The following is a 115343-nucleotide window of genomic DNA, read 5'->3' as shown; positions in this document are numbered from 1 at the left end:
TTCTGCAAAAGCAGATAGATGGAATCTATTTCTTCCGGGTCCAGATCTGTCTTTTCAAGCACTTCCTCAAAATCGGCATTATTCAGGGAGCCCTTTTCCTTACCGCGTTTGATCAGTGTCTGAACTTCCGGCATTGCCTCCAGATCGGTGATCGCATCAACCTCGTCGAGCAGTTCCTCCATATCTGGTTTCACTTTTTTCTTTTTTGCTTCAGCCATTTATATCCTCCTGACTTTCGATCATATCTTGTTACATTTCTTTTTTCAATGTAATCATTTTATCCATTAAAACGGCGGCTTCATCCTCGCTCGCTTTACTGATTTCCTGTTTTATCCGCTCAATTTCGGCAGACCGGTAAAAATACATGATAGTTTTGATGCATTCCTCCAGCTTTGCGTTTTCGATGGGGGTATCATCCATCAAAATGGCGGATACCGGCTTCACCTGCTCCGCATCCTCAAAATGGTTCATGAGCGCGGCCGGCGATATGTTTTCGCCTTTTTCATACAGCCCTGTGACAAGCTCGTAAAGCTCTCTGAAAAAGCCCGGGCTGAAATGCTCCGCCCTTAATCTGCCAGAGCCTAAAACCTCCGGCTCCATCATTCCCTTTCTCAGAAAGAGAATCTGGGCCTCCTCATAGGCCTTGGGCATTTTCTGCCAGTAGTCGATCTTTTCTCCGACATCAGCTTCGGTCAGGTCCACAGGCTTTTTGCGGTATACCTCCCGCCGGATGACCTTCAGGTCAATTCCTGTTTCTCTGGCGAGCCGTTTGCTGTAAAGGTCGATCTGAACCTCGTCTGAAAGCTGTCTGAGCACCGCAATGGCCTGATTAATATATTTAATCCGCCCATCGGTCTGGCTGAGATCAAATTTCTTTCTCAAAAGGCCTATCTCATACTCCACAATGGTGATGGCTTCGGCAATCTTTTTTTCAAAGGCTTCTCTGCCATGCTTCTGGATATAGGTATCCGGATCATCCTCAATGGGTAACCTTAGTATTTTAACATTCAACGGTGTATTTTTCAAGATCGCAATGGCTTTTTGTGTGGCGCTCTCACCGGCGGCGTCGCCGTCAAAACAAAGCACCACCTCACCCACATAGCGCCCCAGAAGGGCTGCATGGTAAGCGGTAAAGGCCGTGCCAAGAGCGGCCACCGTATTGCGGACGCCATGCTGATAAAGTGAGATCACGTCCATATAGCCCTCGACGATGAGCATCTGCCCGCCGGCAATACTGCTTTTGGCGTGATTCATATTAAAAAGCTCGGTTCCCTTTGAAAAAACCATGGTTTCCGGTGAATTCAAATATTTTGGTCCGTTATCATCCTCATTGATCCGCCTGCCGCCAAAGCCGATAATCCTGCCTGTGGCGTTCAGAATCGGAAACATGATGCGGTTTCTGAACCGGTCGTACATGCGTCCGTTTTCACTGCGCATCACAAGGCCGGAATCAAGCATCTCTTGATCAGTATACCCCTTTTGCCGGAGGAACCCCAATGCGTTCTGCCAGCCGTCAGGCGCCAGTCCCAGGCCATATGCCTTGATGGTTTCCGGCGTAATTTTGCGGCCTGCCAGATAGTATTGTGCGTTTCGGTTCTTTTTCAGACAAAGATAATAATAGTTGGCCAGCTCACGGTGCAGTTCATAGAGGCGTTCTTTTTTTTGATAGCGTTCATTATCCTCAGCACTGCTGCCGTTCTCCGGCAAAATAATATGCGCCCGTCTGGCTAAAAACTTCAGCGCATCCACAAAAGGAAGATTTTCAATGGCCATGACAAAGCCAATCACATTCCCTCCTACGCCGCAGCCAAAGCAGTGATACAGCTGCTTATCAGGCGACACTGTAAAAGAAGCGGTCTTTTCATTATGAAAAGGGCACTTGCCCTTGTATGAGCTTCCGGCTTTTTTCAGCGTCACATACTCTGATACAACGTCGACAATATCGTTGGCCTGCAGCACCTGGTTAATAACCTCTTCACTATAACGAGGCGCCATCATCTCACCACTTTCTCTGTAATATCGGATCTCTATACCAAAGGGTACTTTATTATTATTCTTTTTTTTACATGAATATCCTTTAAAAAAAGAAGAACTTTTTTAAAAATTGCCAGCATCCATCATCTTTTCTTAAGTTTTTTAAGGATTAAATACCGTTTATCCCTTAGAATCTGTGCTATAGTACGAATTTCATAAGGAGGCTTACATGACAATACGTGAAGAATTGTTTTTACTTGCAGAAGATGATTATCGAAAATTTCAGCAAAAATTACTGCCAGAACATTGCGAATTGATTGGAGTACGGCTTCCTGCCCTTAGGAAAATTGCGAAACGTATTGCGAAAGCGGATTATTCGCTTTTTTTAACGCGCGAACCCGAAGATTATTTTGAAGAAAAAATGCTCAAAGGCATGGTGATCGGTTATTTAAATCCTGAAAAAGAGGGCCTGGATACCATTCTGAAATCCATTGATTTTTTTATATCCAAAATCGACAACTGGTCTGTATGCGACAGCTTTTGCAGCGGATTGAAATATGCCAAAACTTATCCGGATCCATTCTGGGCATTTGTTCTGCCCAAGCTTACATCCGAAAAGGCCTTTACCCTTCGCTTCGGCATTGTGATGCTTTTGTTTTACTACATCGACGAAGCCCATATTCACCAGATTCTTGAGCTTCTGGATTCTGTATGCCACCAGGACTATTATGTGAAAATGGCGGTTGCCTGGGCCTTGTCCATGTGCTATGTGAAATTTCCGGATACCACCTTGCCTTACCTTTCGGGCGAAAACGCACTGGACACCTTCACCTATAATAAAGCCTTACAGAAAATCATTGAATCCAGACAGGTTTCCGCGGATGAGAAGAATCGAATACGCCAGATGAAAAAAAGAGGCTAGAGCGCCCCTTCAATTTTCAAAAGCTGTTCCTTAATACCGACTCCGCCGGCATAACCCACCAGCCTGCCGTTTGAGCCAATCACCCGGTGGCATGGAATGATAATACCAATAGGATTGCGGTTGTTGGCCATACCGACCGCCCTGCAGGCCTTTGGATTTCCAATATCCGCCGCTACCTGGCCATAAGTCCTCGTTTCACCATAAGGAATTTGCCGGAGCGCTGCCCAGACCTTTTTCTGAAAAGTGGTGCCCTCTGGCGCCAGCGTCACATCAAATACCTTTCTCTCGCCGCGGAAGTATTCCTCAAGCTGGTTAAAGGTTGTTTTTATCAGCTCTGTTTCACACAGCTCAGCATTTTTCCCGAATTTTTCCATTTGAAAGCCCAGGCGTATGACCGCAAAGCCATTGTCCTCTATGCCCAGTCTCCCCAGGCTGGTTTCATAGTAAAATACATTTTTCATCATTTCCCCCTCATTTCTTTCCGGCTAACTTGTCAGCCCTTCCTGTAAGTACAGAGCTTTCCTGACCGCCAGCTCAACCGCCTGGCCGATCAGCTCTCCAAGCTTAAAATGCTTTCCGGCGTCTGTCATGCGCAGCGGTGCGCCCGGCCGGGCGATGATGACCACGCCGTCGGTACCGGTGCCGGTTGCCCCGTTATCTGAAATGACGCTTTTGCAGCCCAGACGCTCAAGGGCTGCTGTTTTAGCCTCGGTACAGGTCATAAAAGCCTGGAGCATGGTGCCGTCTGGCAGATTCGCGTCAACCGCCAGAATCACATTGATGGTGCCGCCAAGCACAAAGGGCCGTCCGTCCTTCTGGTCAAGCGTTGCCCGGTCGCCGGCCCTCAGCGCATTCCCCGACACGCCCGCTGTCACCAGCGCCGATACAGCGGTCTCGCCGTAAGCCGCCTCGCAGAAGGCGGCATTGCGGATCTGCGCCGCCGTGGTCAGTCCCGTGGACTGGCGCGGCGGCAACCCCAGAATGTCTTCCGCCACGATCCTGAGATGCTCCTCATGGGTAGGTGCCAGCATTTCACAGCGTTTGGTTTTTTCCTCCTGCTCGTCATAGTTAAAGACAAACCGCAGGTCACTTCTGAGCCCGCCGTTTAAAAGCGAGCTGCTGAGCACCCGCCGTTCATCCTCAAAACGGATAACGGCCGCGCGGTAATCGAGCCGGGCGGTATCGCCGGTCGCCAGCTTATATTCTTTCATACGCGCTCCCCTCAGCCCATCATCTGTCTGTACCAGAAAATAACACATACCAGAAAAACACCGTTCAAAATATCCGCCAGCATCGCGGCCATATCGGCAACATACACATAAAAAAGGCCGAAGCAGATGCTGATAACTGAATAAATAATGATATTAACAAAGGCGATGGTCGTGACCGCCTTCAGATCCTCGGCGTTCATCCAGCCCTGAAAAACATGGAGCCCTACGGGAACAACCAGTATAATGACCTGAATGGTGTAATACAGAAAGAGTAAATCGCCGTAATCCTTGATGACCATTCCCGACATTTTGGCATAAACTAAAAAGGCAGCGTAAAGGACGCTGATCAAGCTGATCAAGAAAAATATTTTTCCGGTTTTTGTCATTTTTTGTAGCATTGGTTCTTTCCTGATTTTCATAAAAGTTTTTTCGTGATTATTATAGCACAAAAGATTGCAGTCTGGAAACAATTCTAAATGTTGACGTATACAACATCCTATTATAAAATATAAGAAAAATAAGCTTTAGAGCTTTAAAGGAGGATTCAGAATGGCAACACCAAAATTATGGTCTCTGCTTGCAGAACTAAAATCTCCGTCCTACAAATGGGTAGACCTGACCCATGCTTTTGATGATGACAGCCCGCACTGGCAGGGTTTCCCGGCCATGACCACCAAGCTGGTTTATGACTACAAAAATGGAGACATCTTTCAGACACAGCAGTTTACGGTTGTCGGCCAATACGGCACCCACGTGGACGCGCCCATACACTTTTACCCAGAGGGCCGAACCCTGGACGAAATCGAGGTAACCGAGTTCACCTACCCGCTTTGTGTGATCGATGTGCATGAGAAGGTCGCTGCTAATCCCGACTATGCTTTGAGCATTGAGGATATCATGGCCTTTGAGCAAAGCTATGGGAAAATCCCTGACGGGGCCTTTGTTGCCATGCGGTCTGACTGGTGCAAGCGCTGGCCCGATGAAAAGGGCTGTATGGAATTTGACGAAAAGGGAAATGTCCATTACCCGGGCTGGAGCCTCGAAGCCATTAAATTCCTCGTTGAAGAACGTAACGTTGGCGCCATTGGCCACGAAGCCTTTGACACCGCTCCTCCGGCAATGGAGGAAGACAAGCCCATGGAAAGCGAAACCTACATCTTAAGCCAGAACCGTATCCAAATCGAAGTAATGGCCAATCTTGACCAGGTGCCGCCCACCGGAGCGATCATCTTCTGCACCTTCCCAAAGGCTAAAAATGCTTCAGGCTTTCCGGCAAGATGCTTTGCCCTTTATGAAGCCTGATCCGCCGGAGCAGCAAAGAGGTACGTCGAAACGACGTACCTCTTTTAGTTTTCTATTTCTATCTGACCATATAAATACCGTGAAGTATCCAGCAGATGGCTGTAATCCCTGAAGACTTTATCGACGATGGCGTCCGCTTTTTTTACAATCTCTTTGATTTTCTTCTTCTCATAATTCAAATCGAGCGCGAAGCTGTAGGTTTTTACCATATACTCAAAATAGTCCTGATAGCTTAAATCCATTCCGTCGTTGATATTCCACTGCAAAGCTCTCTGGACGCCAAAGATGGTACCAAGAGCCAGCTTGAGCTTCTTTTCATAGGGCATGTCTGCATCCATCAGCGCCATCAGCGCCGCATACTCATGCTTCTGGTTTCCATCATAAATAGACGCTTCCAGAATATCATCCCTCATGATCTCTGTTGTAAAGCGCGCCATTTTATAATCCTTCTCGCGGATTCTGAGCGTCATGTTGGTAAAGCAGAGAACATAGAGCAGAATATCCTGGTCTGGCGTTAAATAATTTTTCAGATGGGCCGATAAAATGGTATAGTCTTCCTTTAAAATAGCGATGGCAATGTTGCGCTTACTGCTAAAATGATAGGCGATCAGCCCAAGACTGACATTAGCCTCCGTGGCAATGCGGCGGTTGCCAATGAGATAGCCCTCCTCCAAAAAAAGCCGTTTAGCCGTCTCATAAATTTTCTGCTTGCTTTTCTTCCCCTTCATTTCCAGCAACCTCCCCCGGTGTCTTTGTGATTTAATTTAAACACAATTTTCATCCTTAATCAAGTCTTTATTCAAATTACTGGTCGCGTTCAAAAATAATTGACTTTAGTAAAAAATCGTGTTATTATTATTTTATAAAAAACTGAACGCGTACAGTAATTAATCTAGGAGGTTTTTTTCATATGAGCGAAAATCAATTATCTGCTGGAGTGGTTTCGAAAAACAAGCTTTTTGAAGATGTTTTTGACGGAAAGGTTCCTGAACGTGTACCGCGTCTTGTCTTTGGTGATAACGCTTTCTGCCTTGAGTATGCCGGTTATGATCTGAGAAAGGAACAGTACAGCCTGGTAAAAAATCTGGACGCCATTGATCTGGCCACAAAAGATTTTGACTCCGATGTTGTGTTTGGCATGTTTTTGAGAATGCCGCATCTTTACAAAATGCTGGAAGCCATTAACTTTGTGATGGGTACTGATGGCTTTATCCAGCATCCCGAGGTGCAGGGTTTAAAGGACGACGAATACGACGCTTTTATTGCAGACCCTATCAAAACGCTTTGGGACAAGGTGCTGCCAAGACTGTACCCTGCTCTGGCGAAGCCGGGTTTTGAAGGACAGAAGGCTTTATCCAAGGCGTTCTATACCTTCTTTACCTCCATGGGCGTCATGCAGCAGGGCTTTGGCAAAATTGCCGAAAAGTATGATAAGTCCGTGTATTCCATGGCCCCTGCCGCTTCCTGTACCCCGCTTGACATTCTTTCCGACCAGCTGCGCTCCTTCTCAGGCATCAGCACAGACATGCGCCGCCGTCCGGAAAAGGTAGAAGCCGCCTGCAACGCGCTGCTTCCCGTCGCCGTCAAGGCCGGCTCCGGACCAAACGCCAACCGCTATGTCCGTACCTTTATTCCGCTTCACATGGCGCCATACATGCGTGAAAAAGACTTTAAACGCTTTTACTGGCCGACCTTTAAGGCATATGTTGAGGCGCTGGACGCAAAAGGCATCGGCGCAAACCTGTTTGTTGAGCATGACTGGATGCGCTATCTGGATTATCTCAACGAGCTGCCGCCGCTGACGCACATGAGCTTTGAGTTCGGCGATCCCAGGCTGATCGCTGAAAAGGTGGGAAAACGTCATGTTATCTCTGGATTATACCCGCTCACACTCTTAAAAACAGGAACGGAACAGCAATGTATTGATAAAGCAAAGGAATTGATTGATATTCTGGCTCCAGGCGGACAGTACATTTTTGCACTCGATAAAAACCTGCTCAAGGCCCGGGACATTAATCCTGAAAATTTAAAAGCAGTCCTGAACTTTGTAAAAGAATACGGAAAATATTAAGGAGGCGTTATGATGGAAGATTTCAAATCCGAATACTACACAGACCTAAAGGAAACCATGGAAAAATATGACATTCCGCCGGAAGCTGTGGAATTTGCGGCAGAACCGATGCAGTCGCTCGAGGAAATGTTTTTCTCCTTTGCGAACTATTTGATTTCATAAACGAAAAGCCAGGACTCTCACCGAGAGATCCTGGCTCTTATTGATTATTTAAATAAAATTGCTTCTTAATCATCACATTTTGCAAGTGCTTTTGCGGCTAAATCAGCAGCGATAAAACTATAGAACATCATAATAAAATCTCTCCTTTCTCAAAGCACCGTTATTTATTTGCTTTATTAACTGATTCTAGTTTACACGCTAATCCGCTTTTGGTCAAGCAACATTTTCATTTGTTTACAGTTTGTTACAAGTTTTTACAAAGATGCGTGAAAAGGCGACTGCTGATTTCTTCTTGATAATGCGTTTACAGCCGCTGTAACACTGGCTTTACAATATTTTATTATTAATATGTTAATTTTTAAACATATTTTTTATCCTTAACGTCCTTAAGAATTTATTAAGTTTTCGTTCGTATGCATTTATATCTTTCAAAAAATACGTCAAGGGTAAATTTATGCTTATAAGAAAAATATTTTTTTAAACATGCCTATAAATTATTCTTCTCAGAAAATACCGTCCCCTTTGTTTCATCATTCGCTCCTTCGGTCTCAAGTATTATGCTCTCAGGAAGCAGCTGTGCTTCTGCAAATGGCTTCTGCTCAGCAATTACCCGTATAAACATACTCAAGATGATTCCGGGCAATTTCCGCCAGCTGGTATACCGTCCCGGCCGCTGTCGGCCCCCGGTCCACCATTTGATAGCTTGGGAAAAAACGCGATATATGCAATGGGATTTTAGGATTGATGGCGGCCAGCCAGCCCGACAAAGCATCCATTTCCTCCTCGCTGTCGTTTTCTCCGGGAATGATGAGGGTGGTTATCTCAACATGACAGCGCTCTGCCGCCAGGCGGATGTTTGCCTTGACGGTTTCAAGGTCACCGCTCACCATTTCATAAAAGGCTTCGTTAAAGGCCTTTAAATCGATATTCATGGCATCGATCAATGGAAAAAGCCCTTCAAAATAGTTGGTACAGATGTTGCCATTGGTCACCACCACATTTTTCATGCCTCTTTCGTGGATCAACGCTGCACAGTCCCGCACAAACTCATAGCCTACCAGCGGTTCATTATAGGTATAGGCAATACCGATGTTTCCTGCTTCCTTCAGGCTTTCCGCCTTATCTGCCAGCATTTCCGGCGTTACCCTGATTGTTCTGGTGTCCCGGCCGCCCATGGAGATCGAGCTGTTCTGGCAGAAAGAGCATCGGAGATTACAGCCATAGCTGCCAACCGAAAGAATCGTGCTTCCCGGACAGAAACGGTTGAGGGGCTTTTTTTCAATGGGGTCCAGAGCGGCCGAAGTCAGCCTGCCGTAGTTTTCGCAGACAATGCGCTCGCCGTTATTGCCCCGGGCCTGGCAGAAGCCTGTCCGGCCTTCCTCGATAACGCAGTGGTGCGGGCATAAATCACAGGTTCGCTTCATGAATGACGCACCACCTCAAACCGCTGCAGCTCACAGGCTTCATCCGCTGCGATTCCGGCTTTTTGCTTTGCGATGGCGAGCTGATCTTCCACACGGTCAATCCCCTCGAGGTTCGGCAGGAGCAAGCCCCGTTTATGGCCTCTTGTGACGATCACGCCATAGCGGCGGGGATCCAGCGCGGCGGGCGAGCCGATGGCCTCCGGCGGGCCCAGCACATCCACGCTATAGACAAGCTCCTTTAGTTCGGAGACTTTAACCTGCGGAAACCGCGGGTCCGAAAGCCCTGCGCTGACAGCGTTCCTTAAAATTTCTTCTGCCACACTGCCGGTTACAGGGGAGATGGTTCCGATACAGCCGCGCAGCTTTCCATGTTTTTTCAGCGAGACAAAAACACCCGCACGCCGGCCTGTCATATCCTCCGGCAGGTCTTCCGGCATCTTCGCCGGCGTTCCAGTCTTTATACAGGTTTCAAGCGCATAACGCGCTAAACGGACATAGCTGTCCTCCTGGCTTTTCAAAGTCTTCAGCCGGTCCTCCTCCAGCCTTTCATACTGCCGGTCAAAATGCCGGTCCGGAGCCCCGCCAGCCGGGAGGAAGGCCGCCACCGCGTAGCCTACGCCAAAGGGGCCTTCATAGGACAACAGGTCTGCATCTACTGCCAGCCCATCCAGGGCGCCTGCCATGATGGCAAAGGAGCCCAGCCCGCATTCTGCGGCTTTTTCACAAAAGACTGGCTCATAGCTCAGAAATTTAAGAAAATCCGCATGCTTCATGGCAGCCGTCACATCCGCGTCAAATGCCGGCCCTTCAGGCGCGAAGCCATAGGGGCCGTCTTCCTTCAGCTTGTGTGACAAATCACCGCTGGCTATGATCACAATGCGCCGGTCCAGCTTGTCTGCCGCTGTTGCGATGCTTTTGCCAAAGCGGTAGTGATCAATCATCGGCAGTCCGGACAGGCCAATTCGCACTACTTCAAAGGCGCAGCCATAAGGCTCCATAAACCGCAGCGGGATCAGAGTGCCATGGTCAAGCTTTGGATCCTTCTCGCCAAGGCTTCCGGCGGGTATCCCGTCCTGCTCAGCCTGAATGCCAATAGCCCTTGCAAGCACTTCATCATAAGAAGCCTCTGCCGTGACACCATTGACGCCAAAGGCACGCAGATCCCCTCTTGCCCCGGTCCCCGGAGAAATATGGAAATAATCCGAATACATGACCGAATGGGGCGAGGTAATCACAACGCTATCCGGACTTAGCGCTGCAATGCCCTCTGCCACAGCCCTGTAAGCCCGGGCTGTTTTTTCAAGCTTCTGTTCCTCGCCGCGTCCCACTTCCGGCAAAATGATGGGTGGATGCGGAACGATAAATGTACCAACCACAGACATCTTCAACACCTCTTTTTTCTTTTTAATATATCACAGCAAATAAAAAATCCCCTTAATTTTTCTTTGCTTTAAACAGCAATAAAGGGCACAGCCTTTTTACCAGCTGTGCCCTGTGAGGTGAACATTTATAATCTTTTAAAAGCTTCTAGACCATCGCGATGGGTCTTACATACATTCCTGTCGCGCACTTAACCTTTGCCGGCAGACAGATGAAACAGAACTCATAGCATTTATCCTTTGCCAGCTGGTCCAGCTGTAAATATTCAATAATATGAACGGCCTGCTGGATCAGCAGATAGTGGTGAACCGGCTGTGGATGCTCCGGCACAGAGGACGAGCCATCCGCATTGAAGCCGTCAATGCACGCCATATCATCGCCAACCAGGAAGGCGCCGTTGCCTTCCACCAGGTATCTGGCGGCGGAAATCCCCAGGCCGGCATCGCAGCAGGCTTCCGGGCCCGGCCAGTTTTCACCGGTTCTCAGCATGACCGCATCGCCCTTTTTCAGCTCAACGCCTTCCCATTTCGCACAGCCGTCGCAGTCCTCCGCAGTAATGATATAGTTGGGATCAAGCCGCTCGACCCCTTTATAGCCGGCAATGTCCAAAAGTACACCGCGCATTACCATCGGCGGAATCTTGGAAATATCACATTTTACCGGGCCGTAGTTGGTGCTGTAGCGGTCAGCGGAGTAGCCATTATACCAGTGGTTATCCTCTCCGGTTGTCCAGTGGCACAGCGCGTCAATATGTGTTCCCGCATGAAGCGGCGCGATGAGCATTTCCGTGTTGAGCCCCATTTTATAGGAATCCTTGCTGCTGTCCAGCATGCCCCCGTCCTCTGACCAGTTGAACGCTGGGCTCAATCCGCTGCCCTTCATGTTTTTCCGGCCGGATGGCGAGGCATAGGCTAGAATATCAAAGCCGCAGTGCCCTGCCCAGACCGGCATGCCCTTAAAGCGTTCTGTCTCCAAATCATATATTTTTCCCTTTTTAATATACTGAACGGCTTTCAGAACAAGCTCGGGTGTCAGGTCGTTCATGACGCCGACTTCATCCGCTTCGCCCCATTCACCCCAACGGTTGTTTTCCATCCAGCTGTTATCTTCGTAATCTTTCATTTTAGCTCTCTCCTCTATCTCTGTTTAAAATAATTTTTCCATATACCCCTGTTTATCCCAGCCGGGCTGTACTTTGCCCATGATTTCCACCCTGCCCTCAAGCTCTGGCAAAAGGGCTTCTGAAACGACCAGCTCCTGCAGCTCCAGGGTATTTCTGGCCATGATCATTCGGGCGTTTTCGGCTGTAACATAGCGGTTACAGCAGTTCAGCGCGGTTTCAATGGCTTCTCTGTCACTCTCTGCGACAACCGGCATAAAGCCGCGTTCTAAAAAGCCTGAAGTCATTGTGTTGACATAGGTAGGCTCAAAGTCAATTTTTTCATACATTCTGCGGGTGATCAGATCAGCGATCCCCATCCCGATGGCGTTGTGATGGCTTTCTTCTGTCAGATCAAGGCAGACAATGCGGTAAATGTCCGGCAGCTCGTCGGGCATGTTCCGGATAAGGTATCGTCCCACAATGTTGGGATCAATCCCTGTTCCGCTGATGTTTTTTCCCATTTCCTGTAAAACCAGCACGTCCAGCTTATCGCAGGGCAGCGCGGGCAGCAGTGCTTTGGCTTCTTTCAGAAGCTCACGCTCACGCGTTTCAATACACTCTGCCGGCAGCACTTCAATTTTGGCGGTCCGGTCCTGCTGATTTTCCAAAATGGCCACGCCCATCAGGATTGGCATTTTATCCATGATGACCCGGGCAGCTTCCGGCATGAGCACACTCAGTCCATAAACGCCGCGTCGGTGTATGGTGGAGGCGCCATGCTGTTTGCCGAGCCCGATAACCATCTGCTTCATAATGCCGCTTTCAATGCCGCCATGAAAGTCCGTGTGCGGTTTGATCCGGTTGACCATGATGATCCCATCCATCGAGCAGGCATTTTTATCAAAATGGACTGGTACGCCCTCTTTGGTATACCCGATCGTATTCGTTTCCATCGAAGATAAAAAGGATACCCCCATGCTCTCCGGCGTAATACCGTAGCCTTCCAGAACTTCCAGCTGGCCCTCTGCCGTCGCGCCGCCATGGCTTCCCATGGCGGGAATGATAAAGGGCTCGGCCCTGTTTTCCCTTACAAAATCCACAACGGCCCTGATAATGCGGCGATACTGGTAAATCCCGCGGCTGCCCGCCGCAATGCCGATCCGGCTGCCTGGCCGGATGCGGTCTTTATAACGGCTCATCTGGCGGATAACCGTATCCTCGGGACTTTCTAAAAAATCCGTTTTCCACTTCTGCCGTACACGGTACAAATCCGGCATTAACGACTGTTCAAATTCAATCAACGCATCCCCTCCTTTGCCTGTACGTTGTTTTCAGGAGAGGATGTTTCATTTCAGAACACATTCGGTTCTTTACTCTCCATCCCTGAGGTCACACGTATTCTATCACCATGATTCAGGGACTTCAAGAAAGGAAAAGGCCTGAAGTGTTTAATTATAAATCATTTTTCAGCTTCCGCCAGAGGGTGCTTCTGCTGATCCCCAGCATTTTGGCTACCCTGGACTGATTGTGGTTTTCCCTTTTCAGCAGGAGCATAATGATGTCCCGCTCAATGCTTTCCAGGGACTGGTCCAGGTTTAATCCGGCATCTGTTTTTTCTTTTTCTTCGGGATAACGGTTTTGATTTTTTAAAAGATAGTTCAGTCTGTCTTTTGAAATATAAAGTGTGTTGGACTCTAAAACCAGTTCCTTGACCAGATTCCGCAGCTCCTTGATATTAAAATGCCACGGAAGTGTTTCTAAAAGACTGTAGGCTTCTTCCTGAAAGCCGACAATCTCTTTGCCATATTCACTGTTAAACTGGGTGATGAAAAGACTGCTGAGGTTGCGGATGTCCTCCTTGCGGTTCCGCAGCGGCGGCAAAAAAATCTGAATGCCGCTGAAAAATGTGTACATTTCCGAATGAAGAATGCCTTTCTGGATCATTTCCTCCAGCGTGGTTTCAGAGGACGCCAGAAGCTTTATCCTTTTAGTGGAAGCGGTCTGCTGCAGAAAGGACAGCAGTAAAAGCTGGGTGGACAGCTCCATATGGTCAATATCATTAAAAAACAGTATCTTGGATTTCTTATTTTCGATGAGTGAAAACAGCGTATCAAACACTTCATCCTGCTCGCTGCAGTTTAGGGCCATGCAGTTTATCTGAATAAATTCCTTGTTTTTCTGCTGCTTTTCGCGGTGAACGGCAAAGGCAAAATCCTCCCGGCCAGTGCCCTGCTCGCCATAGATTAAGAGCGGCTTGTAGTTTTCACAATTTGCCTGCGCTGTTTGAATGGCCCTTTTCATCAGGGCGTTACTGCTCTCGAACCGGGACAGGATCATTGTGTTTTTTCCAAAATCATTGTCCAGCCGGATCACATTTTTTTCCTTAAGTCCCTGGCTCAGATAACGTTTTCCATATAAAAAATAACGCTTTGTATTCCCCTTGATCCGGGAGCCCTCCACATGCCATACCTCATCGTTCATCGTCAGATTAAACACAACATGCCCCTTTAGGTCAATCTGATCCTTATACCGCTGGATATCTGAACGCGCTTTGATGCCCTCAAACATCTCCGCATGGTCATTGGTAAAAAAGATGTTCCCCTCCTCGTCAAACACATCAATGCGGACAGCCTCGTTGGCGATGAGCTGTTTATAAAAGTTGCGCTCTTCGCGAAGGTAGGTCATCTGTCCGTACATTTTCTTTGCCTGCTCCAGCGCCTTGGAAACACTCTCCCGGCCCGAGGTAATCATGGCATGGTTCAGGCCAATGCTGTCTGCCGCCTTTGCCGTGATCACATCGCCGGCGACAAAGTTATAGCCCTGGCGCTGCAGGCCAGACAGCATGGGAAAAAGCTCGTTCTCGCTGTTGATCTCAAAGCAGTCGATCTCATACTGAAGCAGGTCGCACAGTACGTAAATGCTTTTGATAATGGCTGAAAAGCCCACCACCGCTGTTTTTCCCGTATAGGTCTGGAGCAGCCGGATCAGGCGCATCATATCATAACCGGAAATGTCAATATAAATAACCGGGATGTGTGTCGCCTCCTCGATCAGCCCGGCAGTGCGGCCCCGGGACAGCACAAAATCATAGGTGTCATCGCGCTGATGCTCCTTAAATATTTTCAGCCCTTCATACATATCGCCGACAAAAAGATCGGCTGAGATGTCCGGCTCCTGGTCAAGGACTTCGGCCACGGTTTTCATCAGGCCTTTATAGGGCAGTATTCCTAAAATTTTCATAAAATCGCTCCTGTATAAGCTAACATCCTCTCAACCACATCCTCTCTGCCCAGGCCGCCGGCCTTTGAAATGACACGGTAGCCGCCGGTCTCTGACAGAACCACCCCTGGCTCAATCTCATCAACAGGTCTGAGATCGGTGAGCCCGAGATGGTTAAGCACGGCCAGCAGTGTGTCCCCTCCAAAAACAGCGATGTCCTTATAGCCCAGGGCTTCGGCCACACACCTTGTAATGTACCCCAGCCGGTCCGCAACACAGGCTCTGTCCGCACCGCGCGCCGGACTGAAGGGACAAGGCTTTTCGATATCCGAGCTTGACAGGATAACCGTATGCCCGGCCTGGCCGGCCAGCTCCCTCAGCAGCCGGTCCAGCCCTTGGTTGTCCTTTCCACTCAGCTCGAGATAGTCCGAAAGCTTGAAAACAGGGATGCCCGTGGCCCTCGCCTTTTTTAACTGATCCGCCGAAACCGGACAGACACTGCCGCACATTAACAATAAAGGCCGCTGTATTCCCGGTATATTCTGTGTCTGGGCCTTCATCCCCAAAAGCCCCGGGAGAAATGACGCGAAGCCTGCACAGCCTGAAAGAATCCCCGGGCTGTTTAATTTTTTCAGGCGTCCGGCGATCCTTTCCATATCCTGCTGGCTCTCCGCGTCAAAAAGATAAATGCCTGTTTGCACCGGAGCAAAGCGCTCCAGCTCAGAGGCCGGAACATCATAGACCGGTACCGCGCACTGGCTGTGGATGATTTCTGAAATTTTACTGGAGATAACAGGATTAAAGGGATCCCGGGCAAAGGTGGTTTCGGAAAGAGGGGTTTCCCCAATATACTGCTGTCCCCCGCGCGTGTAGCGTTTGTTTTCAGGATAAGCCGGCACCAGCATCACCTGTTCTTCCTGCATCCCCTTCATACAGCCATAAAGCTCTGCCCCAATGTTTCCCCTGAGGGTCGAGTCAATTTTTTTATAGAGAAAGCTGACCCCTGCCCGCTTGAGCCCGCGCGACACTTCATAAAGTTTCTGGCCGGCCTGCCCGCCTGTCAGATGCCGCGACTCGGTATTAATGACCAGCACTTCACAGTCACTGTCTATACCCCTCCCGCCGCCGGTCTGCTGTGTCACGACAGTACTGATGCCGAGCTTGCCAAACTGTATGCCTGTGTCCAGCGCGCCGGTAAAATCATCTGCCAGCACCACCAGCCGGATCATGTCCGTTTCCTCCGGCCACAGGCCAGCACCGCCGCCATATCGAGGGCGTCAATCATGGATTCCGCATTGGCCTTTCCTGTCCCCGCCACCTCAAAGGCGGTTCCGTGGTCGACAGAGGTTCTGATGATGGGCAGGCCCACCGTGCAGTTCACACCGCTCATACTGGTGAAGCTGCCTGTCCCGGGATCCATTTTAAACCCGCAAAGCTTAAGGGGAATATGCCCCTGGTCATGGTACATGGCGACCACCATGTCGTAGGCACCGCCCAGCGCCTTCACAAAAACAGTGTCCGGCGAAACCGGGCCCGTTACCTTTATGCCTTGCTTCCGGGCCGCCTCAATGGCCGGAATAATCTCGAGGGCTTCCTCATCGCCAAAGAGACCGCCCTCTGAGCAGTGCGGATTAAAACCTGCCACGCCTATCACAGGAGATTCTATCCCCATGAGCCGGAGCGTTTCATCGGCCAGGCAGATGGTCTTGTATACCCGCTCTTTCTTGATCATGTCGCACACTCTGCGCAGTGAGGCATGGGTTGTCACATGGATGACACGCAGACTGTCGCCTGTCAGTACCATGCGGTATGTTTTTGTGCCGGTATAATGCGCAAAAATTTCAGTGTGCCCTGAGTAATGGTGCCCGGCCAGATTGAGGGCCTCCTTGTTGATCGGGCCAGTCACAACGCCGTCGATCTTCCCCTCCACAGCCATGGCAATCCCCTTTTTAATAAAACAGAACCCTGCGTCGCCGCAGCGCGCGTCAACCTTTCCATACTGCCATTCATCCTCCTTAAAAAGCGCCAGATCAAAATAGGGCAGCATCCCTGGCTCAAGCTGATCAAGGGTGCTTTTTAGGTCTGTCTCCCCGACCGGGAACAGCTCTCTTTTTATATTTATGACCTTCAAGGCCCTTTCCAGCACTTTTTTATCCCCAATGGCCACCGGGCGGCATTTTTTCCAAACCTCAGGGCATGCCATTGCTTTCAGTGTAATCTCCGGCCCAATGCCTGCCGGATCACCAATTGTAATCCCTAGAATGGGTTTCATTTTTCTTTCCCCCTTACAAATTCTGTTTTAAAATTAAACAATGCTCCGCAAATCTTTTTCTGGATTTCATACTATCGGATTCCACAGGCTTTTTCAATGCGTTTTATGTTTCATAATCAAACAATTCTGAGGTGGAAGGTGAACCGGTGCAATAAAAAAACACAAAAGCCCGTGGTTTTCACACTCAGACATTTGTGTTTTGGTATAAATTTTAACCTTTAAAAGACCAGAGACCGGTCCTTGAACCAAAAGGATTTTTTATCCCAGGTGTATTCCAGCTCTGCGCCCATTTTTGCGAAAAAGGCATTGATCGCCTCATACAGGGCTTCGTTGGCCTTGGGATCTCCGGCATTGTTCAGGCTTTCGATCCACATGCTCTGGGAGCCGCAGGCATCGCTCAGATGGATTTTATAGTCCAGGTGTTTTTCCTGTAAAAGCTGGTTCAGCGCGCCGATTTCTCTAAATGTAATAATCATAAGTTTAACCTTCTTTCCTGATTTATATATTTTAACATGGCAACATGTGTTTTCGCTTATTTTTATGGGTTAAGCTCTGTCAGCTCAACGCTGAAGCAGTCTCCAATTTCAAAGTTCAGCGTTTCCACTGCCTTTCTCGATTTTCTGAGATTATCCTGAATCCGCTTTTTATCAAGCACTAAAAAGCGATAATACTCTGTCAGAAAGATATCGACCGCGTCCCCATAGGCGATGTCTATTTTTTTACCCAATATATCCTTAAAAAACTGAATTTCCATGCCCGATGTCAGTGACGCGATGGCGTCAAAATAGGTCTTGTCCTTAATCATCGCGCTGGTTTCAAACTTAAGTCCATCCTCAAAGCGCGTCTGTATAAAATAATCCTTCAGGTCAATGGTCATTTCGGCAAAGCTTTCGAGTATGGAGATATCCTGATAAAACCGTTTGATCTGCTCATTGGCGTTAATGCATTCAAAATAAGCGCGGTACTCAATCATATCGACGAGCAGATAATCATTTTTTTCCGCATATTCCTTTAAAGGCTCCTCAAGCACCAAAGCGATATCATTGACAAAATCCTTAAAAATACTGATGGCCACCGATTCCTTGCCCTCAAAATAATATGTGAACAAGCCAAGCTTAGATTCAGCCTCCGTAACAATATCTTTAATGGTCGTGGCGCTATAGCCCTTCAGGTAAAAAAGCTTTTTCGCGCTGTCGTAAAGCGATGCTTTTGTTTCTGTTCCGTTTTTATAGTTTGCCATAATTCACCTCATGTTTATTATAGCATGACTTTTAGTAAAAAAAAGCAGAATTTAAAAAAGACTTGACAAATTTGTACGCATACTATATATTGTAACCATACAATATTGTATATGTACAAAACCTGAAAGGAAATTTAGAAATGAACGAAAAAATTGAGCGCATAAAAAAAACAATGGCCGGAGCGCCTGCGGATCGCGTTCCGGTGATCCTGGATTTTGAAATCAGCTATGCCTGCGAATATGCGGGAATTGATTTTCTGGAGGCTACCTGGAACTATGAGAAAATCCTCGAGGCATACAGCAGGCTTTTAGACACATTTGAAATGGATGCCAATCTGGGCATGGGCTGGCTGCCGCCCCAGCGCAGTGAGCTTCTGGGCAGCCGGGCATGGGTTCAAAACCGGAAAAACGGAACCATGCAGCACCCTGAGGTTATGAGTCTGAGTGACACCGACTATCCTGCTCTGATCAGCGACCCTGTCCGCTGTATTGTTGAGAGGGTTCTTCCCGCTATGTACACCGCCCTTGGAAAAGACAGCGTCAGAGACATTGCAGCGATCGCTCAGGCGCTGCTATTTGAAAAAAATCAGGTTGCAGATTTTTATAATAAGCTCTACAGCCTCACCTTTGATAAGGGTGTTCCCATTTACTATGGCACCATGTTTTATGCGCCCTTCGACCTGCTGGGCGACCATCTGCGGGGGATCACGCAGATTTCAATGGACCTTCGCCGGAGAAAGCGTGACCTGGAGGCCGCCTGCGAGGCCCTTACACCCGTCATGATCGACTATGTGGAGAATACCCTGCCCGTAGACACCGACAGTGTTTCCTGCGCCTGCTCCTGGGTCCATCTGCCGCCGATGATCAGCCCAAAGCATTTTGAAAAATTCTTCTGGCCTACCTTTAAAAGGGTCTGTGACACGCTGGCCGCAAAGGGGCACGCCCTCTATCTGCAATTCCAGGGCGATTACACCGATGGCCGCTATTTTGACTATTATTCCGAGCTTCCGGAAGGAAAGGTTATTTTAGCTGTTGAGCATCAGGATTTCAAAAAAACCCTGGATACCCTCGGCTCAAAAAACATGGTTTGCTGTTCTTATCCTCTAGACTACCTGACGAACTACTCTACAGAGGAATGCCTGAACAAAGCACGCGAGCTCATGGACATCGGCATGGCAAACAAACGCTTTTATTTTGGCTTTAACAAGCCTGCCTTCAGCCTGAAAGACGCACCGGCCGAAAAAATGAAGGCCGTGATTGATTTTGTAAATGAATACGGAAAATATTAAGGAGATTAACCATATGTTAGAAGAAAAAGAAAAAATCGAAGCCCTGGCAGCCGAGTATGATGAAATGTACCAGACACTGGTCCGGGACTGTATGACCGCAACGGAAAAGGAATTTGAAACCTTTATTTTAAGCTTAATCATGTAGGGAGATTATAAAATGAACGAAGTTAATAAAAGCAATTTTACAAAGGGAATTATCTATGGCGGGATTGCGGGGGTTTTATGGGGGACGCTCGGGGTTTTTATTGCCCTGCTCCAAAATCTGGGGCTAAACGATGTGGCGGTCTCCTCCATGGGGCCAATGATTGTTATTCTGTTTTATGGGATTAAGACGCTGATTAAAAATCCCAAAGCCTTTAACATTGGCTGGAAGCGCATCCTGATTGTTTTAGTCGGCGGCGGCATTGCCAATGCGGTGCTTTACTATTCCTACGCCCGGGCCCTCAACTATCTGAGCACTGGTGTCTTTTCGATCCTTGAATTTTCCCATGTCTTTATATTGATGCTGCTTTCCTCCTTTATTTTTAAATATAAAATAACCAAAGGAAAGGTCGCCTCACTGGGCCTGGCCATTATCGGCCTGGCGCTGGTTTTAAATGTTTTCTCGCCCGGCGCCTTTATTGCCCCTTCCGGCATTTTGTGGATGGCGTTAAACTGGTTTGCAAACTGTGCGGTTGCCCTGATCATCAAGTGGGCTTTGAATAATGAAATCGACAACGATGTGGTCATTACCTACTATAATCTGGGCGCCGCTCTGATCTACTGGGTTGTCTGTCCGCCCTGGGCAGTCATTGGCCAGATTGCTTCGGCCGAAAATGTCATGCTTCTTATATTGATCATCATCGCCTACGGGCTGCTCACACAGATTCTTTCATCCTATGTCTGGGTTAAATCCTTTTCACTAATCGACCCGGCCATCACCAATATGATGAATGCTTTTTCACCCATAACAGCCTCCATCCTCGGTTATTTTATCTTTGGACAGATTATATCAATACCGCAGATTTTAGGGATTGCCGTCGTTATTCTCGCGGTTATTATCCTAAACAAAACCGGGGCAGCTGAGGAACTTTAACCATATTAAAAGCTCTGTTGTCACAACAGAGCTTTTGTCTTTTTCATTTCCTGATGGTAATCATGCAAAGGGCCTGTACCACCAACGGGTCATACAGGGTGCCGCTCCCGCTTTCAATCTCTGCGCACGCCTCATCCGGCTGTCTGCCGGACTTCAGCAAATGGTCAAAAGCGTTCGCCACCGCGCAAACTCTGGCGATGACGGGAATATCCTGTCCGCTCATCTCTTTTGGATTGTCCTTGCCGTCATAGCGGAAATGGTGGAACCGGCAAAGGTCTGTGGCAATACTGCAGAAGATCTGTTCTGTAAAACAAGCCGCCTTTGTCGCATACAAATTTTTAAAAAACTGCGCCCCCATTGTACAATGCCCAAAAGTATCTTCTGTATCCGCTTTTCCAATGTCGTGATAATCCACCGGAGACATTTCTTCCAACTGCCAGATTGAAAGCAGCTCTTCACGGCCTAATTCCTTCAATATTTTTTTCATCCAGCCGCCTGTGCGCAGGCAATGCTGCCGAACGCTTTCGGGACAGCGTTCAAACTGAGTCTTAATCAATGCTTGCATGCTCTCTACCTTTATTGTAATTCCTTAAAATACAGGGTATATTTTTAAATGAAAAGTTCGTAGAATACCATATTTCACGACAATTTATGCCGCTTTTCCATATATTGTAGCGTTTAACTTGTCCAAAAGTATCATTTCCTGTTTTTTATGCAGGTCTGTAATGTGCAGATAGATGTTCATGGTGACGGCTGTCTCCGAATGACCCAAAATCTCACTGATGATCTGAATGTCCATTCCGCTTTCCTTCGCCCGGGTTGCAAAGGTATGCCGGAGGTCATGAAAACGGTAGTTGTCCAATTGAAGCGCGGTGATAATCTTTTTGAAATAGCGTTGTATGGTTCTGACGTCGTAGGCGGCGCCGTTCTTTTTTGCGATGACAAAAGCCTCTGGTTTTATGCCTTTCTTTTCATAACGCCGGAGTGATTTCATTAAAATGGATGTAACGGGAATCGAGCGAAAGGCCTTTTGGGACTTTGGCGTACCGATCTGGGTAATGGTTTTGCGCTGTCCTGTTCCAGGATTTTTTATTCTCTGAACATTTCTGCGAATATGGATAAAACCATTTTTCAAATCGATATCCTTCCACTGCAGCGCTGCAATCTCTCCGATGCGCATCCCTGCGAAGAGGCCGAGCTGTACCGCCAGGCTCAGGTTATGCTCATGGGCTAAAAGCCAGTTTGTCAGCTCTTTTTGGTCCTCAATGGTCAGAATCTTCCCTGTGGTTGTCTGCTGCTGTTTTTGGATAACAATGTGGTCACAGGGATTCTTATCAATCAATCCCGCTTCCACCGCCTTCTCCATAATCGATGACAGCCTGCCGGCAACGCCCTGGATCGTGGACGTTTTAAGCTCTTTTTTTTCCAGATTTTTCACAAAATTCTGCACGGCTTCACTGGTCACAGCATCCAGTCTGTAACGCCCCAGCGATGGCAACAAATAGCGTTCAATAATCCGCTGATAATTGGTGAGCGTGGACTCCTTAATCTTTCCTTCGTCTCGACGTTCCCTCAGCCACTCACGGCTGAACGCCTCCAGCGTTACCGACCGTTTTGAAAAAAAACGACGAATTGATTCCGACCATATTGAAAATGTTCTTTTCATGATCATGCCTCCCTACTAAAAATTAATTAGAATTTTGCTAGTAATAGCAATTTATAAATGATATAATAGAATCCATAAAAAGTAAAAAATGACGTAGAATATGGTATTCTACGATTTTTATTTTTTTGTCAGCATACACTTTATATGAATCTATTTATACTAAAAAGCAATAACCTGTTGCTTTTTATCTTTATACTTTCACTCTGTTTTTTTCTATAGGGACTGCCCGGCTTTCTGGCAAAGGCATCTTTTAATGTTATGGCGTTTAAAGGACTCCCGGTCCAAAGCCCGCTTTCTTCGTCCCGCACCATGTATTTTTCTATACAAAATCTTCTGTTCTGTGGTAAAATGAAGCCAGCTTATGTAAATTGCGGAGGTTAGTTTTGGACCAATTAGCTTTTTCCACCCTGCTTTCTCTGATTCAGCTCATACCGACTCTTTACCTATACCGGGCTGTTTTTAAAGGAAATTTCCGTTTTGGCACCGGCATCAATATCCTGATGGTTGCGATCCTCCTGTTTTCCACGATCATTACCTATACTGCTGTTTTTACCCTTGACACCATGCCCGATTCCGGAAATGCGCGGATCATTGTCAGTGTGTTGTATAATGTGACCATTGGACTGATTTTTCTGTTAAGCGTTAAGGAAAACTTTTTTCTTAATTTTTTTGTGGTATTCATCATTAAAAACTATCTGGATATTGTGACATTTTTCTGCCAGCTGTTCTGTAAACCCTCTCTGCTAGCCCACCCGCTGTGGTCGGCTTTTATTCAGTTTTTAATTTTCGCGGCCACGCTGCCCTTTGTAGGCTTTTTCACCCTGAAGGTCATCAAGCCCACGGTTCTGGAAACCGGCGGTATGTCTTACTGGCGTTACCTGTGGGTGGTGCCTGTCTGCTTTTTCCTGCTGTACCGGTTCTGTATCTATCCTGGTTCTTTAAGCCTTCCGCCGGTTCCTCACCACCTGCTGCCCTTTGTGTGGTTTATCGGAACCTTTCTGACCTACTATGTTATTTTGAGGCTGATTCAGGAAAACCAGCGGACTGCTGAGCTGCACAAAAGGATGAAGCTATTGGATTACCAGGCCGGTCTGCAGCATGAACAGTATAAGCGCCTGAAAAATAACCTTGAAGAAACCGAAAAGGCGCGCCACAATCTTAAGCACAGCCTGCTTCTGCTCAAAGGCTACGCTGAAAACAACGCCTTTGACCAGATCGACGACTGCCTGAGCGCCTGCCTGGAGTCGGTGGAATCAAACAGTGCACTTCCGCTCTGCGATCATGCCGCCCTCGACGCCATCGCCCAGCATTACGCTTCCCTGGCCCGCCAGAACGCCATTGAGCTGGACATTGAAATCAGCCTTCCCGATCCGCTGCTCTTTTCTGAGGGCGACCTCTGTGTGGTGTTTGGCAACCTGTTTGAAAATGCCGTGGAGGCCTGCATGCGCCAGACCGGGACAAAGCGTTTCATTTCGGTCAGGCTTGGTGTTTCGGGTAAGGGCTCGGTGGTGATTTCCATAAAAAACAGCTATGACCATCACATCAACCAAAGGGACGGCACCTTTATGTCCTCCAAACGCGACGCGGAGGGGATCGGCATCCATTCGGTCTGCAGAATAACCGAAAAATACAATGGTTTTTCAAGCTTCCACTACGACCACCATTTGTTTGAAGCCTCTGTCCTGTTAAATCCTGCAACGCCAACAGCCTGAAAAGCACAAAAAAAGAACGCCCTTTACGGCGTTCTTAATCTATCAAAATTCAGGAGGCCCGGCCTTTTATTTAAAGCTTTTCTTTTTCCAAAGGTGTTTCCGGCGGATATTTGAGGCTCTTTGGTAAAATAAGGTAAAGCACCGCGATGATCCCCGCAGTGGCAATGACATCAAAAACCTTGATGACCATGGTGCCGATAAAGCATGCCAGCACCCAGGGGATCCCTGCGGATATTGCCAGGTTGTAGAAATAAATCTCCCACGGATGGGTCAGGGTTCCGCCGGTCTGCCAGATACTGAGCAGCGCGGATAAAACCCCTGTGACTAAGACCAGAAGCCCCATGGTCGGAAGGGTGCGCTTCCAGTCGAGCTGTCCGTTCCGGCGCATGTTCACACCCACCACCAGCGCGGCTGACGCGCTGACCGCATAAAAGATCAGCGAGCTGCTGCTGTAGTTAAACACCGCCAGGCCAAAATTATTCACAAGCCCCACGATAAGGCCCGCTGCCGGTTCCAGCAGCAGGGCGGCTAAAACCGTGCCGGACATATCCAGCCAGAAGGGCAGGTTAAACTGCATTGAAAGAACATAAAGCAGCCGGTTCATCACAACGCCCAAAACCATGATGATTAAATAGCGCGTCTTGTTACTCATTCTGCTCCTCCAGTTCTTGCTCGATCACTTCGTCGAGGTTTTTCCCCTCCTTTTTTGCCTTTTCAAGGCGTTCCAGCTCCTTTGCACGTCCGATTTCATCCATAAAGCCAGCGGTAACGACACCGGCGGGCATTGCGATCACCGCGATACCAAAAAGGGATGAAATCATGCTGATCAGGCGGCCCACTGCGGTGACCGGGTACACATCGCCATAGCCGACGGTGGTCAGGGCTGTGGTGGCCCAGTAAAGCGCCTCGAAAAAATCGTCAAAGGTGTCCGGCTCATAGGCGAACATGGCCAGCGCCGAAACAAAGATATAGGCCAGGGCGATGATGAGCACATAGCCCAGGGTTTTGCGTTCATTTTTAAATACATTGGCCACGTAGGAAAAGGTTTTGGAGTAGTACAGCACCTTAAAGATACGCAGCACACGCAGAATCCTGAAGCCTGCCCCCAGCAGTCCGAGGGACGGCAGGATTGAGATCAGGTCGATCAAGGCCCAGGCGGTAAAGGGATAGGCCACAAATACCCAGGGCGAATGCTTTTTGATCTTGTAATCATAGGTCATCCAGTTAAAAATATAATCGGTAAAAAGAATATATACCGTGACGGTATCAATCATCACCAGGAGCTGGTTGGACTCCTTAAACATCAGCGGACAGATGCTGATAAAGGCGATGACCATGATAAAAATATCATAGTATTTGCTGATGACATCGCCCGGCTCTGCCTTTTTGACAATCTTATAAATCTGTTCACGCATAATATGAGGCCCCGATTCCTAGAACATATAGGCGGATACCGGCAGCAGGATATTCCCAACGAGCACAAAGAACAGGATGGTGTAAAACATGATGCGTCCGTAGAAGGCCGCAAAGTCACGGTCTTCATATTTGTTCCGGATCCGGTTGATGTTGATGATGGACAAGGCCACTGCCATGATCGTCATGATGCCAAAGATATTGACATATTCCAGGAGTCCAAGCTGCAGCGCATCGGGCAGCAGGTTCGCGCCAACCATGATATTGGTCACGGTACCAAAGAGGGCTGCCGGTATCATGCTGAGCGGATCGACCCGGTGGTAGGTACAGATAAACAGCGTGATCAATACCCAGGTGGTGGTGCCGACCAGGGCGATAAAGCACTTGACATAAAGGCCCATGCTGTCCCGGTTAAGCTCCAGGGCAGTGACATGCTCTGCGTTAATGATGCCGCCGATCATTTCAGGATCGCCATGATTGTCCTCATATTCAATCATCGTGGTGCCCGTCGCACTTCTGCGCAGGTCATAGCCTGAGATGCCAAGGGAGCCGTTGATTCCGCTGGCCTCATCATTTACAAAGACCACATCGTCTACCGGAAGCTCAGACTCGACATACATGCGCAGCTGGTGGGACTCCAGCGGGAACCGCCGGTTCCAGTAATTCTTGGTGATGGTCACATCACACCGCACCGCCTGGTAGTTGACACCATTCTCATGGTAATTCTTGACGGTTTCCATTTTATTCATGGTTCCTTTGTAGATGCGGAAATGCTTAGCCATATCAAGGCCGTCGTTGCCCTCCCACTTAAACCAGATCAATGCCACCACGCGGTAGTTGGAGTTTTTAAGGTTAATCTCTTTCAGGTTTTCGATGTAGGTCCCGACCATTACCTGGGTTGCATTCTGGTTAAACTGAGACGCTCTTTCCTCTACCTCTTTGGGGGTCTGCATCATGGAAACCCAGTAATCATCCTCTGCCTTCTTGTCGGTGTACATGGTGACTGCCGCCACTCCCAGAAAGACCGCCGCAACAATGACATAGGTGAAAAAGCTCATGAGCAGGCGCTTTTTCTGCCAGCCCTTTAGATCGCTGTACTTCATTTTCACACTTCTCCTCTCTTCTCAATAATCTCTATTTTGAACACCACTGCTGGGTATATCAAACATAAAAAGGGAGACAAGTTTTCCAAACTGCCGTATAACGGGAAGGGAACGCCATTGTCTCACTGTTACTCTTTTCATACAGCGCAGGCATTGCTTCCAGCATTACGTTGGATGAGAGGATATGTATTCACACTGTGAAAGCATATTGATGTAATGCAGAAACAACGCGCCGCGCTGTTATCTTAATGGATGAAAAGCGTTGGCTCTTCATTTCTTAAGATCATATTAATTGACAATCTAATCATACCTGTCTAAAAATACAGAATCAATACTCTTACCAAAAACGTGCCTTTTTTACCGATTTAGTATTCTGAATTTCCAGTCTTTTTTAACATAATATGTTAAAATTTGATTGCAACGACTATGAAAGGGGGATGTCTTTATGAAAATCGCAATCATCGACGATCTCAGAACAGAATGTGAACTGCTCTCCGAATACATCCGCCGTTACTGTGCCGATCACCAGCTTGATGCGGAGATCACTCTTTTTGAAAGTGGCAGCCATTTTCTGGAGTGCTTTGCCCCGCACACCTATGATCTTATTTTTTTGGATATTTATATGGATGGTTTAAATGGTATTGAAACCGCAGAAAAGATACGCAAGACAGACACAGACTGCCTGCTTATTTTTTCGACCACCAGTCAGTTTCACGCCGTAAAGGGGTTCAGAGTCCGGGCTTTTGACTACCTGGTTAAGCCTTACAGCTATGAGGTTTTTGAGGAAACCATGCGCTACTGCGACGAAACCCTGTTCAAGCAGAGCCGCTATATTGAGGTCAAGGAAGGCCGGACCCACGTAAAAATATTCCTGAAGGATATTGTTTATACGGATTACTCCAACCATTACATCTATATCCACAGTAAACAGCGCATTGTAAAATGCTACATGCCTTTTTCGGATTTTTCAGCGCTGCTGCTGCCCTATCCTCAGTTTGTGAACTGTTACCGGAACTGCATCGTAAACATGGATGAGGTGGATGTGCTTGACGAGAAGGATTTCGTCATGCTTTCCGGCGAACGGGTGCCCATTAACCGCAGCCTGCGCACCGAGATTCGCCAGCGCTATGCCAATTATGAATTTGACAAACTAAACCGGAGGCTTTGATCTTGGACGCCCGAATTGCCATTGTCATCAGCCTTACCCAGCTTGTTCCCAGTTTCTTTGTTTTTTTTGCTGTCTTTATCGAGCATACGCGCGTCCCCAAGTGGGTTTGGTTCGTTGCGGTTCTCTCCGTGATCGCCTTCAGCGCGTTTATCGTCAGTGTTTATTTTACCCCGGACAGCGTGCTTTACAGTGTCCGGGGCGGGTTGGCAGGGATTTTCCTGATTTATGTGGTGCTGATGAGTCTTCTCTGTACCCGGAACAATTACTTTACCAACCTTTTTGTCCTGTGCTGCTTAACCAATTACAACAATTATATCCAGCTTCTGGCAAAGATTTTCACGATTGTGTTGAATAAGCAGTCTGGTTTTTTTGACTACCCGGTGGATTATACCATCACCCTTGTTCTGCTGGAGCTGGCGGCGTTTCCGTTTCTGTTCTGGTTTATGCAGAAAATCATCCGGCCAGTCATCCAGCAGACCGGCGGTATGCCCGCCTGGCGGTACCTCTGGATTATTCCCGTATCCTTTTACTGCATTTTCTGCATTGGCCTTTACCCAACCTTTACCGACAGCAGCCTCGTCTGGCATAACAGCCTGTTTCTCCTGCCGGTGGCGTGGATTATTGGAACGGTTATGACCTATTACATTGTCATGCGCACCCTGCTGGAGAGCTTCACCAATTCCAGGCTGCAATCCAAGCTGAGCGTCATGGACCTTCAGATTGAGTTTCAGAAGGAGCAGTACGAGCAGCTTCAGAAAAACATCGAGGATACACGGGCCGCAAGACACGATCTGCGGCATAACCTGCTGGCGCTTAAGGGCTATGCCGACCAAAGGGATACCGACGGCCTGCTCCGGTACATCAACCACTATCTGAAAATACTGGATACCGATGAGGTTACGGCTTTCTGCGAAAACTATGCGGTGGACACCATGCTGCGCTATTACTATCTGCAGGCACGCAAGGCCGGCGCCGAGGTGACCATCACTGTCAACCTGCCCAAGGAGCTGCCCATCGCCGAAGTGGACGCCTGTGTGGTTCTCGGGAATCTTTTGGAAAACGCGCTGGACGCCTGCGCGCTGCAGAAGCAGCTCCACCGCTTTATTCATATCAGCATCGGCATTGCCGGGCAGCGCATGGTGGCGATCAACATCAGAAACAGCTATGAAAATGATATCCGTCAGGAAAAGGACCGGTTTTACTCGACCAAGCGTGACGGCGAGGGCATCGGCCTGACCTCTGTCCGCCATATTGCTGAAAAACACCAGGGCTTTGCCCACTTTGATTACACCGACAATATTTTTAAGGCTTCGGTTCTGCTGATGCCGGACAGCCAATAAAAAACTCCTGCGAATGTGCAGGAGTTTTTTTTAATAATGGCTTCGATAGGACCAGGCAAAATGCATACAGACGAAAGCGCATTTCGCCCTTTCCATAAAAATTCCCCGTTTTATGGAAAGGAAACAGCATTAAAAATCAACAGCCGGCGCTCTGGATAACACCGGCCTTCCAAAAGCATCATATGGAGGCACGTTTTGGAATACGATCAAAATGAATCGGACCGACGCTTTCGGTCTGTTTTATGTATCAGCCTTGGCTGCCAAAAATTGGAATTGTCAAATTTAGTCTGCTCTTATTTTCTGATGCCGCCCCCCTGTTTGAGATTGTGAAGTATGGCCAAGGGGGGCCGGTCCGCCGGCCGCAGTGGTGAAAATGATAATGTTAAAAGCGTGTTATTTTTTTGAACCAGTTTGCCCACTTCAAGGTGATGAAGCGGTTTGGAGGAGTCCCAAAATCACAGCCCCGCTGGTTCGGCAGGACTACTCCTCATGACTGTGTTCCATAGCACAGCCATAGATACCGGCGCCATCAGAAAAATCAGAAACAGCTGATGTGTCATGAGACCGCTTAATAAAAATCTCATCTCCCCATCAAAAACAGTTGGCTGCATTTTTTTACAAGAACACAGCGAAAAACTTGTTTTCATTATAAAAATGAAAATAAACAGCACAAATGGAGCGTCTACAGCCAGACCAGAGATTTGAATTGGTATGGATGAGAGGATTTTATACTTGTTTTCACAAATATAGCCAAACCTCTGGAATGGCGGGTGTGCTTATCTCAAAAGGCATGAGCATATGGGGCTCTTCCTTTTGTGATCCATCGGATGACTAAATTATAGCACTCTAAGTCACCTTATTGTAAATTATTACGGTAAAAAATTATCCGTTTCGGTAAAACCTGAGACAACCATGACGGTTTGGGTAAATATACAGAGAATCGTCAAACGCTGCGCCGCACTTGCTTATCCACCCCTTTTCCATTATAATGTAACGGAATACACAGACAGGAGATGACATTTTGAACGCTTTCAGCAAAAAAATCTATCTGGAGCTGCCCGCACCCGGCCCAGGGGACATCACCGCCGACCGTGAGCGGCTCCTGCGGGGCCTTGAGGCTGTCTTTTCACCGCTGGCGCTTTCCTATAAAACCTATAAAAAATACGCGGCGGTCTGCCGCGAAGCCAATTTCAGGATCACCTGCACCCTGGTTTACGCCGGTACACAGTGGGAGCTTATGCGCATTGAGGCGGGCGACACAACCTCTGAAAACTACGGGCTGGCCGTGGATCTTGGCAGCACGACGGTTATCATGCAGTCCATCGACTTAAACACCGGACAGATCCTGGCAGAGAAAAGCCGCTTTAACGAACAGATTGCCTACGGCGATGAGATTCTAAGCCGCATCTTTTATACAAAGGGCCGGCCAGACCATCTGGATACCCTTCAGGCAAGCACGGTTCATACCCTCTGCGCCCTTCTCGATGACCTCTCAGCCCAAACCGGCATTGCGTCCGAGGCCTACAGCATCATGATGGTATCCGGCAATACCACCATGACCCATCTTTTCCTCGGCATTGATCCCTGGCCGATTTTTGAGCTTCCCTTTACGCCAATGTTTAACCACACGGGCTTTATCCCCGCTGAGGATCTGGGCCTGCCCACCGGCGGATTGGTTTACTGCATGCCCTCGGCGGCCAACTACCTGGGCGGCGACATCATTAGCGGACTGCTGGCAGCCCGGCTCGACGAGCAGAAAAAGCCCTCGCTCTTTATCGACATCGGCACCAACGGCGAGATGGTGCTGGGCGATGAAAGCTTCCTGATCGCCGGGGCTGGCGCGGCCGGGCCGGCCCTGGAGGGCGGTATCAGCAAAAGCGGCATGAAGGCCGGGCCGGGCGCCATTGACCATGTGTCCATTGCAGACGGCGTTCTGTCTTTTACCACGGTCGGCAATGCGCCGCCTAAGGGCATCTGCGGCTCCGGCATTGTGGATCTGCTGTCGGAAATGCTGCTGAACGGCTGGATTGATTTCTCCGGAAAGCTAAACCCGGATGCCACCGGCCGTATCGTCACCACCGATGACGGCTGTGCCCTGCGCTACGCGGACGCGGATAAAACAGCTGACGGCGAGCCCCTCTTTTTTAACCAGACCGACATCACCCAGTATCTGGATACCAAGGCGGCCGCCAACACCATGGTGGCCTATCTTCTGGAGGCTGCGGGCATCGGCCCGGGAGACATTGACCGGGTCTTTATCGCCGGGGCTTTCTGCGCCCATATCAACCTGGAGGCCGCGGTTAATATTGGCCTTTATCCTGACCTGCCGCCCGAGCGCTTTACCGTTCTGGGCAACAGCTCGCTGACCGGCGCCCGGACACTGCTGCTGGACTATACGCTGCTGGAGACCGTCCACACCTTTCAGCAGAGCATCCACTATCTGGAATTTGGCGCGGCATCGGACTTTCTGACCCGTATGTTCGCCGCGCGCTTTCTGCCCCATACCGACCTGAGCCTTTATCCTTCGGTGCGTCTTCGTTTGAAAGAACACGGCGTCCTGCGCTGAGCATAAAAAATCCCACGAGCCCTCGTGGGATTTTTTGCTTATTTCGATCTTTTTTCAGGCATTTCCAAGCCCTCCAGGGCACGGTTGATAAAGGCGTTAAAGGGCTTGATACGTCTGAACACATCCACGGCCTCGTCCAAAAAGGCCTGCCGGTCCAAAAACAGGGCGTCCTCTACCGGGTACTCCACATACCAGGACTTATGCTTTAAGAGCTCGCCGCAGGGGTGCGCTTTGTCATAGCCCCGCGGCACATTCTTCAGCTTTTCACCCCGCAGGATCAGCTTTTCAGAGAAGGCGGGGCTGTCTAAAATCTCCTGAAAGGCCCCATCCCCTGTGGCGATCTGTTCGCGGATGCGCCTGGTGATTTCCGGCATCTTGGAATGAAAGACACCACCGCCCAGAAAAATCTGGCCCGGCGCCACAAACAGATAGTCTCCCACGGGCACCATGCCCCTGCCCTGCGGCGTAATATGCGCCCGGAAGGACGGCGCGTAGGGGCTTTTATCCTTGCTGAAGCGGGTGTCCCGGTTCAGCCTGAAAACCAGGCTGCCGGGGTTTACCAGGCCCAGGCCCGGCTCGTCAGGCAGCATCTTCTCCATTAAATCCGAAAGAAGGCTGACAAAGGCGGCGCGGGCCGCCTTGTACTCGGGCTGGTGGCCGTGCATCCATTCCAGGGAGTTGTTATCCCGCAGCTGTGCCAGAAAATCCAGTATTCTTTCATTGTCGTTCATCTTAGATTCTCCCTGCTTTCTGAATTGAGGCCATCGAATCCGAAGCCACCAGGCTGTCGATAAAGGCCCGGGCATTTTCCGGCACGCGGTACTCCGGCAGGCTTTCAAACACACCGGCCAGGACATCCATGTTTTCCATTTCTTTTTTACAGACTTCCAGGGCGCTGTACTCCAGGTTTGCCGGGTTCAGGCGCTTCTGCCCTACGGCGTAGCCAAGGCGCTTATGGCAGGCGCACATGCCGCTGCCGCTGAGGCCGCAGTATTTTTTCAGGAAATCATTGACCTGCCTGCGGATACGGGAGAGCTTCTGCCGGTAATTTTCCGGCGTGGTGTCAAAAACGGCTGCGCCCATGGCGCTGTCGATCCTGAACATGGCGCCCAGCACATAGATACAGCGGCTTTCCGCGTCCAGGCACTGCAGCATGACATTGGTACAGGAGCGCTTCAGCTCCTCTGCCAGAAGCCCGGCGTCCACCCCGGCCTGGGGGTCCGGGCACTGCTCGGCCATCCCCTGCTCAATATCGCGGGCATAAAAATCAAAGGTGAGGGGCTGACGGTCGAACCGTGAGCGGCGGTAGTCGACCAGATAGTTTTTGGCAATGCGGTAAACCCAGGTGGAGAAAAGGCTCTCGCCCTTAAAGGATGACAGGCTTGTCATGACCCGGATCATGATCTCCTGGGTGGCGTCCTCGGCGTCCTCAATCATGCCCATCATCCGCAGTGACAGGTTAAAAACCATATCCTGAACCGATTCCAGCACGGTCCCCAGGGCTTCCTTATCTCCCTCCAGGGCACGCCGGATAAAAGTGTTCATCTCTTTTTCTGAAATCATTGTGTTTCCTCCTTTATGCTTCTTATACTGGATTAGACGACCGCCAAAGCCTGTTGTGACAAAATTTAAGTATTTTTTTCTTTTTTTCGCCTCAATAAAAAGAGCCGCCGCCAGGCCGCTCTCACTGTTCTCTATCCGGCGAACACATAGCCGTTCTTACTGTTTTTCTTGCGCTTATACAAGGCCAGGTCGGCCGAACGGATCAGCCCGCTGTAGGTATTGCCGTTGTCCGGCGCCAGGGCAATGCCGATACTGACGGTGATCCTGCATTCGGGAATATCCATGACGGGCTGTACAACGCTCTCACAGAACTGCTGCGCGGTCTGGCGGATGCTTTCGTGATCGTCGGTCTTTTGCGCAAAGACCACAAACTCATCGCCGCCCACACGGCCCATGACGCTCTGTCCGCCAAAGCTCTGGCGGATGCGGTCGGACAGGACCTTGAGCACGGTATCGCCTGCCAGATGGCCGAACACGTCATTAATCTCCTTAAAATCGTCGATGTCGATCATCATCAGAACGCCCCCAACACCCTGCTCCAGCCGGGTGTTGATTTCCTGCTCGGCGCTGACTCTGTTTAAAAGGCCGGTTAGAGAGTCTAACTGGGCCAGCCGCCTGAGCTCGTTGGTTTTCTGCTCGAGGGCGTGGCGGAATTCCTCGTTGCGCTTTTCCGTAATGGTTTTAGGGAAAAACTCGCCCTCCAGCTGCTCAAAGTTGGGCACGGAGTGGTGCAGATGAACCACCTTAAAGGTATCGCCGCTGACCCGCAGGATCAGGGAAAAGCGGGTGTGCATGGCTGCGACCAGGGGGTTATCACTGGCCTCGTGGGCGTCAAAGCCTCCAAAAACAACGACAAGGGTATCGCTCATGATCCGGGCCTCATACCACTGGTCGTCGATGGTAAAATGCCCGTTCCACTCCTCTTCCTCACCCAGGAGCGCTGCGTGAACCTGTTCCAGACTATAACAGATTTCGCCGTCTCCGGTTCCAATATAGGAAGCGTTATCATCAAACACCTTTGTCAGCTTCAGAAGATCGCGGTTGATGAGATAATCCTCCCATACGGATTTTGCAAAGGCAATGGCCTTTTCCTCAATCTTTTTCATATACAGGCTCCTCAAGTTTATCATTATATCTATTATACAGTGCTTTGATGCCCGGGGCAAGGTTTAATTAGACTGCAAAGCCGTCATCTGGGTCGATCCGGCCTCTTTCAGGCCGGGGTACGCCGTTTCGACGTATCCCAGCGGTCTGGGAAGCGGCCAAGGGCAAGACTGCGCTTTTTATCCAGATAAGAAAAAAGGTCCAGGCGCTGTGGTACACGGCCAGGAACCCTGCTGCTTTACCGGAACAGCCGGACACTGGAAAGATAAAGCATCCGCTTGAGTGAAGAAGCTGCCTGCCCGCGTGCAGGCCCGCAGGACGCTTTTTTCTTCCTTAGGTAAAAAGCTTCGTCTCTCAGTTTCTACTGCACGGGGTACGCCGTTTCGACGTATCCCGGAGCGTTTGCCATATAAAAAGCAGGAAGGCTTCTGGGGGGAAGCCTTCCTGCTGGCTGTTAAATGTTTACGGTTTAATGTTAAAAATTTTTTTGAAGGGTTATTTTCTTTTAAATTATTGATTCATTGATGAGTAGCCGGCGGCAGTGTACCGCCGGCCGTAGAGGGGTGATCATTTCACTTGGAGAATGAAATCATCGGGTTACGCATCAGACTATGCGTCCAGCTTGCCTTTGCGGTGTGCTTTAATATACTTACTACAGTAGTTGTCCTTGCCCAGAAGCGCTGTGGAGGTGATAATATCCGCCATCATCTTGCCGTTGGTGGGGTCAAGCACATAGCCATCCATCCCCAGGGTCATTGTCTGGACTACAAACAGCCGGTTCAGTATACTGCGGTTCGGCAGGCCATAAGAAATGTTACTTAAACCGCACATGAAGTGTACATCGGGGTAATCCTGCCGGATCTGCCGGATGGTGTCAAGCACCTCTTCCCCGGCGCTGGTAACACTGCTGATCGGTTTGACCAGCGGGTCAAAGTACATGTCGTCATCGGCAATGCCCTCGGCCTTGAGCTTGGCGTAAAGGTTCTTAACGACCTTCATGCGGTCTGCTGAGGTTTCCGGCATACCCGTGGAATCCATGCACAGCACGACGATTTTGGCGTTGTACTTTTGAATCAGGGGAAGTACGGACTCGTAACGCTCGTCCTCGTCAGAGATGGAATTGATCATGGGGCGGCCGTTCTTACACAGGGCCAGGCCCACGTCCAGTGCCTTGGCGTTGGGGCTGTCAATGCACAGGGGGGTGTCTACCTCGTCCTGGACAAGGTTGACCAGCCATTCCATTATTTCCAGTTCATTTTTGACCATATTACCGCAGTTTACGTCAATATAGGTCGCGCCGGCGTCTGCCTGCTTTCGGGCAAGCTCCCGGATGAACGCTTCATCTTTGTTATTTACCGCCTCCTTAACCGCGGGGCGGCTGGTGTTAATGAGTTCACCAACAATTGTCAGCATCTGAAATGCCTCCTGTTCGTCATATTTTATGCTAATCTTCTGTCTGCTACATGGCCATCATGCGGTCACAGAGCTCAACCGCGGTGGAGGCGTCTTCAGAGTAGCCGTCCGCTCCCACATCATTGGCAAATTCCTGTGAGATGGGCGCGCCGCCGACGATGATTTTCACATCGCCCCGGATGCCAGCGTCGTTGATGACCTTGATGGTATCGTCAATTTTCATCATGGTGGTGGTCAGCAGTGAGGACATGCCCACAATGTCTGGTTTGTGTTCCTTGATGGCGGCCACAAACTGGTCCTCCTTCACGTCCACGCCCAGGTCGACCACGGTGTAGCCGCGGCTTTCCATCATCAGAACGACCAGGTTTTTACCGATGTCGTGCAGGTCGCCGTTGACCGTGCCGATGATGACCTTGCCCTTGGTGGGCATATCGGCGTCGGTGATTAAGGGCTTAACCACCTGCATGCCCTCGTTCATGGTATCTGCGGATTCCATGACTTCCGGCACAAACATCTCGCCGCTTTTAAACAGCGGGGCCACAATGTTCATACCGCCGATGAGGCCGTCGTTGATAATGACGGTGGGGTCGATGCCCTCGTCCACTGCCTTCTGTACCAGGCCCTTGATCTCATCCAGTTCGCCGTCTAACACACAGTTTTGAATATCTTCTAAGATTGCCATTTTTATATCCTCCGATTTTTTTATTCCTGATTAAAGATTAAAGCTGTTTACCGTACTTTTCGCATCCCCGGCGTGCCCTGTGTAAGGCCCCCGCCGGAGAGGGATTATCCAATTTTATCGTGAAATTTTACCGTTGTTTTAGAATATTAAGCCTTTAAGCCATAGCCCTCAGGATGCCATTTGTCCATGTCCAGCTCGGGTTTGATTTCGGCGTAGAACTGTTCCGGATCGTCTGGAATCTTGTCCACGGCTTTTTCCATCTTGTCGAGCCATTTCATGTCGCGGCGGTCTGCCTTGACCTTTTCGGCCTTGATGGCGTCGCGCAGCTCATTAATGGTCAGCTTGGCGGCCAGCTTGGTTCTCAGGAAGTTATCCTGCTCCTTGACCAGCTCGCCGGCGATCTTAAGCACAACGTCCGGTCTCAAAACCCATGCCTGCACGTCCAGCGGCGCGTCGGACTCGGTGAGCAGGTCGCGCATGATCAGGCCCTGGCCCTTTTCCTTGGCCACGTTCATCAGGCGGCAGTCGTACACGAGCTGTTCCATCCCTACCACAGGCGCCATCTCGGATAACAGCTTGACCTGCTGGATGGATTCATTACTCCAGGTATCGGCCACGGCTGCCGCGATGTTGCCCACCGGGCTTAAATGCGCGCCCGCCGCGCTCTTGCCTTCCATGGCGATGGGGCTGCCGGTGATGGCCTTGAGGTATGGCCCTTCGTAAGCGCAGTCCTTGCTTGGCCCGACCGCGCCCTGTTCAAAGGCGACTAAGGCTCTCGGCACTGCCACGACACGCATGACGGCTGCGAACACATGGGGGATAAAGCCTTTTTCGGCCAGCACCATGGCGGTGTTGGCAAAGCCGCAGGCCGAGTCGCCCGCCGCGAAGCAGCCGTTGGCATCGGATAGTTTAACCAGGTTGCCCCAGAGGTATTCCATGTCCCGGCAGCCCAGGACGCCCATGGCGAAGATGGCCTTGCGGATATCGGCCTTTACCAGGGCTTCGTCATTGATTTCCTTGCCCCCGGTCGATTCGATGGACAGGAAGTCTGAACCGTCCTTGGCACACTGTTCGTACAGCTCCAGCATGGTATCCCAGTATTTTCCGCCGCGCATCACCGGAGGACGGCTCATTTCGCGCAGGTCGTTGGGGGTTGTTCTCAGGGCGGCCTTGAGGCCGTACTTGTCTGCTGCTTCCTTGATGCTGTTGATCAGGATGCGGTTGGCGTCGATCCCATACTGGGGGTGCTCGGTAAAGTCCGGCACGGTTTCAAATTCGACGAGTACGCCCGGGGCGTAGAGCTCTGCCGCCCGTTTGAGCACGCCGTCGATGATGTTGGAATAGATGCCCAGCGCCTTGTCGATGGTCGCGTCATTGACATCCATGCCAGGGAGCGTGAAGTTGATTTCCGGATAGACGGTGCCGCCGCCGATGACCATGCCGCTTTTGGTGGTGACAGGGTTCGGGCAGGTGCCGTAGATAAAATCATCCAGATGATTAATTGCCAGTTTATCAAATTTCTTTGCCATTTTTGTATCCTCCACTTTTTAGTTCGTTGAATGCTGAAGGGAGTCCTTGTAACAAGGGTTGATGACGATGAACCCGGCCATCTCCACCAGGCGCCGGAAAATCGCGTTTCCGTCCTCCTGTCCATCTCCATAAACAGGGCCAAGGGTGATAGCGCCGGACTTCAGATCATCCAGTCCGCTGCCGACGACCGGTTCCAGCCGGTTTTTCACTTCTCTAAAAAGCTGGCCCGCCAGTAATAAATCCCCGGCGAAGTACTCCCCAGCCTCAAAAAGTGTTCCGACCCGCTCCGTTCCCCGCCGGCAGGCCTCAATCACACATAATCCTTCTTCCCTCGATGGATCTAAAGCTAAAAATTCTTCAACAAACACCATGAGCTTTTCATCTTCCAGATTCGCCATCAGATTTGTGACTACTTTAAATTCCATAAGAGCCTCCCTAATCCTAAATTACACCTTTTAAAAGATCTCTCTAACTCTTTAATACACTCCTCTTGATTGAAATATACATCCTTATAACCCCGCGGGTCTTATTAAATAATTATTTATGTTATTATCATACACCCATCGGGGACATCTGTCTTTGGACGATTTATATATTTTTCGGTAATATCTTGCTTTTTATAATTATCTTACTAAAAAACCATCAAAAAAAGGCTTTATTCTTTTAAAATAAAGCCTTTTTACATGATCAGTGCTTGTGGTGGTGGTGCTCGTGTCCGTGCCCGTGGTGGTCGTGGCAGATGGGGCAGGCCTCACCGTCGTCGTGGTGATGGTGCCCGGAGGCTTCCTCGGTAAAGGCCTCGGTCACACGCATGACCACCTGCGAATAGTCCTTTTCCACCAGCAGCCAGGAAAGGTTCAGGCACTTGCGGCTTTCCTCGGCGGAAATGCCGCTGACCAGTGAATTGATGATCATCTTCACCTGGCGCGAGGCCTCCTGCCCGCCGGTATACTCGTGATGCACGCCGGTCAGGGCGTTGACACAGCTGAACTTGATAAAGGCCGTGTCCGAAAGCTCTGCCAGCCCTTTGATATGGCCGATAAAGGTCCCCTCCTTCTCAGAGATGCGCCTGGCGTACACACCCATGAGGCTGCCGATCATTTCCTCCCATTCCTCTGGCGTCATGGGCGCATCGGACTGGAACTGAACCTGAAAAACCGCTGGTATAAAATCATTTTGATACATTATTTTCTCCTGCCTAACGGACTAAGTATGTCTTGAATGCCGGTGTCAGCCCGCTGCTGACATCCATCTTAAAGACCGGCAGCCTGTCCTCCAGGCCCCGGATCATGCCCTCCGCCTCGCGCACCGCGTCTTTGGGGGCTTCGTCGATTTTGTTGATCACCACTGCCCGGGCCAGGCCCAGAGAGCTTTTCAGCAGGCTGTTCAGCCGTACCCGGTACAGGTCTACCCGCAGCGGATCAAAGATAAACACATTGCGGATATCCTCGGGGGTATAGCCGCAGTTTTCCATGGACGGGTACATCGAGGCCGGATCGGCCATGCCCGAGGGCTCAAACAGAATATAGTCGATGCCGTCATATTGCTCCAGAAGATGGTTGATGGTGGCCTCCAGGGTCACCTTCAGCGTGCAGCACACACAGCCCCCGAACAGGTCCAGCACATCATAGCCCAGCTTGCGCATCTGCCGGTTGTCGATGCCCACCTCGCCAATCTCATTGACGATGATGGCGCACTTTTTATTTTCAGCGGCCAGCAGCTCGATGGTTTTGAGCAGCATGGTCGTTTTGCCGGAGCCTAAAAACCCTGTAAACAGGATGATGTCCGGTCTTTTTTTATCCATTTTTCACACCTCACTTGTCCCAAAATAGCCGCTGTCCCTGCCCAGAATCTGGTTGACCACGTCGATGGCCCCAAAAATATCCTTGCCGTAGCCGTTGGCGCCCACCTCGTCGGCAAAGTCCTGGGTCACAGGACCGCCGCCTACGATGATCTTCACCTGGTTCCGCAGGCCTTCGTCGGTCACCTCACGGATCACGTTGCGGATCTCGCCGATGGTGGTGGTCAGCAGGGCGGACATGGCTAAAATATCCGGCTTTGATTTTTTGATGGCGGCCACAAAGGTGGCGGGCGGCACATCAATGCCCAGGTCAATGACCTCATAGCCCTCGCCCTGGAGGCTCCAGGTCACCATGTTTTTGCCGATGTCGTGCAGATCGCCGGCCACGGTGCCGATGACCACCGTGCCCTTGTGCTGGCTCACCGCCCTTGTGAGCAGGGGCTTGAGCACATACAGGCTGGCGTGCATGGCCCGGGACGACATCAGCACATCGGGGATGTAGATCTCCCCTTCCCTGAACTCCCGGCCGATTTTGTCCATGGTCGGTATCAGGGCCTTCTTAATGATGGCCTCCGGGCAGATTTCACGCGCCAGGGCTGTCTCGGTTTTGCCCTTCACATACTCTGCGTCGCCGTCCACCAGGCCCTGCTGTATTTCCAAAATAATCTGATCCATGCGCTACCTCCCTTTACACATGTTTTTCGTGACTACCGGCTCTGCCTGAACTGTGTTGGCGTCATGCCCTCGTTTTTCTTAAACACCTTTGAAAAATAACTCGCGTCGCTGTAGCCCAGCCGCACGGCGATCTCGTCGATTTTATACCGCGGGTTGCCCAGCATCTTTTTGGCCTCCTCCAGCTTGACCCGGGTCACATAGTCCATGACGGTCATGCTCTGGCTCTCCTTAAAAATACGGCTGACATAGTAGGGGCTCAGATAAACCGAATCCGCGATTTCCTCAAGGGTGAGGTTGCGGTTGTAATGGTTGCGGATAAAGCCCTTGATGCCCTCGATGGCCGAGCGGTTTTTAGACTTGCTGTTGGTCTGAAGCGCCTCAAAATAGCGTTCCAGCACCTTCAGCGCCGCGGTGTTGATGTCCTCGGTCGAGTAGCAGGTGCCAAGCTCCTGCATAAAGGCCGCGTTGATGGCAATGGGCATCTCCGAATTGACGCCAGCCTCCACCGACGCCCGGGAAACCACCACCGCCAGCTCAAAGACCCGCGCCCGCACCACAGCCAGGTTATCCTGCCCGGCTTCAGCAAAGATGTCGGCCAGCATGACCTTGAAAATTTTGCGGCATTCGTCCAGATCGCCCAGCTTGATCTTGCCGATCAGGCTTTTTTCCTTTTCGATGTAATAGTTCAGGCTCTGGCTGTTCAGCTTTTCCTCCAGGCTTTTGCGGGTGGCGATCTCATCGTTCAGGAGCGTCTGCTGCAGCTGAAGCTCTTTTTTGCGCTGCATGCTCTGCCAGGCCGCGTTCACAATGTAGTTAGCCATGACGGACAGCAAAGACGCTGCGCTCTGCACCTTTTCACCCGACACCACCTGCAGCTCCTTGGCCGCTTTAAACAAGGGCTCAAAGTCGTCGGTGAGCACCCGGTTCATCTCCTCCAGCTCGATCCAGAAAAATTCCTCGGGCTCCCACATGAGCACCTGCCCGCAGATCACGCTGCCCAGATGCTCGCCGTCCACGATGATGGGCGCCGCCCATTCCACCAGGCCGCCGGGGCAGCGGAAAATATAGGGCTCGTTAAACAGGGCCGCCTGCTTGCCCGCCCGGGCGTAGGCGCCCTTGCAGCGCTGGATGCCCTTCTGCTTTTCAAGCTTCCAGATCAGCTGGCAGAAGCTGCAGTTGATCTGGGCGTCCGCCTTTGTGAAAATCGAGCGCCCTCCGGTGTCCACAATGTTGGCGGTCAGGCCCGTCACATTGGTAAAGGCATCCAGAATCTCGACCAGCAGATTTTTATCCACGAGCTGCAAAAGGTGCGCCCGTGTGGACGTTCCGCTCTGGCCCGCCCCTGCAACGCCGTTTTTCATTTCCAAGCCTCCTTGATTTTCGTTTTCATCTGATGCTATCTTTCTATCTATAGTTATATAACAAAAAAGGCGCTGTGGATAGGAAATTTCTTGTCATTTCCTGTACTATTTTGTGCTTCCTTTATGGCATAGAAAAAGCGGCAGAGGACACGCGGGTCCTTTACCGCTGACGCTGAGCAGGCTGTCAGAGCCTGCCCTTAATATTTTTCATAATGCACCCGGTCTTCTTCGTACCGCGATTCCACCTCATAGGGCCGTTTGGCGTAGCCAAAGGGAAGAATGGCATAGGGGCGGATGTTCTCCGGCAGCTCAAAGACCTTTGTGATGTGGTCCATGCGCTCCTTAAGTGGGGCCACGCCCAGCCATACCGCACCCAGCTCCTGGCTCACAGCCTCTAAGAGAATGTTTTCGCAGGCAGCGGCCATATCCTGCTCCCAGTGCTCAGGAAAGCGCATTTCATTGGTATTGCCCAGCGCCACGATGGCGGCTGGCACCTTGGCCACAAATTTGGCGTAGGGATCGGTTTCGGACAGCTGCTCCAGTGTCTTTTTATCCTCGACCACAATAAATTCCCAGGGCCGCTGGTTTCCTGCTGACGGCGCCTGCATGGCGGCCTTTAACAGCATTTCTATTTTTTCCTTTTCGACCGGTGCGTCCTTAAAAACCCGCACGCTGGCGCGGTTAAAAATCTCGTTCATATCATATCCTCCTATGTGTTAAGCTCTTATAACTATTATATACCCAATTTCAAAAAAGGAAATGAAAATTTTTAAATTTTAAGCCGTTTTTTTCAAATAAAATCACGGATGCTTTCGGCCGGGACGCTGGGGCCGCCTGCCGGGCTTTCCTCGGCCAGGGTCTGAACAGCGGTTACCGCTGAGGCGGCAGCGCTTCCACGGCTCTGAAGGAGCGTCTGTGTGGATTGAAACAGCCCTGCAAGGGCAGCAGTCATTAAAATCAACAGTGCGAGCACCATAATGGTCAGCTGGTCTGTCTTTTTGGTTTTTGTCATTTCGTACACCCCCAAGGTTTATTTCCTAAATCTGTCCTCAGTATAACAGATCATTGTGATCTTTCTGTGAATAAATTCTGAAATCTTTCTGAAGATTCAGATTTCCACATGGATATAGCCGCTGTGGTAATAGGGCAGCACATTGAGCCCGCAGTCCTCTGCCCCGGCGGCCAGATCGCCCACAGCCACGCCCGGGCAGTACAAATCCGCGGCGCAGCCCCGCTTGTGAAAGGACCAGCTGACGCCTCCGACCTCCTCGTTGCGGGCCTCACACCGCACGCCCGAGGTGATGATGACAGGCTGCCCGAAAGAACAGCGCAGGGCTTCGAGCTTCTCTAAAAGCTGCGGCGCCATTTCGCAGGGCCAGCCGTCACAGTAGCCCGGGCAGTCGCATCGGTATTCCGACATGGCAAAGTGGGGCGTGGCCATCACAGCCGGCGTCTCTGTCCCGGCACTGTCCGGCGGAACGCCCGCCTCCCCCTGAGGCGTTGAAAAATCTGGTTCTGGGGGCTTTTCCGGTTCTTCCGGAGCCGTTGGCCGTATTGCCGGCTGCTCCGGTATTTGAGTGTTTTGAGGGCTTTTAGCGGCAAGGCTTCCCAAAAACACCAGCGAAACCGCCGCGCACACCAGGACCAGTCCGACGGCAAGGGGTCTTTTCAATCTTTCCATATTATTCCTTTCTGTTTTATCCATGAAAAAAGGGGCTTACGCCCCCAGAAGTGCCGGCCGCGCCGCTTCTTTTACGCGGCCTCCTCAATGACCACATCGGTCTTGGTGGTGTCGGTTCTCACCGCCCCGGTTACCTTGACCAGGCCAAAGCCGTCGGGTAAGAAAGCGCCCTGGTCCACAATGGCCTGAGCCCCTGTCTTGACCTCGGCATCGGTGATGCCCTCCTTGTAATCGGGAATGGTGATCTTAAACTCCTTCCCGTCCGCGCGCTGAAAATAGATGGTTAAATCCTTGCTGGTTGTTGCTGCCATGTTTGTTTCCTCCTGTTGTTTTAATTTTAGTACCGGTCTGCGGCACGATAGGGGCGTCGCGCCCTGCCTTTAGGCTGTAGGGAACCACGCCCCCGTGGTTCCGCGCTGTTTTCCATTGAGAACCTGTTGAAATCACTATGCGATTTCAACCAGTTCCTCCGCCGTCACCTTCACCTGTTTTTCCCGGATGGGCTCCTGCATGCCGGCAATGGCCTTGGCGGTGTTCACAAAGGCGGCGTCGGTGACGGCCGGGTCCACATCGCCGTAGGTCTTAGAGGACTTGACGATCTTCCCCTCCCGTTCGCCGTGGTTGACGGTGATCTTCATGCCGACGGATTCTACACTTTTTTCAATGGTAGCCATTTTTCTTACCTCCTGAATTGTTTTTTGTGTCCGGCGTTTTGCCTTACACCTATACAATCCGTTTTGGCGGCACAAAAAGAACATCCTTCTTTTCAAAAAATCCTTTTTAAGCTTTCCCTAAGCTTTAACCGCTTTTCGGAGCTTTTCAAGGGCGCTCCGGCAGGCCCTGCTCATCACAGACGGGCTCACGCCCTCCGCCCTTGCCAGCTCGGCAAGCGTCCCCTTCTGCAGAAAAAAGTATTGAAAGGCAGCCTTCTGGCGCGGCGGCAGCTGCGCATAGGCCTCGAGCAGCCGCCGGTTTTGCTCCCTGTAAAGGCAGAGCGCCTCCACGTCTGTTTTTTCATCTAAAATCAGCTCGATGAGGGCAATGGCGCCGCCCTCCTTATTGATCTCACGGTCCAGCGATTCCTCCGGCGTGACAGACCGGTCAAAGCGCCCCTCGCGCCGCTTTTTAAAGTAATGGGTGAGTCTTGAGCGGACAAACACCTGAAAATAAACCCGGGCGTCCGGCTCAAAATCATGGGCGGCCTCCAGAAAAACACAGGCCGCGTCCTGGCAGGCATCCTCGTAATCCGCCGGATCGTACACATACTGTTTTACGATGGTCAGAATCAGCGGCTTAAAGCTCATGAGCAGCATTTCCCTGGCGGTCTGGTCGCCCTGGCCGGCTTTGCGCACCCATTCGTCCAGGGCGCGGTATTTTTCATCCTTCAAGTAATTCCCCCTTTCGGGCTGTCTTTCTAAAACAGCGCGTCATCCTCGCGGATATCCTGTATGGCAAACACCACCTCGGGATGGGTGCCCTGCAGGGCGGCCAGATAGTCGTTGAACTGATCCTCGGCCTCATCCGCATCCCTGGCGTAAAAGCCAACCCGGACCCGGCACTCTGCCGTGACCAGATAGGCCCGCTTTCTCCGCACCAGACTTCCTCCCATACCGTAACGATTTGTGGACAAACTGCACCTCCTGAATCATAAAAGATTAATAGATAATATTATTGAATAGATTATTAATGGCGGACACGGGCGTCCGTGATTCTGCCGCCACTTTTGCCATTTTGCCAATATTGCGGACATAGCTGTCCCCGAATCCGGATTTGTGAAATTTTCAGCCTGACTTATCCACATACCCGTAGACAAGGTTTTTTTCACCGGAAAGACTGTTAAGCACGACAGGGGCCACGTTGCCGGCAAAGGGCACCAGGGTATAAAAGCCAACCTGTTTGTTTTTAATGGCCCGCTGGTATTTCAGACGGCCCGAGGCCTCCAGCTCACTGCGGTAGCGGCGGATATGGCGTTCAGAGCATTTGAGTACCCGCTCGAGCTGCATGGGCCGCACCCAGAACTGCACCCGCCACAGCCACCGGCCATCCAGGTCCGGCAGGGCGCAGGCGTTGCACCGGTACAGCAGGTAATGCCACAGGGCGATGGCCCCGGGCGACAGCTTCTGCTCATTCGGCAGACCAGCGTGCCATTCATAAAAGGCGTCGAGCTCTGCGAAATAGTTTATGGCCTTCCCTCCTTATCCCAGGTTAAAAACCAGTCCACCAGACAGGCCTGCCCCCGGGGTGTTACACGGGTCACCGACCAGAGCGTCCGGCCGTCCTTACCCACAGGCTTTCTAAAAGAGCCCTCCTCGATCTCAAAATAGCCGAGCTCCATGGTCCATTGCAGCGGCTTGTTCCAGCTGCCTTGCTGGGTGCTTAAGAAGCCGCCGTCCCGCAGCTTTATGAACAGGCGGTTCCGCCCGATGTTCACGCCGTTCTGGCGCAGTAGCTTTGCCATGTCCCCCATGGAGATACTGCCCTCCGAGGCGGTGATGGCCTCGCCAAAGGCCGCGGCGGGCTTTAGCTCCCGGACCCTGTTTTCCAGCTGGCTGAGCTTCGCGCTCAATACCCTGTTCTTAGCCGTCTCGGCCCTCAGCATGGCCATCAGCTCCCGCATAGCCTCGGGATCGTCCTGCACCCGGTCCATGACCTCTTCCTCCATATAGGCGCCATGCCGGCGGATACTGGGCAGAATAACGGCGGTCACATAGTGCTTAAAGCTCTGGGCCTCCGGGCGTGTGCTGCCAAAGATCAGGGCGTACAGGCCGCTCTCGTTGACGACCAGCATGCTCTGGGGATGCCCGTTGGCGTCGGAGATCCGCCGTTTCGACGTATCTGCCGGGTTGACATGGCGCCTTACAATGTTGGAAGCGTCCCGACTGTAGCCCAGGGCGGCGCACACATCGGCAGCCACCAGCCATTCCCGGGCCTCCTGACCTCCGGCGGTCTCCTGCTCCACCAGCGTGCGGATTCTGCCGAAAAGCGCGCTCTCAAAGGTCTGGGTAAAAATTGCCGCGGCCATTTTACATTTCCTCCCTTTCGATCATGACAAAATACTGTTCCTCGTGGTCAAGTGTTGTTTTAAACACCATGCGCCCCATTTCGACGCTGTCCAGCAGCAGCTCCACGTCGGTGGTGGCCCGCAGAGCAGGGTTTCGAAGCGCCTCCCAGTCCCCTTCAAAAAGATGATCTGTCTCTGTGCCTGGCACCTCGGTGACCGTACAGCACTCCCGGCTGCCGTCAGGCTTTATGGTTTCCAGAACACACCCGCCGCCTGGGGCCGTCACATAAAAATCCAATGGATTGCTGCTCACAAACATGCGAACCTTTGAGAGGTCCCGCACCAAGTTCATGCCCTCTAAAAACTCCGGCGTCGCCTCAGGCTTCCAGCCCTCGGGACGGCAGGCCCTGGGGTTGTCCACCGAAAAGACCGGCGGGATAAAGCCTGGCACTTCCTCCGTACCCGAAAGACCCAGATACTTTAAAAAGTTCGGAAGCGGCGTAAGCTCTCTTGCCGGAACATGGGTCTTTTTCGCTTCGCTCACAGCTGCTGTGGCGGATGATGGTTGGTTTTGGTTCATATCAGAACCTCCTTAAAAATTTTTCCTAAGCGATCACCGCTGAGGTTGAGACCATTATACGAAATTACCAGACCCCGGTCACGGTTCACTCAGCACCGAAAAGGCCACCAAAAAAGCAAAAAAGCCCCTGCAACAGAGACTTTTTTGATGCAAAATGCTATTATTTTGTCTTTATTCCGCTGTTTTTGAGCTTTTTCTCCACCTGAAGACAATCATTAAAATGCCTGCACCGCAGGCACTCCCCATCCCGGACAATGGAAAAGCCGCTGCCCGTCAAAAGCATCTGATCCGCCAGAAGTGCCTTGCACAGCGCAGACCCCTGCTCGATTTTTTTCTCCATGGTTTTGATGCTGCTGGCGTAACAAACCGCCATTCCACTCTCAGCCACAACACACCGCCGCTCTCGGTCGTGCTCTTTAATTAAAAAAAATCCGGTCGACGTAACTGTTTCCCGTTCCGTCACCGGGCAGGCTCGTGTGAGCAGGCATGACCTGAAGGTTCTTGCCGATATAAAAGCAGAGGTTCCGCTTTGTTTTAAAACGCTTCGCATTGGCCCGGGCGCAGGCAGCCACATCCTTTTTAAAAAAGCGCCCGATCCCGTTGACCAGACGTTTGGGTGTGCAGGGCCACAGCGTGACCGAGCCGTCCCGGTACACAATGCCCGTCATGGGATCGGTGAGCGCGCTGAGGTTCAGATACGCCACCGGCGCCCCAAGCACAGGATCGCGCACCAGCCGCGCCAGCTGATCCTCCGTCAGGTAAAACTGCCCGTTCCCCAGCCCAAAGGCCGCGTGCTCCAGATCAATGCCCGGAAAACATTCAAGATTGCCGAAATTTTTCATTTTTTTGCCTCCATATAGATAATATTTATGTGAAACCACTCCGCCCTGTTGGGTAAACGGTTTACATGTGGGGGAAGAAAAACCGGCAGACGGAAGACATATTGCTATGCTTTCGCTTGCCGGTTGGGGTGGAAAGCGTGGGGGATAATAAATTTATATCCAAAATTTTTCTTTTGGTGGATTAAGGGCTATTTCACTATTTTTATTACTGATTTCATATATTTTATTCGCTATAAAAATATCATGTAGTGATATACCAATATTATATACTATAATGCGTTCTTCATTATTAATACGGCCTTCCATTTTTCCTAATGCAACATCCGTTACTTCTGAAAAATATTTAAATCTATCAAAAAACTCAAACCCTTTTACATGTTCTTCATCATCTGCATATACTTTGTCAAAAAATAAGTCGCAATTTTTAAACCCTCGCGTATGTATTGGAATCACCAGACATCCCGGTCTGTAGTTTTCTTCTTTTGCTAAATCGTCGTTTGTATAAGTAACTGCCGAGATAACAACGTCACTTTTTGAAATTACTTCATGATAAGTATCATATATTTCCCATTTTACATTTGCATAATTTTTAAATCTTTCTTTAAATGATAGGTGTTGACCCTTATAGCGATATAGATTAAAAGTAAAATTATTATCTTTATAAATTTCTAACAACATTTGTATTGTAGCCCTTGATGTATTTCCTAGACCAATGATACCTATCGTTTTAAAATCTTTTTTAGCAAAAGTCTTAATTGAATATACTGCAACTGCTCCTGTTCTTACAGCCGTTATGAAATTCCCATCTAACAATGCTTTACATTTTCCAGTATTTAAATCATAAAGCAAAATTTGACTATCTAGTGATGGTACTCTCTGAGGATAGCGGCTGACGACTTTTACACCAGCGATATTGTATAAAGGTAAGATTGAAGGCATTGTATTATAAAAAACACCTTCTTCCATCTTCATACTTAATTTGGGTGGTAAAATCATTTCATTTTTCTGTGTAATAATGGTTTCTACCCAATTGAAAATTTCTTTCCAACTAATTTTTAATTTAATTATTTCATTATGACTGATTATTTTCATTTGTTATTTATCAGTTCACTCAAAGCCATTAGTAATACACGATTGTCTTTATCGTTTCTAATTGCTAAACGGATGTACTGTCCTCCATTAAGACCTTTTTTACTAGAAATATCCTTTATTAATATGTTTTTTTGTGCTAATAACTGTTTGCTCAATTCTTTCGAATGAACGCCACTTATTAATTCACATAAAACAAAATTAGCTTGGGTAGGAACTATTCTTATACCTTTAAGATTAGCCAATTTATCAAGAAATTTTTTTCTTGTTTCTCGGAAATTTTTTAATCCATCTTGATAATCGTTTTTATATTTTTCACAAATCTGCATATAAAATTCTGCAAATGAATTAATATTCCAAATAGAAACATCTTTTTTTATTTTTTCTATTATAGTGCGATCCGATGTAGCCAAAACGCCTAATCGTAAGCCTGGAACACCAAAAGATTTAGAAATACTTTTGATGACGATCAAATTAGGATACTTTTCAATGACTGTTTCATCAAGCAATGAACTGTTTTCTTCGTCCGAAAAATCGACAAAAGATTCATCGATAATAATTTTAATATTTTTATTCTTTCCCCACTCGATTAAATCGATTAAGTCATCTTTAGGAATATAGTTTCCTGACGGGTTATCTGGGTTAATAACTGAAAGGGCCGATATATTTTTTGTATCAAAATATTTTTTTAAATTACTAACACCATATGAAAAATCTTGATTATCAGGAATAAATATTTCAAGATCTTTTTCATCTCGTCGGTTCGGGTATTCTTCAAAAGTCGGCATTACAATTCCAAGTTTTCCATCAATCATTTCCATAAGTGACTTGATTAGCTCAGCAGCACCGTTACCAATGCATATTTGATCTTTATGAAGCCCAAAATATTTTGCGGCAAGCAAACTATTGACTTCCATGCCCGATGGATATTCGCTGATTAAACGGTCAAAGTTAGCCTTTATCTCATCTAATAATTTCTGATTTGGAAAAAAGGGATTAACCAAATAACAAAAATCCAGCATGTGAGGATATCGCCAATAACCGCCAAATCGCTTTTGAAATTTCTGTAAATGAGCTTCTTCGGTCGCAAAAATGGATTCTGCTATATCTAAATCCTGAATATCATCAATTTCATACCAAATTTCATTTTCCAGCGGTAATGCTTTAATTTCAGGCCTTTCTAAAAGGGTAATAACCTTTAAGACCTGTTCATAATACTCATTATGTCCTAAAGCTTTACAATAAGCTTCCAAAAAAGGGACGTAATGTGTTTCTGAAAAAGACTGGCTAAACTTATAGATATTCACTGTTTTATAATATTTAGGAATATCCTCAAATACAAATTCTTTTTTACCAAGAAACTGTTTTATGCTTCTGTCCTCACCCAATGTAACAACTGTTCCATCCATCCAGCTCTCGTATTTAGCGACAAGCGCTAAACTTGGATAAGGATCTTCAATGATTTTTTCAAGGAGTGCGTCCTCAAAAATCAAATCGGATTCCAACAAAAGTGTGTCATCTTCCAATAGATATTCTTTCGCCATGTAAAGTGAATAAATATTGTTTGTTTTGTCATAAATTTCATTATTCACATACTCAATTCGCGTGTTGACCGATAACGTTTGAATATAGTTGATTAGCTGCTGTCCGCGATATCCGACAACAATGACAATTCGCTCAAGGCTAAGGCTGTCTAATTGAGAAAGCATCCGTTCAATCATTGACACGCCGTTTACTTTTACCATACACTTTGTATTACCATCGGTTAATTCTTTCAGGCGTTTTCCCATACCTGCTGCTAGGATTATTGCTTGCATTGTTTCTAACCTCTTTTCTTAACATAATATCCAAATTGATCCTTTAATTCATTCCATGCCGGACCTTTTTCGCTTACCCAATTCGGATTTGGTATTTTCCATGACTTGCCATAAATATCTGCTAAGTATTCCTCGCTATTTTCTGGTACTCTGTATTGAAGTCCTTTTATTTCAATGATTTTTGTTTTTATAATTTTATGAGACTTTAATGCACTTACTGAAAATTCAAGGTTGTCTTTGTATTGATAAGAAGGTTTGCGAAAATAAACATATGAAGTGGCTATTTCTTTGTTATTCGAGTACAAAAAAAAGTCTATTCTTATGTTTTTATATATGTATGTTTTTTCTGTTATTTTTTTGTTCAATAGAAACTGGTGTAAGAACTTAAAACCATTTTTCTTTAATATTATTTCTAATTCTTTCCATGAAAAATTTTCATTTTCAATAATTCCTATATCTATATCTCTATCATGTTTTAAAAGCTGTCCCTCTCGTATTAGCCCTAATAATGAACCATAAGTATAAAACCATGCGAAATTTGTATTACATAATGCTTTATTAATTTGCATACATATTTCAAAACCAAATTTTTGTAATGTCTTTTTTTCCTTTTCTTTTTCTTTTTCCCATTTGTACTCATTAACTTTATGAACAGGTCCATAAATACATTTAATCTGTTTTAATTTTTGTTTCAATTGATACCACATACAAACTCCTAATTAACCTTCATTAGATCTTTATTTTTCCAAACAATAAACAGTCGATATAATAAGCATAAACCATCTGCCACTGAACTCAGAATAGCCAATGTATATACATTCAACCAACCGCAAAAATAAAAAATACATAAATTAAACAAATGAATCGTTGTACTAAAATAGATCGAACGATTAGCCTCTTTTGCCAATCCCATGGCACTTAGCGTTGGAAAACCAAACAAATAATTCGGCAACGTTATGATTGCTAATGGTAAAAGTGCTCTCAAAATATTTCCTGATTCAGAAAACTCTGAACCAAATATGATGACACATATTTCTTTGGCAAAGATAAAAATGATTATTGTACCAATACAGATAACTGGCATAAAAATTTTGAGCATTTTTTTTATTAGTTTAAAGTCTTTATTTTTTACCATATATGGATAAACACTATCTGAAATAGGTGACAGGGCACTTTTTCCTGTTGTTATTAATTTATCCGAAGCCGTGTAATATCCTACCAAAGAACTGTTATTACCAATCATGCCCAAAATCACTGTATTTGTTGCGGTATAAAGTGTTGACATAATCCTTGATAAAAAAAAGGAAGCTGATTTTTTAAAAGTTATACCTATATCGGTTTTATTAATTTTTAAAAATCGAATCTTAAGCCGATTTTGTATATGCCAATTTGACCAAAAAACCGCAATCAAGTTCCCTATTCCGATCAAAATCGGAACCACAATATAATCTTCGGGCTTTTTTAAAAATATAAATATTAAAATTGTAAATAATCCTTTAGTAAACAGTGTTCTATAAGTTATATCAGACATTCTTTCTAACCCTCTGTATAAATAATCAGGCAAAAAAGAATTTATAACCGTTCCGGCAAGATACAGAAAATAAAGTAAACTGTCCTCTCTGAATTTAGTGAAAATAGTGCATAGTATCAGCATAACAGCAAACGAAAAGAAACCAAAAATTATTTTTAAAACAGTTACTGATGTATATACTTTTGAAATTATCTTCTTATTTTCACGATTTAATGCTACCTCCTCTGTAGCAGAAAGAATAAACCCAAAATCCGTAAATAATTGAAAATAAACCATTAGAGCAGTGGCTAATCCTATTTTTCCATAAAACTCTGGCCCCAAAACTCTTGTTTGATATGGTACAGTTATAAAGCTAAAAAAATAGTTTGAAAACTGCAATACATATAACATTATAGTATTTTTAATAAGTAATTTATTTTTTCTCACGAAAATACCTTCTTTATTTATAGATTTAGTCCTCAAACATTTCTATAAATATAACATTGTTTTTTTGGCAATAATTAATAATAATAGCGAATAGTATAAGATTAAACCAGAACATATAACTAAGCGTTGCATCAACTAAAAAAAAGCAAATTATTAGACCTATTAAAACCCCAAAACATGACCAATATTCCCTAATTTTGAATTGATATAAATAATATCCTAGTAAAAAAAGCAGCAAGATTAAACCTATCGTTCCAAATTCCATCCAAATCACAATAAATGAATTATGCGGTGATGAGTAAACTCCTACTATACGTTCTAATACGTCTAAATTATCTTGAAAGCCATAGCCGAATACCGGTGATTCTTTCATAGCCCTTAAACCATAGAGCCAACGTTCTATTCTTATTTGGTTACTCATATCATTATATGATGATACAAAAATTCTTTTATAGACATCTTGGGGCAAATAGAATTTTATAATAAAAAATAATACCAAAATCAAACTCAGTATCAATAACACTTTAAAAATTAACTTTAGCGCATTTGGATTCCCTTTTAGATAAAATTCATAAAAAATAAATATTAATCCTATAGTTATAGCTATTATCGACCCCCTTGATCCTGTAAAAAAAATCCCTAAAATAATAACAATTGAACTGATGCAATAAACAATCTTTAAACTCTTTTTTTTTATGCATAAGATATTTATGAAAGACAAAATACAAGGAACTACTAAAAATAAAGCAAGCATATTAGGATCTGCTAGATCTCCATTTTTCAACTGAATTGTTAGCCTACTAGAAAAACTTTCATAGTTAACATTTTGTTTAAAGATTAAAAAAGTTATAATTAACGCTCCTAAGATATAACAATTACATAGATAATTTATTTCTTTTTTAGTATAAGTATTAACTGAAATCAAAAGAAATAATCCGAGCCAAATAATGTAACTAAAAACAAAAGACATGTTTATATATCGATCTGCTATTAAACAAGATATTAAACTTATCACACATAAAGCTAAGATAAGTTTACTAATTTTTCCAAACACAATTTTATCTATCATTAATGTCTCTAAAAATAGCATCATCAAAGATATAAAGGCAAAATAATAGTAGCTAGATAACAAAAAAAACTTGTCACCGCTTCTAAACATAAAAATCAAAGATATACCTAGCAAAATTGTCGATACTTTAAAATAATTTTTAGTCTTCTTTTCTTTTAACATAAATAATAAAAAACCATTCCTTCTATACAATTAATATTTTTTTATAATTAATTACCGAAAAATATTTTTCTAAATAAATAGTATGTATCAAATCCTGCTAAAATAAAAAACAAGTATATTTTTTGCTTTAATCTAACATGTTTGTTGAAAAAATAGTTAGCAGAATTGCTAAGTAAATCATTCTTAATAGATTTCCAAATTTTTATATTTTCACTTTTATTTTTTTTATCAGAAACTAGTAAATTCAAAATTATTATTTCTGAAACCATATAATTAGCTTCTGCATATGATAATAGATTTGGCATATAATTTTTAATAAATTCTTTTGTTTCTGTTGCTGCCTCTAACATATCAAGTCTTTTTAGACTAAAATAATTAGCAGTGATACTATCATTACGTCTCCGATAATAATAAAGAGGTTTTTCTATATAAACTATTTTTTTTGCTTGATAAAATAGTTTATAAGTTGTAAAATTATCTTCATGAATTTTTCCAACCGGAAAACGAATGTTGTATTTTAAAAAGAGATCACTTTTGTATAATTTATTACATGTTATAACATCATTAATACTATTTGTTAACAAAATGTCTTTTATGGCATCTATATTATTAAATTTTTTTTGGGGAGAATTTGTAATTTTTTTTCTATATTTTAATTTATGATGATTCTCATCTAATTGATAGTAATTGCATGAAACAATATCCGCCTTTTCTTCCCTTATAGTTTCATATAAATCAAAAATATAATTTGAGGAAATATAATCATCACTATCGATAAATGCTACATATTCACCAGTCATAACTTCTAATCCTGAATTTCGTGCTTCTGAAAGGCCACCATTTTTTTTATGTATTACTTTTATTCTTGAATCTTTTTTAGCATAATAATCGCAAATTTCAGGACATTGATCTGGTGAACCATCATCAACTAAAATAATTTCCAAATTTTTAAATGTTTGTTTTCTAATTGTTTGTATACATTTTTCAATATATTTTTCAACCTTATAAACCGGTACAATTACACTAATTAAAATCATGTTTATTTCCTTTTTAGTTATAAATAATTACTTTATTATTTGTTTAAAATAATATCTAAATATTAAATGTTACAATTTTATTTATCACCTCTTTTTTAAAACCTGATTTTATTGTATAGTCTAAATATCTTAAAATATAAGTTTTTATTAATACTGACTAGTATTGCTACAATTTTTCTGGATACAGGTATTTTAGAAATTAATAATTCTTTCATATTTTGTTTTATTTTATTTCTAAATATTTCAATATAATTTTCAATCTCTTGATCTGGAATGCTTTCGTCATAACCATACTTTCCAATTTTAGCTAAAAGAGAAAGATATGACCTGTTAAGCCTAACCGTTGTTAGCTTTTGTATCTCTGTTGTTTCACTTGCTGATAAATCCACCATTTTCTGACATTCATTCAGTAAAGCCAAATCTTTTTTCTTAAAGCAACTTACGGTTGTGCTACCATCCATTATTCTATAAAAATACTTAATCTGATTACTTTTAGCCATCGTTTGACACTTCTTCATAATTTTATATAAAGGAATCATGTCCTCATAAATTATACCAGTTTCAAACTCTATATTTTTAAATAAACTTCGTTTGTATATCTTATTACAAAGAGTATAGTCATCATCTAATAAAAATCTTTTTAGAATCTGTCCATTTTTATAAATAGTAATTTTTTCTTTTTTATATTTTTGATTTACTTTTTCTTTTGATACTTTTAAGTTTTCTATTTTTGCAATATCACTATTTGTTGTTTGTATAAGATTAATCAAATAAGTGTACATACCCAAATCAATCCAATCATCACTATCGACAAATCCTAAATAATATCCATTGCTTTTTTTAATTCCAACATTTCGAGCGTAACTTTGTCCACGATTTCTTTTAAAATCTATAAAAATTATTCGATTATCTTTCCGAGCATATTCTAAACATATTTTAGATGATTGATCTCTCGATCCATCATTTATAAGTATTATCTCTAAATTTTGATAGGTTTGATTAATTACAGAATCTATACATTTCTTTAAATACAATTCCGCATTATATACTGGTATGATGATGCTAATTTTTTTGTAATCCATAAATATTAACCTTTTTCAAAAATTTTAGGAGCAACTTCCATAAATAAATCATCTATCTGTTTTTCAATGGCTGTTTCAGAAAAATTATCTTTATATAATAGCTTTGTATTTTCTCGCATTTTTTCATAATCACTTTGCTTCATTTTCATTAGTTGATTTATGCTTTCATCCAAACCAAGTAAATCAAGATTTATACCTGCTGCATATTGAAAAATTAATTCTTCAGTATCACCTTTAATTGTATTAATTAAGGGCAATGATGTTTTAAAATAATCTATTGACTTCATTGTCAAACCAATAAAAACATCTTCTTTCATAATATTAAGGCCAAAATGACATTTTTTTAAAATAGCTTCCTTGTTTTTTTCGTCAAATATTTTTCCATAATATTTATAATCGATATTTTTTCCTTTAAGTTCATCCACAAATTTGTTTCTTGACTCACCATCCCCAATAATATGTAAAAATATTTTTTTCTTCTTTTGTAGTTGATCTAAAAAAGTAATAATTTTTGGTATGTCAATAATATTATTAATAGATCCCAGATAGCAAAATTGAATCATATCATCCCAAACTATTGAACAAGAAAGATTTTTTTGTTCTGGTTTTCCCATATAAACCGTTTGAACCTTTTTAAGAGTTTGTGGTAATTTTATTTTATACAAATTACATTCTGTCGCAATGATATCCGCATCGGAAATTCCTTTATCCCGTACTTGTTTCCATAAATAACTTGGTATTTTTAAAAGAGCACTATTTCGGAAAGGCAGTGTTTCTGGCCACATATCTATCACATCATAAATTAAAAATAGTTTTGGATTTTTTTTCTTATACCGCGAAATATTTTCAACCAACGAATTCGGTGGTATCATCACCCACAATAGATCTGGTTTAAGCATTTCAATTGTTTTTTTAACCTTTTTAGAAAAATCATTATGCGATATTATTCTTTGAATAGATATATTCTTATAATAAGGCTTTGTTTCAATTTGAAAATAATTTTCTTTACGTGGTGTTTTTTTTTGCTTTTTTATATGATCAAAATCTGCCACTAAAATACGAACTGAACAATTTTTTTGAATCAAAAATTTTTCAATAAATCTAATTCTATTATCATAATAATCACTGTGGCATATTATGAGTGCTCTCTTCTTTGTTAAGTTTTTCATATTCACAGATATGGTCCTTTTTTATATCTTCTTGTTTTCCCTCTTGAACATCTTCTGTTTTTAAAACATAAATAATTGTTTTTAAAAACACTTTACAATCCACCAAAAAGCTCATTCGCTTGACATAGCGTCCATCAAGCTCTGCCTTTTCTTCTGTCCCCACCAAATCTCTCCCATTGATCTGCGCCCAGCCGGTAAGCCCTGGGCGTACATCATTGGCGCCTACTTTCTCTCTGGCTTCGATGAGCTTTTTCTCTTTGAGTACTACGGGGCGCGGGCCGATCAAGCTCATTTCACCTTTGAAAATGTTAAAAAGCTGCGGCAGTTCGTCCATACTGGTTTTTCTAAGGAATTTGCCCACGGGTGTAATATGCGCTTCAGGGTTTTCCAGCTTCCAGGTGGGCATATCCTTTGGGGCTGTAATGTACATGCTCCTGAACTTATAACAGACAAAGGGCTTTTGGTGTCTGCCGTAGCGTTGCTGCTTAAACAAGACCGGCCCTTTAGAGGTGGTTTTTATAATGAGTGCAATAACCCCAAGAAAGGGCGAGGTGATGACGATACCTACACCGGATATTGTTATATCGAGTAATCGCTTGATGTATTTTTGATAGATCACTTCTTTTCCCTTTCCTCTTTGCTTAATTGTCTTTTTTTATTTTATGGTTACATTCTGCACAAAGCTGGCCAACGCCTTCGATATATCCCTGTCTTGCGGTAATGGGTACATTGACGGAGATATAGGTTTGCTTTCCGCAGAGCACGCAGGTTTCAAATGTTCTTATTTTATTTTGAGATCTGTTTTTTAATAATCTACCTTTTGTTTTATTCTTTATCATTATTTTTGCTCTGTTTAAACTTCCATGCGGTCTCGATAATTTTTTCAACTTCTGGGTATTTTGTTTCCCAGCCAAGCTCTTGTTTTGTTTTGTCACTGCTGGCAATGGAGATGGCAATATCCCCCGGACGACGCTTTGCTATAATGGCTGGCACAGGATGTCCGGTGACTTTTCTGCCGGCTTCGATCATTTCCATGACGGTGAAACCCTGGCCGTTGCCAAGGTTATAGATGGCGCTTTCATTTTTAAAAAGTTTCTTTAATCCTAAAATATGAGCGTCGACCAGATCGACTACATGGATAAAATCTCTTATGCCGGTGCCGTCTTTGGTGGCATAGTCATCGCCAAAGACTTGGATGCTTTCCCGTTCGCCTGCGGCGACTTCTAATATAATCGGGATCAATGCAGTGTTATGCTTGATGGCCTGGCCGATGGGGTATTTTTCATGGGCACCGGAGACATTGAAGTAACGGAACACGCAGTAGTTCAGCCCATAGGCTTTGTGGCAGTCTTCTAGAATCTGCTCCACAAAGACTTTGGTTCGCCCATAAGGGCTGATGGGTGCTACCGGAATGTCCTCGGTGACAGGCACGGCTTCGGTATTGCCATAGACGGCGGCGGTAGATGAAAAGATGATGTTTTTCACGTTGTTCTTCAGCATGGACTGTAGTAATGCAACAGTACCATAAACATTATTATCATAATATTTAAGCGGATCGTTTTCGCTCTCTGCCACGACGATATCAGCGGCAAACTGCATGACGGCTTCGATCTTCTCTTGCTGAAAGAGGCCATCCATAAGGGGATGATCTCGGATATCGCCTTTTACAAACCGGGCTCTTTCGTCAATGGCCCAGCGGTGGCCGGTGGATAGATTGTCGACCACGACCACTTCATAGCCTTGGTCTATGAGCTGGACGACGGCATGGCTGCCGATATAGCCGGCGCCGCCGGTGACTAATATTTTCATAAATGGTTCCTCTTTTTGGAACGCTGGGGGCAGCGTTCCCTACATTACATGATTATTTTTATTTAAAACTCGTAGCACGCTCATCATTGGATTAGGGTTTATCTGATTTATTTGAATGATGCTTTGTTTTTTACTGTCATCGCATTGCAGTTATGTTCTATATATTAATGAAGAAAACAACCACAATGCGACGCGAAGCAAAATCAGGCGGTGCTATGCCTGTAGCCATCGCCCTATAGACAACAGTCACACCTCTAGATTTCTCCACAGGCTTTAAACAACAACTAAATTTCATTATTAAAACATTACTCATCTATTTATACAGATAAGACCATCAACCCGCCTTTTCATAAAAAGCGCCATAAAAACTTTTACCGATATTTCTGGCGGTGTTCAGGGCTGTGCTGCCTTTATGGCCTTCCTTACACCGGAAGTTTTTTCCGCCGTAGAAGTTCTGGCTGGGCGGCTGATATTCGGTATTGTATTTATAAATCACGCTGCCGCAGTGGCAACATTCTTTTTTGGCGTTCCCCACGCGGTTAAAGGTGACGACAATGCCGGCCTGCCATGCTTTATAGCTGGTGTAGCGGATGATCCGGCGGCCAATGAAGTCCATGACGTTTGTTTTAAGGTATGGCAGTGTGCCTTTGGTGAAGCTGTTGCTGTAGCCGGGCATAACGATGATTTTCGCGCCCTGGCGGACAGCGTAGTCAACGATTTTCCTTGAAACCTCATGGGCATAATGGTCGGTAACGCGGGTGATTTTTTCGTAGTATTTGGCGTTTGGGCGATTCCCTTGCGAAACGACGAGGGCGTCGTTACCTACAGGTTGTGTCATAAGCCTGGGGGCCTCGTTCCCTACGGTGTGCGTCATATCCTTCCCGGCACTGCTGCGTTTGATATATCCCAGAAGCTGCTTCCTACGGTGTGCCAGTTCTTTTCCGCCCTTGATAAAATAAGGGTGGCTGGCGCTACCGTCAGCTTGCATGGTGGTACAAACGGCAAGAGCATCGGAAGTGGTAAGGGCCACAGCGACAAAGCTTTCGTGCTGTTTTACCCGCTCTTTGGCGGTCCGGCCATCCTCCACAGTCTCTTTGACCGGGATGTGGAGCATGACTTTTTTCTTTTTTATGACAATGGTCGGGCTCATGCACTCGGCGTTTTCCGGAAAGGGTCTGCCGGTAGTGCGGTGCTTGACCCAGGCCCAGGCTTTACCTGTGTAGAGCTTGAGTAAAATACTCTTTGCGTCAAAATCTTTGTACATGCCCTTGTAGTAAAGCATGGACATGTGGAGGCGGCGCGGCCTTGAGGGCTTTCCCTTCAGTTGAGAGTTGACAGTGGATAGTGGATAGTTCTGGAACAAATCGGCTTGGCCGATTTGATTTGATTTAGAATCGCCCTGCGATTCTGTTCCTAAATTATCAACTATCAACTTTTCACTATCAACTTCTTTTTCTTGACTCTCCTGCCATGTCCTGAGCTTACCCACATAGCTCCGGTACATACTGATGGCCGCATTGATGGCCGCACGCCGGAAGTACAGGGGAATTTTTTCAAAGGGCAGGGGTGTTTCGGGCAAACTGCCGTCCCGCTGTTTTATGGTCTGTAGCTCTAAATGGCGCAGTAAATTCTGATTGGACAGTTCAAGGGCCTGAGGCTGCTTCTCAAGCAACTCATAATAGAATGCCAGGACAGCGTCAAAGAGCGACTGGGTCTGTTTAAACCAGTCTAAATGCTTGTAATTCAGCTGTATTTTGTACGTCGTAATGGCGTATCCGGCTTTCATTTTTTGCTCCTTTATGCTTCGCAGACTATTCATGGTCTGCGAAGCAGAGCTTGAAAACTCAGGACATAAAAGGGCTTCAAAGAATCCTGACCATGTTTCTGACCATATCCACTAAAAAGAAATTTTTAAAAACACACTATAAAAACAAAGAAAACAAGCCGTTTTTTAAAGGCTTTTGACCATATTTAAGACCAATTTTTACCTTTATAGAATGAGGAAGATTTGTTTGACGAAAATATGATTTATTGGTAGAATATAGCTATAAATTGATTTTGAAGAAAAATATTTAATTTTTCTAAAAAAAGAGGATGCTTTTTTCATCAGGCAATGTTATAATAGGTAACGCAGTTAAATTATAAAAGAATTTGGAAGTCAAAAAGACTCGCAGACCATGAATAGTCTGCGAGTTTTTCTCAATTTTTCCTTTTTATACCGCCCCACCCAAAATACCTTTCAAAACGTTAAAAAGCCCGCTGTCCTCAAACAGCGGGCTTTTTAATCTTATGCTTTTTTTGTGTTCTCCCCTACCCGAAAGCGGACAATGGCCGCGATCAAATCTTCTGGCAGAGGCTGATCCAGCGGGAACTGGATGGCTCCCTTGGAATGGCGGTAGTCCTTTAAAGCTTTCTCAAAGTGCTCTACCCCGCTGGGCGTGGGGTAAAAACCCAGGTGTGCTCTGTTCATGGCAAAGTGCACCAGATTGCCGTTCAGGTAAAAGGTGGGCATATTCCAGCTGATTTTTTCGCTGGCTTCCGGCGCGTTCTCTCTGATGAGTGCGCGGATTTCCTCCAGCTTTTTCCGCTTATCGCCTGTAAACTGTGCAATGTAGCCGTCGATTTCATTCATTATATTATCCTCCGGTTGGGCGTTATGGAATGCCTCTATTATACCCCGGAGCGCACATGTTTAAAACACACCCGATATCAGGGATAACCGCCGCCTGGTATGGAAGCGCTTTTCTTTCGATCTTTCTGAAAAATGGCAGAGCCCATACTTCTGCAGACATTTCAACAGCCTGCCCGCATCGGCAGGGGCCATATCGCACAGCGGCAGGCGGCAGCTGCCCACGTTCAGCCCCATATCATTAAGGGCCTGCTTGACAGGAATGGGGTTGACGTCTGAAAACAAGGCCTCTGCCAGCTCCAGGTAATACAGCTGGAAATAACGGCTTTTGCCTACGTTGCCCTCAAAATAGCTGGCGCAGATTTGGTGGACCTGCTCGGGGATCAGGTTGGACAGCACCGAGATAACACCCTCTGCCCCCAGGGCCAGAGCGGGGACGATCTGGTCGTCATTGCCCGAGTAAATACTCAGCGCGTCGCCACATTCGGCAGCAATCCGCGCCATCTGGCTGAAATTGCCGCTGGCCTCCTTGACCGCTGCGATATTGTCAATCTCAGACAAACGCTTATAGGTATCCACGGCAATATTGACCCCGGTGCGGGACGGCACATTGTACAGAATAACGGGCAGCCCGGTAGCCGCTGCCCCTGCCTTAAAATGCTCGTAGAGCCCCTGCTGTGAAGCCTGATTATAGTAGGGTGTTACCGAAAGCAGGGCGTCGGCTCCAAGCCTTTCCAGTCGGCCGGCCAGTGCTGCGCTATGGGCGGTATTGTTGCTGCCCATATTGGCAATAACCGGGATATGGCCTCTCACAGCCTTGACGGTAAACGCGGTCAGCTCCAGCAGTTCCTTTTCTGAAAGCGAGGCGGACTCACCCGTGGTGCCGCCGACCACCACCGCGTCGGCGTGGTGCTTCAGCTGATAGTCGATCAACCCGGACAGGGTGTCATAAGAGATGGACCCGTCAGGCTTCATGGGGGTCACCAGCGCAGTAGCCACGCCTTTAAAAATCTTAGTTTTCATGGTTTTTCCTCTTATCCTCCAGCGGGCTATACGGCCGAAGCATGGTCTGTAGCACAGCGTTTCAGCTGTTCACGGCTGCGGCTTCGGCTCAATCTCGCGTAGACACGGCCCAGGTGGTAGAGCCTTTCGGCCTTGCGTGACAGGGCAAGGTTATCGGCATCATTTCCGGTCGCTGCCACGAAAAGCTTGATATTGTCAACCCCTAAAGAACGCAGCGCTGCCAGATCCTGGCCATCGCCCAGGAACTCTGTTCCCAGAAAATGCGGGTCGATCCTTTCAAAGGCCTGGTAATCCTTGTCCATGATCACAACCTTATAGCCCTTATCCGATAAAGACATTGCCAGCCGGGCGCCCATCTGGCTGCACCCCACTATGACCGCTGTTTTCTTCACGCTTGTTTTCAACTTGATACTTCCTCACTTTGATAAGATTTTTGTTGTTTCTTATTATAGGTTCTTCTCTGTAAAGATGGGATTAAAAAGCAGGGGCGCTGCGTAAAAAAGCCATAAAAAGAAAAGGAACCGTCCGTTGCGCTGGGCGGTTCCTTCTCTCAGGTAAAAATAGTTATACGGTTTTATCAGAAGCCTAAAAGCGGGCCTCCGAAGAATACTACGATGCCGATAATCACGACATACACCGCGCAGAACTTCATGGTCGAGGTTAGGATCTTGCCCTCCTGACCAATTAACCCAGTGGCCGCTGTTGCAACGGCAATACTCTGGGGTGAAATCATTTTTCCAGCTGTGGCGCCAGCCATATTGGCCGCCGCGATCCAGAAGGGGCTTGCCCCGATGGAATCCGCAGCCTGTACCTGCAGCTCGCCGAAAAGGACGTTGGCCGAGGTATCGCTCCCGGTCACAAAGGTACCGAGGGCGCCGATGATGGGCGCGATAAGGGGATAAAAGCCGCCTGTAACGGCCACCAGTACCATGGCGATGGAGGTGATCATTCCGCTGTAGCCCATGACCTTGGCCAGGCCTACGATGGAACAAACCGTGATCGCTGTTTTTCCCATCTGTTTGATGGTTTTGCCAAACACGACGGAAATTTCCTTAAATTTTAGCCCTTGCAGCAGGCCGCCCAGATAGGTGGCGAGGATGATCAGGGTCCCGGGACAGGCGATCCACGCAAAGGTGTAGGGCTTTGCGCCCGCGCCGGTATAAATGGGGACAGCGGTTTTAATGCTGTTCAGCGGCCCGCTGATAAACGGGAACAGCGATGAACAGAGAATGATAAAAACAAAAACCAGAATAAAGGGCAGCCAGGCCATGAAGGCAGTTTTAAGGGGGACCTTCACAGCCCCGGCAGCTTCTTCCTTGTTGTAAAACTTCTTAGCAACCAGAATGGTCACGCCCATACAGAACAGCGATCCCACAATGGCGGGAAGCTCTGCGCCAAGGAACCTTGCCACAAAAATCTGGGGAACGGCAAAGGCCAGACCGGAGAGCAGCGTGATGCCAAACACACCCTTGACGGCCTTGAGGCCGCCGCCGGTAAGCATCACCAGTACAAAGGGAATGATGAGTATGAGCACAAAAAGCTGGACAGAAACCGTAAAGGACAGCTGCATGACGTCCAGATTCGTGACCTGGGCCAGCGTGGTGACCGGCAGGCCAATGGCGCCGAAAGCCGTTGGCGTCGTGTTGGCGATCAGGCACATGACCGCGGCCGAGATGGGGTTAAAGCCAAGGGAGGCCATAATGCCGGCCGGAATGGCCACCGCGGTACCGAAGCCCGCGATGGCTTCCAGAAAGCCGCCGAAGCCCCAGGCCAGTATGAGTACGAGGATGCGTTTATCCGAGGATACGCCGGTCATCATGTTTTTAATGGTTTCCATACTGCCCGAATAGGTGGTGAGGTTATAGGTGAACACCGCCGCGATGATGATGTACACAATGGGCCAAAGCCCCATGACAATGCCCTCAAGGGCCCCGGTAAAGCTGTCAAGCACCGGCATTTTCCAGACAATTATACTGAGAACCAGGGTGATCACCAGGGCCACCGGGCAGGCCTTGTGGCCTGGTATTTTCATCACACCCAGTGAAACAATCAACCAAATGATGGGGATGAGCGCCAATATGAAGAGACCATACGTGTTGTTCATCTCCATACCCCTTACATCTGGCAGACTTTTTTAGGGTTCAGAATATTCTTCGGGTCAAAGGCATGCTTGATGCCGTCCATCAGACCCATTTCATATTCGCCGTAGTCGTTAAACAGGTATTTCCGTTTGGCATAGCCGATACCATGCTCGCCGGAAACCAGCCCGTCAAACTCAAGGGATTTGGCGTAGAGCTTATCCATGGCCGTGTCCAGCATTTCCTCCCATTCCTTTTCGCCCAGCTCGTCGCGGCAGATGTAAAGGTGCAGATTGCCGTCGCCGGCATGGCCAAAGCTTGGAATCCGGATGTTCAGTTCTTTTTCAAGGTCGTGGGTGTAGTTGATAAACTCCGCCACACGGTTTCTCGGTACCACCACGTCACACTCGTCCATTTCGGTGGTGGAGGCCTTGATGGCTTCCAGGAAAGCGCCGCGGGCGCTCCAGACAGAGTCCTTGCGCTCGTCGGTATCCACGATATACACATCCTTTGCGCCCTCGTTCAGGCAGAGGTCTGCCACCACCTCATACTCGGCTTCCACCTGTTCTTTCGTGTTGCCGTCAAAGGTGAGCAGGATATAGGCGTTGCTCTTGGTATCCGGGAATTTCTTGCCTAAAAAGTCTTCGGCAAAGAGGATGGTCTGGCGTTCCATAAACTCGATGGCGGTTGGGATGGCCTTGGATTTGATGATCTTCGGCACCACTGCCGCCGCGTCTGTAAAGGTATCGAAGGGTACCAGCAGGCTCAGGGTTTTCTTGGGCAGAGGCAGCAACTTGAGCACTGCTTTGGTGATCACGCACAGGGTGCCCTCAGAGCCGATGACCAGGTCCTTTAAGCTGTAGCCGGAGCTGTTTTTAACGATCTTTCCACCCAGCTCCAGCACTTCCCCGTTTGGCATGACCACGGTAAGGCCGCGGACATAGTCACGGGTAACGCCGTATTTTACCGCGCGCATACCGCCGGCGTTGGTGGAAATATTGCCCGCGATGGTCGCTGATTTTTCACCCGGGTCCGGTGGGTAGAACAGGTCGTTATCTTCCACAAATTTGGAAAGCTCCATGAGCAGCACGCCGGGTTCCACGGTCACGGTCAGGTTTTCAGTGTCCAGCTCCAGGATGTTGTTCATCAGCGTGGTTTCCAGCATGATGCCGCCGTAGATGGGCACACAGGCGCCCACCAGGCCAGTGCCCGAGCCTCTGACCACCACAGGAATGTTTTGTTCATAGGCATATTTCATGATGGCGGAAACCTCCTCGGTGGAGAGCACGCGCATCAGCACTTCCGGGTAATTGGCAACAGTGCCCAGCTCGTCATGGCTGTAGTCCTCAGAGATTTCATCCCCTACCAGGATGCGGTCCGCGTCCACCAGGGTTCTTAAATATTCAACGTCCTTTTCATCAACTTTTTTGTAATCCATGGTTATACAGCCTCACTTTCCAGGGTTTCGTTCACATTTTTATTGTTTCGTATTTCTTCCATCAGCTCAGGGAGAACTTCATACAGGTCGCCGACAATGCCGCAGTGGGCGATGTTAAAGATGGATGCGTTCTTATCATTATTAATGGCCACAATGTATTCGGAGTTCTGCATGCCCGCGGCAAACTGGACAGAGCCGGACACACCCACCGCGATGATCAGCTTAGGCTTAACCGTACGGCCGCTCAGGCCGATCTGCAGACGCGGGTCGAACCAGCCATTCTCGATGTTCGGGCGGGTACAGGCCATTTTCGCGCCGATGGCGTCTGCGAATTCCTGCACCATTGGCAGGTCCTTTTCACTCTTGACCCCGCGGCCAACCGCGACGATCACATCGGCCTCGGAGATGTCAAAGCCCTTTTCCTTTTTGATGATCTCAAGAACCTCAATGGCGGAGGCAAAACGTTTTTCTTCCAATGCCATATTCACAATCTCACCCCTGGCCTCATCGGAACGTTCCGGCGCTGAGAAAATCTTATAGCGCACTGTACAGAACTGCGGGCGGTTGTTTTCGGTGACGATCTGGGCCATAATATTCCCGCCAAAGGCCGGACGAATCTGGACCAAATCGGTATTTTCCTTCATTTCCAGGATGGTGCAGTCCGCGGTTAAACCGGTGCGGAACCGGGCCGCGACGCGCGGGGCCAGTGAACGGCCCACGTTGGTCGCGCCCACCAGGATGGAGGACGGGTTTTCCTTGCGGATAAAGTCCTCAAAAGCGTTGGTGTAAGGCTCAATGGAGAAATGCGCCAGCCGGGCATCGTCATAGACAAAAACCTTATCGACGCCGTAATGCAGCAGCTCTTTGGCCTTATCACCGATGTTGTGGCCGATAAACAACGCGTATACCGGATGGTCGATGACAGCGGCCAGCTCCTTGGCCTTTCCGATCAGCTCCAGGGTTACCGGATGGATTTTGCCTTCCACATGGTCTACATAGACGGTAACGCCGCGGTATTTGCTCTTGTCAATCTCTTCCTTTTCATCCTCTTCCAGCTCCACATAGCCCTCTGGGCCCTTTTTCAGGCACAGCTTGCACATCTTACAGGCAGCGGTTACTTCCAGCTTGTTTTCTTCAAAAGTGAAGGCCCCGAATGGACAAATTTCATTGAACTGATCGAAAATCTCCTGTCCGCAGTTTTCATTGATTACTTTAATTCCAGCCATTTTATCTCTCCCCTTTACACGTATTTCTTTTCAGCCAAAATGCCGTACAGCGCCTGGGCCACTTCTTTTCCAGCACCCTCATAGGTGGTTTTCTCCACATTGCTTTCCGGTGGGAAAATCCGTTCCACCTGGGTGGCGGAGCCGTTTAAGCCATAGTTCTTTTCATCGGTGTCGTACATATCTTTAAGGGTCAGAACCTTGATTTCCTGTGTTTTTTCAAGGTCAAGCTTGCGCTTGTAGGAGGGCAGTCTCGGTGTATAGATGTCTTTGTCAACAGTGATCAGACAGGGATAAGGCACATGCTGGATTTCAACCGTGTCCTCCATGTTCATCTGCACTGTCAGGCCCTTTTCATCGGCCTGTAATATTTTACCAACGTTGGTAACATGCGGAATGCTCAAAAATTCAGCCATTTCCGGGCCGACCTGCGCGGTGTCGCCGTCGGTCGTCTGCTTGCCGCAGATGATCAGGTCAAAATCGCCCAGCTTCTTGGCTCCCTGGGCCAGTGTATAGCTGGTGGCTACCACATCGGCGCCGCCGAATTTACGGTCAGACAAAAGGCAGCCGTCATCGGCGCCCATGTAGAAGGATTCATAAATCACTTCCTTGGTCTGCATGGGTCCCATGGACAATGTGGTGATTGTCCCCCCAAGGTCTTCACGCAGACGCAGCGCTGTTTCCAAAGCGTACAAATCATAGGGATTCATTTTGGATTCAATACCATCGCGGATTAATACACCTGTTTCCGGATCAACTTCGACATTGGAAGTCCCCGGCACCTGTTTGATACATACTAAAGTTTTCATAATGACTCCTTAATTACTCCTTTTTAAACTTTCAATGGTAAGTGGTCTGACCACTTAAGTTGATTTCATTATAGAATCTTTGTAAAGGAATGTCAAGCCTTTTTTTACTCGTTTTCATGTTTATTTTTTAACAATCTTTTGTTTTTACGAAATAAAATTATAAAAATCCGCATGATTTAGCCGTTTTCAGCCCTTTTTATTTTTTTAAACATTTGTAAAACAAACCTTCCTATGATAAAATAAAGCGATAAACCTAGGAGAATGAATGATGTATACTGAAATACCCCAGAAAAAAATATATTTGCAGATTTTAGAGCAGATTAAAGATAATATTGTCACCAAGCAGTTAAAAAGCGGCGACCGCCTCCCCTCCGAACGCCAGTTGTCCGAGCAGCTGGGCGTTTCCCGCGCGACGGTGCGCGAGGCCATCCGTGCCCTGGAGATGATCGGCCTGGTACACTGCCGACAGGGCGAGGGCAATTTTATCACCGAGGATTTTGACAACACCCTCACCCAGCCCCTATCCATTATGTTCTGGCTGAACGACGGCAAGGTCACCGAAATCCATGAGCTCCGGCGCTCCCTTGAAACCGAGGCGGCCAAACTGGCGGCCCTTCACGCCACCAAGGAGGACATTCTGCGTCTTGAGGAAATCTGCGCCGCCATCGAGAGTGAGCACAATGAAGCCAAGAGCGCCGAGCTGGATAAAAAGCTCCACGACTCCATCGCGCTGTACTCCCGCAACAAGCTCATCAAGGATGTCTTAAACTCGGCCTCCACCCTGATTGAGGAGCTGATCAAGGACATGCGCACCCTGATCCTCATGGAGGAAACCAGTGCCTCAGCCATCAATAAGCAGCACCGCGACATCGTCGCCAGTATCCGCAAGCATGATCCCGAGGCCGCAGCCCGGGCCATGCTCACTCATATGAGCTTCATCGAGGATTTTGTGACTGAGGTGCAAAAGGCCATCGACATTAAGAATACAGAGGAAGACTAAAAAAGAGGTACGTCGTTTCGACGCACCTCTTTTTTCTGTCCGGTTTATTCTATGCAAAAGCTGTTCAGACCAAGCCCTCTGAAATCTGCGTATTCTCCGGCCAGTTCCTCGACTGCTTTCTTTTCTCCTGGCTGAAAGCGCTCAAACAAACGTATTGAGAGCTCCAGCTTATCCTTCTTTGTTTTTGTTCTCCATATACCGGCAATCCGGCCGCCCTTCAGCACAACGCCCGGATTGCCGACGGTTTTCCATACCTGCTTCTGGAGCCCCTTATCCTCTAAAAGAACCCATCTGTCCCTGATGTCAAGATAAGGATCGTGCGGGCCGAGCAGAATCAGCCGGTCACGGCTCTTTTCTGGACGCAGCAGGCTCTCCCTGTCCGCCGACAGCATGCTGGCCGCTTTTTTCCCCGCCACCACGGGCTCCATTTCATCCGCCACGGTGTTCCACAGGCGTTCAGCCTGCCGGGGACAACAGCCCAGCCAGGCCATCAGGCCCTCCTTCGTGGATGGCCCATAGCAATGCAGAAATTGTCGCACCAAGGTCTTTTCGGCGTCCGGTATATGCTCTGGCAGGCCGCCTATCCAGTTTTTAAACGAGGTAAAGGTTGGGCTGATGCCCTGCCGCTCGCCAAACACCACCAGCGACGCAAAGGAGCAGGGCCGCAGCAGAAAGGAGACGGCCGCGCCCCCAGCCGTCTGCCTGTCAGGGTTGCCGTACATGGACGGCGCGCGCCAGAGCGCCCGCTTTTCCTCGGGCAGTTCCCGCTCAATGATCTCCGCCAGTGTCCTGTCCAGGGCTTCCTTGCTTTTGATGACACAGCTGTCCAGACAGCCTGCGGCTTTCTCTGTCCGCTTTAATAAATCCTCAAAAGGCAGCTGCAAAAAATCAAGGGCCGCTGTGATCCCGCGGGTATAGATCCACGGCTCCTCCCCCTCCTGTGCCCTCAGCGCTGTCAGAAAAACAGCACTTTGCGCTGTGGGGAAGACCACGGGCGCGCCGCGGAAGCTCCAGGCCTGAACCAGGCTTTTTTCCAGATACAGGGCTTTCTGGACTTCCTCTAATGTGCAGCCCTCCAGCCGGTTAAACAAGGCGGTCTCCCAGGCCCCGGGCGGCGAGTTCTGCAGGCCGCAGGCGCCGGCCGCGGCAGTCAGGCCTGTCATGGGCTGTTTTTTATCCAGATGGTGCGCCCTCAGCCGGTGGTTCCGGATTTGTTCTGTTTCTATATTCATAAGCCTCTCCGATGGGATACGTCGAAACGACGTATCTCCCCTACCACTCGATCAATTCGACTGGCATGGGCTCGGCGTTCAGGTACATGTCCTCAACCTTGCCGTTTTTCATCTTAATGACCCGGTCCGCCATGGGGGTGATGGCCTGGTTATGCGTGATGAGGGCAACGGTCATTTTTTCCCTCCGGCAGGTATCCTGTAAAAGCTTCAAAATATTTTTACCCGTGCTGTAGTCCAGCGCGCCGGTGGGCTCGTCACAGAGCAGCAGCTTTGGCCGCTTGGCCAGCGCTCTCGCGATGGCCACACGCTGCTGTTCCCCGCCGGAAAGCTGGGATGGAAAATTGTCCATGCGGTCCTCAAGCCCCACGCTCGCCAGTGTCTCCCGCGCGTCCATGGGGTCCTTACAGATTTGAGTTGCCAGCTCCACGTTTTCCACGGCGGTCAGGTTCTGGATCAGGTTATAAAACTGAAAGACAAAGCCGGTATCATAACGCCTGTAGGTTGCCAGCTCCCGGGCGTTGAGCGCAGAGACCTCCTTATCGCCCACAAACACCTGTCCTTCGTCACACCCGGACATGCCGCCCAGTATGTTGAGCACGGTGGTTTTTCCGGCGCCGCTGGGGCCGACCACTATGGCAAACTCACCCTCCTCGATGCCAAAGGAAATGCCGTTGGCAGCGTTGATGGTCACCTCGCCCATTTTATAACGTTTATAGACATCGTTAAATTCGACAAATTTTCTCATTTTTCTACCCCTTATCGCTGTTTACCCTATTATACAAAAACAACCTGAATTAAAACCATATACAATACAGTTCCCACACCGATGCTAATAAGATTATTCCGCTTCCAGACATGCAGGGCCACCACAGCCGCCATGGCAATAAATTCCGGCAGGCCAAAGGGCCAGGCCGTCAGGGCGACATTGCGGTAGCAATATACCACCAGAATCGCAATGACCGCCGGGGGCAGAATCCTGCCAAGGTACAGCACCCACTCCGGCGGGTCCTTACGCCCAAACAGCGCAAAGGGCAGTACTCTGGTGATAAAGGTGCAGACTGCCACCACGGCCACGATCAAAAAAGCCTGTGAGGTCCCGATCATTGTACGCCCTCCTGTTCTTCTTCCGCCTGGCCGGCTTCCCCGGCTGCGTCTAACCGCGCCTTAAGCAGCATGAGCACGATCACTGCGCTTATAAGCGAGGGCAGGATAAAATTGCCGGGGCCGAAGATCAAAAGGCAGATAACCCCGGCCGCCAGACCCACCAGGGCCGGAAGATGGTTTTTAGCCTCCAGCCACTGCTCCACAAAAATAACAATGAACAGGGCTGTCATGGCAAAGTCGATGCCGGTGGTGTCAAAGGTGATGAGTGCGCCGGCCACCGAGCCCAGCACACTGCCGATGATCCAGTAAATCTGGTCCATCACAGCGATGGCCATGTAATACCGGTTTTCATCCACCCCCGCCGGCGTTTTTGCTGAGCAGAGCAGCGAATAGGTTTCATCAGTCAGTGAAAAGATCATGTACAGGCGCTTTTTCCCCATCTCCTTAAACTTCTGGATAAAAGACAGCCCATAAAAGGAATGGCGGATATTGATGGCAAAGGTCATCATAGCAATGGTGAGCAGGCTCAGCCCGCCGTCAAAAAAGGTTACCAGCACAAACTGCATGGAGCCCGCGTACACCACCGTGCTGATGAGCGCTGCCCAGAGCACACCGTAGCCGGCTTTGCTTAAAAGCAGGCCAAAGGCAATGCCGGTAAACAGGTAGCCAAACAAAACCGGCAGTGTGGTGACAAAGGCGCTTTCCAGTGTTTTCTTCATATGCCCTCCGCATTTCAATGGAATAGAGAAAAACAACGAGACCAACAGGCCCCGTTGTTCAGTGTTTTTTATAGCGCTGCCACAGCGTCTGCCGCGCCGTCCAGCCAGTCTCCCTTAAAGTCCTCGATCTTACCGGCGTCCACCAGTGCGGCGGTTTCCGGGTCGATCGGCAGCTTGGCCAGAACCTTCAGGCCCTTTTCCGCTGCGACTTCGTCAATATGGCTTTCGCCAAAAACAGCAATCTTTTTACCACAGTCCGGGCATTCCACATAGCTCATGTTTTCGACAACGCCTAGAATCGGGATGTTCATCATGTTTGCCATGTTTACAGCCTTTTCAACAATCATGGATACCAGCTCCTGGGGAGAGGTCACAATGATAATCCCGTTGATGGGCAGTGACTGGAACACTGTCAGCGGCACGTCACCGGTTCCCGGCGGCATATCCACAAACAGATAGTCCTCATATTCCCAGATAACATCGCTCCAGAACTGCTTTACCGCGCCGGCGATGACCGGGCCTCTCCAGACAACCGGATCGGTGTCGTTTTCCAAAAGCAGGTTCATGGACATTAAATCAATGCCGGTCTTTGTCTTAACCGGATAAATGCCTTTATCGCTTCCCTGGGCCTTCTGGGTAATCCCAAACGCCTTTGGGATGGACGGGCCTGTGATATCGGCATCCAGAATGCCGGTGGATAAGCCCTTGCGTCTGAGCAGTACCGCCAGTGTGGAGGTTACGAGGGATTTACCAACGCCGCCCTTGCCACTGACCACGCCAATTACTTTTTTAACCTGACTCCAGGGGTGCGCCTTGACTGAAAAGTCCGGTGCGCCGCCCTCACGCTCGTCACAGTCTGAGCCGCAGGTGCTGCAGTCATGGGTGCAGTTTTCTTCATCAACCATTTCATTCACTCCTTCAAACAAAATCTTATAAAATGACATCGCCGCCAGAAAGAGCTTCCTGACGGCAATGGTTAAACTCATTTGAGCCTTATTATAACATATCTTTTTGCTTTTGTTAACTACTTTTTGGGCATTTGCCCAAATCAATGCAAATACCGGTTCCCCTCTGGGCCGATGTAATCCGCACTGCCAAAGCCAAGAATCAGAATAAAAACCGGCCGCAGCAGCAGCAGGCCAATGGTAAAGCCCACGCCCTGCCCGAAGGACTGCGCCAGCTTACAGCTGATGCCAATGTATAAGACTACTGACACAAGGCTCATGACGCCGGCAATTAAGGTAAGAATGCCCATATCGCTGCCGCCGAGCCATCTGCTCAGCACCACACAAATAAGATTAACCCAGAAAAGCATTGTATTCCACGAAAATTTGTACACGGTGTACTCATTATAGAAAGGAATAAAGGACTTCCAGCCCGGTTCGCCGGCCTTCTCGAACATCTTCCATCCCGCTGCCAAAATCAAAATATACCAGAACAGCATTAAAAGTGGCATTATCGTCATCATTGCCATCGCTCCCTCCGTTTTCTAAATCGTTTGTTTCCAGTGCTCTTACAGCATTTTACTTCTTTTTGGCGGATACCAGCAGCATCATGGGCCGCCGCATTTCATCCTTCATTCCAGGTAAATCAAGCATTTCTGCCGGAGGCTGGGGTTCGACAATGCGCTGCAGCTCAAAGCCATTTTTAAGTAGTGTGTCGAGATAGGTGGTGAGGGTTCTATGATACTTAATCACCGCTTCGCCCAGGAAAACAGCTTTTCTTTTGCCTTCGTAATAATAATGGTCTACGGGAAAATGCAGAATCTCACCCGCGTCGTCGTAATACCAGTCCTGCGTGCCGTAGGCGGTAAACACCGGATGCTCAACCGAAAAAACAAACTCGCCGCCCGGCGCAGTCCACTGGCTGATCCTTGCCGCCAGCGTCGAAAAATCCCGGATATAATGAAACGCCAGCGAGCTGATCACCACATCAAAGGCACTGTCCGCAAAATCCAGATCCTCCATGGCGCTCTGCCGGTAGCTGATTCTTTCATGGCTGTTCTTTTCCCGCGCGGCCTCCAGCATTTTTTCGGAAATATCCACCCCCAGCACGCTGGCCGCGCCATGCTCTGCCGCGTACAGACAGTGCCAGCCATAGCCGCAGCCCAAGTCTAGCACACGCTTGTTATCAAAATCCGGCAAAAGCTTTTGCAACTCAGACCACTCCCCGGCTCCCGACAGCCCCTGCTGTGAACGGCTCATTTCACTGTATTTTTTAAAGAACACGTCGTCGTCGTATTTGTTTTCCTTCACCGCGTTTACTCCTTATACTTACAGACATCTACCCAGCTCATGGCGCCAGAGTACTGGAACAGGTCGTCACAGGAAAGCTCAATCATGGAATTACTGCTGCCAGCCGCTGGAAATACCGTGTCAAAACGCTTGAGCGAGTCGTCCAGATAAACCTCCACATCCGGGTTTTTAATGCCAAAGGGGCACACGCCGCCGACCGCATGGCCTGTAAATTCCAGAACCTCATCCGGCGACAGCATTTTGGCCTTGATGCCAAATTCTTCCTTGAATTTTTTATTGTCAATCCTGGTGTCCCCTGCTGCCACCACGAGAACACACTCGTCATATCGCTTAAAGGACAGTGTTTTTGCGATGCGGGCCGGGATCACACCTACCGCCTGCGCGGCCAGCTCTACCGTCGCGGTTGAATCGGTCAGCTCTTTTACCTGATCCTCCATGCCGTACTGTTTAAAATATGCCTTTACCTTATCTACTGCCATTTTCTTTACTCCAATCCTTATAATACCTTACCAGTTTACCGCGAATTTACCGCAAATGCAAGCGGTATCATGGCATTGCGCATAAAAAAACAGCACGGATTTATTGTCCGCGCTGTCTTTGGGCTGCTTTTATTTATTTTGTAAACTCAGAGAGCTTGTCAAAGACCCCGGTCAGGGCAAAGTAAGCTTCGTCAAAGATCGGCTTCATGGCGCTGTACACTGGCTGATTGTCGGTGTTCGGCGTTTTGGTTTCCTCAATTTTCAGGAATTTGTCAATGACGTCAAAGTTCTCAAAAACGCCGACGCCCACACCGGCAGTGATGGCCGCACCCATGGAGGTGGCTTCCTCCAGATAGTTTGGCTTCTGGATATTGATATTGTAAACATCGGCTAAAATCTGGAGCCAGGCGTCGCTCTGAGCGCCGCCGCCAATGACGATCATGTCGTCAATTTTGACACCCTTGCCCTTAAAGACATCCATGACCACGCCCAGGTTAAAGGCTACCCCTTCCTGTACCGCGCGCACCATATCCTTCTTTTCAGTTTCCATTTTAATGCCGATGAAGGCGCCCTTCGCCTTTGGATTCCAGCGCGGGCTTCGCTCACCGATCAGGTATGGCAAGAACAGCAGACCGTTGGCCCCTGGCTTAGAATCGCCGATTTCCTGATCCAGAAGGTCATACTTGCTGACGCCCTGCTGTTCGCCCAGCAGGCTTTCGTACTTGCACAGCTCCTTTGTAAACCAGCTATAGGAGCCGCCGCCGCACTGCATGGTTCCGGTTGGCAGCACATAGCCTGGCACAATGTGCGCCCAGGTAAAGGTGCGCATTTCCTCGTCATAGATTGGCTTTTCGGTGGTGATGGAAATCCATGAGGAGGTTCCCATACAGCTGTGGGCAATGCCCTCTCTGGTACAGCCGGTGCCGACAGCCGCGCAGACGCCGTCGCCGCCGCCGCAGACAACAGGAATCCCGGCGGCCAGTCCGCAGGCCTGGGCGGCTTCAGCCGTCACGGTTCCGGCAATATCGGTGGATTTTAACAATGCCGGCATTTTTTCGCGGTCGATCCCCATGACTTCCAAAAGGCGGTCGGACCATTCCAGCTTATTTAAGTCCAGCAAGTTGGTGGAGGAAGCGTCCGTATACTCGGTGACAAACTCCCCGGTAAGTTTCAGGATAATATAATCCTTGCAGTTGAGCATTTTATAGGTATTTTCATAGATTTCCGGCTCATTGTTTTTAACCCACATCAGCTTCTGGCCGCCGTAGGACGGGCTGATCTTATGGCCTGTGAGGTGATAAAAATCTTCCTCGCTGATGCGTTCACGGATCATTTCCTCTTCCTTTGTGGCGCGCATGTCCGCCCAGATCAATGCGTTTCTGAGGGCCTTACCCTCTTTATCCACACAGATGCACCCCATCATCTGGCCGCTGAAGGATATGGCGGCAATGTCGTTCACGTCGATGTCCTGCACCAGCTCTTTGGTGGAGACACAGACCGCGTTCCAGAAATCCTCTGGCCGCTGCTCAACCCAGTTGTTGTTGCTGACAAGCATATCATAACTTTGAACACAGCTTTTGACCAGTTCCCCTTCTGTGCTGTACAGCGTCGCCTTGTTTCCGGATGTTCCCAAATCGTGTGCCAGTAAATATTTTTTCATTTTAACCTCTCCTCAAAAATGATTTTTATAATGTTTTTGCGTAAGCTTCTGTAATTTCAATGCTGCTGCTGCTGCCAATCCGTTCCGCACCGGCTTCGATCATGGCCAGGCAGGTTTCAAGATCGCGGATACCGCCGGCCGCCTTGACTTTCACGTCATCGCCCACAACGGACTTCATAAGCTTTACATCCTCCACGGTGGCTCCGCCAGTACCAAAGCCTGTCGAGGTTTTGATAAAGTCCGGCTTCACTTCCCTTGCGATCTCAGCAACCTTTACAATCTCGTCCTTTGTCAGGTAGCAGTTTTCAAAGATCACCTTTGACAGCACACCGTGTTTGCGGCAGACGGCGACAATGGCTTCCATTTCACGCTTGATATAATCATAATTCTTATTTTTCAGTTCGACAATGTTGATGACATAATCAATTTCATCCGCGCCGTTTTCAATGGCGTTTTCAGTCTCAAAAACCTTGGCTTCAATGGTTGTCTGCCCGAGGGGAAAGCTGATGGCCGCCCCCACATGCACGGGAGAATCCTTCAGGTACTTTTTGCACAACGCAACCGGGGCCGAGTTGATGGCCACCATCTTAAAGCCATATTTATCGGCATCGTCACACAGCTTTTTAAAATCCTCATCGGTAACAAAGGCCTTTAAAAGTGTGTGATCAAAATAGCCTGCCAGTTCTTTAACAGTTAGTGTTTTCATGTAAATCCTCGCTTCATTTATTGTTCTTATGTATTTACATAATAACATCATATTGTACAAGTGTCAAGCGCAAAAAAGAAAAAACCAGCGGATGCTGGTCTTTTTTAAGCTTAATTCCGTTTTAATCTGAAGGTAAAATGACTCCGGTCACCGCGGTAATGCGCTTTGGAGTATTCCACTGCCGTCTCATCGGTCAGGTAGGCGATGGTCTGAATATACTGGATTGCGGAGCCCTTGCTGATCCCCAGGATTTTAGCGGTCGCACTGTCCGCCAGAATGGCCTCAAGCCGCCTGGTGGCATAGTCGATGGTCATGTTCAGCTCGGTTTCCATCACATGATACATGGACACCCGGGTAAAATCCTTTTCCAGCATTTCACTGCACAGGCGGCACGGCAGATGGCTGACCACATGGACGATGGGCTCGTCATTGGCGTAGCGCAGACGTTCAAGCCGTACAACCTCTGTTCCCACCTCCAGCTGCAGGGCGCGCCCCACCTCTTCGTCACAGGCCACCACCTCCAGACCAAGCACTTCGGTTTTAGGCGTCAGGCCTTTCTCCTGCATTTCCTCGTTAAAGCTCTGGATCGATTCCAGAAAATTCTGATGGATTTTCGGCCGGGTCACAAAGGTGCCCTTGCTCTTTTTGCGGTAGAGTCTTCCCTCCACCACCAGTGAATTGATGGCCTGGCGCACCGTTGGCCGGCTGATGCCAAAGGCCTCGCTGATCTCCATTTCTGTTGGAATGGGTTCTTCGTAATTGGTATGTTCCTTTTCGATGTACGCTTCCAGTAGTGTTTTGAGCTGGTAATAAAGCGGCACCGGTATATTTTTATCGAGTTGATGATCAAATAATCCCATAATCTAATCGCCTTTCTTATGTCATTACCACCTAGTATAGCGCATTTTTTACAAAATGTCCATATGTCATGACATTGTCTGTCCATAAAAGAAAGCCCGGATGATGATCCGGGCTTTGGCTGTGCCGCTTATTTTTCAAGAATCTTCTTCAGGTCTTCTTCCGGCGTGGAGATGGGTGTCAGGCCAAAACGTTGGACCAGCACATTTAAAACATTGGGCGAAACAAAGGCAGGAAGTGTTGGTCCAAGATAGATATTTTTAATGCCGAGGGACAGCAGCGTCAGAAGAATACAGACTGCCTTCTGCTCGTACCAGGACAGCACAAGCGTGAGCGGAAGCTCATTGACCGTACAGTCAAAGGCATCCGCCAAAGCCAGCGCGATCTGGATGGCAGAGTAAGCGTCGTTGCACTGTCCAACATCCATGATTCTTGGCAGTCCATCAATCGTTCCAAGGTCTAAATCGTTAAACCGGTATTTGCCGCAGGCCAGCGTCAGGATAATGGAATCCTCCGGAGTCTGTTTAACAAACTCTGTATAATAGTTACGTCCCGGCTTCGCACCGTCACAGCCGCCAACTAGGAAGAAATGAGAAATATCGCCGCCCTTTACAGCTTCTACCACCTTGTCGGCCACAGACAGCACCGTTCCCCTCGCAAAACCCGTGGTCAATACCGAGCCGCCGTTGATACCGGTCATCTTATGATCCTCCGGATAGCCGCCCAGCTCCAGTGCTTTTTCGATAACAGGGGTAAAGTCCTTGTCTGGTCCGATGTGTACCATTTCAGGGTATGAGACCACCTCGGTGGTGAAAACACGGTCGCTGTAGGAATCTTTGACAGGCATCAGACAGTTGGTGGTGTAGAGTATGGGTGCCGGCACACCGTCGAATTCCTTTTGCTGGTTCTGCCACGCGGTACCAAAGTTTCCCTTGAGGTGCGGATAAGCCTTCAGCTTCGGATAGGCATGGGTGGGCAGCATCTCGCCGTGAGTATAAATGTTGATCCCTTTGTCCTTTGTCTGTTCCAGAAGAAGATAAAGGTCATGCAGGTCATGCCCTGTGATGATGATAAATGGCCCCTTCTCAATGGTCATGGAAACCTCGGTCGGCTCAGGCATTCCGTAGGTTTCAGTGTTAGCTTTGTCCAGCATGGCCATACACTGCAGGTTGACATTGCCGGTATCCATGACCAGCGCCAGCAGGGTATCCATATCCTCTTCGCCGCCAATGGCGCGCAGCGCGGTCAGGAAAAAGGCGTTGACATCCTCATTGTGGCAGCCCAGCACATCGGCATGGTAGGCATAGGCTGCCATGCCGCGCAGGCCAAACAGGATCAGCGATTTTAAGGAGCGGATATCTTCATTGGCGTTCCAGAGCTCCCGCATGTCAAAATCACGTACTTCGCCGCCGATGGCCTTTTGCAGGTTATGCAGCGCGGTCACCTGTTCTTTAGTGGAAGGGTCATTAAAATTGACATTGGTCACCGTGGTAAATAATCCCTTCATCACCAGCCTGCTGACTTCATCGTTGGGCACTTCTTCCTTTTCCATCACACGCGCCAGACCGATCATCGCGCCTGTCAGCTCATCCTGCAGCTGTGCGGTGTGGTCCTTCTTGCCACACACACCCTGGTGCTTGGTGCAGCCCTTTCCTAAAGCAGTCTGTTCACACTGAAAACAAAACATTGACATTTGTATGCCTCCTTGATAACTTATTTCTTTCACTTGTTATCAAGTATACCCACCTTCACCGAAAAAGTATGTTGCATATATCACAGTCATGTGAAAAACGAGATTTCTTAAGGGTTTTTTCGATATTTTGTTTTCAACTTTTCTTTTTTATATTTTAAAATTTACTAACTTAGGCTGAACGCTTTATGCAATATCAAGTCTTTTCTGCCCAAAATTTCTGCCCAATTTTTTATTTAATTTATTCTAACATCTTTTTCCGTTTTTATCAAACAAATGACAACAGGTTACTGCTTTCTGGATTGTCCGGAACCTGCATCGCTTTTTCAATCGTTGATGCCAGTGGAATCATATCGTATACTTCTAAATGCGAATAGATATCTGCTGTTGTTGCGATATTACTGTGTCCAAGCCATTCCTGTATATATTTCATCTGGACACCTTTTCTTAGAAGAATACTTGCACAGCTATGTCTGAGATCATGAAACCTTATACGCCGTAATCCATGCTTCTTTAAAAGTTTTCCAAAAGATGTCGTAAGCCAGTTTGGAGTATACAATCTTCCTACTTCATTTACGCATATATATCCTTCCGTATCTTCATAAGCATTACCACACACCAGGCGGTTATTCAACTGGATTGCTTTTAGCTTGATCAGCTTACCCTTTACCGGATCAATCAAAGGAAGTGTCCTTCTGCTGCTAATCGTTTTTGTCCTGTTTTCCTTGACATAGATATAACTTGACTCACTATATACCGGAACAATCGTATGGTTAATATTAATTAAGTTATTCTCAAAGTCAACCGCACTCCATTTTAACCCTATAATTTCTGATCTTCTCAGGCCATAAAATGCACCTAATAATATCGGTATCTCCAGTAATGTACCTTCACTTACTTTGAATAATTTTTCAAGTTCAAGCTCGTTATAACAGCTGTGTGGTTCAATTGCTTTTCTAACAACAGGTCTATATACCAGACGAAGCGGGTTAGCCAAAATCAACTCAGAACGAACTGCGTAATTTAGTGCGGTATTCATCAATTCATGATAACACTTTATTGTACAAGGCTTCAATTTTTCATTTTCTAAATAAATATAAAACTCCTGCACATGTGCAGCTTTTAAGGAACCCAGCTTCAGCTTTCGCTCATCAAAATAAGGAGCAATTTTTCTTTCGATCCTAGTTTTATACGAGTGATAAGTTGTCACCGCTATTGCCGATTTTCTGTATTCCAGCCACTTTTTTAAATAGTCACCAAAAAGCATCTCTGTATTAAGATCATTCGCCGCATTCGGAATAATGTATTTACTTCTTACTTCCAGTAGCTTCTTTTCTGCCTTTTTCTTATTCCCCTTTACTCTTAAACCAGTTGGTATCCACTTTCTGATCCTTTTACCTGGTCGCTCATAATAACTAATAACACAATAATACAATCCGTTTTTTTCTTCTAAATGTCCTGCTACCATGAAATTACCTCCAACTCATGGACAAACAGATACTTGTTAATATCTAAAATTTTATATGAATATGGTCTATTTGTCTATGCATTTTCTTCATTTTCTAAGATATATTTTATAACATATATTTTTGGCACCAAGTATCCCTTGCCAATTTTTTTACCTGGAATCCTGCCCGTTCTTATTAATTTACATACATATTGTCTGCTTACATTATGAAGCATTTTTTGTATATCTTTAACATCTACAACATCATCCAGATCTTTAAACATTTTACTTTGGACTTTCGTATCCTCACAAGTTTGTCTATTATTATTTTGATTCATAACTTTTACCTTACTCATAACCAACCAATTTCAAACCATTACCAGTTGAGGAAAAATGCAAAGGCATCATTGTATTTGCAACAAAGGAATATAGATCGACATTATTTTCTTTACAATATTTGGTCAATTGGCTATTTCCTTCGTTATTCTCTGTGATATTGGCAACGAGAAACTTCGGATGTTTCCGCATTAAATCGCTGCAGAAATAGGCATTTTCACCACTTTTAGCTGCAACTATCCCTGTAATACTTGAATACTTTAAGTCATCAGATAAAAGCATTTTCGCTGCATTTTCGGGCATTTGGTCCCCCTGGTAAATTAAGCGGTCGGTGCCATGAACAACCATATACGCTATATTATCTTCTGTTATATCGATGGGTTTTATGACCACATCATCCATTTCATATTGCTCATCATTTGTGATCGAAATCTCATGAGCTGAAATTAAAGCTGAAACATCATCATATGCGGCAAGACCACAGCTGACGGGAAAAAAGCATTTTTCGACTGGGCAAGTGTCTAGCAAGGATGTCAAACCGCCTACATGGTTCGTATCCAGACTGGTTAGTAAAAGAATATCTATTTTTCTTCCCTGTATGTAATCCTGCAAAAAAGGATTCTCACCAGTCCCAGTGTCGATAACCGCGATTCCTCCGTTTGAAGTTTCGATAACGGACGCCATGCCTTCGCCGCTATTAATAAAAGTAAAGGTCACATTTCCCTGAACTTCAGTCGTAATTGCTTCCTTACTCGTGTCTTCAAAATGATCAGAGTCCTCATTTTTTAGCAAAGCACTCGTTACAAGTGTGGAAAATATGACGATTAAGCCAATGATGCTATACACAATTATTGCTTTTTTATCATTCATTTTGGGCCTCGTATAATATCGTTCTTCTAAGCTTATCAATAATGATCTGGTCTTTTGGTGTTAAAAAGCCTTCCTTATTTTTTTTATTCAATGCCGTGTTCATGAGCTTCAGATCCACGCTCTCTTGAACCGAATGTGTCACTTTCATATAGTGTGTATTTATAATCTTAGTAAGCTGTTCTTTGTAGTCTCGCTTATTAAAAACATCAATGCCACGCTCTTTTATCTCTGCCAAAGTGCCAGACAGATCTTTATCATTGGAGCTTGGCAGATAGACAACTGGTATGGTACCGCAAAAAGTGTGCAGATTGATTAAGCTGTTGATTAACTCCTCCTGGGTGTCATGAACGACCATTATATCCAAAATCAAGTATTCAAGGTTCACATATGTGTTTGCTTCATCTAAAAAGCCTCGTACCGAAAACTCAGATGCAATTTTGCAATCAACCTTATCAAAGTCACTGAGGAAGTCCATATCATGAGCATTTTTCTTATTTCCACAAATATATAGGATCATTTTTACCCCCTCATCGCAAAAACAGTACCGCTAAAAGTAAAATCAAGTCTACTAACGCTATTACTGAGCCACCATAAACTAAAATTTGCTTCCAGCCCTCTTTGCGGATCGTTTCAGCAGCTTCTTCTTTAATTCGGTTCGACACAGCTTCCATTTCTTTGTTTTGGTTTTTGATATCCGATAGTACCTCTTTAAAATCCATTTTGTTTTCTTTCATATTTTCTTTAATCACACTAAATGTATCATTGATTGCTTGAATGGATTTTTCAACCTCAAACTCAGGAAGCGACTCATTCAAATCTTTTATATCCTGATGTAAAACTTTACAGGCATCAATATTTTTTTCCAGATTTTCATCCACTTTCTCTAACAACATCATCTGTTTGACTGAAAAACTCTGATTATTTTCCATTTTCTCCTTTTTTTCCTCCTGTTCTTCCTCAACGACTTTATCCTCGAAGTTCACTAAATTTACCAAAAAATTTTTGACATTGTTATTCATCTCTTTGTAAAGTGAGTATTTTTTTTGCCGGATCTTTTGTTCTTCTTCCTGATCTGCTGACTCTTCAAGGTTTAAGTTCTCATTATTCTTTAGTAGCAAATACAAATTTCTCATAAGTTTTTTACTATTTTCAACAACTATATCCATTATTATCTCCTAATTAATATCCATGGCCTTCACCAAGTCCATCCAGGTTGTTTCCATATCTGTTTTTTGCATAATGAAGTGCTGACAGCAGGTTGTCATAACCATCAAAAATGTTATCATGGCCATCGTGCTTATTTCCGTTGAAGGTTCCTGGAATAGTCTGCATCAGACCGTGGCCAACGTTTGTATTTCCACAGCTGTCGCCAGCACTATTCGGACACCAGGGGCAGATGCCATTATTAAATGGAATTGAGGTTCCACTGTTTACATCGCTAATGCCTTGTACAGCCAATGGATTTCCGCCAGATTCTGTTTCGATCTGCCTTAGTACCTTTTCAACCATTTCATTGTCCGTGCTGAGGCCATTCGCAGCCAGTGCCTTGATAACCGTTTGTCTCCAGGACTCAACATCACCTGAGGTTCCATTATTCGCAGGGTTAATTAATGGCCAGGGATTAACGGTAACATTTTCGGAAGTATCGAAAATGTCCCGATAAGCTGTATTGTTGGCATCTGTTTTATGAGATCCAAAATGTAAATGGGCTGCATAATTACCCAGGCCATCACCAGAATACCCCACCACCTGTCCCTTCGTGACGTGATCACCAGCCTTAACGGTGATACTGTTCTGTGAATTCATGTGTCCATAGAAAAACCAGTATCCAGATCCATCACCGGCGAGTATCCCTACGGCATATTGGTAGCCGCCGGTATAACCAGCCAGAGTGACTGTACCATCGCAGACAGCATATAATTCTGATCCCAGCGGACAGGACAGGTCAATGCCATCATGAAATTCCATGCCATGGTATTCACAGTTTCTTTTCCCCCATCCGCTGTGAAAAACGTATGGATCGATCACGGCATAGGTTTCTGGGTCAAGACCCGCTGTGCCATCGGATATACCATAGTCCGTACTGCAAGGATAGCCATAAACGCCACCGCCGTTTCCGCTGTTTTTAGGCGTCAGCATTGATACAAAACCTACAAATAAAATGAACCCGACAAGTAATTCAATGATTACCTCTCGGGTTCTTCTGTTCTTCAGGAGAGCTAAGGCCGCTTTTATTGCAATGGACAAAAGATTACCTCCCGCCTTTATCTCCGAAATAATTCAATTTGAAATCGTCAATTTTAATGCTTAAATCCAAACGTCTGCTGCCGATCATAAACAGAGCACGCCCTCTTGTTTTCTGCTCGATGAGCTCTCGTTCTGCCTCTTTGAGTCGGTATAACCTGGCAACATCAACCAAATCCTGACCGTCCATCCCAAGAATCAGTTTGTAGGTTGGCTGATTTAGAATGGCCGATCCATATTGCTTGATGGCCGGATCGACAAAATCGTTGACCTGTTGGCTGGCCACCCAGATTGCTGCTTCATATTTTCTTGCGCGTCTTTCCTGTTGGCTGAGGGTTTTCATCGGCTGCGGGACATCTTTATCAATGATCATATGCGCTTCTTCGTAAACAATGATGGATCTCTCTTTATTCGACCGCGTTGCTCGTTGCCATGCAAGGTTCTGCAATAGAAAATACTGAGCAGATTTGATGTTGTCTGGCCTGGAATTCAAGCCGAAGGTATCAACGCAAACCACATCAGCGTTGATCTCCAGTGTCGTATAACTGCCCCATAGAAAGCTGTCCGATCCAATGGAGATATCCCTCAGTAAAAGCGCCAGATCTGCATATTCCTTGCTAAGACCCATATTGTCACGATCTTCCGCTTCTCTGGATTTATCGATCAAGTGCTGATGGAGGTCTTTAAAAAGCGGAAAATCCGTATTTTTTAATTTTGAGACATCGGTGTCCCAGGTGATGTTAAATTTGAAGTAAAGCTCTTCTATTTCCTGTTTCAGCAATGCCATCTGATATTGTGTGATTTCTTTCAGATAGAGACTTAAAAATACTTCCAGGAGCTTCATATGATTTTCCAGGTCATTAGCGATGGTTTCAGAATCATCGTCATACTCATCACCATCTTCATCAACCTTACTGAGATACTTAGTGTTTCCAATGACCTGCAGGGGGTTAATCACCTTTCCATTTCCCCCGGAAGCATTCAGCCACTCTCCGTTTAGATTCAACGTCAATTCTTTGTACTCTCCTTCCGGATCAACAAAAAAGATTGATGCGCCTAATGCTCTCTCCATAATGGCCATAGCTTTGATCGTTGCCGACTTGCCCATACCAGCGTTACCGGCTATGACATAATTTGAATTGGTTCGATCCCTTCCCCGATACCAGCTGTTAAGATAAACCGTTCCGCCAAGGCCGTCATGACCGCGGTAAAAACCAGAATGATCGTTAAAACCAGAAGAGGCAAAAGGGAAACCGCCGACAAAGGATGAAATGGGCATCATCCTACCGGTTTGCCGATGGACGTTATTTTCTTCGGTGTAAGTCGGAAGCACGAACTTAACGCCTTCCTTTTGTTCACTCGCCAGCTTTCGACATTTACAGTTCGCGATCGACGAAGCATTTTCGACATTCTTACAAATCTTATCGAATGATTTTTCATTTTCTGCAAGCGGCATGAGCACAAAGCACATTCTTCCGACAACTTCGCCGTTTTGATCAATGCGGCGCATGGCTTCCTCTGCATTCCGAATGCTCTGCTCCGCGCGCTGCCGTTCCAGTTCATCTTTTTTTCCATCATTTGCGTCCATCCGGTAATTTCTTATGTTATTATTCAGACTTTTCAACACTTCATCCGTGTTAAGCGGCGTAAAATGAATGGCTGCCACTGTTCCATGGATATTTGTCAATCGGCGCAGCCATCCATACTCTGCAAACTGCGGATAACGAATTACACCATAACAGCGTGCTAGATTATCACCAATGACAGCGTTAATACGATTGAACGTAATCCCTACCGGTGCGATAATACTCTTAAGTTCCTGATTTTCTGGAATGACCGCTTTACTCTTCTTTTTTTCTTTCTTTTCTTCAATAATTGGTCTTCCGTGAATATCCTTCTTTATCTCTTTCTGTTTTCTCCTAAACATTTACACATCGCCTCCATACTGCTTGATTAAAAAGGAAAAATTGATTTCCGGTTTTAAATCTTCGGGAACAGCATATTGTGGATTAGCAACCATTTCAATAAACTCAACGATTTCAGGCTGGGAAATGATCTTTGCCTTTATGCCACAGTTATCAAGCTTATCCCGTAAGCTTTCAACGCGTTTTTTGAATTCCTCATCCGTTTCCCGATCTGCCCATAAGTGAAAATAATACTTACGCGTTGGCATTTCAGCATTTTGCACCTGCGTTTGTCTTTGTTGTATTTCGTTTCGCAGAATACTTCGAATCACTGGATCATCCGTTGTCTGAATGATTTTACTATACTGTGCCATGATACTGCGGTTATCTTCCGGTTTACTGAGCGCATAGTATTTAAATGGGTAGCGCAGCTCGGACAACTCGGCAGTCAGGCTTTCTGTGATTCTTTCCATATCTTTATCGTTCAATAGATCAATATTGATGGGTTCTATTTCTATATAACTGCATCTCTTACCATCCTTTGCAAAGAGCAGTTCACGGCGTATATTTTTCGTATTCATAAAATCATTTGCCGTTTCTCCTTTATACATGTTTTCGTCTTCAGCTTTTTCTTTCTTTCTTTTGCGATAAAAAAAGTACAGGAAAAGAAATCCGAAACCAATGATCATTAGATAAATAATGATGTACATTGTTTCACCACCCTACCTTTCAATATCATCGTCCAGTGAATTGTCTTTCGACAGGATATTTGTATCGATCGCTTCAATGTTCTCCAACCCATTGAACATGCTGCTTGCGGCTTCTGATCGAGGGCTTATATCGGCCGTTTCCTGACTATTTTCTTCTGTTTTTTCATCAAGAATCTCATTTGCTTCCTGAGTTTTTCCCTCGGAATCGTCTTCCTGAATAATATTATAAATGCGATCCATGGACGAATCTTCTTTTATCTGTTCGGATGATAGAGCCTTGATATTTTCTAAGGCCGTTCTAATACTGCTGTCCAATTTGTTCAAGCACGAACGCTCCGCTTTAAAATGTGCCGTGATTGCTTTTGAAATAATTCCTGGCCCTTTAATATCCGCTATCGGCTCTTTTCCCACGATCATGCGTCCCGTATTTTTGAGATGCTGACCCGATTGATGGTATTCCTTTGTAATGGCTTTAATCTCTTTTAATGTTTGGTCATTTTCGCGGAGGTTCACTGAAACATGTTTCTGCGCTTTTTCCAGTGCACTGTCGATATGAAGAAAACTCAAGAAGTCTTTCAAGGCTTGCTTACCATGCTGTTTGAAATGATCCAAGGCCTTTCGGCACCCTTCCAGAATGCCCTTTTTCACCTTAATAACATCCTGCTGCATGACAACAACCTGTTCCTCCATATTTCGATTTTCCTGCTGCACCATTTCTTTTTCAGGTGATGGCTGCATCTCCTTAATTTCCTGTCTTAAGCGAATGGTTTCATCGGAAAGCGATTTTACCTGTACCTCCATTGTAGAAACACACGTTAATAGTGCTTCAAATGTTCTTCGGGTCAGTGGATCATTCGCATCCAGAACATCTACGATCGCTTTTACTTCTGGTTCTTCATGTAATTCTTTTTTCTCTACAGGTACGCCTTGAACACTCTTATCAGGAATAAGATCTTGTTGATTTCCAACAGATTCAAGGGATGATTCCTCTGCTTTTTTACCAGTATTACTGGCCACAGCAGTATCTTGAGACCACTGCTGCCCTTTTATCTCTTGAGTTGATATATGAGGATTTTCAGAAATAAGTGCTGCTGAATCCTGGCTGGCAGACATATTATCCTGCATTTCAGGCGCTTTAGCCTCCACTGCATTAATCGATGAGCTCTGTCCATTTTCACTTTGCTCTTTTGTGCGTTCACCCTGAACGGTCTCCTTGGATATAACCGGCGTATGGTCTTCAACGGCTTCGGCCATACCTTTCTCAACTGCTGTAAGATTCATTCTTAAACTTCCTGAATAGCGTGCTGCATTCAACAAAAGTCCCCGTTCCTTGATCGTATTTGTGATATCTTCATTTGCGATCCAATGCCAGGAAATATCTTCCAAATCCTCAGCTTTTTCGGGATAATCTTTATTCGCAAGGGTATCTAATAATGTCAATTCCAAAGGTCTGGTATTTCGTGCTCCTTGATCTGCTAAAGCCAGCTTATTATCGGCATTTCTACAAATTTCCACATAAGCGTTTATTGCTGGTCTGGATAGTGTGAGTATATCCGTATGCTGGTCTTTATCAGGCCATAAATTTTCCTGCGGTCGATTATACACTCCTTCCAGTTCCTTGCTGACCTGCATTTCATTATTTAGAACTTCTGCGAGCCCCTCGTCAATATAATCGCCTATTGATGCTCCATACTGAGAAACCAGTTCATCATTTTGCTTCAGCAAATTGTCTATTTTTTTCAATGATTTCCGGGTATCATCATTCATTTTTTCCACAAGTTTTGCTTTTTCAGATTCAACTTTGCTTCTGTTTACTTGTTCTTCATTATACTGACGCTCCTTTTGCATCTGTATAACTTCCTGTAAAATAACATTTATAATTTGTGCTATTTCCCGTCCTAATTCTGTATCAACTGACATGTTAATCCTCCAATCGTATTAACGTTCAAAACCTTCTTCAATTGTAATTTCTTCGACCATGTATTCCTCAATGGCCTCCTGATTTGAATCTCCGACTTCTCCAATGCCATACTCAACGTCTTCTTCGAGCTCATCCTGAACACTGGCCGCGGTCGGCTGCTTTTTCTTTCTAAGTCCGTTAATGGATTCCTGTGTCCCAACATCTGGATCAATCTCAGTCCGATAATCCGTTATTTCCTCAGAATACGAGCTCTGCTCTTCCTGACGATTGTTATAAAGCACTTCTTCAAATTGCTGCTGTAAAAAAGCGGACAAGTCACTTCGGTTTATATAAAAATCATGGTTTGGAAGCGCCACGGCAATCTTTTCGACAGCATTTACTTGTTCCCAAACTTTGGTATTTTGATTAAAATCATAAATGGCCTGCTCTTCATTTTGAAAATGAATCGCTTCCTCACGGGTTAGCGCACAATAATCATGATGGTCACGAGACAATATCCTGTCAGCCATAAGGGTCAGATTGGTATCCCTCCCTACATGGTACCGCTCCTTGATCTGTTCTCGAAGGGCCTGCTTATACGCAGATTCTTCTTCTCTCGAACCATAATATATTTTGTTTTCAAGAATTAAGACATTTCGTTCATGAATTTCCTGGATTTTTCGGTTAACAGCGTCATCCATCCACAAATCATGATTTTCACCAAGGAATTTCAGTTCAGCATCTGATTGATATAAACGCTCAGGTGTGACCGCTGGATTTAACGTTAATGCTTTTGCCACCTCAGCTTTTCTAGTTTCCAATCGCATTTTTTCAAGCTTAAGCCACTGCAATGATAAAGCTGCCTTATCCTTATCGGGAATATAGTTGGCTGCCTTTAAATTCATGCCAGCGTTAATTGCTGGCCAGCCTTCATTCTCAATTGTTTCAGAGATACTGGTGTTGGGTGCGTTCATCATACTCAAAGTGCGTAAATCGCTTTCCTTTTCCAGATAATCCGTGTTGGCCATCGTGTCCATAACGACAAATTCAAAACGCATTGGTTCCTTTGGGTCTTTAAAGGCTGTTTTTTCCTGTACCTCATCAACCTCTCTACGAAGCCTGCTGTAAATACTCATTTCATTCGTTGTTATCGCATAAGGTCTTTCTTTTTGACTGGCGGACTGAATAAGTCTCGGGTTTGAATCTGACCTTTCTGGTTCCGGCTTTTCCTGAAATTCGTTCTGATTTTCAAAAGTATCGTCCATTCCATAGGTTTCGACAAGAGATTCGCTTTCAGATAAGAACGCTTCAATGCGTGCTTTCATTGCTTGAGTGTCGTTATCCATATGGCTTTTTATTTCTTTTTTTTCGCTTTGCAGCATCGCATTTTCAAGTGCTTCAATATCTTTGATTCGGTTATCTTTATACCGGATCACCTCACCGACAAGTAATGCTGAGATTTCATCGATTCTTTTACTTGCTTTGTTTTCGACGGCCATGTTTATCCTCCAAATCATCCAGATTATCATTAAAAACATACTCGAACTTCTGCTGCTCGCCTGCAAAGCGGAACAAAACCATAAAATAATCAACCATATTCATGTTGAGTTCATTTTCATGGAAAGCAACAGCCAAAACTCCGATGGTAAACAGCCATAATAATATCCCATATGAAAACTCTTTTGTTATCAACCCGACAACTAAACAGACGATAGAAGCAATAACGCCCGAGACAAAAAACCATTTTAGTGATCGGCTGCTGAAGCCTTTAAGTGGTTCATTTTCTACCTTAATTCTTGCCGGAATATACAGTTTCTTTCTATCTTCAATTTTATTTTCCATGTGTCACCTCAAATGTTTATGTGGTAATAATACAGAAGTATCTCACTGATAATAGATAATCCTCCAAGAGCATTCGTAATAACTGCTGCTTTGAAACAATTGCAAATCTGTTTCCAAATTTGTCCATTATCATCTCCTTGTAATCTTTCAATAAATAGATAAACAATTCGCACTAAAATGATCGCGTCAAATAAAATAAGGAGCGCCCCTGTTAAATACATAATCCCATCTTGTACAGTACCATTTCCAAAAAACAACTGACTATTTTTAACTAATTCATAATTTGGATCCAATAACCATCACCTTCTATTTAAAAATATTGATTGCTCGAACAACATTTGCTCCTGTATTTAATGTTGATGATAATCCAGACGCTCCGCCACCACCCCATAACAAGAATTCCTGTAAAATATGCGGTACTGAAAAAGCTGTCCATAAGCAGCAACAAGCCCATATTGTATTTGTCATCGTAATTGTCGTGTTTGCATCGACAATTGGCATCAGGATTAATCCTAATGATAAATGAAGCAATCCAACTTGAATAATAATGGATATTGCTGCCTGGAAAAACTTCTTAATGTAGGGCTTGAAAACACCATAGTCTGAGTCAATTATGCCAACGCAGCTGATTGGAAAACCTATGCGTAGAAAGACTAACTCACAGGAACGCATAATAAATTTAAAATACATGATAATGCACGAAATAATGTACAGAATCAGTAATATCGACGTAAATGGTGCTGAAAAAATATCTGCCATGTTTTTGACTAAATTAAACAAAGTTTCTGTCCAATTGCCAGATAGAAAGCTATCCTGAAAGGCTTGACCCAAACTGCCCATAATCATACCTGAGATAGTGCTCACAGTTCCTGCTACGATTCCGAATAAAACAAAATACAGGATGCTGTTAAAACCGACCGCAACGATAACTGCCTGCAGCATTTTTTTCAATAGAAAAATTGGGTCTTGTGACGGATCATCATCACCAAGGCCATATGTTTTATAGGCTTTATGTACTACTTTAAGTACAATCAATGCAACCGCAATGCCCAAAATCAATCCATATATATTTCCAAACAAGGAATTGATTGAGTCTCCCAGTGAGACTTCCGGGTACATTATGGTTTTTACAAGTCCTACACCAGATGCCAGATCCTTAAAGACTTGTATAATTGAATTTTGGGCATCTCCCGAATTTACAAATTGATTTGTTATGAGTTTTCCTAACCAGTCCAATGTTACTCTTCACCTTCCTTCAAGCTCCAGGAAATCTGTGTCCTGGAGCTATTAACCCTTAATGGAATAATATTATGATGGAATAATAATATTATAGTAGGACAGTATTAATCTCAGTACAACAACCGTTAGCTCTCCAAGAATTAAACTTGCCACAGAAACATAGGCCCTTTTCTCCCATTTTTTCTGATCCATTTCATCTGAATGTGATCTTCTAACCATATAATAGCTAAAAACTAATGCACAAATGACAAAGATAAGCCCCATCAACGCATTCAGAGCGTCATTGGCTAAACGGGATGTTCCTGTCACCAATATGTTTTCGCTAAGCAATTTATTCACCTCCTTTTTTCAGATAATAAAAAAAGTGCCGATTTGGCACTTGATAGAATGGCTCCGGATAAACTTTCATCGCCATTATTTAATCTACATCTGGCGTAATATCACTTACCGGAAAGTAAGCTTTATTCAATTCAGTCCGATAGATTTCATCGACCCGGTACTTTATGGGATCGAAATCTTGTTCACTCATTTCTAGATAGCTGATACTTTTCAGTAATTGAATATTCCTATAAGAATTCCATATTCCCCATGAATTGAGTTCACCAGAAATATCCATGACCCTACGAGCTTGATTGCGGTATTTTCGGAGTTTAATATTATGTTCTTTGTCGCCCATTCCAAACATTGTATTAAAATACCACTCACTTAAGTCAGGAGATTCCATAACGGCCGGTTTTTCGCGGCTTGTAATCAAGAGATACGGTCGGTTTATTTCCTGAAGTTCACTTGTCGTCAATAAATTTCTGGTTACTTTATTGGAAGAATTGGAGCGGCTAAAACTTCTGTTCCCAGCATTTGATGATGCATTATAGACGGTACAGGTATAATTCCCAAGCTTATCCGAAATCGTCTTAAGCGTTTCCGGATCATCACTTCTCAGATATGCCCACGTTTCGCAGTTAGACCGAACTATTCGAGACGTCTCCCGGCTGTACTTTTCGTCGATTTGTGCAAAGTCCTGAAGAAAGAGACCAAAAAGAACGCCTCTTGACCCACCGGCAGTTTCCATATTTGAGAAGGCGCTTAATTTTGCAAAATTGCCGAATTCATCTAAAAGGAATCGGACACGACGTTCTAAGCGTCCCCCTTGCTGATCGGCTTTACGGATCAATCCATCGTAGGCATTAGCGACTACCGCAGTCGCAATTTTATAATAGGTATCCTTCTGATCTGGTAAAATGATAAAAACTGCGGTCTTTTTGTCGCCTAACTCACTCATGGAAAAATCCGAAGTATTGGACATGGCATTCATTTTCCCCGTGGAGAATATTTTAAGTGTTGTCATGGCCGAGACAAGAAAAGAGCTCACTGTTTTTGGTGATCCTGCTCCTGCCTGAATGGTTGCATAAGCCAAGACTGCTTTATGATTTGGATTCTTTCTTTTAAGGTCTTCCATGAAAAGATCCAGGATAGAAATACGGTTTTTATTGATGACGACTTGATTGTTCATTTCCGCAATAAACCGGTAGACATTATAAAGATTCTGGTACTCGGGATGATCCATATTCTCCAAAACCACAGACAGAATGGCCATTTCAATGACCGCTCTCTCCCCGTTTGGCCAGATTGGTTCAGACTTGTCATTGTCTGGTACCAGCATTTTCGCGAAATCCGCTGCACGCTCTTCTGCAGTATCAAAATCGCCGGCCCTTGCAGCCTCAATGACAAATTGAAGTACGTTATATTTGTTGCTCTTTTCCGGTTCTTTATAGTCAAGAACATATACTTCATAACCCAGACGTTCTAAATAAGGGCGCGTGTAGTCTGCCAGTTCTCCTTTCACATCGGTTATCAGCATCGACTCACCGGATAAAGCTAACAAGCCTATGGATTGCAGGACAATACAGCGTGTTTTACCACTTCGCGTTGCGCCTAAGCTTAGAAAGTGAGAATCATGGTCGATTGAATAGATAACTTCTTTTTTGCCCTTAAGTGTCCTCCCGATAACAAGCCCTGCTTCGTCGAATATTTCCTGTATAGCATCTATCTTTTTGATTTTTTCAAAGTCTGGAATCACACCTTTTTCTATTTCTTCAAAATCTTTTTTACCTTCTTTTAGCAACAAACGAATAATTCGACTGCTGGGATCAATTTCATGCGCTCCAAAAGCCTTGCCATAATCCTTTTTACTTAAAAACCAGGCGCTCCCCTGCTGAAATTCCCCAGAAGGAATTGGGATTGATATACGATCCGTCACTTGATACATATCTGATCTAATCTCTGTGTCCATCTTGATAACACATATAATGACAGTCATCAACAAACAGCCTTCTGACAGTAAAAAAAGCATTCCGCAAGGTTCTTTATAAAGAATCTTGTGAATTGCTTCAAAATAAGAAAAATCGGATAATGTGATACTACTTGCTGATCCAGACATCACAATATCAATAAAAGTAACAACCCAGGGCATTGCAAAAGTGCCTAATGCGAAAAATAATATTCCCAGTCGTGCTTTTTCCTTTGCATGGTTTTTCATTTACTCTGTCGCTCCTTAATACGTTATTTTCATACATGATTCAATAAAAAATTAATACAGTATCTTGAAATTTCGGACTAATATCGTCGTCACAAACCTTTTTTCTTTTCCGGTGACATATGACCCTACACTAATTTCGCCATTTGTAACAATCAAATGATTTCCTTTCTGGGCCTTCTCGATTAGCTCCTCTGCCGTTTCCTCCATTGCACAAATTGGCACTACCATTTCAAAATTGGATGAATGGCCTTTTTCTTCTTCTTTTTCCAATGCCAATGAAAAATTACATAACTTCTTTCCTGCATTTGAGGTATGCAATTCAATATCTGTGATAATTTCACCAGATAGCTTAACCTCGTTGTAAGTATCCATATTATCAACTCCTTTTAAACATAAAAAAAGGGCCTTGATTGTTCAAGGGCCCCAGGGGTCTTTATGTCATTATTTATCTCTCTTCGTCAGTATATTTATTGCATAATAGATTTTGCGTTTCAGAATTTAATGACTCTCCAATCTGATCACTTTTATGAAGTTTTAGGTCTAAACGTTCAATTATTTCGCTTGCCCGATCATATAGATCCTTCCTGGCCTTATAAGGTTCATCCCAAAAGTAATGTCCCCAAAAATAGCCCTTATCTTTAGCATATTCCCAGGTTACATACTCAACTATATCTTTTGTTTGATTCTCTCGTTTAGAGTATAATGATGTTACCCTTTTTCCTAAAACTAATTCCTGATCTTCGTTTATTTTTATTGTTTCTATTATTTTAAAGTTCTCGTTAATTCTTGGTTTTGTTTCATACATTATTTCTATAATATTTAAAATTGCTTCTTTGGTAAATTCACTTGGATTCTGAACTATTTGCTTTTTTATTTGTTCAAGAGTAAATTTTTGAGGGATTTTTTCCTCATTAAAAGCTTCAAGCCTATCGTTATTGCTTAGTTTGACTTTGGTATACATTGACTCTCCTTTTATCTACTATGTTTATTCCAAACTTTACCTCTTCGCTGCGAAGTTACATGCCGTTATTCAAATTTCATTTTCACCTTATACTGATCTGAATCATCTAAATAAAGAATTGCGCTGAAAGTACCATTTCCCGACTTCTTTTTGAATCCTTTGATCTCGCCGGTATGCCCTCTTTTTACAAGCTGCTCAATCTGATTGTCTGATAATCTTTTACCACAATAAGGGTTGAAAATCATAAATTTACAGCCCTCTTTCCAACCTGAACATCCCACTCCTGCTTTATTTCTTTTCAGCGGCTTTCCGCATAAGGGACAGGCTAAATCTGTATCGCTTTTTTGAAATTCAAATTGAATTTCATTTTGATGATTCAGAGCCAGCATTGCATCGAATTTGGTATCTTTTTTACTCTTAAAACCCCGGATAACCGGAGTTTTTTTGTTAATTACAAGCAGTGCTATCTGACGATTTGACAGCGTCTTACCGGCAAAAGGATTGGCGATAAAGAAATCGCACCCGTTCCCTTCCTTTTCATAACCGGTACAACCCACGCCACTTTTTGTTTTATGTAAGGGCTTTCCACACTTCGGGCAGCGCAGCTCTTTAATTGAAATATCTTCCCCGGCATTCAATACGGATTGTTCTGTGTCTAAAATCATTTCTACATACTCCTTTGTTTTAGTTTTAACTTCTTCAAGGTAAGCCCTGGGATCTGCTTTCCCATCTTCGATCTCTTTTAGTCTCATTTCCATTTTCCCGGTTGTCTCAACATTAAAAAGAGACTTTACCGGAAATGCCAGAATCAAGGATTTTCCACGATCCGTTGTGACCAGTGCTTTTCCTTTCTTTATGACGTAATCTGAATCAAAAAGCTTTTTGATCACAGCTGCTCTCGACGAAGAAGCTCCAATGGTAAATCCGGAAAGTATCGATGTTTCCAGTTCGTCCTCGGTTTTGTATTTTTTACCACACTGTAACATTGCTTTTATGAGCGTTTCCTCTGTATGAAGCGGATTGGGTTTTGTTTCGCCTTTGTTTACCATTACTCTATCTATCGTGACGTTTTCATTTTTCCGCATCCTCGCAAGCAACGTCTCTTTTTTTGTGGCAGTTTTATTCTCAATAAGCCGCCAGCCTGGACTTCTTTCAATAATAGATTTTGCCGAAAATAAAAAAGCACCATCATCTGACAGTACTTTACCTTCAAAAGCAAGTGTTACCTCAATTTCTTCATCAATGGCCAATGGCATAAACTGTTCTAAAAAGCGATTTCGGATCGCTTCATATACGATTTGTTCATCCTGCGAAAGTCCTCTGGGTTTCTCTTTTGTGATTGTGATTGCACTGTGGCTTTCAACCTTTTCACTGTTAAAGATTCGCTTAGTATCCTTAAATTGGAGTTTCTCAGCATATTGGCTCTCTATTTTATGGACATTCAGTACTATTGACATGTTTTCCTTCAGGGCTTCATCCAGATAAACGCTGTCTGTTCTGGGATACGTAATCAATTTATCCTCATACAGTTTTTGAGCGATTTTTAAAACCTTGTCTGAACTCCAGCCTTCATACTTCGTTGTGATATATCCCTGTAGTGTTGGTAAACTGAAAAGCCTTTGAGGATTCATCTTTTTTTCCGAACATTCATAACCCACAACAACAGCCTTTTCGGTGTTCATTAATTGCTGGATCTGAACCAGATGGCTGTCATGATCAAATTTATAGACTTTCTCATCCCCTTCGATATATCGGAAAATGATTTCCTCACCTGACGTATCCTTAACGTAGGCATTCAAGTAATAAATTGGAACGGATTTGAAGTTTTTTACGTTCATTTCCCGGTCATAAACAAGTTTAAGCGTGGGAAGAATGACCCTTCCGATATGGAGTGTATCTTTACCTGTTCCATTTTTCAGAAGTTTTAAGGTCGCCACACTGGTTAAATTGATGCCCAGAAGCCAGTCCATCTGCTGCCGTACAAGACCCGCATAGAACAGGCTCTGCTTTGATTTATTCGGTACCGTGTTTTTTAATCCGTGTCGTATGGCGTCTGCTGTCCATTCATTGGTTATGAGGCGTCGTATGGGCTTTTTTACGCCCAGATAACGAAAAATCAGATCTGCAATTAACTGACCCTCGCGGTCATTATCGGTCGCTGAAATAATCTCATGAATCTCGTCGGATAAGATAAGCTCTTTGACGATATTAAACTGTTTTCTCGTTGATTCGGCGATTTTGTACTTAAACGTCTCTGGAACAAACGGATAATGGGATATTTCCCATTTCTCGCCATATTCAGGATGATAATCTTTTACGTCATACAATTCTAAAAGATGTCCCACAGCAAAGGTAATCACATACTGACTGTTTTCAAAATAGCCATCTTTTCGACTGGTCATACCGACTGCTTTTGCAATATTCACAGCCACGGTTGGCTTTTCTGCTATAATTAAATCTTTCAATAAACCGCCCCCTCATTTTGTCTTTTCAAAATAAATACCTCCTTCTTAATAAAAAAAGCCAGACAAACGTCTGGCTTGACAATTAACTAATTTCCTGAGTGATACTGTTTAGATCTCAAATAAATATTGTAGTAGGTTCCTTGATCCACCATTTCTAAATTCTCCTTTTTCCCTGGGCTAACAAAGAAGCTGTCAGGTTGACGATAGATGTACATTTGAAAATTACGCCCCGTATTAATGTTGTCCAGGTATTCTTGAAGACCACTATCTTCAATCGATGTGGGTGTGAATGTCAAATAAATACGCTTTGTATCAGGGCTATATTTCAATTCATTAATCTCATCAACTCTATCCGCCTGATAGGTGCCCTCTTCGCAAACCAGTGCTGTGTCCTCATTGGATGAATAGACCTTACCAGCGTATGTGCCGTCATGTTTTATTTCCAATACACCATAGCAGTCCGGCATTGTGTTATTGTTATCTCTGATAGAATCCGTCCGCCAAACATTTTCTGTTATTAGCTTATACGCATTATCATATCGCTCATCAATAATTTTATCACGGCTTTTATGCGCGTCATCAATACTTTTAAAATAAGTATATCCAGAATTTATGTCTTTTAAAGATCCATCATCCTGCAAGGTCAAAGTGCCATTCTGATCAAATAAGATACCTGTTCTTTTTAGTTCAATTGTGTTTTTATCATCATTTAAAGAATACGACACTTCACCGCTATTTCCATTAGCCATGAATATGGCTTTATCATCATCTATAAACTGAATTTGATTTTTATCAGGGTCTCTATTTTCATACCAACTTCCTTGAATACCGCTCGCCTTACATCCACTCAATACAAAAGAAATTCCCACGATACATACTAGCATTAAACGAGTTCTACTTTTTTTCATTTCCTTTACCTTCTTTTTAATTGATTATCATCAGGCTCATGCTGCTCTTCGCTTTTTTTTGATTTACTACTTAAAATCTGCTGATATTCCATCACAAGCTTTTGTTTTTCAACTGGCAAGGATTTGAACTTTTCAAAGAATGCCTCAACTTCCAGATATTCGATCTCTTTATTCATAAGTCCTCCTTTCTTCAAAAAAGCCAGTTTTGCAACACTTTTAATATATTTATGCTCATTATTATACATTTGATTCTTAGATAATGCAAACTATTTGACAGATCAATTTTCTTGTGCAAAAATGAACTTAATTTGCTTGTGTGGAGGATTTAATGATGAATAATATTAAAAAAATACGTAAAATGCTTAATATGTCGCAAGAGACCTTCGGCAAACGGATTGGCCTTTCACGTGCAACTGTGGGGCGTATCGAAAGTGAGGAAGTCCAACCGACAGAACGGACAATTGTTACAATTTGCTCTGTTTTTCATATCAGGCGGGAATACCTGCTTCACGGTGAGGAGCCTATCTGGGAAAAGCCAAAATACGGAGAAGCTGATTTCTTACTATCACGACTTCAAAGAAAGTTTCGTCTCACCGAATCCGATATCCATTTGATCCAGACTTTTATTGAATTATCACCCCAAGACCGTGTATCAATCGTCAAATTCATGGAAATGTTCAGCGAAAAATAAGTCTATTTTTCTTCCTCCTCAATGTTTTATATGCATACAAAAAGCACAGGATTCCTCCTGTGCTTTTATTAACGTTCTTCTTCCTCATCATAAAGATTGAATGCTATATCAATATCAGGTTCACGATTATCCGATTCTCTTTCAAGCTTTACTTCAATCCCGAGTTCATCACATCGTGTTCTAAATACCTCGTAGTCATCATCGCTTAAAAAGTAGTCTTTTCTAATCGGGTGCTTCATTTCAATATCAACATAATGGATCGCTTCCAAAGATGCCTCCTGAAGCGTTTTACTCGAAGGGTCAGGCTCATAGAACAACTCATTCGATTCGTCTGATATTATTTTTTTTAATTCTGGAACGCACCATCCACCATCTTTTTTACTATAATTTTCAAATGCGCAATTGAAATCAAAGAGTGAATGAATTCTCAAAAGTCTACCTGTATCATTATCTCTGAAAAATCCCCAATTACCATCGTGATTATCACTGTTCCCAATCAGATAAGTCATGATATTCATAGTATAGTAACCTGTAGCATCAATTTTTTTTACCTCATTAATGATGTCGTCCACATCTTCAATTCCTTTACACTTGCAAGCTGCAATAAAATGACGATATGGTACAATGGAACGTTCTTCGTTAGTCATGCACTCGCACATGCTGACGCGATGGCCATCAAAACAAGCGAGCTCATACGAAACATGATCAACACCGAAGCAATCCAGAATCTTGCTGGCGTTTACCTCTCTTACCGTTTCATTGCCTTCGATGTCATCAGCTTTATACATGATGATCTTATCATCCACACGATTCCATGCTTTGGCGTATGTTCCATTTGTCGTAATATCCGGCATTCGACTATATAAATCCTTGTTTCTGATTGTCAAGCTGCTGCCGAGTAAAGAAACAGCTACAAAAGCGTTTGAAAAAGAATTTGAAAACAAGTTTACATCTTTCCATGAAACCTTTTCATCTTCTTTTTTCACCCAATAACTATCCTGTAAAGATAAACAACGGTATAACCTTGATATTCTTGCTTTATCTTCTGTGGACTGGCTCTGAGTGAGTCCAAGTTCATTGAGCATTCGCTTTGCATATCTTCGGTCAATTGACAAGACCCGATCGGCGCACCAGGCATCAAAAGAATTGATATTCGAGATCCTTTCTTTAATGGTTCCATGGAAATCTGAAAGGCTTAGATTTAAAGGCATTAATGCTTGATTAAAAATAAAAATATCTCCTGTTTCGTGATCGATTTCGCAGACTCTATGATCTTTACATAACAATTGTGTCTTCATTTTTCACTCCTACGCTCTGGTTCTTCTGCTGCTTTAGTTGGCAGTTCTTTTACAAGTCGATCATAACCATTTAAGATAAAGGATTTAATTGTGTCGTAATGTACGTTCATTCCTACCGATTCAAAAGCATCATCAATCATTGATTCCGTTAGTTCAGGTAAGTAATATATATTGTTTGTTTGATCCAGTAAATCTAAAAAATCGTTGATAAAAAGATCGTTTTTCCTCTTTATGGATACCTGAGACGGATAGCCATTGGCAATAAGCGCCAGATTATTGTCAAAATTTGGAGCCATTTTCAAAAACAATCCTGTTTCTGAATCCCTTAAAAACCCATAATTATGTGTATGACGGTCAAAATTAAAAAACAAAGCGTCACAGGCCAAAATATCCAGGTACTCCCCGGCCAATTCAGGGCCTAGCGCTTGTATTGCATGATAGTTTGTTAAATAGTCAACTGCTTCTCCGACTAAACTAAAGGCTGGCTCAAAGTCGTATTTTGCATTTTCTGTGAAATCCAAAGTTTTTGTTCCGCTTTCCCATTTCTCAAAATAGGCCATATCAAAGCCCAACATGCTGCCCATTTCAAAAATAAAGAGCTCAGAAAAAGTCTGTAATTTATTACTTAGTTTATAGAGCCACCATTCATGATTTTCTATTTTCCAGCATTTTTCAAAGCTGCCGATATTGGTCAGCTCAGGGCTTCTACTTGCTAGTATTTCTCGATGATTAACTCGTTCAATGCTGTCAGGGTCGCCCTTAAGGGCAAGATTGCCAAAATAATTCACTGAAAATCGGACATCTTCGTATTTCAGACTTTCTTCTGCTGCTTGTTTGATCCACCAGTTATCGGTAATCGTAGCAGCATTAACCTTAAGGGCGACTTCGCAATCATCCGCTGCAGAAAGGCGCAAAAGGCGTTTAATCAGCCTCGAATGTGGGCGGTGGGCATCTATTGCCCGTTTTGCTATCCATGTCTCTAAAGAGCCATTTCGCTTTAAATACAAGGGTAGTAAGCTTTGATTAATGATACTCAAATCATTATTTTTTATTTCTGCGACGATTGTGTCTTTGTGCATTAATAAACCATTTAATTGCATTGCTCTATCCTTTCGTATTTATTAGCCTTTATATCATTCTACAGAGAATTTTTATTCTTCTACGTCATATAAACTTTTGTATCTACATAAATATTTCTACGGTACTTTATCTATCGAAATCTTCCTGATCGCCACTGTAAGCAATGTCTTCAGCTACATCACCATGACAGTTGTTCATTGGTACAAAAATTTTATGGTCATTCACAACTTCAGTCAACGACTCTACCCTTTCTTTCAATGCGGAGCAGAGGGCATCAGATCGTGCATCATCAATAAAGAGCGACCCACGCATAAGCTCCCGCAGCTGTTCATCTATACCATCAAGTACCTTCAGATCGAGCCAGTCAAAAGAAGATACCAGCTTAATCTGCTCCTCATGTCGGTTCTTAAAGGGCTTACTGCTTATCTTTGTCCTGCCAATCATATGGGTAAATTGGTTAAACCAAAGAGATGTACCACTGTCGAATATAGGTGCGGCTCCCAAATATTCCAGCGTTTCTGCATTGCGTACCACTCCAAAATTATTCTGGTGTCTGTCTTCGTTCACAATCAGATAGTCCAGCACCATCATCTGGTCAAGAGCTTCCTTTATATCCGGAACGTTAAGTGCCTTACAACAATTTAAATAATGTTGATAGACAGAAATATGATTCTCCTTTTGCTGTGTCTGCATGACGTACCATGCAGAAATCAACTCTGTTTTCGGTGTAATAAAATCCGCACATACGCTGTAGGGGTAATCTTCCTGTATCATAAGCGTGTAGGGCACATGAGGAATATTCAGCCGCTCCATAATGCAACTCGCTATCACTTCATTATAAGGCTCCTGATAAGCAGGTGCGCTGCCACCTTTAATCAGACAGCGTTTTTCATCAATGATTTTCCATTTCTTTTTCAGCCACCCATCCGAGGTATTATCTGGCGACATCAGGCTGATTTTATCACTGGATGAGCCTTTTCCGAACAAAATATTGCCCACATCATCTGAAAAGTCATTTTGAAAAAAATTTACAGATTCCCAACTTATTCCAGAATCAACTGGGCATATCCAATACTGATCCGACAATGACAATCCAAGGCATTTATCAAGAAGCTTTTGTGTCGAAGTGACATTTAGTTCTATTAATGCACTTTTAATACCATCACGGCTGGCTGGAATCGCCCTGCTTTTCCACCATTCATTGAGTGCAGCACGGTCAATCCGTCCCTTTTTCACCATGGCGCCCACTGGCACATGAGCCAGCTCATAGATTTCTCCAATAGCAGAAATTGAACCGGTAGCATTATCAAGCACCATCTCTACAACAGGTACATTTTTATGCATCAGTGTGTATCTTTGATAATAATCATTCGCCATATTTCTCACCTTCAATCATCATTCTTTATACTAATTTTTTGTTTTATCTATATCATTGTGGCTATTTATCAAATTTTGACAAATCTTTTTTCTTTACTAGGATTTTAACATTTTAATCAAGACTTTACAATGTTAACGCTCTTCTTCGTTATCTTCAATACTGTAAAATTTCACATCTTCTATTTCATTATTATTTACCTTATCATTACTAAGTTCAATCATAATTATATTTAATCGCTCAGTTTTTTCCTCAAGTTCCACCTCGTAACCAAAGGGCGTATCCAGTAACTGACCAGCATCTTCAATCTGTTTTTCCACACTTACCAGAGCGTCATTAATTTCTATTTTTTGATCAATAAAAAAATCATCAATTTTGTCCAGAGCTGTAATTGCCGAAGCAGCACTTCGGCCAAAGTCGTATTTGTATGATGATCCATGTTTCGTTCGGATCGTCGTTTCCCGTTTCTCAGCTTCAAAATCGTACTTTACATAAATATCCAGACCGCAATACTCCGCAATCTTCTTTTCGAGCTGCCCCACGCCTAACAGCTCATAATGTGCTTTCTGAAAGGCTTTTCCAGCTTCTTCGGGATCGTAGTAGTCATGGCCATTCACATTCAATTTGAATGAGCTGCCCATTAAAACTTTCTGTTCCAGGAAAAGGCTGTGGTCACGCTCGATATTCTTCTGCCGTGCGGCTAAGGTGGCCTGGCGTTTTGGATAAACCTTTGCCAGATTATGCTCCATTTCATATTTTTGATTCCGGTAAGCTGCTTTCATAGTGTTCAGTTCGGTCAGTCGGATCTCCAGCTCCATTTTTTCTTTCACCAATGGATTGCTGGTAGCAAGGGCTTTTATTTCTGCATAATTCAATGTCTGGAGATCAACATCTTCAATGCTCCGGGCCGGAGAGCGGCTCGTCATGATCTGGCTGATGAATTGCTGCTTATGCTCAATGACCTGCCAGCTGTATGCGTCAAAGGTGCCTTCGGTGATATAGCGGTATATCTTAACTTCTTCATATTGATTTCCCTGACGGATAATACGCCCTTCCTGTTGTTCCAAATCGGCCGGCCGCCACGGGCAATCGGCATGGTGCAGCGCAATTAATTTGTCCTGCACATTCATTCCGGCGCCCATTTTTTCGGTACTCCCCATCAATACCCGGACATCACCTTTGCGGACTTTTTTAAATAAGGTTGTTTTCTGTTTATCGGTGCCTGCATCATGAATAAAGGCGATTTCCTTTTCCGGTATCCCCAGGTTTATGAGTTTACTTTTAATATCATCATAAACATTAAATCGATCGGGTTTCGGTGTCGACAAATCACAAAACACGAGTTGTGCGCCATCCGTTTCAGACCAGATTTTAAAGACATTTTGTGCAATAGCCTGAGCTTTGCTGTATTCATCTTCAGGGAGAGCTGTATCGTAAAGACGTATGTCCAATGCTGCTTTTCTGCCATCCGAGGTAATCTTTAAGAAATTATCCTCCGAACGGTCGACTGCACCGGCATGAACGCGATCCGCGCGCTCTCCAAGGGATTCGACTAAAGCCTTTTGCGCCGGTGATGGTTTTAAAACGATGTTTTCAAAGTGTACCATTGGCACCGGCAGATTCAACATATCCGGCGTTTTAATATCCGCACAGTTCTTAAAAAAGGAAATCAGTTCCGGCAGATTGTTATATTTACCGAGACGCGATTTCATCCGGAAGTTATTTCCGCCCTGCGGCGCCAGCTCCATTTTTGTGACTTTTTCGGTAAAGACCGACGCCCAGCTGTCAAAGGATTCCATGCTCAGTTCACGCAGCAGATCTGCCTGCAAATAGCGCATCATGGTGTGTAATTCGGAGATGGCGTTGCTAACGGGTGTGCCTGTCAGAAAAGTGATCCCCCGGCCGCCGGTTATTTCATCCATATATTGACATTTCATGAGCATATCTGAGGCGCGCTTTGAATCGGTCTGGTTAATCCCTGCGACATTTCCCATTTTGCTGTAGGTAAAAAGGTTTTTGTAACGCTGAGCTTCATCCACAACCAAAGCATCAATGCCCAGCTGCTCAAAGTTAATGACCTGATCCTTTTTACTTTGATCGGTCAGTTTTTTCAGACTTGCTTCCACTCTTTTTCGGGCGGCTGCCAATTGTTTTTTTGTGTAGTTGTTTTCCGAAAAGTCCATTTCAAGATCAATGGCGTCGATCTGTTCGTTTAGTAATCTTTCCTGACGCTCAAAGGAAACCGGTATTTTTTCAAATTGGCTTTGTCCAATAATGACCGCATCCCAATTGCCCGTTGCAATTTTTGAGCAGAAAACTTTACGATTAATCGGTTGAAAATCTTTTTTGGTGGATACCAGGATCCGGGAAGCCGGATAAGCGCGCATAAACTCGATTGACCATTGCTCGATCAGGTGATTTGGTACCACAAACAACGCCTTGTGTGTCAGCCCTAATCGGTGACTTTCCATGATGCCAACAATACTGGCCAGCGTTTTTCCTGCTCCAACGCAATGAAAAATGCCGGTGTTTTCACCATAAATGATCCGTGCTGCAACATCTAATTGGCTTTCCCGAAGCATAATATCTGGATTAAGACCAACACATGGCAAGTTGCTGCCATCATATTCTCTTGGCCGATTGTTATTAAAAAGTTGGTTATAGGTATTGACCAGATCCTCACGACGATCAAAGTCCTCATAAATCCAGTCTTTAAAAGCTTCGCGGATTTGTTTCTGCTTATTGTTGGCCAATACCGTTTCATCCTGATTTACAACCCTTTTATCATCTACCAGATCATAGATTCGAGCGTCTTTCAGGTTCAGGCAGGATTCAAAGAGGTAATAGGCGTTGATGCGGTCGGTACCATAGGTTTTCTGGGCGAGAATATTTCCAAAATCTAAATTCTTTCCGGATATTTGCCAGCTGCCGCTTTCCTCGGAGTAGAACAATTCAATATTTTTTCTGATCCGTTCCGCAGGTTGCAAAAGCTCAAACAGAAACTGTTCGTAATACTTTTGATCAACCCAGGTACTCCCCATCACGATGGAAATCTCCGATGCCTTTAATGGCTCCGGCATAACCTTTTTTAAGGCTTCCACGTTTTCCTTGTATACTTCTCCTCCGTTTTCAACGGCCGCATGTGCTGCTAAAAGCTTTTGACGGATATTTCCAGATAAATAGGCGTCCGCACTTTCCCAGGTATCACTTTCAGGGTTTTTAAATACAAGCCCTTTCAGTCCCTTTTGCAGGGTTACTTCATCCTCACCGGTCAGCTGCTGCATGTATTCAAAATCGACACAGCCTTTTTCAGCCAATGAGATCGACAAAGCGTCCACTGGATTGTCTGCGTGATCAACTTCTGGTTTTTGACGGATGGTAATCTTTGAAAAAATATCGGCTTTTCTTAAAAAATTGCCCTCGCCGTCATTGACTTCCAATGAGAGCAGCATCGGATAGGTGCAGTCCTCAGAAAAAGCCAGCTTGTTCCCCTGACGACATATTCTGCCGTATTTCTTGGCGAAATGGTCATAAATCCGGTTGAGTTCGTTTTGGTATTCTTTGATAAGCCTGGGGCTTTCACCAGATACTTCTGCATCGATCAGGCGGTAAACCGCATCGCGTACCTCAATCAAGTGCTCGATTCGTTCGGCTTTTGTGCCGGTTACCTCCTGCTCAATCAAAACTGAATTGTTTCGATAGTAGATGCTGCCGTTCACCATGGTGTAGGTAAAATTTCTCACGTCGGGCGTGGCTGGAATCACATTCTGGTCTTGCGCTGCTTCTGCCATTATTCGGTTTTCATAAATATCTCGATGTGAAACAGCCATATCAAAAATGGTGTCGCGCACATTCTGAATGGTATCGCTGCCCTCAGCTGCCTGACAGGCAAGCTCCGGGCCAAATGGCCCTGAGATTTCAACCATTTCACCGGCAATGTTTTCTGGGTGATCAACAAAATAGGCGTTATACTTCAGTCCGTTTTCGTCCTCTTTAAGATCGATCCAGTCCACATCATTCAGATCCCGCATACTTTCCAGTTTCTGGAAAAAGAGCACATCCGCGGTTACTTTCGTATTCGCGCCGGAAAAGGCATTGTTGGGCAAGCGCACCGCGCCGATCAGCTCTGCCCGTCTGGCAATATATTGGCGAACACTGCTGTTCTGCTTATCCATTGTCCCTTTGCTGGTGATGAATGCAATGATACCGCCTGGACGTACCAGATCGAGTGTTTTAGCAATAAAATAATCGTGTATCTGAAAGTTTAGTTTATCGTATTTGGTATCCGCTACTTTATAATTCCCGAACGGCACATTTCCAATGGCCATGTCAAAGAAATTGATCGGATAATGGGCATTTTCAAAACCGTTTATGGTGATCTCTGCCTTCGGATACAACGCTTGGGCCATGCGGCCGCTCAGTTCATCCAACTCCACACCGTAGACTTTGGATGCGCGTAATGCCATGGGCATTGCGCCAATAAAACGGCCTGTTCCACATGCAGGTTCCAGCACGTTACCACTCGAGAAGCCAAAAAGCTGAACGGCCTCATACATAGCTGCGATAATCCCCGGATCGGTATAGTGGGCATTTAAAATGGAGTCCTCAGCTGCTGCATACTCACTCAGTGAGAGCATCCTTCGCAGTGCTTCCTTTTCTTCCTTCCAGGTCTGTTTCCGGTGATCAAAAATATCCGCAAGGCCGCCCCATCCGACGTAACCATTTATGACGGCTTTTTCATCATCGTCAGCCATTCGGCCTTCGGCTTCAATCTGCTTCAGCATTTGTATGGCTGCGATGTTTTTGCGGATGCGTTCGGTGGGACTAAAACGCGAATCGCCAGCGACCGGCTCAATGATGAAATTCTCACCTTGCTGCGGAGTCACATCACTCTGGCCATTTTGGGGCAGATCTTCCAGATTCCGGGGATTATCATCGCTTCCACCCTGGGATACCCCAATTTTTGGCATCCATTCTGGTTTTTGCTCGGATTCTTCAGCATTTTCATTCTTTTGATCAAAAGAAAATGCCGCTTCGGCTGTTGCCGGTTCTTCTTCCGTATCCGCCGGGATTACTTCTGCCTCGGTTAAGTCAATGGCACCTTTCTCGGTCGCTTTGCCTTGACAGATGTCGTCTGCCAGTTCATAAAAGGATTGGCGAAAAGCGTTTCGATATTTTATCCAGGACAGGGCTGCCACATCAGCATTGGCTGTTTTAGCATAATCCTGTCGTGCCCTGTTCATCAGGTTTGACAGTTCTCCACGATCATCCAGATCCTGCTTCCCTAACTGGTGGCGTCGCATCATTGTTTCAAGGCTTTCAGGGGTCGTGCAGTTTTCTAACCCCCAGGTTTTCATGAAACGGCGAATGGGATGCGTGTGACTATCTCGCTCCTCCACAACTTCGGCACTGGTTTCCCCTGGCTCGGTGGGCGACTTAGAGATCTCCGCTGCTTTAGAAAGTGCCGCCTCGTCTGTTTCTTGTCCTTCCTCCGCGTCCTCCGGGATGACTTCTGCCTCGGTAAAATCAATGGTGACTTCCTCGCCTTCCTGATTGACGATTCTCTTGACCGGTTTGTATCCTTGTTCGGATATATTATCCAGCCAGGAGGAAGAAAAGTGCTGAAGGGAGTAAACCAATGCATAGCTTATCTCTCCTTCTTCGATCACAGATTGATAAATACCTAAACCACCGTTTTCATGGGTCAATGGCACTAATGCCTTTTTTTCGACATCAAAAAGATAAACAATTTCCGGATCTGTGACCAGATCTCCGTTTTGCCGATAATAGTGGGTCATGGCGAAGGTATTGTATGAAGTATTGTATGCAAGTTTTTCGAGTACCAATGGCATAAAAGCATCGCTACCTGTCTCCCGGCGCTCATATAAGCAGTCATTGTCCAGGAATTCCGGAAAAAGGCTCTGGAACTGATCGAAAAGTGCTCTTGCCTGCCCGTTTGTTTGCGCATACTTTTCGATTAATTCAGTATGCAGCGCCTGTTCAGCCGCTCTTTCATCTTTTATTTCCTCAAGAATCTGACTGAGTTCTCCTTTGATCGCCTCGACATCGGTTTTTGGATCGGGTGCTTCTGATGGCTCTGCGGGTTGCTCGTGCGCTCGGATGTCTTCGTCCGAAATCCCGACCGGCTCCTGTTGATCTGTTGGTTCTGCTGGCATGACTGACCGCTGTTGCTCTGGTGTCCCATATAGATTGTGCTCGATTAAGTAGCGGATACGTTTGGCAGCCTGCTGATATTTAATGTTAAGTTCTATCTCATGGCCATTCGGTAATTCTTTGGCAATTTTAATTCCTTTAGATGGTGAGTAATCAATCGCTTCAATTGTTCTGCCACCATAGTGTCCGCTTGTACCATATTCTTTTGATAAGAAAACGCCATCTGCCTCAGCATCAGGCATATGCTGACTAAGGTGATGATAGATTCTTTTTGAGCTGCCTTCAACATTTCCTCCTTGTTTTAAAGCATAGTCAACTTCGTCCTGAGTAATGAAATCTTCAAAAAGAATGCTTGCCTTTTCAGCTTTTTTAATTTCCTTGGGTTCTTTTTTTAAATCCTCAAGTTCCTTCGCTAAAGACTCCAACGAATACATTGTTCCAAATTGAGGTTTTATATCACTTCTATTAAGCTTTTCAATGTTTTTATTTAGAATATCCAGCAGCTGATTTATACCTTCAAACGAATCGAGCTTTTTTTTAAAATATGCGAAACTCTTTGGTTCACCTGTACGCTCATCTAATCCATCCGGTATATCTTTATGCAGATCTCCTATGTTATCTCTGAAAACAAAATATATTTTCTTACTGATCCGTTCCAGCTCATGCGCTTGAATGGCATCAACTTCCTCGGAAGATAAATATGATCCCGTGCGTATGAGATGGTCTGTTCTCGATGCAATTTCTGTCCAGGACAGTGTCTTCATGGGATTTTCAATGGCTGACGGAAAGTAGGATAATCTCAAACCATCGGAGTCATACCAGGCACATAGTTTTTTCCCATCAATTTGAAATCCCTGTCCGGCTGTTCCGATTTTTTTTTCTAAAAAAGCAGCAAACTCATTGATAAAGTGGCCTTTTTGCCAGTAAGCAGCAATCTCAAGCCGCAGCTCATTCGCCTCTCGTCCGCCGCCAGCGCTCATCAGAACACGATTGATTAAAGCGTCTGTCATTAGGCCTTCTGATATGCTGGCTGCTTTTGGGGGCTCTGTGGCCAACGTCCCCCGCTGCTCCTCGATGCTCGGCAGCGGCTCAAACAATGTAAGCTGTTTCTGATCCGGCTTTCCATACACGTTAACTTCGACCGGCACACCTGGCGTAATTTCCTCCAGTGTATTTTCTTCTTTTTGATCTTCAACGTCCGGCTCATGAACCGGTGGGTTTATCTCAGATTCGGCCTGCGGTACTTCTTCTGTTTCTGTCGTTTTTTCCGCTTCTTCTCTGCGGTGTTTCACAGCCAGCTTGTTGCTCTCTTTTTCGACAAATTGAAGAATACTCTGGGTGTAATCCGTGTAGATGTTCCCAAAATTGATTAAAGCACTTTTACTGCTTAACAAAGATATATCTTTAAATTCCTCTTTGCTGATATAATCTCTGGGATTCAGACCGCACCGGCCAATCATCAAATACGCGGCCGAAGCTGCTATCAGTGCACTTAAACAAGTGCTCTGATCCTTTTTTTCTTTTTTTGATAATTCTGATCCCTTAAGCGCGGTACTGTCAATTAATTCATTTACATCTTCTTGGTCAGATATTGTCGTGGCTGTTACATAATAAAAAACATCTTCAATCCGCGATTCATTTGGCAATTCTATGCCCGTGGCACTGACAATGGCGTCAGCAATGATGGTATAGTCCTCCGTTTTTTCAACCTGCCATGGATGGACTACGCGTCCTCCGTACCAGGATAACTCTGTATCACTTTGATCATAGACGTAACGCAGTTTAGACCTCGAATCGGGGTTCTCGGTGAAAACCGCAATGCCGGTGCTGTTCTTCTTCACATAACGGCCCATTTTTTTATTCCAGAATCCGATCTCCGCGACCGCTGTTGCATCAGGACGCTGGGCAGCGATCATCAGCTGCTCTTTGAAAGAATATTTATAGATTCCCTGCGATGCGTCTAAAAACTGCATCCATTCCTCTGGACTCTCGATTACTTTTTTGCATATGTTATTATAAATCTCTAGCGCTTCATAGTATTTCAAATTTACACCTCTCTAAAATAAAAAAACACCACATTTCTGTGGTGTTGGCTCATTCAGTATGGTTATTCAATTAATCCGACCTTCTCAGATCATCATTCTTCTGGAAGCCATTCAAGATCATCATCATATACGACCTCCTGCAACACGACTTCCTCTGCTTCCGCTTGAATCTTTTCTAAAAGTGCTACGGCGCGCCGGTAGTCGGTTTGTTTAATTTCTTCAATATTTTCTTCCTGGCACATCCGACCATGGATACTCTGGTACATTTCCTCCGCCCGTTCACCGACTTCGTAACAGCGCTGATTGAGGACACCTTCCATAAGCGCGTAATCGTAAGGGCCTCCCTTCAGAATGCCCCTAAAGTATTCAGCATATTGGCGCCCCCAACGATTCAGTTTTTTGCCTTCATCTGAAGAATCAATGATGTTTGGGATACGGTAATCCCCATTCTGAACATATTGAAGTTCAGGCGCTATTTTTTCCAATATAGTTTTTTTGCGTTTTTCCATTTTATCTCCCTTGCCTACTCTATTGTTATAACACTGTTTTAGTACCATTATAACTGATAATTAAGACAGGCACTAACTTATTGTCTTTTAGTTATTTTATCATATTAACAACCGAATCTCCATTATTGGTGTTGAAAACTAAATTACCTTTCACTACCTTTTTCATAATCATATCCTTTTGATTCCCAATCCATCATTTCCGATGACGCTAGTCGAATGGCCAACTCTTTTAGCGCTTGACCCTCTAGCTTTTGGTATTGCATGGCTCCTGATGACGAATCATTTGTTTCGATTTGCTGAGCTATTTGATTACGAACATTTCGGCAGATCTTCACTGTCTTTACATATTTTTTTCTCTCATATTCTGACTTTACAGGAGACTTTTGACCATACAAGGTATTCCGATCAAAAGTATTTTCCATCTTAGACAAAGTCCAAAAATCATTATCACCATATCGATTCAGACGTTCAATCGGCACGGTCAAATGATCATTCACGATAATTTCATAAGAATCTGCTGTTTTAACCATACGATAGCCTAGGTTTTGCATATGGTTAAACAGTTCAGATTCATTCAGTGAATAACGCATCGATTGATTAAAGCTCGCTTTTAGCTGTTTATCTATATCATTGAAATCAAAGAGATCCTCCTGTTGATCACGATCCGGGTTAGTATGACTATTTTCGACTTTCAGATTATCACCTAATAAATGATTTTTTACAAACTGCGCCATCAATTTATCTTTGTCCCACTCCTCTGGCCGCATTAAAGTGGCTAAACGAAAGGTTTTATTTCCTTTTTTGATGGTGATATTTTTACGCTCATTTACCCAAGTCACATCATACCCTTTGTTTTTGAGGAAAAGAATAAAATCTTCACGGCTTGTAGCGTGTTGAATGGCATAATTGACAACGCTTTTAGCCATTTGTGTGTCTTTTGAAAGGGCTTTTTTATTGCCAAAATCACTTCTGTGCCCTTCCGTTTTTGATGCTTCCTTATGTTTTTTAAGCAAATTTACGAGCTCAGTTTTGCACCATTCAGGATTGAGTGTTGTGCTTCTGCATCGGAAATTGTGCGGGTTGATAAATGTTATATAATCACGATCATCCCACCAATTCGTCCGGTAGCCGAACTCCTGCATTTTAAGCATAAAGCTCCATTTATCTGAGGATTGATCAAGCGCATAGATCACGGTCTTATACATTTCCGTTTTCCAGGAAGTATTATTTTTTTGATTTTCAAACTCACCGCGTGTTTTTGTTGATATAGTTGCTTTTCCTTTATCCTTTACCCAGCTGAGGGTAATGCCCTTTTCCTCACAGAGCTGTATGGATTTTTCTTTTATTCTTCTGAGATCTTCCTTACTTTGATGCCAACGCTTACCGGTTAAAAAATTTGTTCGATTCAAAACAAAGTCATTGTGCCAGGTGCCTGTGTCCATATGCGTTCCCATAATAACCTCAAAGCCATCAAATATTTCTGGCAAACTGTCGATAAGCTCAACGCCCACTTCATGTGCCAAATCTGGTGTTATGCCCTGATTATCTGGAAAACTCTGGATAAAATGAACGTACAAGAAGTCGGCATTTTGCTGATCATAAAGTCGTTGAGTAGTGCGCATAAGCTGGTAAGCTTCCGCCGGGTCATCGCTGCAATTCCATGAATGCTTAAGCTGATCCCCATTTTCCAAGCTAACTTTTGCATCTTTGACACAGTATTTTACCGCTTCAAAAAATCGGCTGGGTTTGTCCCTTGTTTTTCGTGGAATCATTTTTACTACAGCCAAGATTCACCTCTCATTATTTTCCCTTTGTCCGATTATCGGGCAGTTGCCTTGATATTCTTTCCAGCATTTTGACGATTTCGGCCAGTTCTTTCTGGCACTCCTGTAAATAAACTTCTTGGATCATATGCATATTGGCCAACTTCGCGATTTGATTCAAATTGGTTCCAATTTTTCGGATCTGCATTAAAATTGGTCTGAATTCCTTGAAAATATAAACTTTCCCCTCATTCAGCACACACAATCGAATAAATTTGGATACGCAGGGCTTTTTATTCCAAATGCAATTACTATCGAGCGCTTTTTTCTCCAAATACTCCATCTCCTGATCGGTAAAACGAATGCTTACCTTTACACTTTTAGGATCTTCAGAAATATTCATCTTACCACCTTAATTCGATTTTGTATTAACGTTCATCGTCTATCTCAGGCACATCATTGACGTTTAGATAATCCTCAATTTCCTGAGATCTCCAGTCATCTTTTTCGCTAAACAAATCGTTGTCCGCATCAACGCCATTTCTATTTAATTCTTTAATACAATCAGCCACCTGAGCAAGCACATCTCTAGATACATGATTGATTATGTACACACTCTTACCATCATCTTTGCAGGTGTCTCGATCTAAATATAAGGCATTGTCTGACAGATTTAAATTCGTCAAGTTGAATTTTTCTTGTACCGGCAACACAGCATATAAGGCATTGTCTGACGTATTTAAATTATCAAAAGTGTCCTCTGGATCTTTCTGACAAAGGTATTGATATAATGCTCTTTGGATATCCTTTAGCTTTAGGTTGTTGACTTGACTTATCTTCTCGCATTTTAATACAGCCTTTTCTTTTTCCTTTAACTTAATCAAATCAGAAATATCAAGAACTTTATAATAGTTTACATATATTTCTCCATTTGTATCTGTTGAGCAATAAAATTGTCCATATTTTTCCCATCTCCCTTGACCCTTATCGGGATCAGGGATTATCCAGTTGTGTTTATCATCGAAAGTCACTAGTGGCATCCCGTCATTATGATAAAGCGTTTCCAAGTAAATCTGATCATCATTAAAATTGAGCCTGTAAATACTCA

General features: G+C 45.5%; 115 protein-coding genes (2 of these 115 cut by a window edge). 14 read left to right on the top strand and 101 right to left on the bottom strand.

Annotated elements, in window-relative coordinates; all coding sequences use genetic code 11:
• Together rpoD and dnaG are read right to left on the bottom strand one after the other, a co-directional pair.
• A protein-coding gene (gene rpoD / locus I2B62_RS03810; protein ID WP_207735949.1) for an RNA polymerase sigma factor RpoD crosses the window boundary here: on the bottom strand, positions 1-182 show its 5' portion. It extends 970 nt beyond the left edge of the window; 182 of the gene's 1152 nt are visible here — the first part of the coding sequence; it begins with the start codon at positions 180-182; its stop codon lies beyond the left edge, outside the window.
• Between the two features lie 67 nt (positions 183-249).
• Positions 250-1998, bottom strand: coding sequence for a DNA primase (gene dnaG, locus I2B62_RS03805; RefSeq protein ID WP_243259403.1), 1749 nt, complete (start codon positions 1996-1998; stop codon positions 250-252).
• A 205-nt stretch (positions 1999-2203) separates the two neighbouring features.
• On the opposite strand from dnaG, the gene I2B62_RS03800 reads away from it, so the two are divergent.
• Positions 2204-2896 (top strand): DNA alkylation repair protein, encoded by a 693-nt coding sequence (locus I2B62_RS03800; protein WP_195267637.1) that lies wholly within the window; start codon positions 2204-2206, stop codon positions 2894-2896.
• Here I2B62_RS03800 and I2B62_RS03795 read toward each other — a convergent pair.
• The 3 genes from I2B62_RS03795 to I2B62_RS03785 are packed head-to-tail and all read right to left on the bottom strand — an operon-like array spanning position 2893 to position 4505.
• Positions 2893-3357, bottom strand: a complete 465-nt coding sequence (locus I2B62_RS03795; RefSeq protein ID WP_195267959.1) for a methylated-DNA--[protein]-cysteine S-methyltransferase — start codon at positions 3355-3357, stop codon at positions 2893-2895. The two genes, I2B62_RS03800 and I2B62_RS03795, sit on opposite strands and share 4 nt — an antisense overlap.
• 24 nt (positions 3358-3381) lie before the next feature.
• Positions 3382-4107 carry an adenosylcobinamide amidohydrolase gene (locus I2B62_RS03790; protein ID WP_195267636.1) on the bottom strand — a complete coding sequence of 242 codons (726 nt, stop codon included), beginning with the start codon at positions 4105-4107 and terminating at the stop codon, positions 3382-3384.
• A gap of 11 nt (positions 4108-4118) precedes the next feature.
• Positions 4119-4505 carry a hypothetical protein gene (locus I2B62_RS03785; RefSeq protein ID WP_195267635.1) on the bottom strand — a complete coding sequence of 129 codons (387 nt, stop codon included), beginning with the start codon at positions 4503-4505 and terminating at the stop codon, positions 4119-4121.
• 151 nt (positions 4506-4656) lie between these two features.
• Here I2B62_RS03785 and I2B62_RS03780 point away from each other — a divergent pair, with 151 nt between their 5' ends.
• A complete protein-coding gene (locus I2B62_RS03780) occupies positions 4657-5409 on the top strand; it encodes a cyclase family protein (protein WP_195267634.1) in 753 nt (250 codons plus the stop codon).
• A 44-nt stretch (positions 5410-5453) separates the two neighbouring features.
• On the opposite strand, the gene I2B62_RS03775 is transcribed toward I2B62_RS03780, so the two are convergent.
• A complete protein-coding gene (locus tag I2B62_RS03775) occupies positions 5454-6137 on the bottom strand; it encodes a TetR/AcrR family transcriptional regulator (RefSeq protein WP_195267633.1) in 684 nt (227 codons plus the stop codon).
• Positions 6138-6319: 182 nt separating this feature from the next.
• Here I2B62_RS03775 and I2B62_RS03770 point away from each other — a divergent pair, with 182 nt between their 5' ends.
• Both I2B62_RS03770 and I2B62_RS03765 read left to right on the top strand, forming a co-directional pair.
• Positions 6320-7480, top strand: coding sequence for a uroporphyrinogen decarboxylase family protein (locus I2B62_RS03770; RefSeq protein WP_195267632.1), 1161 nt, complete (start codon positions 6320-6322; stop codon positions 7478-7480).
• A 9-nt stretch (positions 7481-7489) separates the two neighbouring features.
• Positions 7490-7642, top strand: coding sequence for a hypothetical protein (locus tag I2B62_RS03765; protein ID WP_158501347.1), 153 nt, complete (start codon positions 7490-7492; stop codon positions 7640-7642).
• 599 nt (positions 7643-8241) lie between these two features.
• Here I2B62_RS03765 and amrS read toward each other — a convergent pair.
• From amrS to I2B62_RS03720, 9 genes are all read right to left on the bottom strand, one after another.
• Complete coding sequence (gene amrS / locus I2B62_RS03760; protein WP_195267631.1) at positions 8242-9066, bottom strand: AmmeMemoRadiSam system radical SAM enzyme; 825 nt, start codon at positions 9064-9066, stop codon at positions 8242-8244.
• The gene (gene amrA / locus I2B62_RS03755) at positions 9063-10448 is read right to left on the bottom strand and encodes an AmmeMemoRadiSam system protein A (RefSeq protein ID WP_195267630.1); all 1386 of its coding nucleotides are present in this window, start codon (positions 10446-10448) and stop codon (positions 9063-9065) included. Before amrA ends, amrS begins: the two co-directional genes overlap by 4 nt.
• 145 nt (positions 10449-10593) lie before the next feature.
• Positions 10594-11568, bottom strand: coding sequence for a cyclase family protein (locus I2B62_RS03750; RefSeq protein ID WP_195267629.1), 975 nt, complete (start codon positions 11566-11568; stop codon positions 10594-10596).
• A gap of 24 nt (positions 11569-11592) precedes the next feature.
• Positions 11593-12849: a DUF362 domain-containing protein gene (locus tag I2B62_RS03745; protein WP_195267628.1), complete on the bottom strand. Its 1257-nt coding sequence runs from the start codon at positions 12847-12849 to the stop codon at positions 11593-11595.
• 151 nt (positions 12850-13000) lie between these two features.
• Positions 13001-14788, bottom strand: a complete 1788-nt coding sequence (locus I2B62_RS03740; RefSeq protein WP_195267627.1) for a sigma-54-dependent transcriptional regulator — start codon at positions 14786-14788, stop codon at positions 13001-13003.
• On the bottom strand, positions 14785-15996 hold the full coding sequence (locus I2B62_RS03735) for a four-carbon acid sugar kinase family protein (protein WP_195267626.1): 1212 nt from the start codon (positions 15994-15996) through the stop codon (positions 14785-14787). The genes I2B62_RS03740 and I2B62_RS03735 overlap by 4 nt, the downstream gene beginning before the upstream one ends.
• Positions 15993-17039 carry a 4-hydroxythreonine-4-phosphate dehydrogenase PdxA gene (gene pdxA / locus I2B62_RS03730; RefSeq protein ID WP_195267625.1) on the bottom strand — a complete coding sequence of 349 codons (1047 nt, stop codon included), beginning with the start codon at positions 17037-17039 and terminating at the stop codon, positions 15993-15995. Before pdxA ends, I2B62_RS03735 begins: the two co-directional genes overlap by 4 nt.
• A 218-nt stretch (positions 17040-17257) precedes the next feature.
• The gene (locus I2B62_RS03725) at positions 17258-17515 is read right to left on the bottom strand and encodes a hypothetical protein (protein ID WP_195267624.1); all 258 of its coding nucleotides are present in this window, start codon (positions 17513-17515) and stop codon (positions 17258-17260) included.
• A 62-nt stretch (positions 17516-17577) separates the two neighbouring features.
• Positions 17578-18279: a TetR/AcrR family transcriptional regulator gene (locus I2B62_RS03720; protein ID WP_195267623.1), complete on the bottom strand. Its 702-nt coding sequence runs from the start codon at positions 18277-18279 to the stop codon at positions 17578-17580.
• Between the two features lie 140 nt (positions 18280-18419).
• Here I2B62_RS03720 and I2B62_RS03715 point away from each other — a divergent pair, with 140 nt between their 5' ends.
• The 3 genes from I2B62_RS03715 to I2B62_RS03710 are packed head-to-tail and all read left to right on the top strand — an operon-like array spanning position 18420 to position 20643.
• A complete protein-coding gene (locus tag I2B62_RS03715; protein ID WP_243259402.1) occupies positions 18420-19568 on the top strand; it encodes a uroporphyrinogen decarboxylase family protein in 1149 nt (382 codons plus the stop codon).
• Positions 19569-19581: 13 nt separating this feature from the next.
• Positions 19582-19713, top strand: a complete 132-nt coding sequence (locus I2B62_RS20615) for a hypothetical protein (RefSeq protein WP_279354767.1) — start codon at positions 19582-19584, stop codon at positions 19711-19713.
• 12 nt (positions 19714-19725) lie between these two features.
• Complete coding sequence (locus tag I2B62_RS03710; RefSeq protein ID WP_195267622.1) at positions 19726-20643, top strand: DMT family transporter; 918 nt, start codon at positions 19726-19728, stop codon at positions 20641-20643.
• Positions 20644-20686: 43 nt separating this feature from the next.
• Here the strand turns inward: I2B62_RS03710 and I2B62_RS03705 are convergent, their stop codons facing one another.
• Both I2B62_RS03705 and I2B62_RS03700 read right to left on the bottom strand, forming a co-directional pair.
• Entirely contained in the window at positions 20687-21208 is a 522-nt protein-coding gene (locus I2B62_RS03705; RefSeq protein WP_195267621.1) for an HD domain-containing phosphohydrolase, read from the bottom strand.
• 84 nt (positions 21209-21292) lie between these two features.
• On the bottom strand, positions 21293-22309 hold the full coding sequence (locus I2B62_RS03700; RefSeq protein ID WP_195267620.1) for a site-specific integrase: 1017 nt from the start codon (positions 22307-22309) through the stop codon (positions 21293-21295).
• Between the two features lie 383 nt (positions 22310-22692).
• Here I2B62_RS03700 and I2B62_RS03695 point away from each other — a divergent pair, with 383 nt between their 5' ends.
• On the top strand, positions 22693-24021 hold the full coding sequence (locus I2B62_RS03695; RefSeq protein ID WP_195267619.1) for a GHKL domain-containing protein: 1329 nt from the start codon (positions 22693-22695) through the stop codon (positions 24019-24021).
• 70 nt (positions 24022-24091) lie between these two features.
• Here the strand turns inward: I2B62_RS03695 and I2B62_RS03690 are convergent, their stop codons facing one another.
• From I2B62_RS03690 to I2B62_RS03680, 3 genes are read right to left on the bottom strand one after another with little or no spacing between them, the layout of a single operon-like run.
• The gene (locus tag I2B62_RS03690; RefSeq protein ID WP_195267618.1) at positions 24092-24673 is read right to left on the bottom strand and encodes a hypothetical protein; all 582 of its coding nucleotides are present in this window, start codon (positions 24671-24673) and stop codon (positions 24092-24094) included.
• The gene (locus tag I2B62_RS03685; RefSeq protein ID WP_243259401.1) at positions 24666-25436 is read right to left on the bottom strand and encodes an ion transporter; all 771 of its coding nucleotides are present in this window, start codon (positions 25434-25436) and stop codon (positions 24666-24668) included. The genes I2B62_RS03690 and I2B62_RS03685 overlap by 8 nt, the downstream gene beginning before the upstream one ends.
• Positions 25437-25454: 18 nt before the next feature.
• Positions 25455-26537 (bottom strand): hypothetical protein, encoded by a 1083-nt coding sequence (locus I2B62_RS03680; protein ID WP_195267617.1) that lies wholly within the window; start codon positions 26535-26537, stop codon positions 25455-25457.
• 445 nt (positions 26538-26982) lie between these two features.
• Between I2B62_RS03680 and I2B62_RS03675 the strand changes: the two genes are divergently transcribed.
• The 3 genes from I2B62_RS03675 to I2B62_RS03665 all read left to right on the top strand — a co-directional run bounded on the left by I2B62_RS03675 (position 26983) and on the right by I2B62_RS03665 (position 31611).
• A complete protein-coding gene (locus I2B62_RS03675; RefSeq protein WP_195267616.1) occupies positions 26983-27705 on the top strand; it encodes a LytTR family DNA-binding domain-containing protein in 723 nt (240 codons plus the stop codon).
• Positions 27706-27707: 2 nt separating this feature from the next.
• Positions 27708-29045: a sensor histidine kinase gene (locus I2B62_RS03670; protein ID WP_195267615.1), complete on the top strand. Its 1338-nt coding sequence runs from the start codon at positions 27708-27710 to the stop codon at positions 29043-29045.
• Positions 29046-30066: 1021 nt separating this feature from the next.
• On the top strand, positions 30067-31611 hold the full coding sequence (locus I2B62_RS03665; protein WP_195267614.1) for an ASKHA domain-containing protein: 1545 nt from the start codon (positions 30067-30069) through the stop codon (positions 31609-31611).
• A gap of 38 nt (positions 31612-31649) precedes the next feature.
• On the opposite strand, the gene I2B62_RS03660 is transcribed toward I2B62_RS03665, so the two are convergent.
• From I2B62_RS03660 to I2B62_RS03650, 3 genes are all read right to left on the bottom strand, one after another.
• Complete coding sequence (locus I2B62_RS03660; RefSeq protein WP_195267613.1) at positions 31650-32342, bottom strand: DUF2461 domain-containing protein; 693 nt, start codon at positions 32340-32342, stop codon at positions 31650-31652.
• A 1-nt stretch (position 32343) separates the two neighbouring features.
• The gene (locus I2B62_RS03655) at positions 32344-33174 is read right to left on the bottom strand and encodes a sigma-70 family RNA polymerase sigma factor (protein ID WP_195267612.1); all 831 of its coding nucleotides are present in this window, start codon (positions 33172-33174) and stop codon (positions 32344-32346) included.
• Positions 33175-33305: 131 nt separating this feature from the next.
• Positions 33306-34280 carry a diguanylate cyclase gene (locus I2B62_RS03650; RefSeq protein ID WP_195267611.1) on the bottom strand — a complete coding sequence of 325 codons (975 nt, stop codon included), beginning with the start codon at positions 34278-34280 and terminating at the stop codon, positions 33306-33308.
• 280 nt (positions 34281-34560) lie between these two features.
• Between I2B62_RS03650 and I2B62_RS20375 the strand changes: the two genes are divergently transcribed.
• Positions 34561-34803: a hypothetical protein gene (locus tag I2B62_RS20375; RefSeq protein WP_207735927.1), complete on the top strand. Its 243-nt coding sequence runs from the start codon at positions 34561-34563 to the stop codon at positions 34801-34803.
• Positions 34804-34887: 84 nt separating this feature from the next.
• Here the strand turns inward: I2B62_RS20375 and I2B62_RS03645 are convergent, their stop codons facing one another.
• The 38 genes from I2B62_RS03645 to lctB form a co-directional block, all read right to left on the bottom strand.
• On the bottom strand, positions 34888-35688 hold the full coding sequence (locus I2B62_RS03645) for a methyltetrahydrofolate cobalamin methyltransferase (RefSeq protein WP_243259427.1): 801 nt from the start codon (positions 35686-35688) through the stop codon (positions 34888-34890).
• Positions 35689-35737: 49 nt separating this feature from the next.
• Positions 35738-36373 carry a corrinoid protein gene (locus tag I2B62_RS03640; protein ID WP_195267609.1) on the bottom strand — a complete coding sequence of 212 codons (636 nt, stop codon included), beginning with the start codon at positions 36371-36373 and terminating at the stop codon, positions 35738-35740.
• A 146-nt stretch (positions 36374-36519) separates the two neighbouring features.
• Complete coding sequence (locus tag I2B62_RS03635; RefSeq protein WP_195267608.1) at positions 36520-37902, bottom strand: methyltransferase MtaB domain-containing protein; 1383 nt, start codon at positions 37900-37902, stop codon at positions 36520-36522.
• 18 nt (positions 37903-37920) lie between these two features.
• Complete coding sequence (locus I2B62_RS03630) at positions 37921-38328, bottom strand: B12-binding domain-containing protein (protein WP_195267607.1); 408 nt, start codon at positions 38326-38328, stop codon at positions 37921-37923.
• Between the two features lie 262 nt (positions 38329-38590).
• Entirely contained in the window at positions 38591-39088 is a 498-nt protein-coding gene (locus I2B62_RS03625; protein ID WP_195267606.1) for a hypothetical protein, read from the bottom strand.
• A 13-nt stretch (positions 39089-39101) separates the two neighbouring features.
• Positions 39102-39707 carry a GTP-binding protein gene (locus tag I2B62_RS03620; protein ID WP_195267605.1) on the bottom strand — a complete coding sequence of 202 codons (606 nt, stop codon included), beginning with the start codon at positions 39705-39707 and terminating at the stop codon, positions 39102-39104.
• Between the two features lie 3 nt (positions 39708-39710).
• The gene (locus tag I2B62_RS03615; protein WP_195267604.1) at positions 39711-40379 is read right to left on the bottom strand and encodes a corrinoid protein; all 669 of its coding nucleotides are present in this window, start codon (positions 40377-40379) and stop codon (positions 39711-39713) included.
• A 32-nt stretch (positions 40380-40411) separates the two neighbouring features.
• Positions 40412-41740 (bottom strand): PocR ligand-binding domain-containing protein, encoded by a 1329-nt coding sequence (locus I2B62_RS03610; RefSeq protein WP_195267603.1) that lies wholly within the window; start codon positions 41738-41740, stop codon positions 40412-40414.
• A gap of 197 nt (positions 41741-41937) precedes the next feature.
• Positions 41938-42438 carry a nitroreductase family protein gene (locus tag I2B62_RS03605; RefSeq protein ID WP_195267602.1) on the bottom strand — a complete coding sequence of 167 codons (501 nt, stop codon included), beginning with the start codon at positions 42436-42438 and terminating at the stop codon, positions 41938-41940.
• A gap of 92 nt (positions 42439-42530) precedes the next feature.
• Positions 42531-42752 carry a hypothetical protein gene (locus tag I2B62_RS03600; protein ID WP_195267601.1) on the bottom strand — a complete coding sequence of 74 codons (222 nt, stop codon included), beginning with the start codon at positions 42750-42752 and terminating at the stop codon, positions 42531-42533.
• 96 nt (positions 42753-42848) lie between these two features.
• On the bottom strand, positions 42849-43421 hold the full coding sequence (locus I2B62_RS03595; RefSeq protein ID WP_195267600.1) for a D-Ala-D-Ala carboxypeptidase family metallohydrolase: 573 nt from the start codon (positions 43419-43421) through the stop codon (positions 42849-42851).
• A gap of 71 nt (positions 43422-43492) precedes the next feature.
• Positions 43493-43732 (bottom strand): DUF2922 domain-containing protein, encoded by a 240-nt coding sequence (locus I2B62_RS03590; RefSeq protein ID WP_195267599.1) that lies wholly within the window; start codon positions 43730-43732, stop codon positions 43493-43495.
• 135 nt (positions 43733-43867) lie between these two features.
• A complete protein-coding gene (locus I2B62_RS03585; protein ID WP_195267598.1) occupies positions 43868-44095 on the bottom strand; it encodes a hypothetical protein in 228 nt (75 codons plus the stop codon).
• 117 nt (positions 44096-44212) lie between these two features.
• A complete protein-coding gene (locus I2B62_RS03580) occupies positions 44213-44809 on the bottom strand; it encodes a sigma-70 family RNA polymerase sigma factor (RefSeq protein ID WP_195267597.1) in 597 nt (198 codons plus the stop codon).
• 26 nt (positions 44810-44835) lie between these two features.
• Positions 44836-45051 carry a hypothetical protein gene (locus tag I2B62_RS03575; protein WP_243259400.1) on the bottom strand — a complete coding sequence of 72 codons (216 nt, stop codon included), beginning with the start codon at positions 45049-45051 and terminating at the stop codon, positions 44836-44838.
• Between the two features lie 151 nt (positions 45052-45202).
• Positions 45203-45445: a hypothetical protein gene (locus tag I2B62_RS03570; RefSeq protein WP_195267596.1), complete on the bottom strand. Its 243-nt coding sequence runs from the start codon at positions 45443-45445 to the stop codon at positions 45203-45205.
• A 155-nt stretch (positions 45446-45600) separates the two neighbouring features.
• On the bottom strand, positions 45601-46443 hold the full coding sequence (locus I2B62_RS03565) for a phage antirepressor KilAC domain-containing protein (protein WP_195267595.1): 843 nt from the start codon (positions 46441-46443) through the stop codon (positions 45601-45603).
• Position 46444: 1 nt separating this feature from the next.
• Positions 46445-47002 carry a hypothetical protein gene (locus tag I2B62_RS03560; protein WP_195267594.1) on the bottom strand — a complete coding sequence of 186 codons (558 nt, stop codon included), beginning with the start codon at positions 47000-47002 and terminating at the stop codon, positions 46445-46447.
• A gap of 160 nt (positions 47003-47162) precedes the next feature.
• Positions 47163-47390: a hypothetical protein gene (locus I2B62_RS03555; RefSeq protein WP_195267593.1), complete on the bottom strand. Its 228-nt coding sequence runs from the start codon at positions 47388-47390 to the stop codon at positions 47163-47165.
• A 28-nt stretch (positions 47391-47418) separates the two neighbouring features.
• Entirely contained in the window at positions 47419-47844 is a 426-nt protein-coding gene (locus tag I2B62_RS03550; RefSeq protein ID WP_195267592.1) for a hypothetical protein, read from the bottom strand.
• Between the two features lie 153 nt (positions 47845-47997).
• On the bottom strand, positions 47998-48936 hold the full coding sequence (locus I2B62_RS03545; RefSeq protein WP_195267591.1) for an ornithine cyclodeaminase: 939 nt from the start codon (positions 48934-48936) through the stop codon (positions 47998-48000).
• Positions 48933-50750: an aminotransferase class I/II-fold pyridoxal phosphate-dependent enzyme gene (locus tag I2B62_RS03540; RefSeq protein WP_195267590.1), complete on the bottom strand. Its 1818-nt coding sequence runs from the start codon at positions 50748-50750 to the stop codon at positions 48933-48935. Before I2B62_RS03540 ends, I2B62_RS03545 begins: the two co-directional genes overlap by 4 nt.
• Before the next feature lie 5 nt (positions 50751-50755).
• Entirely contained in the window at positions 50756-51457 is a 702-nt protein-coding gene (locus I2B62_RS03535; RefSeq protein WP_195267589.1) for a hypothetical protein, read from the bottom strand.
• Between the two features lie 8 nt (positions 51458-51465).
• Positions 51466-52707 carry an oligosaccharide flippase family protein gene (locus tag I2B62_RS03530; RefSeq protein ID WP_195267588.1) on the bottom strand — a complete coding sequence of 414 codons (1242 nt, stop codon included), beginning with the start codon at positions 52705-52707 and terminating at the stop codon, positions 51466-51468.
• Positions 52708-52732: 25 nt separating this feature from the next.
• Positions 52733-53776: an O-antigen ligase family protein gene (locus I2B62_RS03525; RefSeq protein WP_195267587.1), complete on the bottom strand. Its 1044-nt coding sequence runs from the start codon at positions 53774-53776 to the stop codon at positions 52733-52735.
• A 209-nt stretch (positions 53777-53985) separates the two neighbouring features.
• Positions 53986-54975 carry a glycosyltransferase gene (locus tag I2B62_RS03520; RefSeq protein ID WP_195267586.1) on the bottom strand — a complete coding sequence of 330 codons (990 nt, stop codon included), beginning with the start codon at positions 54973-54975 and terminating at the stop codon, positions 53986-53988.
• 95 nt (positions 54976-55070) lie between these two features.
• The gene (locus tag I2B62_RS03515) at positions 55071-56057 is read right to left on the bottom strand and encodes a glycosyltransferase family 2 protein (protein WP_195267585.1); all 987 of its coding nucleotides are present in this window, start codon (positions 56055-56057) and stop codon (positions 55071-55073) included.
• Between the two features lie 5 nt (positions 56058-56062).
• Complete coding sequence (locus I2B62_RS03510) at positions 56063-57226, bottom strand: hypothetical protein (RefSeq protein ID WP_195267584.1); 1164 nt, start codon at positions 57224-57226, stop codon at positions 56063-56065.
• Entirely contained in the window at positions 57180-57845 is a 666-nt protein-coding gene (locus tag I2B62_RS03505; RefSeq protein ID WP_195267583.1) for a sugar transferase, read from the bottom strand. Before I2B62_RS03505 ends, I2B62_RS03510 begins: the two co-directional genes overlap by 47 nt.
• Before the next feature lie 206 nt (positions 57846-58051).
• Positions 58052-59035 carry a UDP-glucose 4-epimerase GalE gene (gene galE, locus I2B62_RS03500; RefSeq protein ID WP_195267582.1) on the bottom strand — a complete coding sequence of 328 codons (984 nt, stop codon included), beginning with the start codon at positions 59033-59035 and terminating at the stop codon, positions 58052-58054.
• 334 nt (positions 59036-59369) lie between these two features.
• Positions 59370-60821, bottom strand: coding sequence for a hypothetical protein (locus I2B62_RS03495; RefSeq protein ID WP_195267581.1), 1452 nt, complete (start codon positions 60819-60821; stop codon positions 59370-59372).
• A 501-nt stretch (positions 60822-61322) separates the two neighbouring features.
• Positions 61323-61667, bottom strand: a complete 345-nt coding sequence (locus tag I2B62_RS03490) for a DUF1801 domain-containing protein (RefSeq protein WP_195267580.1) — start codon at positions 61665-61667, stop codon at positions 61323-61325.
• Positions 61668-61727: 60 nt separating this feature from the next.
• Positions 61728-62687: a 4-hydroxy-tetrahydrodipicolinate synthase gene (dapA, locus tag I2B62_RS03485; RefSeq protein ID WP_195267579.1), complete on the bottom strand. Its 960-nt coding sequence runs from the start codon at positions 62685-62687 to the stop codon at positions 61728-61730.
• A gap of 26 nt (positions 62688-62713) precedes the next feature.
• On the bottom strand, positions 62714-63091 hold the full coding sequence (locus I2B62_RS03480; protein WP_195267578.1) for an NAD-binding protein: 378 nt from the start codon (positions 63089-63091) through the stop codon (positions 62714-62716).
• Positions 63092-63264: 173 nt separating this feature from the next.
• Complete coding sequence (locus tag I2B62_RS03475; protein ID WP_195267577.1) at positions 63265-64791, bottom strand: L-lactate permease; 1527 nt, start codon at positions 64789-64791, stop codon at positions 63265-63267.
• An 11-nt stretch (positions 64792-64802) separates the two neighbouring features.
• Entirely contained in the window at positions 64803-66203 is a 1401-nt protein-coding gene (lctD, locus tag I2B62_RS03470; protein ID WP_195267576.1) for a lactate dehydrogenase subunit LctD, read from the bottom strand.
• 2 nt (positions 66204-66205) lie between these two features.
• A complete protein-coding gene (lctC, locus tag I2B62_RS03465; protein ID WP_195267575.1) occupies positions 66206-67429 on the bottom strand; it encodes a lactate dehydrogenase subunit LctC in 1224 nt (407 codons plus the stop codon).
• 14 nt (positions 67430-67443) lie between these two features.
• The gene (gene lctB / locus I2B62_RS03460; protein ID WP_195267574.1) at positions 67444-68235 is read right to left on the bottom strand and encodes a lactate dehydrogenase subunit LctB; all 792 of its coding nucleotides are present in this window, start codon (positions 68233-68235) and stop codon (positions 67444-67446) included.
• A 265-nt stretch (positions 68236-68500) separates the two neighbouring features.
• Between lctB and I2B62_RS03455 the strand changes: the two genes are divergently transcribed.
• Positions 68501-69235 (top strand): FadR/GntR family transcriptional regulator, encoded by a 735-nt coding sequence (locus tag I2B62_RS03455; protein ID WP_195267573.1) that lies wholly within the window; start codon positions 68501-68503, stop codon positions 69233-69235.
• A gap of 44 nt (positions 69236-69279) precedes the next feature.
• On the opposite strand, the gene I2B62_RS03450 is transcribed toward I2B62_RS03455, so the two are convergent.
• The 32 genes from I2B62_RS03450 to I2B62_RS03295 all read right to left on the bottom strand — a co-directional run bounded on the left by I2B62_RS03450 (position 69280) and on the right by I2B62_RS03295 (position 99476).
• A complete protein-coding gene (locus I2B62_RS03450; protein ID WP_195267572.1) occupies positions 69280-70467 on the bottom strand; it encodes a winged helix DNA-binding domain-containing protein in 1188 nt (395 codons plus the stop codon).
• A 40-nt stretch (positions 70468-70507) separates the two neighbouring features.
• Positions 70508-71212 carry an ABC transporter ATP-binding protein gene (locus I2B62_RS03445; protein ID WP_195267571.1) on the bottom strand — a complete coding sequence of 235 codons (705 nt, stop codon included), beginning with the start codon at positions 71210-71212 and terminating at the stop codon, positions 70508-70510.
• 29 nt (positions 71213-71241) lie between these two features.
• Positions 71242-71571: a branched-chain amino acid transporter permease gene (locus tag I2B62_RS03440; RefSeq protein WP_195267570.1), complete on the bottom strand. Its 330-nt coding sequence runs from the start codon at positions 71569-71571 to the stop codon at positions 71242-71244.
• A complete protein-coding gene (locus I2B62_RS03435) occupies positions 71568-72290 on the bottom strand; it encodes an AzlC family ABC transporter permease (protein ID WP_195267569.1) in 723 nt (240 codons plus the stop codon). The genes I2B62_RS03440 and I2B62_RS03435 overlap by 4 nt, the downstream gene beginning before the upstream one ends.
• Positions 72291-72358: 68 nt before the next feature.
• Positions 72359-73195, bottom strand: coding sequence for an Mrp/NBP35 family ATP-binding protein (locus I2B62_RS03430; RefSeq protein ID WP_195267568.1), 837 nt, complete (start codon positions 73193-73195; stop codon positions 72359-72361).
• A gap of 143 nt (positions 73196-73338) precedes the next feature.
• Positions 73339-73758, bottom strand: coding sequence for a DUF5684 domain-containing protein (locus I2B62_RS03425; RefSeq protein ID WP_195267567.1), 420 nt, complete (start codon positions 73756-73758; stop codon positions 73339-73341).
• Between the two features lie 55 nt (positions 73759-73813).
• Positions 73814-74545: a class I SAM-dependent methyltransferase gene (locus tag I2B62_RS03420; protein ID WP_195267566.1), complete on the bottom strand. Its 732-nt coding sequence runs from the start codon at positions 74543-74545 to the stop codon at positions 73814-73816.
• A 5-nt stretch (positions 74546-74550) separates the two neighbouring features.
• Positions 74551-75024, bottom strand: coding sequence for a YbaK/EbsC family protein (locus I2B62_RS03415; protein WP_195267565.1), 474 nt, complete (start codon positions 75022-75024; stop codon positions 74551-74553).
• A 133-nt stretch (positions 75025-75157) separates the two neighbouring features.
• Complete coding sequence (xylB, locus tag I2B62_RS03410) at positions 75158-76684, bottom strand: xylulokinase (RefSeq protein WP_195267564.1); 1527 nt, start codon at positions 76682-76684, stop codon at positions 75158-75160.
• A gap of 25 nt (positions 76685-76709) precedes the next feature.
• Positions 76710-77390: a deoxyribose-phosphate aldolase gene (deoC, locus tag I2B62_RS03405; RefSeq protein WP_195267563.1), complete on the bottom strand. Its 681-nt coding sequence runs from the start codon at positions 77388-77390 to the stop codon at positions 76710-76712.
• Between the two features lie 110 nt (positions 77391-77500).
• Positions 77501-78250 carry a GntR family transcriptional regulator gene (locus I2B62_RS03400; protein ID WP_195267562.1) on the bottom strand — a complete coding sequence of 250 codons (750 nt, stop codon included), beginning with the start codon at positions 78248-78250 and terminating at the stop codon, positions 77501-77503.
• A 128-nt stretch (positions 78251-78378) separates the two neighbouring features.
• Positions 78379-79941, bottom strand: coding sequence for a hydroxylamine reductase (gene hcp, locus I2B62_RS03395; protein ID WP_347707787.1), 1563 nt, complete (start codon positions 79939-79941; stop codon positions 78379-78381).
• A 265-nt stretch (positions 79942-80206) separates the two neighbouring features.
• Positions 80207-81406 carry a tyrosine-type recombinase/integrase gene (locus tag I2B62_RS03390; RefSeq protein ID WP_195267561.1) on the bottom strand — a complete coding sequence of 400 codons (1200 nt, stop codon included), beginning with the start codon at positions 81404-81406 and terminating at the stop codon, positions 80207-80209.
• A 74-nt stretch (positions 81407-81480) separates the two neighbouring features.
• Positions 81481-81723 carry a helix-turn-helix domain-containing protein gene (locus I2B62_RS03385; RefSeq protein WP_195267560.1) on the bottom strand — a complete coding sequence of 81 codons (243 nt, stop codon included), beginning with the start codon at positions 81721-81723 and terminating at the stop codon, positions 81481-81483.
• A 10-nt stretch (positions 81724-81733) separates the two neighbouring features.
• Positions 81734-82591 (bottom strand): MBL fold metallo-hydrolase, encoded by an 858-nt coding sequence (locus I2B62_RS03380; RefSeq protein WP_195267559.1) that lies wholly within the window; start codon positions 82589-82591, stop codon positions 81734-81736.
• Positions 82584-83108: a hypothetical protein gene (locus I2B62_RS03375; protein ID WP_195267558.1), complete on the bottom strand. Its 525-nt coding sequence runs from the start codon at positions 83106-83108 to the stop codon at positions 82584-82586. The genes I2B62_RS03380 and I2B62_RS03375 overlap by 8 nt, the downstream gene beginning before the upstream one ends.
• 10 nt (positions 83109-83118) lie before the next feature.
• Entirely contained in the window at positions 83119-83757 is a 639-nt protein-coding gene (locus tag I2B62_RS03370) for a hypothetical protein (protein ID WP_195267557.1), read from the bottom strand.
• A 13-nt stretch (positions 83758-83770) separates the two neighbouring features.
• Positions 83771-84838, bottom strand: a complete 1068-nt coding sequence (locus I2B62_RS03365) for a M23 family metallopeptidase (RefSeq protein WP_195267556.1) — start codon at positions 84836-84838, stop codon at positions 83771-83773.
• Between the two features lie 4 nt (positions 84839-84842).
• Positions 84843-86762 carry a hypothetical protein gene (locus I2B62_RS03360; protein ID WP_195267555.1) on the bottom strand — a complete coding sequence of 640 codons (1920 nt, stop codon included), beginning with the start codon at positions 86760-86762 and terminating at the stop codon, positions 84843-84845.
• Complete coding sequence (locus I2B62_RS03355; protein ID WP_195267554.1) at positions 86763-87449, bottom strand: hypothetical protein; 687 nt, start codon at positions 87447-87449, stop codon at positions 86763-86765. It lies immediately after the preceding gene.
• 12 nt (positions 87450-87461) lie between these two features.
• Positions 87462-89369 carry a DUF6674 family protein gene (locus I2B62_RS03350; protein ID WP_195267553.1) on the bottom strand — a complete coding sequence of 636 codons (1908 nt, stop codon included), beginning with the start codon at positions 89367-89369 and terminating at the stop codon, positions 87462-87464.
• Positions 89370-89387: 18 nt separating this feature from the next.
• Positions 89388-90848, bottom strand: coding sequence for a hypothetical protein (locus I2B62_RS03345; RefSeq protein ID WP_195267552.1), 1461 nt, complete (start codon positions 90846-90848; stop codon positions 89388-89390).
• Positions 90823-91191 carry a hypothetical protein gene (locus I2B62_RS03340; RefSeq protein ID WP_195267551.1) on the bottom strand — a complete coding sequence of 123 codons (369 nt, stop codon included), beginning with the start codon at positions 91189-91191 and terminating at the stop codon, positions 90823-90825. Before I2B62_RS03340 ends, I2B62_RS03345 begins: the two co-directional genes overlap by 26 nt.
• Positions 91192-91199: 8 nt before the next feature.
• The gene (locus tag I2B62_RS03335; protein WP_195267550.1) at positions 91200-91484 is read right to left on the bottom strand and encodes a hypothetical protein; all 285 of its coding nucleotides are present in this window, start codon (positions 91482-91484) and stop codon (positions 91200-91202) included.
• A 13-nt stretch (positions 91485-91497) separates the two neighbouring features.
• Positions 91498-92427 (bottom strand): conjugal transfer protein TrbL family protein, encoded by a 930-nt coding sequence (locus I2B62_RS03330; protein WP_195267549.1) that lies wholly within the window; start codon positions 92425-92427, stop codon positions 91498-91500.
• Between the two features lie 72 nt (positions 92428-92499).
• On the bottom strand, positions 92500-92760 hold the full coding sequence (locus tag I2B62_RS03325; protein WP_195267548.1) for a hypothetical protein: 261 nt from the start codon (positions 92758-92760) through the stop codon (positions 92500-92502).
• A gap of 88 nt (positions 92761-92848) precedes the next feature.
• Positions 92849-94966 carry a VirD4-like conjugal transfer protein, CD1115 family gene (locus I2B62_RS03320; RefSeq protein WP_195267547.1) on the bottom strand — a complete coding sequence of 706 codons (2118 nt, stop codon included), beginning with the start codon at positions 94964-94966 and terminating at the stop codon, positions 92849-92851.
• A 51-nt stretch (positions 94967-95017) separates the two neighbouring features.
• Complete coding sequence (locus I2B62_RS03315) at positions 95018-95338, bottom strand: single-stranded DNA-binding protein (protein ID WP_195267546.1); 321 nt, start codon at positions 95336-95338, stop codon at positions 95018-95020.
• A 73-nt stretch (positions 95339-95411) separates the two neighbouring features.
• Entirely contained in the window at positions 95412-95927 is a 516-nt protein-coding gene (locus I2B62_RS03310; protein WP_195267545.1) for a hypothetical protein, read from the bottom strand.
• Between the two features lie 65 nt (positions 95928-95992).
• Positions 95993-98392, bottom strand: a complete 2400-nt coding sequence (locus I2B62_RS03305) for a type IA DNA topoisomerase (protein WP_195267544.1) — start codon at positions 98390-98392, stop codon at positions 95993-95995.
• A gap of 86 nt (positions 98393-98478) precedes the next feature.
• Complete coding sequence (locus I2B62_RS03300; RefSeq protein WP_195267543.1) at positions 98479-99300, bottom strand: hypothetical protein; 822 nt, start codon at positions 99298-99300, stop codon at positions 98479-98481.
• A 5-nt stretch (positions 99301-99305) separates the two neighbouring features.
• Positions 99306-99476 carry a hypothetical protein gene (locus I2B62_RS03295; protein ID WP_195267542.1) on the bottom strand — a complete coding sequence of 57 codons (171 nt, stop codon included), beginning with the start codon at positions 99474-99476 and terminating at the stop codon, positions 99306-99308.
• Positions 99477-99628: 152 nt separating this feature from the next.
• Between I2B62_RS03295 and I2B62_RS03290 the strand changes: the two genes are divergently transcribed.
• On the top strand, positions 99629-99991 hold the full coding sequence (locus tag I2B62_RS03290) for a helix-turn-helix transcriptional regulator (RefSeq protein WP_195267541.1): 363 nt from the start codon (positions 99629-99631) through the stop codon (positions 99989-99991).
• A 68-nt stretch (positions 99992-100059) separates the two neighbouring features.
• Here the strand turns inward: I2B62_RS03290 and I2B62_RS03285 are convergent, their stop codons facing one another.
• The 8 genes from I2B62_RS03285 to I2B62_RS03250 form a co-directional block, all read right to left on the bottom strand.
• The gene (locus I2B62_RS03285) at positions 100060-101289 is read right to left on the bottom strand and encodes a hypothetical protein (protein WP_195267540.1); all 1230 of its coding nucleotides are present in this window, start codon (positions 101287-101289) and stop codon (positions 100060-100062) included.
• The gene (locus I2B62_RS03280) at positions 101286-102389 is read right to left on the bottom strand and encodes a hypothetical protein (RefSeq protein ID WP_195267539.1); all 1104 of its coding nucleotides are present in this window, start codon (positions 102387-102389) and stop codon (positions 101286-101288) included. The genes I2B62_RS03285 and I2B62_RS03280 overlap by 4 nt, the downstream gene beginning before the upstream one ends.
• A gap of 106 nt (positions 102390-102495) precedes the next feature.
• Positions 102496-103746 (bottom strand): excisionase, encoded by a 1251-nt coding sequence (locus I2B62_RS03275; protein ID WP_195267538.1) that lies wholly within the window; start codon positions 103744-103746, stop codon positions 102496-102498.
• Positions 103747-103878: 132 nt separating this feature from the next.
• Entirely contained in the window at positions 103879-111963 is an 8085-nt protein-coding gene (locus I2B62_RS03270) for a helicase-related protein (RefSeq protein WP_195267537.1), read from the bottom strand.
• Positions 111964-112055: 92 nt separating this feature from the next.
• On the bottom strand, positions 112056-112472 hold the full coding sequence (locus I2B62_RS03265) for a TnpV protein (protein ID WP_195267536.1): 417 nt from the start codon (positions 112470-112472) through the stop codon (positions 112056-112058).
• A gap of 143 nt (positions 112473-112615) precedes the next feature.
• Complete coding sequence (locus tag I2B62_RS03260; protein ID WP_195267535.1) at positions 112616-114259, bottom strand: relaxase/mobilization nuclease domain-containing protein; 1644 nt, start codon at positions 114257-114259, stop codon at positions 112616-112618.
• A gap of 13 nt (positions 114260-114272) precedes the next feature.
• Positions 114273-114638 (bottom strand): MobC family plasmid mobilization relaxosome protein, encoded by a 366-nt coding sequence (locus I2B62_RS03255; protein ID WP_195267534.1) that lies wholly within the window; start codon positions 114636-114638, stop codon positions 114273-114275.
• Positions 114639-114663: 25 nt separating this feature from the next.
• Positions 114664-115343, bottom strand: partial view of a hypothetical protein gene (locus tag I2B62_RS03250; protein ID WP_195267533.1) — the 3' portion only. 166 nt of this gene lie beyond the right edge of the window; the window shows 680 of its 846 coding nt (coding positions 167-846); its start codon lies off the right edge, out of view; it ends in the stop codon at positions 114664-114666.

The sequence above is a fragment of the Eubacterium sp. 1001713B170207_170306_E7 genome (genome assembly GCF_015547515.1).
Lineage (GTDB): Bacteria > Bacillota > Clostridia > Eubacteriales > Eubacteriaceae > Eubacterium.
This window is presented reverse-complemented; position numbering and strand designations above follow the sequence as displayed.

Coding starts and splice junctions, on each gene's coding strand:
- dnaG (WP_243259403.1), bottom strand. CDS start 1,998: ATGATGGCGCCTCGTTATAGTGAAGAGGTTATTAACCAGGTGCTGCAG.
- I2B62_RS03800 (WP_195267637.1), top strand. CDS start 2,204: ATGACAATACGTGAAGAATTGTTTTTACTTGCAGAAGATGATTATCGA.
- I2B62_RS03795 (WP_195267959.1), bottom strand. CDS start 3,357: ATGAAAAATGTATTTTACTATGAAACCAGCCTGGGGAGACTGGGCATA.
- I2B62_RS03790 (WP_195267636.1), bottom strand. CDS start 4,107: ATGAAAGAATATAAGCTGGCGACCGGCGATACCGCCCGGCTCGATTAC.
- I2B62_RS03785 (WP_195267635.1), bottom strand. CDS start 4,505: ATGCTACAAAAAATGACAAAAACCGGAAAAATATTTTTCTTGATCAGC.
- I2B62_RS03780 (WP_195267634.1), top strand. CDS start 4,657: ATGGCAACACCAAAATTATGGTCTCTGCTTGCAGAACTAAAATCTCCG.
- I2B62_RS03775 (WP_195267633.1), bottom strand. CDS start 6,137: ATGAAGGGGAAGAAAAGCAAGCAGAAAATTTATGAGACGGCTAAACGG.
- I2B62_RS03770 (WP_195267632.1), top strand. CDS start 6,320: ATGAGCGAAAATCAATTATCTGCTGGAGTGGTTTCGAAAAACAAGCTT.
- I2B62_RS03765 (WP_158501347.1), top strand. CDS start 7,490: ATGATGGAAGATTTCAAATCCGAATACTACACAGACCTAAAGGAAACC.
- amrS (WP_195267631.1), bottom strand. CDS start 9,066: ATGAAGCGAACCTGTGATTTATGCCCGCACCACTGCGTTATCGAGGAA.
- amrA (WP_195267630.1), bottom strand. CDS start 10,448: ATGTCTGTGGTTGGTACATTTATCGTTCCGCATCCACCCATCATTTTG.
- I2B62_RS03750 (WP_195267629.1), bottom strand. CDS start 11,568: ATGAAAGATTACGAAGATAACAGCTGGATGGAAAACAACCGTTGGGGT.
- I2B62_RS03740 (WP_195267627.1), bottom strand. CDS start 14,788: ATGAAAATTTTAGGAATACTGCCCTATAAAGGCCTGATGAAAACCGTG.
- I2B62_RS03735 (WP_195267626.1), bottom strand. CDS start 15,996: ATGATCCGGCTGGTGGTGCTGGCAGATGATTTTACCGGCGCGCTGGAC.
- pdxA (WP_195267625.1), bottom strand. CDS start 17,039: ATGAAACCCATTCTAGGGATTACAATTGGTGATCCGGCAGGCATTGGG.
- I2B62_RS03725 (WP_195267624.1), bottom strand. CDS start 17,515: ATGATTATTACATTTAGAGAAATCGGCGCGCTGAACCAGCTTTTACAG.
- I2B62_RS03720 (WP_195267623.1), bottom strand. CDS start 18,279: ATGGCAAACTATAAAAACGGAACAGAAACAAAAGCATCGCTTTACGAC.
- I2B62_RS03715 (WP_243259402.1), top strand. CDS start 18,420: ATGAACGAAAAAATTGAGCGCATAAAAAAAACAATGGCCGGAGCGCCT.
- I2B62_RS20615 (WP_279354767.1), top strand. CDS start 19,582: ATGTTAGAAGAAAAAGAAAAAATCGAAGCCCTGGCAGCCGAGTATGAT.
- I2B62_RS03710 (WP_195267622.1), top strand. CDS start 19,726: ATGAACGAAGTTAATAAAAGCAATTTTACAAAGGGAATTATCTATGGC.
- I2B62_RS03705 (WP_195267621.1), bottom strand. CDS start 21,208: ATGCAAGCATTGATTAAGACTCAGTTTGAACGCTGTCCCGAAAGCGTT.
- I2B62_RS03700 (WP_195267620.1), bottom strand. CDS start 22,309: ATGAAAAGAACATTTTCAATATGGTCGGAATCAATTCGTCGTTTTTTT.
- I2B62_RS03690 (WP_195267618.1), bottom strand. CDS start 24,673: ATGAGTAACAAGACGCGCTATTTAATCATCATGGTTTTGGGCGTTGTG.
- I2B62_RS03685 (WP_243259401.1), bottom strand. CDS start 25,436: ATGCGTGAACAGATTTATAAGATTGTCAAAAAGGCAGAGCCGGGCGAT.
- I2B62_RS03680 (WP_195267617.1), bottom strand. CDS start 26,537: ATGAAGTACAGCGATCTAAAGGGCTGGCAGAAAAAGCGCCTGCTCATG.
- I2B62_RS03675 (WP_195267616.1), top strand. CDS start 26,983: ATGAAAATCGCAATCATCGACGATCTCAGAACAGAATGTGAACTGCTC.
- I2B62_RS03660 (WP_195267613.1), bottom strand. CDS start 32,342: ATGAACGACAATGAAAGAATACTGGATTTTCTGGCACAGCTGCGGGAT.
- I2B62_RS03655 (WP_195267612.1), bottom strand. CDS start 33,174: ATGATTTCAGAAAAAGAGATGAACACTTTTATCCGGCGTGCCCTGGAG.
- I2B62_RS03650 (WP_195267611.1), bottom strand. CDS start 34,280: ATGAAAAAGATTGAGGAAAAGGCCATTGCCTTTGCAAAATCCGTATGG.
- I2B62_RS03640 (WP_195267609.1), bottom strand. CDS start 36,373: ATGGCAATCTTAGAAGATATTCAAAACTGTGTGTTAGACGGCGAACTG.
- I2B62_RS03635 (WP_195267608.1), bottom strand. CDS start 37,902: ATGGCAAAGAAATTTGATAAACTGGCAATTAATCATCTGGATGATTTT.
- I2B62_RS03630 (WP_195267607.1), bottom strand. CDS start 38,328: ATGGAATTTAAAGTAGTCACAAATCTGATGGCGAATCTGGAAGATGAA.
- I2B62_RS03625 (WP_195267606.1), bottom strand. CDS start 39,088: ATGTATCAAAATGATTTTATACCAGCGGTTTTTCAGGTTCAGTTCCAG.
- I2B62_RS03620 (WP_195267605.1), bottom strand. CDS start 39,707: ATGGATAAAAAAAGACCGGACATCATCCTGTTTACAGGGTTTTTAGGC.
- I2B62_RS03615 (WP_195267604.1), bottom strand. CDS start 40,379: ATGGATCAGATTATTTTGGAAATACAGCAGGGCCTGGTGGACGGCGAC.
- I2B62_RS03610 (WP_195267603.1), bottom strand. CDS start 41,740: ATGAAAAACGGCGTTGCAGGGGCGGGCCAGAGCGGAACGTCCACACGG.
- I2B62_RS03605 (WP_195267602.1), bottom strand. CDS start 42,438: ATGAACGAGATTTTTAACCGCGCCAGCGTGCGGGTTTTTAAGGACGCA.
- I2B62_RS03600 (WP_195267601.1), bottom strand. CDS start 42,752: ATGACAAAAACCAAAAAGACAGACCAGCTGACCATTATGGTGCTCGCA.
- I2B62_RS03595 (WP_195267600.1), bottom strand. CDS start 43,421: ATGGAAAGATTGAAAAGACCCCTTGCCGTCGGACTGGTCCTGGTGTGC.
- I2B62_RS03590 (WP_195267599.1), bottom strand. CDS start 43,732: ATGGCAGCAACAACCAGCAAGGATTTAACCATCTATTTTCAGCGCGCG.
- I2B62_RS03585 (WP_195267598.1), bottom strand. CDS start 44,095: ATGGCTACCATTGAAAAAAGTGTAGAATCCGTCGGCATGAAGATCACC.
- I2B62_RS03565 (WP_195267595.1), bottom strand. CDS start 46,443: ATGGCCGCGGCAATTTTTACCCAGACCTTTGAGAGCGCGCTTTTCGGC.
- I2B62_RS03560 (WP_195267594.1), bottom strand. CDS start 47,002: ATGAACCAAAACCAACCATCATCCGCCACAGCAGCTGTGAGCGAAGCG.
- I2B62_RS03550 (WP_195267592.1), bottom strand. CDS start 47,844: ATGAAAAATTTCGGCAATCTTGAATGTTTTCCGGGCATTGATCTGGAG.
- I2B62_RS03545 (WP_195267591.1), bottom strand. CDS start 48,936: ATGAAAATAATCAGTCATAATGAAATAATTAAATTAAAAATTAGTTGG.
- I2B62_RS03540 (WP_195267590.1), bottom strand. CDS start 50,750: ATGCAAGCAATAATCCTAGCAGCAGGTATGGGAAAACGCCTGAAAGAA.
- I2B62_RS03535 (WP_195267589.1), bottom strand. CDS start 51,457: ATGTGGTATCAATTGAAACAAAAATTAAAACAGATTAAATGTATTTAT.
- I2B62_RS03525 (WP_195267587.1), bottom strand. CDS start 53,776: ATGATAGATAAAATTGTGTTTGGAAAAATTAGTAAACTTATCTTAGCT.
- I2B62_RS03520 (WP_195267586.1), bottom strand. CDS start 54,975: ATGATTTTAATTAGTGTAATTGTACCGGTTTATAAGGTTGAAAAATAT.
- I2B62_RS03515 (WP_195267585.1), bottom strand. CDS start 56,057: ATGGATTACAAAAAAATTAGCATCATCATACCAGTATATAATGCGGAA.
- I2B62_RS03510 (WP_195267584.1), bottom strand. CDS start 57,226: ATGAAAAACTTAACAAAGAAGAGAGCACTCATAATATGCCACAGTGAT.
- galE (WP_195267582.1), bottom strand. CDS start 59,035: ATGAAAATATTAGTCACCGGCGGCGCCGGCTATATCGGCAGCCATGCC.
- I2B62_RS03495 (WP_195267581.1), bottom strand. CDS start 60,821: ATGAAAGCCGGATACGCCATTACGACGTACAAAATACAGCTGAATTAC.
- I2B62_RS03490 (WP_195267580.1), bottom strand. CDS start 61,667: ATGAATGAAATCGACGGCTACATTGCACAGTTTACAGGCGATAAGCGG.
- dapA (WP_195267579.1), bottom strand. CDS start 62,687: ATGAAAACTAAGATTTTTAAAGGCGTGGCTACTGCGCTGGTGACCCCC.
- I2B62_RS03475 (WP_195267577.1), bottom strand. CDS start 64,791: ATGAACAACACGTATGGTCTCTTCATATTGGCGCTCATCCCCATCATT.
- lctD (WP_195267576.1), bottom strand. CDS start 66,203: ATGGATTACAAAAAAGTTGATGAAAAGGACGTTGAATATTTAAGAACC.
- lctC (WP_195267575.1), bottom strand. CDS start 67,429: ATGGCTGGAATTAAAGTAATCAATGAAAACTGCGGACAGGAGATTTTC.
- lctB (WP_195267574.1), bottom strand. CDS start 68,235: ATGAAAACTTTAGTATGTATCAAACAGGTGCCGGGGACTTCCAATGTC.
- I2B62_RS03455 (WP_195267573.1), top strand. CDS start 68,501: ATGATGTATACTGAAATACCCCAGAAAAAAATATATTTGCAGATTTTA.
- I2B62_RS03450 (WP_195267572.1), bottom strand. CDS start 70,467: ATGAATATAGAAACAGAACAAATCCGGAACCACCGGCTGAGGGCGCAC.
- I2B62_RS03445 (WP_195267571.1), bottom strand. CDS start 71,212: ATGAGAAAATTTGTCGAATTTAACGATGTCTATAAACGTTATAAAATG.
- I2B62_RS03440 (WP_195267570.1), bottom strand. CDS start 71,571: ATGATCGGGACCTCACAGGCTTTTTTGATCGTGGCCGTGGTGGCAGTC.
- I2B62_RS03435 (WP_195267569.1), bottom strand. CDS start 72,290: ATGAAGAAAACACTGGAAAGCGCCTTTGTCACCACACTGCCGGTTTTG.
- I2B62_RS03430 (WP_195267568.1), bottom strand. CDS start 73,195: ATGGTTGATGAAGAAAACTGCACCCATGACTGCAGCACCTGCGGCTCA.
- I2B62_RS03425 (WP_195267567.1), bottom strand. CDS start 73,758: ATGATGACGATAATGCCACTTTTAATGCTGTTCTGGTATATTTTGATT.
- I2B62_RS03415 (WP_195267565.1), bottom strand. CDS start 75,024: ATGGCAGTAGATAAGGTAAAGGCATATTTTAAACAGTACGGCATGGAG.
- xylB (WP_195267564.1), bottom strand. CDS start 76,684: ATGAAAAAATATTTACTGGCACACGATTTGGGAACATCCGGAAACAAG.
- deoC (WP_195267563.1), bottom strand. CDS start 77,390: ATGAAAACACTAACTGTTAAAGAACTGGCAGGCTATTTTGATCACACA.
- I2B62_RS03400 (WP_195267562.1), bottom strand. CDS start 78,250: ATGGGATTATTTGATCATCAACTCGATAAAAATATACCGGTGCCGCTT.
- hcp (WP_347707787.1), bottom strand. CDS start 79,941: ATGTCAATGTTTTGTTTTCAGTGTGAACAGACTGCTTTAGGAAAGGGC.
- I2B62_RS03390 (WP_195267561.1), bottom strand. CDS start 81,406: ATGGTAGCAGGACATTTAGAAGAAAAAAACGGATTGTATTATTGTGTT.
- I2B62_RS03385 (WP_195267560.1), bottom strand. CDS start 81,723: ATGAATCAAAATAATAATAGACAAACTTGTGAGGATACGAAAGTCCAA.
- I2B62_RS03380 (WP_195267559.1), bottom strand. CDS start 82,591: ATGAATGATAAAAAAGCAATAATTGTGTATAGCATCATTGGCTTAATC.
- I2B62_RS03375 (WP_195267558.1), bottom strand. CDS start 83,108: ATGATCCTATATATTTGTGGAAATAAGAAAAATGCTCATGATATGGAC.
- I2B62_RS03370 (WP_195267557.1), bottom strand. CDS start 83,757: ATGGATATAGTTGTTGAAAATAGTAAAAAACTTATGAGAAATTTGTAT.
- I2B62_RS03360 (WP_195267555.1), bottom strand. CDS start 86,762: ATGTTTAGGAGAAAACAGAAAGAGATAAAGAAGGATATTCACGGAAGA.
- I2B62_RS03355 (WP_195267554.1), bottom strand. CDS start 87,449: ATGTACATCATTATTTATCTAATGATCATTGGTTTCGGATTTCTTTTC.
- I2B62_RS03350 (WP_195267553.1), bottom strand. CDS start 89,369: ATGTCAGTTGATACAGAATTAGGACGGGAAATAGCACAAATTATAAAT.
- I2B62_RS03345 (WP_195267552.1), bottom strand. CDS start 90,848: ATGGCCGTCGAAAACAAAGCAAGTAAAAGAATCGATGAAATCTCAGCA.
- I2B62_RS03340 (WP_195267551.1), bottom strand. CDS start 91,191: ATGGAAAATAAAATTGAAGATAGAAAGAAACTGTATATTCCGGCAAGA.
- I2B62_RS03320 (WP_195267547.1), bottom strand. CDS start 94,966: ATGAAAAACCATGCAAAGGAAAAAGCACGACTGGGAATATTATTTTTC.
- I2B62_RS03315 (WP_195267546.1), bottom strand. CDS start 95,338: ATGGATACTTACAACGAGGTTAAGCTATCTGGTGAAATTATCACAGAT.
- I2B62_RS03310 (WP_195267545.1), bottom strand. CDS start 95,927: ATGTATACCAAAGTCAAACTAAGCAATAACGATAGGCTTGAAGCTTTT.
- I2B62_RS03300 (WP_195267543.1), bottom strand. CDS start 99,300: ATGAAAAAAAGTAGAACTCGTTTAATGCTAGTATGTATCGTGGGAATT.
- I2B62_RS03295 (WP_195267542.1), bottom strand. CDS start 99,476: ATGAATAAAGAGATCGAATATCTGGAAGTTGAGGCATTCTTTGAAAAG.
- I2B62_RS03290 (WP_195267541.1), top strand. CDS start 99,629: ATGATGAATAATATTAAAAAAATACGTAAAATGCTTAATATGTCGCAA.
- I2B62_RS03285 (WP_195267540.1), bottom strand. CDS start 101,289: ATGAAGACACAATTGTTATGTAAAGATCATAGAGTCTGCGAAATCGAT.
- I2B62_RS03280 (WP_195267539.1), bottom strand. CDS start 102,389: ATGCAATTAAATGGTTTATTAATGCACAAAGACACAATCGTCGCAGAA.
- I2B62_RS03275 (WP_195267538.1), bottom strand. CDS start 103,746: ATGGCGAATGATTATTATCAAAGATACACACTGATGCATAAAAATGTA.
- I2B62_RS03265 (WP_195267536.1), bottom strand. CDS start 112,472: ATGGAAAAACGCAAAAAAACTATATTGGAAAAAATAGCGCCTGAACTT.
- I2B62_RS03255 (WP_195267534.1), bottom strand. CDS start 114,638: ATGAATATTTCTGAAGATCCTAAAAGTGTAAAGGTAAGCATTCGTTTT.